The 115,343-nt window shown below is 65.5% G+C and carries 96 protein-coding genes and 1 other RNA gene (1 of these 97 cut by a window edge); 36 read left to right on the top strand and 61 right to left on the bottom strand.

What is annotated here, in order from left to right; translation table 11 throughout:
- Window positions 1-299: 299 nt before the first annotated feature.
- The gene (locus tag WFH00_RS09475) at window positions 300-2,435 is read left to right on the top strand and encodes a CDP-glycerol glycerophosphotransferase family protein (RefSeq protein ID WP_336660583.1); all 2,136 of its coding nucleotides are present in this window, start codon (window positions 300-302) and stop codon (window positions 2,433-2,435) included.
- Between the two features lie 14 nt (window positions 2,436-2,449).
- On the opposite strand, the gene WFH00_RS09470 is transcribed toward WFH00_RS09475, so the two are convergent.
- From WFH00_RS09470 to phoU, 7 genes are all read right to left on the bottom strand, one after another.
- On the bottom strand, window positions 2,450-3,739 hold the full coding sequence (locus WFH00_RS09470) for a CDP-glycerol glycerophosphotransferase family protein (RefSeq protein ID WP_336660582.1): 1,290 nt from the start codon (window positions 3,737-3,739) through the stop codon (window positions 2,450-2,452).
- Window positions 3,732-4,952 carry a polysaccharide pyruvyl transferase family protein gene (locus WFH00_RS09465; protein WP_336660581.1) on the bottom strand — a complete coding sequence of 407 codons (1,221 nt, stop codon included), beginning with the start codon at window positions 4,950-4,952 and terminating at the stop codon, window positions 3,732-3,734. The genes WFH00_RS09470 and WFH00_RS09465 overlap by 8 nt, the downstream gene beginning before the upstream one ends.
- A gap of 94 nt (window positions 4,953-5,046) precedes the next feature.
- On the bottom strand, window positions 5,047-8,628 hold the full coding sequence (locus tag WFH00_RS09460) for an FG-GAP-like repeat-containing protein (protein ID WP_336660580.1): 3,582 nt from the start codon (window positions 8,626-8,628) through the stop codon (window positions 5,047-5,049).
- Window positions 8,629-8,779: 151 nt separating this feature from the next.
- A complete protein-coding gene (locus tag WFH00_RS09455) occupies window positions 8,780-9,622 on the bottom strand; it encodes a glycosyltransferase (protein WP_336660579.1) in 843 nt (280 codons plus the stop codon).
- A gap of 35 nt (window positions 9,623-9,657) precedes the next feature.
- Window positions 9,658-10,680: a 23S rRNA (guanosine(2251)-2'-O)-methyltransferase RlmB gene (gene rlmB, locus WFH00_RS09450; protein ID WP_336660578.1), complete on the bottom strand. Its 1,023-nt coding sequence runs from the start codon at window positions 10,678-10,680 to the stop codon at window positions 9,658-9,660.
- Window positions 10,677-12,140 (bottom strand): cysteine--tRNA ligase, encoded by a 1,464-nt coding sequence (gene cysS, locus WFH00_RS09445; protein WP_336660577.1) that lies wholly within the window; start codon window positions 12,138-12,140, stop codon window positions 10,677-10,679. Before cysS ends, rlmB begins: the two co-directional genes overlap by 4 nt.
- Before the next feature lie 169 nt (window positions 12,141-12,309).
- Window positions 12,310-12,951 carry a phosphate signaling complex protein PhoU gene (phoU, locus tag WFH00_RS09440; protein WP_336660576.1) on the bottom strand — a complete coding sequence of 214 codons (642 nt, stop codon included), beginning with the start codon at window positions 12,949-12,951 and terminating at the stop codon, window positions 12,310-12,312.
- A 180-nt stretch (window positions 12,952-13,131) separates the two neighbouring features.
- Between phoU and WFH00_RS09435 the strand changes: the two genes are divergently transcribed.
- Together WFH00_RS09435 and WFH00_RS09430 are read left to right on the top strand one after the other, a co-directional pair.
- A complete protein-coding gene (locus WFH00_RS09435) occupies window positions 13,132-14,388 on the top strand; it encodes a sensor histidine kinase (RefSeq protein WP_336660575.1) in 1,257 nt (418 codons plus the stop codon).
- A 26-nt stretch (window positions 14,389-14,414) separates the two neighbouring features.
- On the top strand, window positions 14,415-15,110 hold the full coding sequence (locus WFH00_RS09430) for a response regulator transcription factor (RefSeq protein ID WP_336660574.1): 696 nt from the start codon (window positions 14,415-14,417) through the stop codon (window positions 15,108-15,110).
- A 77-nt stretch (window positions 15,111-15,187) separates the two neighbouring features.
- On the opposite strand, the gene WFH00_RS09425 is transcribed toward WFH00_RS09430, so the two are convergent.
- Window positions 15,188-15,811, bottom strand: a complete 624-nt coding sequence (locus WFH00_RS09425) for a DNA modification methylase (RefSeq protein ID WP_336660573.1) — start codon at window positions 15,809-15,811, stop codon at window positions 15,188-15,190.
- A 165-nt stretch (window positions 15,812-15,976) separates the two neighbouring features.
- Between WFH00_RS09425 and WFH00_RS09420 the strand changes: the two genes are divergently transcribed.
- From WFH00_RS09420 to ispF, 3 genes are all read left to right on the top strand, one after another.
- Window positions 15,977-16,462 carry a CarD family transcriptional regulator gene (locus WFH00_RS09420; protein ID WP_336660572.1) on the top strand — a complete coding sequence of 162 codons (486 nt, stop codon included), beginning with the start codon at window positions 15,977-15,979 and terminating at the stop codon, window positions 16,460-16,462.
- An 88-nt stretch (window positions 16,463-16,550) separates the two neighbouring features.
- A complete protein-coding gene (ispD, locus tag WFH00_RS09415) occupies window positions 16,551-17,339 on the top strand; it encodes a 2-C-methyl-D-erythritol 4-phosphate cytidylyltransferase (protein ID WP_336660571.1) in 789 nt (262 codons plus the stop codon).
- A complete protein-coding gene (gene ispF / locus WFH00_RS09410; protein WP_336660570.1) occupies window positions 17,336-17,824 on the top strand; it encodes a 2-C-methyl-D-erythritol 2,4-cyclodiphosphate synthase in 489 nt (162 codons plus the stop codon). Before ispD ends, ispF begins: the two co-directional genes overlap by 4 nt.
- A gap of 55 nt (window positions 17,825-17,879) precedes the next feature.
- Here the strand turns inward: ispF and purM are convergent, their stop codons facing one another.
- On the bottom strand, window positions 17,880-18,989 hold the full coding sequence (purM, locus tag WFH00_RS09405) for a phosphoribosylformylglycinamidine cyclo-ligase (protein WP_336660569.1): 1,110 nt from the start codon (window positions 18,987-18,989) through the stop codon (window positions 17,880-17,882).
- Window positions 18,990-19,187: 198 nt separating this feature from the next.
- Between purM and purF the strand changes: the two genes are divergently transcribed.
- Window positions 19,188-20,648, top strand: a complete 1,461-nt coding sequence (purF, locus tag WFH00_RS09400; protein WP_336660568.1) for an amidophosphoribosyltransferase — start codon at window positions 19,188-19,190, stop codon at window positions 20,646-20,648.
- Window positions 20,649-21,032: 384 nt separating this feature from the next.
- On the opposite strand, the gene WFH00_RS09395 is transcribed toward purF, so the two are convergent.
- The 4 genes from WFH00_RS09395 to WFH00_RS09380 form a co-directional block, all read right to left on the bottom strand.
- On the bottom strand, window positions 21,033-21,551 hold the full coding sequence (locus tag WFH00_RS09395; protein ID WP_336660567.1) for a twin-arginine translocase TatA/TatE family subunit: 519 nt from the start codon (window positions 21,549-21,551) through the stop codon (window positions 21,033-21,035).
- A gap of 69 nt (window positions 21,552-21,620) precedes the next feature.
- Window positions 21,621-21,809 carry a twin-arginine translocase TatA/TatE family subunit gene (locus WFH00_RS09390; RefSeq protein WP_336660566.1) on the bottom strand — a complete coding sequence of 63 codons (189 nt, stop codon included), beginning with the start codon at window positions 21,807-21,809 and terminating at the stop codon, window positions 21,621-21,623.
- A 31-nt stretch (window positions 21,810-21,840) separates the two neighbouring features.
- Window positions 21,841-22,314, bottom strand: coding sequence for a hypothetical protein (locus WFH00_RS09385; protein ID WP_336660565.1), 474 nt, complete (start codon window positions 22,312-22,314; stop codon window positions 21,841-21,843).
- 56 nt (window positions 22,315-22,370) lie between these two features.
- Entirely contained in the window at window positions 22,371-22,727 is a 357-nt protein-coding gene (locus tag WFH00_RS09380; RefSeq protein ID WP_336660564.1) for a sterol carrier family protein, read from the bottom strand.
- Between the two features lie 202 nt (window positions 22,728-22,929).
- On the opposite strand from WFH00_RS09380, the gene purD reads away from it, so the two are divergent.
- Window positions 22,930-24,183, top strand: coding sequence for a phosphoribosylamine--glycine ligase (purD, locus tag WFH00_RS09375; RefSeq protein ID WP_336660563.1), 1,254 nt, complete (start codon window positions 22,930-22,932; stop codon window positions 24,181-24,183).
- Window positions 24,184-24,197: 14 nt separating this feature from the next.
- On the opposite strand, the gene WFH00_RS09370 is transcribed toward purD, so the two are convergent.
- Window positions 24,198-25,193, bottom strand: coding sequence for an SRPBCC family protein (locus tag WFH00_RS09370; protein WP_336660562.1), 996 nt, complete (start codon window positions 25,191-25,193; stop codon window positions 24,198-24,200).
- A gap of 221 nt (window positions 25,194-25,414) precedes the next feature.
- On the opposite strand from WFH00_RS09370, the gene WFH00_RS09365 reads away from it, so the two are divergent.
- From WFH00_RS09365 to purQ, 3 genes are all read left to right on the top strand, one after another.
- Entirely contained in the window at window positions 25,415-26,335 is a 921-nt protein-coding gene (locus WFH00_RS09365; RefSeq protein ID WP_336660561.1) for a phosphoribosylaminoimidazolesuccinocarboxamide synthase, read from the top strand.
- Between the two features lie 68 nt (window positions 26,336-26,403).
- On the top strand, window positions 26,404-26,685 hold the full coding sequence (gene purS / locus WFH00_RS09360; RefSeq protein WP_336660560.1) for a phosphoribosylformylglycinamidine synthase subunit PurS: 282 nt from the start codon (window positions 26,404-26,406) through the stop codon (window positions 26,683-26,685).
- Window positions 26,685-27,389: a phosphoribosylformylglycinamidine synthase subunit PurQ gene (purQ, locus tag WFH00_RS09355; RefSeq protein ID WP_336660559.1), complete on the top strand. Its 705-nt coding sequence runs from the start codon at window positions 26,685-26,687 to the stop codon at window positions 27,387-27,389. The genes purS and purQ overlap by 1 nt, the downstream gene beginning before the upstream one ends.
- A 243-nt stretch (window positions 27,390-27,632) precedes the next feature.
- Here the strand turns inward: purQ and WFH00_RS09350 are convergent, their stop codons facing one another.
- Genes WFH00_RS09350 through hemE form a run of 6 tightly spaced genes read right to left on the bottom strand, consistent with a single transcriptional unit; the run spans window position 27,633 to window position 34,462 of the window.
- A complete protein-coding gene (locus tag WFH00_RS09350; RefSeq protein WP_442918825.1) occupies window positions 27,633-28,979 on the bottom strand; it encodes a glutamate-1-semialdehyde 2,1-aminomutase in 1,347 nt (448 codons plus the stop codon).
- A gap of 37 nt (window positions 28,980-29,016) precedes the next feature.
- Window positions 29,017-30,012 (bottom strand): porphobilinogen synthase, encoded by a 996-nt coding sequence (hemB, locus tag WFH00_RS09345; protein ID WP_336660558.1) that lies wholly within the window; start codon window positions 30,010-30,012, stop codon window positions 29,017-29,019.
- Window positions 30,009-30,824 (bottom strand): uroporphyrinogen-III synthase, encoded by an 816-nt coding sequence (locus WFH00_RS09340; protein WP_336660557.1) that lies wholly within the window; start codon window positions 30,822-30,824, stop codon window positions 30,009-30,011. The genes hemB and WFH00_RS09340 overlap by 4 nt, the downstream gene beginning before the upstream one ends.
- On the bottom strand, window positions 30,821-31,834 hold the full coding sequence (gene hemC, locus WFH00_RS09335; RefSeq protein WP_336660556.1) for a hydroxymethylbilane synthase: 1,014 nt from the start codon (window positions 31,832-31,834) through the stop codon (window positions 30,821-30,823). The genes WFH00_RS09340 and hemC overlap by 4 nt, the downstream gene beginning before the upstream one ends.
- A gap of 32 nt (window positions 31,835-31,866) precedes the next feature.
- Complete coding sequence (locus WFH00_RS09330) at window positions 31,867-33,360, bottom strand: protoporphyrinogen/coproporphyrinogen oxidase (protein WP_336660555.1); 1,494 nt, start codon at window positions 33,358-33,360, stop codon at window positions 31,867-31,869.
- On the bottom strand, window positions 33,350-34,462 hold the full coding sequence (gene hemE / locus WFH00_RS09325) for a uroporphyrinogen decarboxylase (RefSeq protein ID WP_336660554.1): 1,113 nt from the start codon (window positions 34,460-34,462) through the stop codon (window positions 33,350-33,352). Before hemE ends, WFH00_RS09330 begins: the two co-directional genes overlap by 11 nt.
- Window positions 34,463-34,577: 115 nt before the next feature.
- On the opposite strand from hemE, the gene WFH00_RS09320 reads away from it, so the two are divergent.
- Entirely contained in the window at window positions 34,578-35,828 is a 1,251-nt protein-coding gene (locus WFH00_RS09320) for a glutamyl-tRNA reductase (protein WP_336660553.1), read from the top strand.
- Window positions 35,829-36,010: 182 nt separating this feature from the next.
- Here the strand turns inward: WFH00_RS09320 and WFH00_RS09315 are convergent, their stop codons facing one another.
- On the bottom strand, window positions 36,011-37,072 hold the full coding sequence (locus WFH00_RS09315; protein ID WP_336660552.1) for a hypothetical protein: 1,062 nt from the start codon (window positions 37,070-37,072) through the stop codon (window positions 36,011-36,013).
- 173 nt (window positions 37,073-37,245) lie between these two features.
- On the opposite strand from WFH00_RS09315, the gene purL reads away from it, so the two are divergent.
- Window positions 37,246-39,651, top strand: a complete 2,406-nt coding sequence (gene purL / locus WFH00_RS09310) for a phosphoribosylformylglycinamidine synthase subunit PurL (RefSeq protein WP_336660551.1) — start codon at window positions 37,246-37,248, stop codon at window positions 39,649-39,651.
- Window positions 39,652-39,853: 202 nt separating this feature from the next.
- Here the strand turns inward: purL and tmk are convergent, their stop codons facing one another.
- The 7 genes from tmk to WFH00_RS09275 form a co-directional block, all read right to left on the bottom strand.
- Window positions 39,854-40,486 (bottom strand): dTMP kinase, encoded by a 633-nt coding sequence (tmk, locus tag WFH00_RS09305; RefSeq protein ID WP_336660550.1) that lies wholly within the window; start codon window positions 40,484-40,486, stop codon window positions 39,854-39,856.
- 16 nt (window positions 40,487-40,502) lie between these two features.
- On the bottom strand, window positions 40,503-43,358 hold the full coding sequence (gene topA / locus WFH00_RS09300) for a type I DNA topoisomerase (RefSeq protein WP_336660549.1): 2,856 nt from the start codon (window positions 43,356-43,358) through the stop codon (window positions 40,503-40,505).
- Window positions 43,359-43,549: 191 nt separating this feature from the next.
- Window positions 43,550-44,353, bottom strand: a complete 804-nt coding sequence (locus WFH00_RS09295; RefSeq protein WP_336660548.1) for a M23 family metallopeptidase — start codon at window positions 44,351-44,353, stop codon at window positions 43,550-43,552.
- A gap of 49 nt (window positions 44,354-44,402) precedes the next feature.
- Window positions 44,403-44,756: a TadE/TadG family type IV pilus assembly protein gene (locus tag WFH00_RS09290; RefSeq protein ID WP_336660547.1), complete on the bottom strand. Its 354-nt coding sequence runs from the start codon at window positions 44,754-44,756 to the stop codon at window positions 44,403-44,405.
- Complete coding sequence (locus WFH00_RS09285; protein ID WP_336660546.1) at window positions 44,756-45,136, bottom strand: DUF4244 domain-containing protein; 381 nt, start codon at window positions 45,134-45,136, stop codon at window positions 44,756-44,758. Before WFH00_RS09285 ends, WFH00_RS09290 begins: the two co-directional genes overlap by 1 nt.
- Before the next feature lie 160 nt (window positions 45,137-45,296).
- Window positions 45,297-46,169, bottom strand: a complete 873-nt coding sequence (locus WFH00_RS09280) for a type II secretion system F family protein (RefSeq protein ID WP_336660545.1) — start codon at window positions 46,167-46,169, stop codon at window positions 45,297-45,299.
- Window positions 46,170-46,298: 129 nt separating this feature from the next.
- Window positions 46,299-47,168: a CpaF family protein gene (locus WFH00_RS09275; RefSeq protein WP_336660544.1), complete on the bottom strand. Its 870-nt coding sequence runs from the start codon at window positions 47,166-47,168 to the stop codon at window positions 46,299-46,301.
- Window positions 47,169-47,549: 381 nt separating this feature from the next.
- Between WFH00_RS09275 and acs the strand changes: the two genes are divergently transcribed.
- The gene (gene acs / locus WFH00_RS09270; RefSeq protein ID WP_336660543.1) at window positions 47,550-49,553 is read left to right on the top strand and encodes an acetate--CoA ligase; all 2,004 of its coding nucleotides are present in this window, start codon (window positions 47,550-47,552) and stop codon (window positions 49,551-49,553) included.
- A gap of 83 nt (window positions 49,554-49,636) precedes the next feature.
- On the opposite strand, the gene WFH00_RS09265 is transcribed toward acs, so the two are convergent.
- Both WFH00_RS09265 and WFH00_RS09260 read right to left on the bottom strand, forming a co-directional pair.
- Window positions 49,637-50,113, bottom strand: coding sequence for a RidA family protein (locus WFH00_RS09265; protein ID WP_336660542.1), 477 nt, complete (start codon window positions 50,111-50,113; stop codon window positions 49,637-49,639).
- A 1-nt stretch (window position 50,114) separates the two neighbouring features.
- Window positions 50,115-50,285, bottom strand: coding sequence for a DUF4177 domain-containing protein (locus WFH00_RS09260; protein ID WP_336660541.1), 171 nt, complete (start codon window positions 50,283-50,285; stop codon window positions 50,115-50,117).
- A 110-nt stretch (window positions 50,286-50,395) separates the two neighbouring features.
- On the opposite strand from WFH00_RS09260, the gene WFH00_RS09255 reads away from it, so the two are divergent.
- Both WFH00_RS09255 and WFH00_RS09250 read left to right on the top strand, forming a co-directional pair.
- Entirely contained in the window at window positions 50,396-53,077 is a 2,682-nt protein-coding gene (locus WFH00_RS09255) for a transglycosylase domain-containing protein (protein WP_336660540.1), read from the top strand.
- 4 nt (window positions 53,078-53,081) lie between these two features.
- The gene (locus tag WFH00_RS09250) at window positions 53,082-54,008 is read left to right on the top strand and encodes a metallophosphoesterase (RefSeq protein ID WP_336660539.1); all 927 of its coding nucleotides are present in this window, start codon (window positions 53,082-53,084) and stop codon (window positions 54,006-54,008) included.
- 354 nt (window positions 54,009-54,362) lie between these two features.
- On the opposite strand, the gene WFH00_RS09245 is transcribed toward WFH00_RS09250, so the two are convergent.
- The 11 genes from WFH00_RS09245 to WFH00_RS09195 form a co-directional block, all read right to left on the bottom strand.
- A complete protein-coding gene (locus WFH00_RS09245; protein ID WP_336660538.1) occupies window positions 54,363-55,421 on the bottom strand; it encodes an aspartate-semialdehyde dehydrogenase in 1,059 nt (352 codons plus the stop codon).
- A gap of 71 nt (window positions 55,422-55,492) precedes the next feature.
- Window positions 55,493-56,770: an aspartate kinase gene (locus WFH00_RS09240; RefSeq protein WP_336660537.1), complete on the bottom strand. Its 1,278-nt coding sequence runs from the start codon at window positions 56,768-56,770 to the stop codon at window positions 55,493-55,495.
- A gap of 138 nt (window positions 56,771-56,908) precedes the next feature.
- The gene (gene recR / locus WFH00_RS09235) at window positions 56,909-57,505 is read right to left on the bottom strand and encodes a recombination mediator RecR (RefSeq protein WP_336660536.1); all 597 of its coding nucleotides are present in this window, start codon (window positions 57,503-57,505) and stop codon (window positions 56,909-56,911) included.
- 137 nt (window positions 57,506-57,642) lie between these two features.
- Complete coding sequence (locus tag WFH00_RS09230) at window positions 57,643-60,624, bottom strand: DNA polymerase III subunit gamma and tau (protein WP_442918824.1); 2,982 nt, start codon at window positions 60,622-60,624, stop codon at window positions 57,643-57,645.
- A 102-nt stretch (window positions 60,625-60,726) separates the two neighbouring features.
- Complete coding sequence (locus WFH00_RS09225) at window positions 60,727-62,229, bottom strand: phytoene desaturase family protein (RefSeq protein ID WP_336660534.1); 1,503 nt, start codon at window positions 62,227-62,229, stop codon at window positions 60,727-60,729.
- 121 nt (window positions 62,230-62,350) lie between these two features.
- Window positions 62,351-62,447, bottom strand: an RNA gene (ffs, locus tag WFH00_RS09220) — signal recognition particle sRNA small type.
- Window positions 62,448-62,490: 43 nt separating this feature from the next.
- Window positions 62,491-64,509 (bottom strand): ABC transporter ATP-binding protein, encoded by a 2,019-nt coding sequence (locus tag WFH00_RS09215; RefSeq protein WP_336660533.1) that lies wholly within the window; start codon window positions 64,507-64,509, stop codon window positions 62,491-62,493.
- Window positions 64,509-66,245: an ABC transporter ATP-binding protein gene (locus tag WFH00_RS09210; RefSeq protein ID WP_336660532.1), complete on the bottom strand. Its 1,737-nt coding sequence runs from the start codon at window positions 66,243-66,245 to the stop codon at window positions 64,509-64,511. The genes WFH00_RS09215 and WFH00_RS09210 overlap by 1 nt, the downstream gene beginning before the upstream one ends.
- A gap of 259 nt (window positions 66,246-66,504) precedes the next feature.
- Window positions 66,505-66,888, bottom strand: a complete 384-nt coding sequence (gene rplL / locus WFH00_RS09205; RefSeq protein WP_336660531.1) for a 50S ribosomal protein L7/L12 — start codon at window positions 66,886-66,888, stop codon at window positions 66,505-66,507.
- A 77-nt stretch (window positions 66,889-66,965) separates the two neighbouring features.
- Window positions 66,966-67,475 (bottom strand): 50S ribosomal protein L10, encoded by a 510-nt coding sequence (gene rplJ, locus WFH00_RS09200; protein WP_336660530.1) that lies wholly within the window; start codon window positions 67,473-67,475, stop codon window positions 66,966-66,968.
- A gap of 569 nt (window positions 67,476-68,044) precedes the next feature.
- The gene (locus WFH00_RS09195; protein WP_336660529.1) at window positions 68,045-68,767 is read right to left on the bottom strand and encodes a response regulator transcription factor; all 723 of its coding nucleotides are present in this window, start codon (window positions 68,765-68,767) and stop codon (window positions 68,045-68,047) included.
- 353 nt (window positions 68,768-69,120) lie between these two features.
- On the opposite strand from WFH00_RS09195, the gene WFH00_RS09190 reads away from it, so the two are divergent.
- Window positions 69,121-69,651: a YqaJ viral recombinase family protein gene (locus tag WFH00_RS09190; RefSeq protein WP_442918832.1), complete on the top strand. Its 531-nt coding sequence runs from the start codon at window positions 69,121-69,123 to the stop codon at window positions 69,649-69,651.
- Here the strand turns inward: WFH00_RS09190 and WFH00_RS09185 are convergent.
- From WFH00_RS09185 to WFH00_RS09155, 7 genes are all read right to left on the bottom strand, one after another.
- Entirely contained in the window at window positions 69,620-70,204 is a 585-nt protein-coding gene (locus WFH00_RS09185; protein ID WP_336660527.1) for a PH domain-containing protein, read from the bottom strand. The genes WFH00_RS09190 and WFH00_RS09185 overlap by 32 nt on opposite strands.
- Before the next feature lie 57 nt (window positions 70,205-70,261).
- On the bottom strand, window positions 70,262-71,941 hold the full coding sequence (locus tag WFH00_RS09180; RefSeq protein ID WP_336660526.1) for a flotillin family protein: 1,680 nt from the start codon (window positions 71,939-71,941) through the stop codon (window positions 70,262-70,264).
- A gap of 21 nt (window positions 71,942-71,962) precedes the next feature.
- A complete protein-coding gene (locus WFH00_RS09175) occupies window positions 71,963-72,538 on the bottom strand; it encodes a hypothetical protein (RefSeq protein ID WP_336660525.1) in 576 nt (191 codons plus the stop codon).
- A 75-nt stretch (window positions 72,539-72,613) separates the two neighbouring features.
- Window positions 72,614-75,553: an ATP-binding cassette domain-containing protein gene (locus WFH00_RS09170; RefSeq protein WP_336660524.1), complete on the bottom strand. Its 2,940-nt coding sequence runs from the start codon at window positions 75,551-75,553 to the stop codon at window positions 72,614-72,616.
- The gene (locus WFH00_RS09165; RefSeq protein WP_336660523.1) at window positions 75,550-76,632 is read right to left on the bottom strand and encodes an ABC transporter permease; all 1,083 of its coding nucleotides are present in this window, start codon (window positions 76,630-76,632) and stop codon (window positions 75,550-75,552) included. The genes WFH00_RS09170 and WFH00_RS09165 overlap by 4 nt, the downstream gene beginning before the upstream one ends.
- Window positions 76,633-76,713: 81 nt before the next feature.
- Complete coding sequence (locus WFH00_RS09160) at window positions 76,714-78,282, bottom strand: ABC transporter substrate-binding protein (RefSeq protein ID WP_336660522.1); 1,569 nt, start codon at window positions 78,280-78,282, stop codon at window positions 76,714-76,716.
- 31 nt (window positions 78,283-78,313) lie between these two features.
- Complete coding sequence (locus WFH00_RS09155; RefSeq protein WP_336660521.1) at window positions 78,314-79,588, bottom strand: amidohydrolase family protein; 1,275 nt, start codon at window positions 79,586-79,588, stop codon at window positions 78,314-78,316.
- A gap of 147 nt (window positions 79,589-79,735) precedes the next feature.
- Here WFH00_RS09155 and WFH00_RS09150 point away from each other — a divergent pair, with 147 nt between their 5' ends.
- Window positions 79,736-80,104 (top strand): DUF2568 domain-containing protein, encoded by a 369-nt coding sequence (locus tag WFH00_RS09150; protein WP_336660520.1) that lies wholly within the window; start codon window positions 79,736-79,738, stop codon window positions 80,102-80,104.
- 172 nt (window positions 80,105-80,276) lie between these two features.
- Window positions 80,277-80,828, top strand: coding sequence for a cupin domain-containing protein (locus WFH00_RS09145; protein WP_336660519.1), 552 nt, complete (start codon window positions 80,277-80,279; stop codon window positions 80,826-80,828).
- Between the two features lie 19 nt (window positions 80,829-80,847).
- On the opposite strand, the gene WFH00_RS09140 is transcribed toward WFH00_RS09145, so the two are convergent.
- The 9 genes from WFH00_RS09140 to WFH00_RS09100 form a co-directional block, all read right to left on the bottom strand.
- On the bottom strand, window positions 80,848-82,485 hold the full coding sequence (locus WFH00_RS09140) for a thiamine pyrophosphate-binding protein (protein WP_336660518.1): 1,638 nt from the start codon (window positions 82,483-82,485) through the stop codon (window positions 80,848-80,850).
- Between the two features lie 10 nt (window positions 82,486-82,495).
- A complete protein-coding gene (locus tag WFH00_RS09135) occupies window positions 82,496-84,121 on the bottom strand; it encodes an amidohydrolase (protein WP_336660517.1) in 1,626 nt (541 codons plus the stop codon).
- Window positions 84,118-85,275 (bottom strand): FAD-dependent monooxygenase, encoded by a 1,158-nt coding sequence (locus WFH00_RS09130; protein WP_336660516.1) that lies wholly within the window; start codon window positions 85,273-85,275, stop codon window positions 84,118-84,120. The genes WFH00_RS09135 and WFH00_RS09130 overlap by 4 nt, the downstream gene beginning before the upstream one ends.
- 79 nt (window positions 85,276-85,354) lie before the next feature.
- A complete protein-coding gene (locus tag WFH00_RS09125) occupies window positions 85,355-86,434 on the bottom strand; it encodes an ABC transporter ATP-binding protein (protein WP_336660515.1) in 1,080 nt (359 codons plus the stop codon).
- Window positions 86,431-87,258, bottom strand: a complete 828-nt coding sequence (locus tag WFH00_RS09120) for an ABC transporter permease (protein ID WP_336660514.1) — start codon at window positions 87,256-87,258, stop codon at window positions 86,431-86,433. Before WFH00_RS09120 ends, WFH00_RS09125 begins: the two co-directional genes overlap by 4 nt.
- Window positions 87,255-88,166, bottom strand: coding sequence for an ABC transporter permease (locus tag WFH00_RS09115; RefSeq protein WP_336660513.1), 912 nt, complete (start codon window positions 88,164-88,166; stop codon window positions 87,255-87,257). Before WFH00_RS09115 ends, WFH00_RS09120 begins: the two co-directional genes overlap by 4 nt.
- A 30-nt stretch (window positions 88,167-88,196) precedes the next feature.
- Window positions 88,197-89,309, bottom strand: a complete 1,113-nt coding sequence (locus tag WFH00_RS09110) for an extracellular solute-binding protein (protein ID WP_336660512.1) — start codon at window positions 89,307-89,309, stop codon at window positions 88,197-88,199.
- A 21-nt stretch (window positions 89,310-89,330) separates the two neighbouring features.
- Window positions 89,331-89,954 carry a helix-turn-helix domain-containing protein gene (locus WFH00_RS09105; RefSeq protein WP_336660511.1) on the bottom strand — a complete coding sequence of 208 codons (624 nt, stop codon included), beginning with the start codon at window positions 89,952-89,954 and terminating at the stop codon, window positions 89,331-89,333.
- A 601-nt stretch (window positions 89,955-90,555) separates the two neighbouring features.
- On the bottom strand, window positions 90,556-91,620 hold the full coding sequence (locus tag WFH00_RS09100; RefSeq protein WP_336660510.1) for a C45 family peptidase: 1,065 nt from the start codon (window positions 91,618-91,620) through the stop codon (window positions 90,556-90,558).
- Window positions 91,621-91,802: 182 nt separating this feature from the next.
- Here WFH00_RS09100 and WFH00_RS09095 point away from each other — a divergent pair, with 182 nt between their 5' ends.
- The gene (locus WFH00_RS09095; protein WP_336660509.1) at window positions 91,803-92,837 is read left to right on the top strand and encodes a LacI family DNA-binding transcriptional regulator; all 1,035 of its coding nucleotides are present in this window, start codon (window positions 91,803-91,805) and stop codon (window positions 92,835-92,837) included.
- Window positions 92,838-92,858: 21 nt separating this feature from the next.
- On the opposite strand, the gene WFH00_RS09090 is transcribed toward WFH00_RS09095, so the two are convergent.
- Window positions 92,859-93,266, bottom strand: a complete 408-nt coding sequence (locus tag WFH00_RS09090) for an arsenate reductase ArsC (RefSeq protein ID WP_336660508.1) — start codon at window positions 93,264-93,266, stop codon at window positions 92,859-92,861.
- A 651-nt stretch (window positions 93,267-93,917) separates the two neighbouring features.
- Entirely contained in the window at window positions 93,918-95,132 is a 1,215-nt protein-coding gene (locus tag WFH00_RS09085) for an NADP-dependent isocitrate dehydrogenase (RefSeq protein ID WP_336660507.1), read from the bottom strand.
- 308 nt (window positions 95,133-95,440) lie between these two features.
- Between WFH00_RS09085 and WFH00_RS09080 the strand changes: the two genes are divergently transcribed.
- From WFH00_RS09080 to WFH00_RS09065, 4 genes are read left to right on the top strand one after another with little or no spacing between them, the layout of a single operon-like run.
- Window positions 95,441-96,523 carry an ABC transporter ATP-binding protein gene (locus WFH00_RS09080; RefSeq protein ID WP_336660506.1) on the top strand — a complete coding sequence of 361 codons (1,083 nt, stop codon included), beginning with the start codon at window positions 95,441-95,443 and terminating at the stop codon, window positions 96,521-96,523.
- Window positions 96,524-96,581: 58 nt separating this feature from the next.
- On the top strand, window positions 96,582-97,034 hold the full coding sequence (locus WFH00_RS09075) for a GNAT family N-acetyltransferase (protein ID WP_336660505.1): 453 nt from the start codon (window positions 96,582-96,584) through the stop codon (window positions 97,032-97,034).
- A 3-nt stretch (window positions 97,035-97,037) separates the two neighbouring features.
- Window positions 97,038-97,955, top strand: coding sequence for an EamA family transporter RarD (gene rarD, locus WFH00_RS09070; RefSeq protein ID WP_336660504.1), 918 nt, complete (start codon window positions 97,038-97,040; stop codon window positions 97,953-97,955).
- 19 nt (window positions 97,956-97,974) lie between these two features.
- Window positions 97,975-98,289, top strand: coding sequence for a metal-sensitive transcriptional regulator (locus tag WFH00_RS09065; protein ID WP_336660503.1), 315 nt, complete (start codon window positions 97,975-97,977; stop codon window positions 98,287-98,289).
- 48 nt (window positions 98,290-98,337) lie between these two features.
- On the opposite strand, the gene WFH00_RS09060 is transcribed toward WFH00_RS09065, so the two are convergent.
- Window positions 98,338-99,648, bottom strand: coding sequence for a hypothetical protein (locus WFH00_RS09060; protein WP_336660502.1), 1,311 nt, complete (start codon window positions 99,646-99,648; stop codon window positions 98,338-98,340).
- Between the two features lie 254 nt (window positions 99,649-99,902).
- Here WFH00_RS09060 and WFH00_RS09055 point away from each other — a divergent pair, with 254 nt between their 5' ends.
- From WFH00_RS09055 to WFH00_RS09010, 10 genes are all read left to right on the top strand, one after another.
- A complete protein-coding gene (locus WFH00_RS09055; RefSeq protein WP_336660501.1) occupies window positions 99,903-101,339 on the top strand; it encodes a sugar transferase in 1,437 nt (478 codons plus the stop codon).
- A 1-nt stretch (window position 101,340) separates the two neighbouring features.
- Window positions 101,341-102,312: a glycosyltransferase gene (locus tag WFH00_RS09050; protein WP_336660500.1), complete on the top strand. Its 972-nt coding sequence runs from the start codon at window positions 101,341-101,343 to the stop codon at window positions 102,310-102,312.
- 506 nt (window positions 102,313-102,818) lie between these two features.
- The gene (locus tag WFH00_RS09045; RefSeq protein ID WP_336660499.1) at window positions 102,819-103,322 is read left to right on the top strand and encodes a glycosyltransferase; all 504 of its coding nucleotides are present in this window, start codon (window positions 102,819-102,821) and stop codon (window positions 103,320-103,322) included.
- A 1-nt stretch (window position 103,323) separates the two neighbouring features.
- The gene (locus tag WFH00_RS09040; RefSeq protein WP_336660498.1) at window positions 103,324-104,637 is read left to right on the top strand and encodes a UDP-glucose dehydrogenase family protein; all 1,314 of its coding nucleotides are present in this window, start codon (window positions 103,324-103,326) and stop codon (window positions 104,635-104,637) included.
- Window positions 104,638-104,641: 4 nt separating this feature from the next.
- Window positions 104,642-105,538, top strand: a complete 897-nt coding sequence (locus tag WFH00_RS09035) for an ABC transporter permease (RefSeq protein ID WP_336660497.1) — start codon at window positions 104,642-104,644, stop codon at window positions 105,536-105,538.
- On the top strand, window positions 105,522-106,274 hold the full coding sequence (locus WFH00_RS09030) for an ABC transporter ATP-binding protein (RefSeq protein ID WP_336660496.1): 753 nt from the start codon (window positions 105,522-105,524) through the stop codon (window positions 106,272-106,274). Before WFH00_RS09035 ends, WFH00_RS09030 begins: the two co-directional genes overlap by 17 nt.
- Window positions 106,275-106,395: 121 nt before the next feature.
- The gene (locus WFH00_RS09025) at window positions 106,396-107,469 is read left to right on the top strand and encodes a CDP-glycerol glycerophosphotransferase family protein (RefSeq protein WP_336660495.1); all 1,074 of its coding nucleotides are present in this window, start codon (window positions 106,396-106,398) and stop codon (window positions 107,467-107,469) included.
- 53 nt (window positions 107,470-107,522) lie between these two features.
- Entirely contained in the window at window positions 107,523-107,756 is a 234-nt protein-coding gene (locus tag WFH00_RS09020; protein WP_336660494.1) for a hypothetical protein, read from the top strand.
- 283 nt (window positions 107,757-108,039) lie between these two features.
- Window positions 108,040-109,530 (top strand): glycosyltransferase family 2 protein, encoded by a 1,491-nt coding sequence (locus WFH00_RS09015; protein ID WP_336660493.1) that lies wholly within the window; start codon window positions 108,040-108,042, stop codon window positions 109,528-109,530.
- 2 nt (window positions 109,531-109,532) lie between these two features.
- Complete coding sequence (locus WFH00_RS09010; RefSeq protein ID WP_336660492.1) at window positions 109,533-111,023, top strand: CDP-glycerol glycerophosphotransferase family protein; 1,491 nt, start codon at window positions 109,533-109,535, stop codon at window positions 111,021-111,023.
- A 17-nt stretch (window positions 111,024-111,040) separates the two neighbouring features.
- On the opposite strand, the gene WFH00_RS09005 is transcribed toward WFH00_RS09010, so the two are convergent.
- Window positions 111,041-113,218: a CDP-glycerol glycerophosphotransferase family protein gene (locus WFH00_RS09005; RefSeq protein ID WP_336660491.1), complete on the bottom strand. Its 2,178-nt coding sequence runs from the start codon at window positions 113,216-113,218 to the stop codon at window positions 111,041-111,043.
- A gap of 406 nt (window positions 113,219-113,624) precedes the next feature.
- On the opposite strand from WFH00_RS09005, the gene WFH00_RS09000 reads away from it, so the two are divergent.
- Both WFH00_RS09000 and WFH00_RS08995 read left to right on the top strand, forming a co-directional pair.
- On the top strand, window positions 113,625-114,725 hold the full coding sequence (locus WFH00_RS09000) for an LCP family protein (RefSeq protein ID WP_336660490.1): 1,101 nt from the start codon (window positions 113,625-113,627) through the stop codon (window positions 114,723-114,725).
- Window positions 114,726-114,931: 206 nt separating this feature from the next.
- Window positions 114,932-115,343: the 5' end (the start) of a polysaccharide biosynthesis tyrosine autokinase gene (locus WFH00_RS08995; protein ID WP_336660489.1), read on the top strand. Its footprint extends 1,472 nt past the window's final position; the window shows 412 of its 1,884 coding nt (coding positions 1-412); the start codon lies at window positions 114,932-114,934; the stop codon falls past the right edge of the window.

Below are 115,343 nucleotides of genomic sequence, written 5' to 3'. Positions count from 1 at the left end.
TGCACATCCACCCGCGATACCAGTCGCGGTCGCCATCTCAAGCAATACTTGCGTCCGGCACGGTGAGAAGACTGCGCTGCACATTCGACCAGCCGTAACTCGAAGTACTCACGATGCGCACCGCTCAACGATCCATCCGAGTAAGCTGAATCGAAAGTAGCGCACACGGCGGGTACCGACGACTCGCTCTTGCTACCGATTCGACCACTGCATGTTACCGAACCACATAGCTCAACACCTGCCGCGTACTCCAAAGTAATTCAGCCGAGCTGAGTACTTGAATTGCCGAACGAGATTGGGTGACCGTGCCAACAGACGCCGCTTCTCACCGTCGAAAGAAGTCGGCGCTTCCCGCCGATCCGACGCTGTTGCGCCTCGACAATTCGCATAATTTCGCGAAGGCCTCCGACGCAGCAAACGAAGCCCTCCAGTACATTCGATTTAGTTCGTCAGAGGCCGTGAACGACGACGTCGTGTTCTACGAAACCATGTCGGGTCAGCGGATAAGCGATAGCCCGCTCGCGATGTTCGATTACCTACGCTCTCGACCTGAGTACGGACGACTTACGCATGTATGGTCTGCGAGCTCCAATGCACCGGTGCCGAAGAGGTTTCTCGGCCAAGAAGACGTGATCATCGTGCAACGCGGCACTGAGAGCTACGCGTACTTCCTAGCGTGCGCTGGTCGAGTCATCACCAACGGCGCACTTCCCAGTTTCTTTCGACGACGGCCCCAGCAAAGCGTTTTGAATACTTGGCATGGCATTCCCTTTAAGAAGATTGGTCGCAACCTCGCTCGGACAAAGCTCGGCGGCCCAGCAGGAGCCACCAGTACCTTCATAAAGTCCACACATGTCATCTCGCCGTGCAAGTACTTCACCGATGCGATTGCCTCAGCGTACTCGTTGAAGGGTGTCTCGCATGCGCGGTGCGCCGAGACCGGGTATCCACGCATCGACGTCGTCTTGGACTCCAGCCCTGAGCAGAGAGACCGGGTTCGCCTCGCCGTTGGTCTAGAGGCTGAAGGGCATTCTCCCGAGCGGCGCCCCGTCGTTCTATGCGCCCCGACCTGGCAATGGGACGAAGATGTCTCGACCATCAGTCAGCGTCGTATTGCCGATCTCGACGCGCTTTCCATACTGGACATTGAACTTCTCTATCGTGGGCATCACAAGACCGAAGCTCTCGTTGCGGACAGTGCCGTCGGCGGGAGCTCTCGCCGCGTGCTCATTCCGCCGCTCAGCCTCTCCACCAGCGAGCTGCTCCCGGTCGTAGATATTCTCATCACCGACTACTCGAGCGTCTTCTTCGACTTCTTGCCGACCGGGCGCCCGGTGGTCCACTATCTGCACGACCTTGACGACTTCGCCCGAACCCAGGGGCTCTATCTGTCCACCGACGAACTTCCGGGATCTCAAGCGTTCGACCGCGAACAGCTGGTCGCACGAGTCGCCGCGGAGGTCGAGCACTTGCGTCAAGCGTGGCCAAGCCGAGATTTTTCACAGAACCCGTTGCAAGGAGAACCGTACAAGCGGGCGCAGAAGCGATTCTGCCCGCATGAGGACGGAGGCTCAACGCGACGTGCGGTGGACTTCTTCTTCCGCGATGAAGCTTCCGGCATTTCCGTAACTCAGTTCACGGAGGCGCGTCACTCGGAGGGTTTTTGGATGGGGGCGCTCGCGAAGACGCTCGAGACCGAAGGCTTCCTTGCGTATGCGGCACGGCACAGCACAGCGAAGAGCTCCGATTTCGCGGTGCTATACGACAACAAGTCGTCGCGTATCAGCACATGGAGTAGCAATCTCATGAAGCAGCTCCGCGCTCAATGCGCCACCGTGCCAATGAGGAAAATGCGTCCAGTTCTTCTACCCGAAGAAGTAGACGTCTACTCTGCATTTGTAGAGCAGGACTCCCTCGTCTTTTCCGATGCTGCTGCTCAGATCTTTGAGAACGAGATCCTTCGAGAAGTGTTTTCACGCGAATACCATCGGCATTTGGATGAAAAGCAGTTCGACGCGCTTCATCTTGCCCCGACTCTCTCGAACCATGATCTCGGGCTCGCGGTGTTCGCGCTCAACCTTGGCGCTCCGCCGACACCCGACAGCAAGCCGTTCTCGCATCTCTCACCTGAAGAGTTCGGTAAACTGTGCGCGTCTCGGGTCTCGGCCTTGGATTCGCATCAATTGCAATTGCTTGCACTGCAGATAAAGCTCGATCACACCAGATCGAAGGCCAGCCGGATGTCCGAGAAGATCGAGCGGCAGCAGACGCGTCTGTCCTCCCAACGTCAGCGCATCGAACGGCAGAGTCGCATGCTCACAGAGTCCAAGCGTCAGATCGAGTCTCTGAAGCGGCAGCTGTCCGAGCATGAGAGTTCACTCTCCTGGAGGCTCACCGCACCCTTGCGCGCACGAGGATCGCGGTCGGAAAAGTAGAGCCGATGCCCGTATCAGCGCTGCATGAGCTCTTCGATACGGTCGACGATTCGGACAGCCGCGAGCCCATCATCGATGCTGCCGCATCGTTGCAAGAAGGATTCGATCTTCGTCCCGTACACTCCCTGGTCGAACTCCTCGATGTTCTTCAGCAAGCCCTCATTCGAAGTCGCCATCGTGAAGGGAGTGTCAGCAAAGTCGTGGTAAAAGCCGCGTTGACGTGAGTAGGTCTCGATATCGGTTGAGAACAGGAAGGCTGGCTTCCGAGTATTGATGTAATCGCACACCCAGCTCGAGTAATCGCTGAGACCAGCATCCGCGACGACAAGAAGCTCCTGCATATCGGGGTATAGCGAAGCGTTGTAGCAGTAAGCCGGAAGTCCGGCGAGAACAGCCTCGGACTCCAATTTGTCCCTGTGGTGCGTGCGGATTAGCACGTCCCATTCGCCGCTGAATTTGCGTGCCATCGCGCCCCTGAGCGTCGCGACATTGATGCCGTTCAGTGGGTCCGAACCGCGGCCGTCATCGTGCGTTGGTGCGCAGAGGAGGAACTTCTGTCCTCGGTCTCGTATGCCAAGACGGTCCAGTACCTTTTTCCGAAGTGTCGCCACCTGATCCGGCGCTCGGTCGAACAACACGTCGTTCCGGGCGTGGCCGAGCCTTGCCTTCTCGACATCCGGCCAGTAGGTGCTCGAGAAGACGCTGTCTTCGAACGTGCTGTTGGTCACAGCCAGGTCTGTCTGCGCGTTTTCGAGACGCCGCATCCCCTCGTAGTACTTGCGGTCGCCGCCCGCGCCCTCAAGCTTTTTGAGCCCGAGAGAACCATGCCAGGTCTGCAGCCAATACTGTCCGGATCCCTTTTCCGCTCCCGAAACCTGCAACGTGTGGCCGTTCTGCACGACGACTTTCGCGCTCGCGAGAGCTTCGAAATAGCGCGCTGTGCCGTACGGCACGAATTTGAACTCCTCAGGAAATGGACCGATCGACCAGTCACGCAGTACCCACGTGATTTCCCAAGGAAGCCGACGACGGAGAATCTCTTCGGCGATGTACTTCGGATTGCACGTGTATTCGCCCTGCATCGTCATCATCACTATCGAGCGGTCGTTGATTTCTGACCGCTGAGCCAGCCACCGCTTTCCGATACGTGCGAGTAGCGCGTCTCCTTTTGCGGCGAGCTTGCGCTGCAGCAGCAGTCTCACTCCTCGGACGCCGAGTTGGACGCCTCGGAAGAGAATCTCGCACGCACGAAATGGCGCACCGATGATACGGGAGACCAACTGGCCCTCGATGAGACTATTCACTTCGCGCCCCTCCCCCAATGCTGTCCAGGAAGTCCCCGAGATGACGCCGAGTCCTCTCTCGCAGTTCATCCCGGATGGCAACGTCAGGCGCCGGCAGGTCATTACGAGTGAGCAGCGCCGCGATCTTTCGCGAGTCGAGTTCGGATTCGTCGAAGTATCGATCCTTCAGGCCGGTGATCTGTGTCAAGAATTGCAGCTTCTCGCCCCAGATGAGGCCGACCACCGGAACATCGATCGCATATGCCGTGATACCGGCGTGCATTCGGGCGCTCAAGATGATGTCAAACCCGGCCACCGTATTCACGAACTCTCGTGAAGTTGCAGGGCGCCGAACGAGCTGGTCTGGTCGTAGGTTCATAGTTTTCACGAGACTGGCACCGAACCTTTCGTCCACGGCCATCCCATTCGAAAACAGAACGAAGTCGGCGCCGAGACGTTGCAGTTCTGCGATCAAGCTCCGATAGAAATTCACGATACTTGCCGGGGAAACCCCGCCGCCGTAATCGGAGAAGTTATTCGGATTGATCAGGTTGATACCGATCCGGTTCCCGACGACTCTTTCCGACGCATTCGGAGCCGGTTCCTCAATGCCCATATCACCGAGCCAGAACACGGGATCCCCGACACGATCTGTCTGAGTCCTGGGGTTGGTGATGTAGCGCCGCTGCAAAGTATCAAGGTCATCCCGCGTGGTGATGACCTTGACCACATCGAGATTCAACACTTCCTTGAGCCGCTGGCAGCGAAAATCTGTCTCGCTATACCCTTCGACCCCTACGGCATTCATCATCACTGGTATGCCCCGCTTGTGAGCGGTCGTCAGAATAAGTTCGTCGAGATAGTTCAAGCCCTGCGTCTTGAACTTGATGAACCCTCCGCCTGCGAAGACGATCGCATCAAGGTTCCTCACGTAGCGGTCGAAGTACCACCCGAGCTTGATTCGCGTGTACCAGTAGTTGAAATAGTAGAGGTTGCGGGTACCGCGAAAGATCGAAAGGACGGCACGTTCGGTGCGCTTCAGCACATCTGCAAAAAGGAAGTTGAGCTTACGCCTGCCTGTGAAGACGCCCGGCCCTCGAGGATCGACATCGATGTCAACAAGCAGAACGTCAGGGTCATGAGAACGCAGCAGAAACTTCGCGGACTCCACCAATAGGTAGTCGCCGACATTTCCATTCGTTGTCAGGCCAACGACGCCCACCGTTCTTCGCATACGAGGGCAAGTATAGATGACCGAAATTCCAGGCTCCCGAGAGGTGCGGCTTCGACACATCGGGCTCCCCTGCTCGAGGCCGCCGGCGGCGGGCCTACGCGAGCTTCTCCATCCGATACAGGAAGGCAGCCATCGCACCTCGCGAAATCTTGCTCGTCGGGTTGAAGAGCGGCTTCCCCTTCGCCTGCGCGGTGCCAGTGAAGATCTTCCGCTCCCTCGTCCAGGTGATCTCCCGGTAATACTTGTGGGATGTCGGAATATCGGCATAGGGTGACACTTTCGGCGGACGGTAGTCCTGAGGAGCCTCGAGACTGTAGAAGAAGATCGCCGCTTCTTGACGCGTGAGTGCCGCGGACGGCTTATAGAGCCGCCCCTTCGCCGAGGCCGCGCCGACGGAAAGCCCAGAACTCTTCATCCACGCCATCTCACGGAAGAACTTATGGGAGGGCTTGATGTCGACGAACGGGGACGAAGCCGGCGCAGGGACCGACTTGTCGGCACTCAACCTGTAGAGGAAGACAGCCGTCTCGGCCCGGGTGACATATTCTCCCGGGTTGTAGAGCGGTTTGCCGTTTTTCTGCCGGCTCCCTGTCGACAGACCCGAGGAGTGCATCCAGGCGGTCTGACGGTAGAACGTGTGCGAAGCAGACACATCGGCGAAGGGGGCCCGCGATGGCAGCGCTGGAGTGCCCCGCACCTTCACGATCGCGGACGTTCGATCCTGTGTCACATACGCCGCTTTGGAGCCCGTCACTCGCACCGAAATGCGACGGAGAACGTCTGTTGGCGCGACGCGGAGCGTCGCCTTCGTAGCACCTGGAATAGGCGAGCCGTTACGAAGCCACTGGTACTTCACCGTGACGGGTCCCGGCCCCCAACTTCCGGCGTGCGCCTGCAGCGTGCCACCAGGCTTCGCGGTTCCGGTGATCCCGGGAGCTCCAGCCGCAATCTCACCGGGCGCCACTAGATACGTCTTCGAAGAACGGGAGACGGGCGCGTAGCCGGGCTTCGTGCCTTCCGACTTCACACTGACCTTGGTATTCAGGTCAGCCGGCGTCAACGTATAGCTACGAGAGGTCGCCCCGGGAATCGCCTTTCCGTCGCGTAACCATTGGAACGACTGCGTCACGGGCTTCGGGCCCCAAGCGGTGACACTGCCCGTGAGCTTTTCGCCCACGCGCATTTGGCCGGTCACCTTCGGCGCCGCGGCCGCGCTTATGGTTTCGATCCCGATCGCGCGTGGATGCGAACCGACGCGCCACGACACCGCTGAATAGCCCATCGCCGGCAACTGCAGTTTCGATGTGGCGAAACTCGAGCCGGCGCTGAGCGCCACGCGAACCCCGCCTGTGCCGAAAGCTGCAACGTCTGCCCGACCGTCGCCGTTCACGTCCGTGACCATGCGCGGTTGGCGATCCGCCCCCCACTTGAGGGCTCCGAACTCGCTCGACCAACGCACCGGCGCCGCGAAGCTCGAGCCGGTGCTCACCGCGACGGTCACCCCGGCCTGATCGAAACCGACGACGTCTTCGCGGCCATCGCCGGTGATGTCGGCGAGCACGCGCGGGTGCTGCCCTACTTGCCAGCCCGCACCTGTGCCGAATCCGGCGACCCACCTGGTCATCCCTCGAAGCGCGCTGCCGGTGTTCAGTGCCACATAGACCCCGTCGGAGGCGAAGCCCACGACATCTGGCCGCCCGTCGCCGTTCACGTCCGCGAGCGTGCGGGGGTGACTCATCCCCGTCCATCCGCTTGAGAGACCGAAGCCCGACGACCACCGTTTCGCCGTGCTAAATCCAGATCCAGTGCTGAGTGCCACGTGCACGCCACTCGAGTTGATCCCCACGATGTCGTCCTTGCCATCGCCGTTCATGTCTTCGAGCCAGCGCGGATTCTCGACCGTTGACCAGCCCTTCACCGTGCCGAACCCGGCGTACCATCGCTTCGCCGAGCTGAATTTCTCGCCCGTGTTGGGTGCGACGTACACGCCGTCGGAAGCGAAGCCGACCACATCGGGGCGGCCATCTCCCGTGACGTCGGCGAGCGTGCGCGGGTGGTGCTGTACGGACCATCCCGAGCCGAGGCCGAAGCCAGTGACCCACCTGCTCCCAGCGGTGAATTTCCCTCCGGTGCTCGTCGCGACGTAGACGCCGTCGTTCGCGAAGCCGACCACATCGGACTTGCCGTCGCCCGTCACATCGACGAGAGTGCGCGGGTGCGACGCTGAAGACCAGCCCATCTTCGTACCGAACCCGCTCACCGCACCCTGCATCGAGCTGTAACCGGAAGCCGTGCGCAGCGAAACCGACACCGCGTTCGGCCCAAAACCTACCGCATCAGGGAGGCCGTCACCGTTGACGTCCGAATTCCAGGGAAGCAACTGCTGCGTATCGTCGATTCCATCGCCGTCGGCATCGGGCATCAGTACCGCGGTCGTCGCCGGTGCTGAGACCGCGGTGGGGCGGTATCCGGCACGGTTCGCGGTGACCTCAACGCTGATCTTGGCCCCGGCGTCAACGAGCTGCGGCTGGTACGTCTTGCCGGTCGCTCCAGCGATCACGGTGCCGCCTCGCTTCCAGCGATAGCTGTATGACGTCGGCGCGGGCGACCAACCTGAAGTAGAAGCGGACAACGTTCCGTTCACCATCGGTGCACCGCTCACCGACGTCTTGCCGGATTTCGTGAAGGGCTTCACCAAATCCTTGATGTGGATGTAACCCTGGAACTGGCTACGCGGCACGACGCGCGTGCTGTAGGCACCCGCCCAGCCAGCGTTGTACTCCTCGATCACGACCCGGCCATCGCTCAAGACGTCGGCGACCCACGCGACGTGACCGAACTGCGACGCATCTCCGTACCAGGGGCCGCTCCACGCGACCGCACCGACCTGAGGCGTCGTGTCCACGCGGATGCCGAGGCTCCGCGCCGAATCCGCCCATTGACCGGCGTCGCCCCAGCGGTAGAGCCCGCCGTACTGGTTCGAGAACGGCACTCCGTTCGCCGAGTTCAGCCGCCACGAGACGAATGAAGTGCACTGGCGGTACGCGAAGTTCCACTCGTCCCAAATGTTGTCGCTCTGGTACGGCCACGGCAGTCGCTTGTACTTGGCGGGGTAGTCATCTCCGCGGAGCGCCGTGCCGCTCGCGCGAAGGGCGCGGAAGCGCTGTTGCTCCTGCTCTTCTTCGCTCGGCACCCGCTGCTCTTCGGGCCCGGGAGAGTTCGAGGTCAGGCCTCCGTTCGCGCCGCGGGACTCATCAGGATCGGCGCCTGCGGCGCTCCCATCTGCCTCGACACTCTCCTCCAGAATATCGGCGTCGTCCGCATTCGCTCCGGGCTCCACGGGATCCACCGCCGTAGCGTCGACGCCAGCATCCGCGGAGCTCTCAGCGCCCTCGGGCGACGTCGTGGGTTCGCTCGGGATCGCGGAGCCGTCATCGACCCCGCCGCTGGCGCCGTCCGCCGCGCTCTCCCCGGGTCCCGTCGCACCCGCATCGCTCGCGGCGTCGGCCTCGAGGCGCAGCGCTCCGGCTCCGACCGCGTTCGCCGTCGACGCGGTGAGCACGGTCGGCAGCGACAGCACCACCAGGAACGTGAGTGCAGCCGCAAGGCTCAGGGCGCAGACGCGGCGAAGCCGCGCGATCCGCATCGCCGTTCGTGCATGCCGAATCGCCAACATCGTCCCTCCCGACGTGGGCGACCCCGATGGGCGCCCGGTGCTAGGCCCCCACCCAGCAGAGATAATGTAACACCCGCCGCGAGTGCTCTAAACAACTTCTCCCGAGCGTGCAGCATGACGCGCCGCGGCGCGTCAAAATTTCGGCGGCGGATCAGGCGCGGTCGCCGGGCAGCCCGCGACTAATGAGCCCGCGGAACAGCACGCGCTTCACGCTCGCCGGCAGCAGGCGATACGCGCCCTTCATCACGACGTTCCGCAGGTACTGCCCGCGGGTCACGAAGCCCATCCGCAGCAGCTCTCGCTGCAGTCGCCACTCGGTGCGAGCCTCGGTCCACCCGCCGCGTCGCGCGAACGAGCCCGAGCCGACACGGTAGCGCACCAGCGGCTCCGGCAGGTTGTCCACCCGCGCTCCGGAGTCGATGAGGCGCACCCCGAGCCAGTAGTCCTCCATCTTGCCGAAGGGCTGGTAGCGGCCAATGCGGTCGAGCGCCGCGAGGCGGTACATCATCGTGGGATGGTTGAAGGGATTGTGCGTGCGCGCGTGCGCGCGAATGCGCTCGCTCCCGACGGGCGGGGTGCGCACGGTTCCGGGACGGTCAGGATCCGACTCGAACTCTGCCATCCCCGTTCCGACGAGGTCGAGGCCCGCCTCGATGCGCTCCCACTGCCGCTCGAATCGCTCGGGCACGGAGACGTCATCGGCATCCATGCGCGCGACGGTGGGGTGTGACACGGCATCGAGACCCGCGTTGAGCGCGGCGGTCAGGCCGCGATTCTCGGGCAGCCGCAAGATCCGCACGGGAATCACGCTTTCGGAGGCGATGCGGTCGAGCTCCGCCGCGAGCGATGCGGGAACCTGCCCGTCCTGCACGATCACGGCTTCGGCCGGGCGCAGCGTCTGCCGGTCGACCGAGCTCTCGAACGCCGCCCGCAGAAATTCGGGGCGATCCCCCGCGTAGACGGGGAGCAGGAGGGAGAACGCGGCGGTCGGCACGCCACCAGCCTAGCTGCGCCGACTCACCGCGGACGTCAGTTACCCGCGCGCTCCGCCCGCAGGCGCGCGATCTCGTAGAGCGAGACGCTCGCGGCGATGCCCGCGTTGAGCGATTCCGTCGCCGACGAGATCGGGATCGACACCACCGCGTCGCAGGTCTCCGTCACAAGCCGCGAGAGGCCCTTGCCTTCGCTGCCGACGACGACGAGCAGCGGGCGATCCGCCAGGTCGAGGCCGGGAAGCGAGACGTCGCCGTCGCCGTCGAGCCCGACCACGAAAACGCCCTGCTTCTTGAATTCCTTGAGCGTGTTCGTCAGGTTCGAGGCCATCGCGACCGGGATCCGCGCCGCCGCACCCGCCGAGGTCTTCCACGCCGCCGAGTTGAGGCCGGCCGAGCGCCGCTGCGGCACGATCACCCCCTGACCACCGAACGCCGCGACCGAGCGAATGATCGCACCGAGGTTGCGCGGATCCGTCACACCGTCGAGCGCGACCAGCAGGGGCGTCTCGCCGCGATCGATGACCTCGTCGAGCACCTCGAGCGGATGCGCGTACTCCATCGGCGGCACCTTGAGCACGATGCCCTGGTGCACGGTGTCGCGCTCCAGCATGCGGTCCATCTCGGGGCGCATGATCTCGAGCACCGGCACATTGCGGTTCGTCGCGAGCCGCAAGATCTCGCGCATGCGATCATCCATCTCGACGCGCGAGGCGATGTAGAGCGTGGTCGCCGGGATCTTCGCCCGAAGCGCCTCGAGCACGGCATTACGGCCGGTCACGAGCTCCGACTCGTCCTTCTTCGCGCCGCGTCCGCGGTCATTCCCGCGACCGCCCGCGCCGCCGCCCGCTCCGCCCGCACCACCGGCGTGCCGAGCCTTCGCGGCCTCGTAGCGCTCGCGAGCCTTCTTCTCCTTGTACTTGGCGTGGTACTCGCGATCCTCGGCCTTCGGCGTCGGTCCGCGGCCCTCGAGCGCCTGGCGCCCCTGACCGCCGGAGCCGACGGCCTTGCCGAGGCCCTTCTTGCGTACTGCGCCAGTGCGGCTCTTCTTATTACTCATGTCAGGCTCCAGCGGGGTCCGTGTGGCGTGTCTTCGAGCGCAATACCGGCCGACAGCAGCCGGTCGCGGATCGCGTCGCTCGTAGCGAAGTCTTTGTCGGCGCGCGCTCGGGTGCGCTGCGCAAGCAACTCATCGACGAGGATGGCGAGCGCGGCATCGGCCGCGCCCGTAATGGTCGAGCTCCCGACCCACTGCGGGTCGCGGGGATTCAGACCGAGAACATCGAGCATACGCGACACTGCGGCGCCGTGCTGCATCGCGGCGGTTTCGTCCCCTACGGCGAGCGCGCTGTTGCCGGCGCGCACCTCCTCGTGCAGGGCCGCGAGGGCCTGCGGGATCGCGAAGTCGTCGAGCATCGCGGCGACGAAGGCAGCGGGAAGCCCCTCGACCCCGGCACACGCAGCCCCATGAGCACCGGCACTGTCAGTCGCACCCTCGAACCCGGGCAGCGCGGCCGCGCGCTCGAGGAACCCCTCGATGCGCGAGAACGCAGCCTCGGCCTCCGCGAGCGAGGTCTCGGAGAACTCGAGCACCGATCGGTAGTGCGCCGAGCCAAGGAAATAGCGGAGCACGATGGGCCGCGCCTGCGCGAGCAGGTCGTGCGCGAAGAGCGAGTTGCCGAGCGACTTCGACATCTTCTGCCCGCCCGTGTTCACGAGTCCGTTGTGCATCCAGTGCCGCGCGAAGGCGTGCCCGGCGGCCTGCGACTGCGCGAGCTCGTTCTCGTGATGCGGGAAGCGCAGGTCGAGGCCGCCCCCGTGAATGTCAAACTCGGTGCCGAGGTAGCGCGTCGCCATCGCGGAGCACTCGATGTGCCAGCCGGGTCGCCCGAGCCCCCACGGCGACGGCCAGGCGGCGGTCGCGGGCTCGCCCTCGCGGTGCGCCTTCCAGAGTGCGAAATCGCGGGGATCCCGCTTGCCGACCGGCTCCGAATCCGCCGCGTCCTCCATCTGGTCGCGTCGCTGCCGCGTGAGCGCGCCGTACTCGGGCCAGCTCGCCGTGTCGAAGTACACGCTCGCCGACCCGTCGGCCGCGACGTACGCGTGACCGCGCTCGATCAGCAGCTCGATGAGCTCGACCATCTCGCGGATGTTCGCCGTCGCGCGCGGCTCGTACGTGGGCGGCAGCACGCCGATCGCGTCGTAGGCCGCCGAGAAGACGCGCTCCACGCGGTATGCGAGCGCCCACCACTCCTCGCTCGATCCAGCCGCCTGAGCCAGCCGCGCATTGTCGAGAATCTTGTCATCGATGTCGGTGACGTTGCGGATCAGCGTGACGTCGTGACCCGTCGCCTCGAACCAGCGGCGCACCTGGTCATAGACGAGCGCGCTGCGCAGGTGCCCGATGTGCGGCGCCGATTGCACGGTGGGCCCGCAGACGTACAGGCCGATCCTTCCCGCTTCGCGAGGAGTGAAGTCGACGACCTCTGCCGCGCGCGAGTCGTAGATGCGTTGGTTCACGGGTATCAGCCTACCTGCGCGGGTGGCGGATCACCGGAGCGCCCACGGCCGCGCGCACCAGGGTCGCGCGGCGCAAACGGCCGGTACGACCGCGGCTCGAACAACCGGCCCGAAGCACCGGCGCGGCACCGGTACTCCGGCCCGCGGGCCGCCCGAAGCCAGCCCGCGCTCAGTCGAGCGAGCCGCTGATGAAGTACTGGATCTGCCGGGCGATACTCACCGCGTGGTCGCCGAAGCGCTCGTGGTAGCGGCTCGCCAGCGTGGAGTCAACGACGTTCGCCGGCGTCTCGGCGAGGTTGTCGCTGAGCACCTTCTCGAAGACCTTCGCGTGCAGCTCATCGAGATCGTCGTCGAGGTCGCGCACCTCGGCGATCACGCTCGGCTCCTGCGTGCGCAGCAGCTCCACGATCTTCTGCGCCATCTGCACATCGAGGGCGCCCATGCGTGCGAACGTCTGCGTGAGCCCCGCGGGAATCGCGCTCTCGGGGTAGCGGTAGCGCGCGAGCTGCGCGATGTGCTGGGCGAGGTCGGCCATGCGTTCGAGCGACGCGCTCATGCGGAGCGACCCGACCATGAGTCGCAGGTCGGAGGCGACGGGCTGCTGCCGGGCGAGAATGTCGATCGTCAACTGGTCGAGCTCGGCGGCGAGCCCCTCGATCTCCTCGACCCGGTCGATGACCTTCTCCGCGATCGCGACGTCCGAATTGCCGAACGCGGTCGTCGCCTCGGTGATCGCCTGCTCCACGAGTTCCGCGATCAGCACCAGCCGATCCTGAACATCGCGAAGCGACTGCTGAAAGACCTCACGCATGGGGTGTCCTCTCTTCTGTCTGCCCTGCCGCTCATGTGTAGCCGGCCGCGCAGCACGCCAATGCGCTCGCGCGCAACCTCACCTAGTCTGAGCGCGGCTCGTGAACCTCCGCGCACCAGCAGGTAAACAACAGTTGAACTCTGCGACTTCGCCCGATTCCCCGCCCCTACGATGAGAGGCATGGAACCGACCCTGCTCGTTCTCGCAGCGACGGCGCTCGGCATACTCGTCGGTGCCGCCACCACCCTAGCAATCGTGGGCGCGCGGGCGGCGGGAGTGCGTCGGTCCAACGAGATGCGGCCGGAGCTTCCGGAGATCGCGACCGCGATCCTCGATGAGGTCGACGCGTTCGCCGTGATTCTCGACTCGGCGCTCGCGCCGGTGTACGTGAATGCGGTCGCGCGCGACGAGCGGCACCTGAGCGACGCGGAGTTGCAGGACACGCACTTCCTGGCCCGCGTCCGCAAGGTGATGACGACCGGGATCCCTGACACGCACGACCCGGATCCGGCAGACCCCTCCGACACCGTGCGGATCCATATCGTTCGGTTGCAGCAGCGCTTCGTGGTCATCCTCGCGGAAGATCTCGGGGAGGAGCAGCGGGTCAACGCGATGCGCCGCGACTTCATCGCGAACGTCAGTCACGAATTGAAGACCCCAATCTCGGCGATCGGTCTGCTCTCCGAGGCCGTGCAGCAGGCGGCCGACGAACCGGTCCTCGTTCGTGACTTCGCGAAGAGCCTCGTGAAGGAGTCTCGTCGCCTCGGTGCACTCTCCCGCGACATCATCCAGCTTTCGGAAGCACAGTCCACGCTGCGGCCAGAGGATCGCGAGCCCGTTGCCCTCCGCGACCTCGTGCAGGCGGAGGTCGATTCGCACCGGTCGTTCGCCGAGCAGCACCGCGTGGAGCTCGTCGTCACCGCCGACGCCGACCCGGAGCGCGACGCCACGATCCTCGGGCGTCCGACCTCTCTGAGCGCCGCGGTCGCGAACCTGCTGAGCAACGCGATCCGCCACTCCCCCGAGGGCGGCCGAGTGGGCATTGGCATGCACCGCGAGAAGAAGCGCTTCGTCGTCGCGATCACCGACCAGGGAGACGGAATCGCGCCCGAGCACCTGCCGCGCATCTTCGAGCGGTTCTACCGGGTCGACGGCGCCCGAACGCGTGGCGAGGGCGGCACCGGTCTCGGGCTCAGCATCGCGCGTCACACGATGCGGGCGCACGGCGGCGACGTCGACGTGTGGTCGCAGCAGGGCGTGGGATCGACCTTCACGCTCTCGTTCCCGCTGACTTCAGAGAAGGGCTCGTCGAAGAGCGCGAAGCGCATGAAGCAGGCGAAGCGTGTCATGAAAGACGCAGAACGCGCAGCGAAGCTCGCACCGCCCTCCCCGTCCCCCGATTCCGCGCCGACGCCGCCCGCGCCGGCCGCGCCCTGACCCCGCACCTCGAAGGGAACCCCACCGTGCCGAAGCACATCCTGCTCGTCGAAGACGAAGCATCGATCTCGCGCCCGCTCGCCTTTCTGCTCGAGCGAGAGGGGTATCGCGTGACCGTGGAGGACGACGGCGCCGAGGCAGTGACGACCTTCTCGTCTGCTCAACCGGACCTCGTGCTGCTCGACCTCATGCTGCCGAGTCTGCCGGGCACGGAAGTGTGCCGCGCGATCCGCCAGACCTCGCAGGTGCCCATCATCATGCTGACCGCGAAGGACAGCGAAATCGACATCGTCGTGGGCCTCGAGCTCGGTGCCGACGACTACATCACAAAGCCGTATTCCACCCGCGAACTGCTCGCTCGGGTGCGCGCCGCACTCCGGCGCGCGACCCCCGCTGAGGAGGAACGCGCTGACGAGGGCGACGAACTCGTGCTCGACGAACTCGGGATCCGTCTCGACTCGGAGCGTCACGCGGTCGCAGTGCGCGGCGAGGAGATCGCGATGCCGCTCCGGGAGTTCGAACTGCTCGAGATGCTCATGCGACACTCGGGTCGGGTGCTCACGCGCGGGCAGCTCATCGACCGCGTGTGGGGCAGCAACTACTACGGCGACACGAAGACCCTCGACGTGCACGTGAAGCGCATCCGCGCGCGGATCGAGGAGGAGCCGTCGCGACCGAAGCTGATCTCGACCGTGCGGGGCGTCGGCTACCGCTTCGGGTAGAGCGGAGCGCTGGAACGGCGAAAGCCCCCGCGCGAGCGAGGGCTTTCGAACGTCTACAGGAGACCGTGCGGTGCGGCTCAGTCGCCGAGCTGCTCGTCTTCCTCGTTGCCCGAGTTCACCTCGGGCTCCTCGACGTCGTTCGTGGTCGACTGGTCTGCTACCTCGTCAGACTCGGTGATCTTGTCGCCGCGCTCCGACGTGTCCTTGGCCTTGGTGAAGTCGGCCGGCAGCACGTACTGCTCGTACTCCGCGAGCGTGCCGTCGAGCACCGGGATGTCGTAGGGCACCTCGGCAGCGCCGGGAAGCTGGAAGTACGCGCCGATCGTGTCGCCCGGCTCGAGGTCGGCGAGGTCGACGAGCACGGGAGTTTCTTCACCCTCGGGATCGCCGAAGAGCGTGTTCCCGGTCGGAATCGTGAAGTCAGCGGTCGCCTGCTGCGACTCGGTGCCGGAGAACGCGATGGAGAGATCCTGCTCCTCGCCAGAACGGTTCACCGCACCGAAGACCACGTTGAAGCTCTCGCCGGTCTCGTCGGCGATCAGCATGATGTTGCGCACATCGATGCTGCCCACGTTCACGTCGACGCCGTCGCTCGGGGCGTAGGGCGTCAGTGTGGCCTGCGGAGCAACCAGGCTGCACCCGGTCGCGCCGAGCGTGAGGGCCGCCGCAAGTGCGATCGACGAGGCAATCCGAATCTTCAAGGTGGTCCTCCGAGCCATGGGGTGATCCGCGAGGCGCCGCGCCGAAACGCGCGCGCATACTGCACCCCATATTAGCCGCGAGCACTGGCGAGACGCAGCTTAGGATGCCCTTACTTGCGCGCCGTCGCATGGTATTCTGAGGGGAGATCGCGAAGGAGTCGCTCGATGCAATTTGAGGTCGGAGAAACGGTCGTCTACCCCCATCACGGTGCCGCAAAGATCATCGATGTCAGGCAGCGGAAGCTCGGTGGCACTGAGAAGCTCTTCCTCAAGTTGCAGGTGAACGACGGCGATCTCGTCATCGAGGTTCCCGCCGAGAACGTCGATCTGGTGGGCGTACGCGACGTCATCGGCCATGAGGGGCTCGAGCGCGTCTTCGAGGTGCTGCGCGCCCCCTTCACCGAGGAACCCGCCAATTGGTCGCGGCGCTACAAGGCGAATCTCGAGAAGCTCGCATCGGGCGACGTCATCAAGGTGTCCGAGGTCGTGCGCGATCTCTGGCGACGTGATCGCGATGTGAAATCGCTCTCGGCCGGTGAGAAGCGCATGCTCGTGAAGGCGCGGCAGATCCTCATCTCCGAGCTCGCCCTCGCCGAGAAGACGGACGAGGCGAAGGCGGGCGAGCTGCTCGACGAGGTACTCGCCTCCTAGCCTCGAGGCACCTGGGCGGCCGCCGATCCGCACCCCGCCTCTCGCCTGCCCCTCGCCCGGGCCGCTCCTCCACGAGTAACCTGGCCCCATGCAGAGCTCAGCGATGAACCCCGGGTCGGACGACCTCGCACCGCACACCCTGCCGACGCTCGGTGTCGTGCTCGTCGGCGCGGGCCGCGGCGAGCGCCTCGGTGGCGGGGTGCCGAAGGCGTTCGTCGAACTCCACGGTCGCCCGCTGATCGAGTTCGGGATCGGCGTGGTCACGTCCCTGCCGCACGCCGGCCACCTCGTGCTCGTCGTGCCCGAGTCGCACGCGGCGCAGGCGCTCGAGCTGGTGGATCTCGTGCTGCCCGAGCGCTCGCGCTGGGAGGTGTCCGTCGTCGCCGGTGGGCGCGAGCGTCACGAATCGGTGCGGTTCGGTCTCGACGCCTTGCCCTCCTCGATCGAGACCGTGCTCGTGCACGACGCCGCGCGGCCGTTCGCGAGCGCGGAGCTCTTCGAGCGCGTGATCGACGGCGTGCGTCGAGACGGCACCGGGGTCGTGCCGGCGCTGCGAGTTTCGGACACCCTCAAGCGCGTGGATGCCGAGGGCAATGTGCACGAGACCGTGGACCGCGCAGGGCTCGTCAGCGTGCAGACCCCGCAGGGGTTCCCACGGGAGCTGCTCGAGGCGGCCTACTCGGGCGCAGAACTGCAGCTCGGGGAGACGGCGTCCTCGCTCCCGACCGACGACGCCGAAGTGGTGCAGCGCGCCGGCGGTCAGGTGCGCACGGTGTCCGGGGAGTTGCGCGCGCACAAGCTCACCACCCCCGACGACTTCCCGGTGCTCGAGCACTTCCTCGCGGCGAACGCAGCGGGGCTGGAGTCCGAGCAGTGATCCGCGTCGGAACCGGCTTCGATGTGCACGCGTACTCCCCCGACCCGACGGTGGAGCTGCGTCTCGCGGGAATCGCGTGGCCGGGCGAGCCCGGACTTTCGGGCCACAGCGACGGCGACGCGGTCTGTCACGCGGTCATCGACGCGCTGCTCTCCGCGGCTGGGCTCGGCGACATCGGCGAGCTCGTCGGCGTCGACGCGCCTGAGACCGAGGGGGCGGCGAGCACCGGCTTCGTGCGGCTCGCGCTCGAGCGTCTCGGGGGCGAAGGATGGGCGCCCGTCAACGTCTCGGTTCAGATGATCGGAGTGCGCCCGCGCTTCGCGCCGCGCCGCGTGGAAGCCCAGCGAGCGATGACGGAGCTCGTCGGAGCCCCGGTCTCGATCGCTGCCACGACGACCGACGGGCTCGGCTTCACCGGTCGCGGCGAGGGGCTCGCGGTGATCGCGACGGCTCTGATCGAGCGGGCGGATCCGCAGCCCGGATAGCGGTGTTGCGCCGAGGCGGGCGGATGCGTCGAACGCGGGGTGGCGCGTCGCGGGCTTATGCCCGGAATTCGCCGACGAGGCGCACGGCCCCGCCCTGCACGCCCTTCGCGCCCTGCTCGAAGCCGGTGAAGTCGCGCGGCGTGGCCGAGACCGTGCCGGCGACCCAGGTCTCGAGGCCCTCGGCCGTGAGCGCAGCGGCGACGCGGTGAGCGGAGGCGCCGTCGACGACCGCGAACATGCCGATGCCGAGGTTCCACGCTCCCTCGACCGAGGCGAGCGAGTGACCGCCCAGCTCGGCGAGGTGCCGGAACACGGGAAGCGGCGACCACGTGCCGCGATCCACCTCGACCCAGGTGCCGACCGGAAGTACGCGAGCGAGGTTCGCCGCGATGCCGCCGCCGGTGACGTGCGACAGCGCGTGGATCGAGCCGTCGAGCTCCGGATCGTCGAGCACGCGCAGCAGCGGCCCGGTGTAGAGCGCGGTCGGCTCGAGCAGCGCCTCGCCGTAGCTCGCGCCGAGCTCGTCGCTCCGGTCCGAGTATGAGACGCCCGCGTCGGCGAGGATGCGCCGCACGAGCGAGAAGCCGTTGGAGTGGAGGCCCGAGGCGCCGAGCGCGAGCACGACGTCGCCGTCCGCGACGCGCTCCGGCCCGAGCACGCGGTCGGCCTCGACCACGCCCACCGCGGCACCCGCCACGTCGTAATCGTCGACGCCGAGCAAACCGGGGTGCTCGGCGGTCTCGCCGCCGACCAGCGCAGTACCGGTGGCCTCACAGGCCTCCGCGATCCCTCGCACGATGTCGGCGATGCGCTGGGGCACGACCTTGCCGCAGGCGATGTAGTCGGTCATCGCGAGCGGCTTCGCGCCGACCACGACGATGTCGTCGACGATCATCGCGACGAGGTCCTGACCGATGGTGTGGTGGATGTCCATCGCCTGGGCGATCGCCACCTTCGTGCCGACGCCGTCGGTCGCACTCGCGAGCAGCGGGCGGCGATACTCCTTGAGTGCCGACGCATCGAACAGGCCGGCGAACCCGCCGACTCCGCCGATCACCTCGGGGCCGTGCGTGCGTGCCACCGCCGACTTCATCAGCTCGACAGCCAGGTCACCGGCTGCAGTGTCGACTCCGGACTGGGCATAGATCGACGAGTTTTCGCTCACCCGTCCAGCGTACCCTGCGCGTCGCCGCTCGCGCCGCGCGGCCCTGGCCGGGCGCCACGACGCGCACCGCAACGCGCACCGGGCTGAGCACCGCGTCGCCCTGGCAGATCTCGCACCCCGCACGCGAGTGCGTGTGGGAGACTAGACGCTGCGCCGGTACGGCGCGCCACCCACCTCGCAGGGAGCGTTCACTACAGCATGTGCGGCATCGTCGGTATCGTCTCATCCGAACCCGTCAACCAGCAGGTGTACGACAGCCTGCTGCTGCTTCAGCACCGCGGTCAAGACTCGACGGGCATCGCGACCCTCGACGGCGACTTCTTCCACATGGTGAAGGCGAAGGGCCAGGTACGCGAGGCGTACCGCACCCGCGACATGCGCAGCCTCACCGGAAACGTCGGCCTCGGCCACGTGCGCTACGCCACCCGCGGGTCCGCGGCTGCCGAGGACGAGGCGCAGCCGTTCTACGTCGGCGCCCCCTACGGCATCATCCTGGTGCACAACGGCAACCTCACGAACACCCGCGAGCTCACGGCCGACCTCTACAACGTCGACCGCCGCCACCTCAACACGCACTCCGACACCGAGTTGCTGCTGAACGTGCTCGCGAACGAGCTCCAGGCCGGCATCACGAGCCTCTCGCTCACCGCGGATCAAGCTTTCGACGCCGTCGAGCGCGTGCATGAGCGCGTGGAGGGTTCGTACTCGGCCATCGCGCTGATCGCGGGATACGGTTTGCTCGCGTTCCGCGATCCGTTCGGCATCCGCCCGCTCGTTCTCGGCCGCCGCACGAGCGCGGCCGGAACCGACGAGTGGGTGGTGGCCTCGGAGTCGCTCGTGCTGGAATCGGGCGGGTACGAGATCGTGCGCGATGTCGAACCCGGCGAGGCGATCCTCATCTCCCCCGACGGCAGCATGGCGTCGCGCCAGTGCGCAAAGCAGTCGCAGCTGGTGCCGTGCGCGTTCGAGTACATCTACCTCGCGCGCCCCGACTCGGTGCTCAGCGGCATCTCGGTCTACGAGGCGCGGCTGCGTCTGGGCGACCAGCTCGCCGACGAGGTGAAGGCTCAGCTACCCGACGTCGATATCGACGTCGTCATGCCAATCCCGGATTCCGGCCGCCCGAGCGCCATGCAGCTCGCGCAGAAGCTCGGCGTTCCCTACCGCGAGGGCTTCTTCAAGAATCACTACGTGGGCCGCACGTTCATCATGCCCGGGCAGGCTGTTCGCAAGCGGAGCGTGCGCCAGAAGCTCAATGCGATGAGTTCGGAGTTCGCCGGCAAGAACGTGCTGCTCGTCGACGATTCGATCGTGCGCGGCACGACGTCGCGCGAGATCGTGGAGATGGCGCGCGCCGCGGGCGCAAAGTCAGTGATCTTCGCCTCGGCCGCGCCGCCCGTCATCTTCCCGCACGTCTACGGCATCAACATGCCGTCGCGCCGCGAGCTCATCGCGCACGGCCGCACGCCCGCGGAGATCGCCGAGGAACTCGGCGCCGATCACCTCGTCTACATGAGCGTCGAGGGCATGAACCACGCGATTCTCGAGGGCCAGGATCAGGTGACCGCGCTCGAGCAGAGCTGCTTCACCGGCGAGTACGTCACCGGCAACGTCGATTCGGAGTACCTGGCCTGGGTCGAGGCCACGCAGGAGAGCTGAGCAAGCAGCCCGCGCGCGGGCGCTCCAGCCCGCACTCCCGCTCTCGGTCGCGAACTCGGACGCACGCCCGCCCGCATGCGCGAGCACCCGCTCCCGACTTTCATCGATGCGACGCTTCTGGCCGCTTCACCACCCCGAAACGGCCACACGCGTCCCATCGCCGCACTCGAATGCACGCACGCACGCCCCCAAGCTCCCGCCTTTCGTCGATGCGACGCCACTGGCCGCTTCACCACACGGAAACGGCCACACGCGTCCCCTGGGCGCACATGTGCCCGGTCGGCAGAGGCGGCGCGGCGGGGCGCGATACGCAGCGAGGCCCCTCAGCGGATGAGCTGAGAGGCCTCGAAATCAGCGCGACACGACTCGCGCAGTGCGTCAGCGCTACCGCTGCTGCTCAGGGTCGGCAGGACTCTGCGGCACGGCGGGCGGCGCCTGAGTCGTCGGCTCAGCCGGGTCCACCGGGCTCTGCGGAACCGCCGGCGACGGCTCAGCTGGCGCGGCGGGATGCACCGGGCTCTGCGGCACCGCAGGCGACGGCTCGGCGGGCTCAGCCGGCGCCTCCGCGGAGGCGGGCTGCTGCGCATCGGCGGGAGAAGCCGGAACCGCGGGCGACGGTGCCGGGGTCGCAGGCTGCTCGGGTGCCGCCGGGCTCTTCGGCACGGCGGGCGCCTGAGGCTCGGCCGAGTGCGTCGCCGCCGCGTCAGGGGTGCGGGGAGCCGGGGCTCCGGCCGATCCTGCTGCCTCGCTCGTCTTATCGGAGTCCGAGCTCACTTCCTTGCGCAGGATCTTCATCGACTGGCCCAGGCTCTTCGCGAGCGCTGGCAGTTTCGGCGCACCGAACAACAGCAGCACGATGAAGAGGATGACGATGAGCGTCGGTCCTGAGATGTTTCCGAGCATGTGAGCGAGCTCCGTTCGATGGTGCGGAGAATGCCACGCGGGCTCGCTGTGAGCCGCGCCGGCGTTGGACTATCGAGCGTCGGGGGTGGCGTCGGTCGACTGCGTCGGCGCATCGCCGTCGCTCGTGACCTCTTTCTTCAGAATGCGCATCGACTGGCCGAGGCTCTTCGCAAGGCCCGGAAGCTTCGGGGCGCCGAACATCAGCAGAATGACGAAGAGGATGGCGATCATGTGCCAGCCGGAGAGATTTCCAAGCATGCGAGCTTCTTTCGAATAGAGGTTGTGTGGATTATCGCACGTCGGACTGGACGGCGATACCGGTTCCACGCTTGCGACGAGCAACCGCGCCCAGCACGATCACGAGCAGGCCAGCGACCCCGGCCCCGAGCGCCGCACCGATCAACGCCATGAAGCCGACGATCTGGCCCATCGTGTACTCGGCGTCCTCCGCGATCGGGAAGAAGAGGCAGGCGAGCATCGCGACGACCGCGCCGATTACGACACCGGCGATGAGCACGCGGTTCACGCGAACGGAACGCTCGAGAATCACTTCCTGCTTCGACTCGCGGACGATGGGCTCGGGCGCCGCGGGCGCGGCCGCTGCGGGCTCGGGCACTGCCGGCTCGCGCACCGCGTTTACATCGGCGGGCGCATGCAGCGGCTCGGACGACGAAACCGGCCGGCCCGCCGCCGCGCCAGCTCCCGCCGCCGCGCTTGCAGAGCCGAGCGGCGTTGACGCCGAAGAAAGATCGGGCTGATTCATACCTCTATTGTCTCAGCCCCGACTGAGTGCAAGACGCACGCCGCAGGCTGTCGGCACTACCGCACGAGCGGCAGCAGGCCGCGAAGCTCGGCTCGGGATCCCGAAGCGACCACCCTCGCGGCACCAACGGCCGAGTCCCAGCCGAGTTCCCCGCACGCGAGCGCGATCCACGTCTCCGCGTCCGTCTCGATCACGTTCGGCGGCGTGCCACGCGTGTGCCGCGGCCCCGCAACGCACTGCGTCGCCCCGAACGGCGGCACCCGCACCTCGACCGAGTTCCCGGGCGCGCGCTCGGCGAGCTCCTCGAGCAGATAGCGAACCGCGGTCGCCACTTCCATGCGCGCGTTGCTTCCTCCGCGAACGGCGGCGAGGGCCGACCGGCCGTCCTCGATTGAAATCTTGCGTTTCGCCACGCGCTCAGCCTATCCGCGCTTCAGCGATCACCTCCACGGTGCGGGCGGCGGATCGCCCCCTGCCCGTTCCCCCGCTCCCCTGCCACCCGATGCCCCCCCGCCGCGCCGCGATCGCTCCTGCTACTCCTGCCCGATCCGCTGCTCCTCCGACGGTGCCTGCGCGACCCGAAACGCGCTCCAAAGCTTCGGTAGTCTGGACGGCGTGAAGATCCTCGTCCTTGGCCCCGGTGCCCGCGAACACGCCATCGTCCTCGCCCTCCTGGCTGAGCAGGCCGACCACGAGATCGTCTGCGCCCCGGGCAATGCGGGCATCGCCGCGAGCGAGGTAGAGACGCCCGAGCTCGCCTACACCGATCCGGCCGCTGTCGAGGCGTTCGTGCGGGAGCGCGAGTTCGATCTCGTGGTGGTAGGGCCTGAGGCGCCGCTCGTCGCGGGCGTGGCGGATCCGCTGCGGGCCGCGGGCGTGCCGGTGTTCGGACCGGATCAGGCGGCGGCGCAGCTCGAGGGTTCGAAGGCGTTCGCGAAGCGCATTATGGATGCGGCCTCGGTGCCGACCGGGCGCGCATCGCGGGTCACCTCCGCCGAGGAGGCCGGCGCGGTGCTCGACGAGTACGGGGCACCGTACGTGGTGAAGGCCGATGGCCTCGCAGCGGGCAAGGGCGTGCTCGTCACCGAGGATCGCGACGCCGCGCTTGAGCACGTGGCAACGTGGGCCCCGCACGGTGAGGTGCTCATCGAGGAGTTCCTCGACGGTCAGGAGGTCTCCCTCTTTTTCTTCGCGGACGGGCACGACGTGCTCCCCCTCAGCCCCGCGCAGGACTACAAGCGTATCTTCGACGGCGATCAGGGCCCGAACACCGGCGGCATGGGTGCGTATTCACCGCTCCCCTGGGTGGCCGACGACTTCGTCGAGGAGATCACGCGCACGGTCGCTCTGCCGACCGTGCGTCAGCTCGAGGCCGAGGGCACGCCGTTCATCGGACTCCTCTACTGCGGGCTCATCGTGACCGCCAAGGGCGTTCGCGTCATCGAGTTCAACGCGCGCTTCGGCGACCCCGAGACTCAGGTGGTGCTCGCACGCCTCGAGTCCCCGCTGAGCCGGTACTTGCTCGCGGCGGCCCAGGGCGAGCTCGCTGCTCAGCCCGCACCGGAGTTCTCGCCCGACCCCGCGGTGATCGTGGTCGTCGCGAGCGAGGGATACCCGGGTGAGGTGACGACCGGACGCGAGATCACCGGCATCGCCGATGCGGAAGCGCTCGACGGGGTGCACGTCGTGCACGCAGCTACGGCTCGCACCGAAGACGGCGGGTGGATCGCGACAGGCGGTCGCGTGCTCGGCGTCGTGGCGCGGGGCGCCGATTTCGCCGAGGCCAGGGCGCGTGCCTATGAGGGCGTCGCCCGCATCTCGCTCGAGGGCGGCCAGTCCCGCACCGACATCGCCGCCCGCGTCGCCTAGCGCTGCGCGGGGAGTTAGTTGCCGCGGATCAGGGTGTCGAAGTCGGGCTCATCCGGGTCGGAATCCGAGCCGGCATCGCCCTCTCCACGCGTGCCCTCGTCCGCGGCGGCGCGCTCGTCGTTGGACTGATCCTCAGTCGTCGTCGATGCCCGAGTCGTCGCGACCTCCTCGGTCGCGGTCTCGACACCCTCGGCCGAATCACCCGAGAACAGTGACTCGTCGGGTTCCGCTTCGAGCGCGTCCTCTCCGAAAATCTCGGTGAGGATGTCGTCGGCGGCCTCGTCCTCAGGCTGTTCCGCACCCGACGCTTCACGCGCGGGCACGTCGTCTTCCGCGATCACCGCGATCGGCCCGGTTTCGAGCTCGGGATGGTCGCCCACCTGGGGCTCGGCCTCGAGCTCGATCGCGACGGTGTCGTCCATGGACTCCTCCGCGTCATCGGAGTCGACTTCGCCCTCGATCTCGACCTCTACGAGTTCGACTGCGGCGGTCTCGGCAGCGACGCCGTCGGAGGCGTCAGCAGAAGCAGCGCCCTGGGCGTCCGCGTCATCGGGCGTCTCGCCGAACTCGCCCGCATCGCGCGCCGCCTCGAGCGCCGTCGTCAGGTCGCGCAGCAGCACCTGCCACCCCTCCTGAGAAGCGGCGGCACGTTCCGCGGCGGCGGGGAGCGCGTCGAACCCGGTCTCGGTCACGGTGATGCCGGTGTCACGACCCTGCGTGCGCAGCGTCACGAGCACCGCGGTGTCCCGTTCGTCGCCGGCCTCGCGCCAGGTGAAACCGATGGCGTGCCCTTCGACCCACACGTCGATCGTTCCGGAGGCGTCGCGGCTCACCGCCGCCTCGCCCTCGCCCTCCGACCAGCGCTCGCTGACCGAGCCGCCGACCCGCGGGTCGAGCTGGAGTTCGGGCCACCATTCCGAACGGCGGTCGGAGTCGATGAGAAATGCCCAGGCCGCAGCCCTCGCGACACCGACACGGCTCCGCGCCACTACTGGTCCCAGCGGGATCATAGCTCTCCTCCGAACTCTCGCGCCGACCTCGTCGGACGACGATCGGTGATGCGATTCACGCAGCACCGCCTCTGCTCAAAAGAGTAATGGCCCCCACTGACAGTGAGCCTCGCACGCGCGGAAGTTCCGCGGTTTGCCCCGGAGATTTCGGCGCTCGCCCGCCGAGAGCGGTAGGCGCGACCGACCAATCGCGATCCTGCGCATGGTGGAAGAATGGTCGGGTGACCAATCTCTCCTCACCCGCCCCGCTCGACGGATGGACGCACATCTACTCCGGCAAGGTTCGCGACCTCTACGCGCCGGCCGATGGCTCCGACGACTATTTGCTCGTCGTCGCGAGCAACCGCGTGAGCGCGTTCGATCACGTGCTCGAACCTCCGATTCCGGGCAAAGGCGCCCTGCTGACGGCGCTCTCCAACTGGTGGTTCGAGCGCATCGCGCTGCCGAATCATCTCGTCTCCGAGCAGGGCAGCGCCCCGGCCGTTCCCGGCGAGGTGCGAGACCGCGCCATGCTCACCCGCAAGCTCGAAATGCACCCGGTCGAGTGCGTGGTGCGCGGCGCGCTCACCGGTTCCGGCTTCGCCGAGTACCAGCGCACCGGAGCCGTCTGCGGCATCGAGCTCCCGGCGGGTCTTGAGGACGGCGACGAGCTCGAGACCCCGATCTACACTCCCGCGTACAAGGCACCGCTCGGTGAGCATGACGAGAACATCACCTTCGAGCAGAGCGTCGAGCTCGTCGGCGAGGAGGTAGCCACCGCGCTGCGCGACGCGTCGCTGCAGATCTTCACGGCGGCCCGCGAGCTGGCTGCCTCCCGCGGGGTCGTGCTCGCCGACACCAAGTTCGAGTTCGGCAACGACCCCCGCACGGGCGAGCTCGTGCTCGCCGACGAGGTGCTCACCAGCGACTCCTCGCGCTACTGGGATGCGGCCGCGTACCACGACGAGACGCTGTCACGGGCGGATCGCCTCGCCTCGTTCGACAAGCAGATCGTGCGCAACTGGCTCGCATCGCACTGGGACCGCACGGGCGAGCCACCGGTGCTTCCCGATGACATCGTCGCGCAGACCTACGCGCGGTATCGGGAGCTCTACGTTCGGCTGACGGGCGGCGAGCCACCCTATGCGCCGGTCGCGGTGTGACGTCGCTGAGCACGCGATGAACCGTGAGACAATAGACCGAGCTTCACCACGAGAAACGGAGACCCCGGGTGCCCACGATTGTCGTTGATGTCATGCCCAAGGCCGAGCTGCTCGACCCGCAGGGTAAGGCCACGACGGGGGCGCTCGCCCGCCTCGGTCACGCCAAGTTCGAGAACGTGCGCATCGGCAAGCGCTTCGAGATGCAGGTCGCGGGCGAGGTGACCGACGCCGTGCTCGACGAGGTGCGCCAGGTCGCCGCCGACATTCTGTCGAACGCGGTCATCGAAGACGTCGTCGCGATCAGCGTTGACGGCGTTCAGGTCGACGTGCTCGTGGCGGAGGCGCGCTAATGCCGAAGATCGGTGTGGTGACGTTCCCGGGTTCGCTCGACGACCGGGATGCGCAGCGCGCAATCCGCATCGCGGGCGGCGAGCCCGTCGCGCTGTGGCATGCGGATCACGACCTCCAAGGGGTCGACGCGATCGTGTTGCCCGGCGGCTTCAGCTACGGTGACTACCTGCGCGCAGGCGCGATCGCTGCGGTGTCGCCGATCATGACCGAGGTCCTGTCGGCGGCGAACCAGGGGATGCCCGTGCTCGGCATCTGCAACGGCTTCCAGGTGCTCGTCGAGTCGCACCTCCTTCCGGGCGGGCTGATCCGCAATGCGCACCAGCAGTTCATCCGGCGCGACCAGCGACTCATCGTCGAGAACGCCGATACCGCGTGGACGCACCGCTTCGAGCGCGGCGAAGAGATCGTCATCCCGCTCAAGAACGGCGACGGCGGGTACATCGCGAATGAGGAGACGCTCGCGTACCTCGAGGGCGAGGGCCTCATCGCGTTCCGCTACGCGGGCGTGAACCCGAACGGCTCGGTCAACGACATCGCCGGCCTCACGAACGAGCGCGGCAACGTGGTCGGCCTGATGCCGCACCCGGAGCACGCGGTCGAGCCCGGTTTCGGGCCCGACACTGCGGAGGCCATGCGCTCGGGTATCGACGGGCTGCGGTTCTTCGAGAGCGCCGTCGAGGCGCTCGTCGCGCAAGCCGCGTAGGCGCGAGCCCCCCTCCAGATAGAGCAGAACGCCCACCCGAGACCGGGCGGGCGTTCTGCGTTTCTGCGCTTGGGCGTTTCTGTTCGATCGCAATCGCCGACGCTGCTCCCGTCACCGAGATCGACTCGCAACTCTGAGATCGACCCCGGATCACGCGGATTCACGGTCGATCTCGGCAATCGCAGTCGATCTCAGCGCGCGGGACGCGGCGCAGCGCGTGGGCCCCGCAGCGGGCTCGGCGAGCTAGGCAGCGGCAGCCGCCGCGCGAGCCGCGCGCGGCAGCGCATCGGTGATGCGTGCGAGCGCGGCGTCGTCGTGGGCAGCGGTGACGAACCACGCCTCGAAGGCGCTCGGCGGCAGGTTGACACCGCTCTCGAGCATCGAGTGGAAGAACGCGCGGTGCGCGGCGACGTTCTGCCGCTGCATCTCGACATAGCCACGGGGAGCCTCTGGGTAGTCGCCGAACAGCACGCTGAAGAGGGTACCGGCCCGCTGCACGCGGTGCACGACGCCGGCCTCGGTGAACGCCGAACCGATCGCATCGATGATCGTGTCAGCCGCGTGCCCGAGGCGCTCGTAGGCAGTGGCGTCCGCGTGACGCAGCGTGGTGAGTCCTGCGGCGACCGCGAGCGGGTTCCCGGAGAGCGTGCCGGCCTGGTACACGGGGCCGAGCGGGGCGAGCAGCTCCATGAGCTCGGCGCGACCGCCCAGCGCGGCGAGAGGCAGACCGCCGCCGACCACCTTGCCGAAGGTCAGCAGATCGGGCGCCACGCCCGCGCTCACGCGCTCCTGCTCGATCCCCCAGTAGCCCGAGGGCCCCGCGCGGAAGCCCGTGAGCACCTCGTCGAGGATCACGAGAGCGCCGTGGCGGTGCGCAAGTTCGATCATCGCTTCGGTGAAGCCGGGCATCGGGGGCAGCACGCCCATGTTCGCGGCGGCGGCCTCGGAGATCACGGCGGCGATCCGCTCACCGTGCTCTGCGAAGGCGGCCTCGAGCGCCGCAAGATCGTTGTAGGGAAGCACGAGCGTCTGGCCCGCGGTCTCGGCCGTGACACCGGCAGATCCCGGCATGGCGAGCGTCGCGAGCCCTGACCCGGCTTCCGCGAGCAGCCCGTCGGAGTGACCGTGATAGTGCCCCGCGAACTTGATGATGAGCGGGCGGTTCGTCGCGCCGCGGGCGATGCGGATCGCGGTCATGGTCGCTTCAGTGCCGGTCGACACCAGGCGGAGACGCTCGATGAGCGGCACGCGCGCGATGATCTCCTCGGCGAGCTCCGCCTCCTGCGGCACGGACGCGCCGAAGCCGAGACCCCGAGCCGCAGCCTCCTGCACCGCCTCGACCACGGCCGGGTGCGCGTGCCCGAGCAGGGCCGGCCCCCACGATGCCACGAGGTCGACATACTCGTTACCGTCGACATCCGTCACCGTCGCCCCGCGCCCCGAGACGAGGAAGCGGGGCGTGCCGCCCACCGAGCCGTACGCGCGAACCGGCGAGTTGACGCCTCCAGGGATCACGCGGGCGGCGCGCTCCGCCAGTGCGGCGCTGCCAGCGGCTTCGGGGTGCGGGATCATCGTGCTCATGGGGTCCATCCTGACTTTCGTCGTTGCGGGAGAAATGGTGGGCGGCTCAGTCGCGCGCGGCGCGCGAGGCGAGCTCGCGGGCGAAGTACGTAAGCACGACGTCGGCGCCGGCTCGCTTGATGCTGACGACCGACTCCTCGATGGTGCGCTCGCGATCGATCCACCCGTTTGCGGCAGCGGCCTCGATCATCGCAGCCTCCCCGGACACCTGATACGCCCACACGGGCACGGGGCTCGCCGCGGCAACGTCGGAGAGCACGTCGAGGTAGCTCATCGCGGGCTTCACCATCACGATGTCGGCGCCCTCCGCGATATCGAGCTCGGCCTCGCGGAGGCCCTCGCGACGGTTCGCGGGGTCCTGCTGGTACGTGCGGCGGTCACCCGTCAGCTGCGAATCCACGGCATCGCGGAACGGCCCGTAGAAGGCCGACGCGTACTTCGCCGAGTAGGCGAGGATCGCGGTGTCCTGATACCCGCTCGCGTCCAGGGCCTCGCGCACCGCCGACACCTGCCCGTCCATCATGCCCGAGAGCCCGAGAAGCGCCGAGCCGGCTTGCGCCTGCGCGAGCGCCATGGCCCGATAGCGCTCGAGGGTCGCGTCGTTATCGACGACGATGTTGTCACTGTCAGCGTCGGCCACGCGCAGCACGCCGCAGTGGCCGTGATCGGTGAACTCATCGAGGCAGAGGTCCGTCTGCACGACGAGCGCGTCGCCGACCTCATCTGCGACGACCCGAGTAGCGACGTTCAGGATGCCGTTGGGGTCGTCTGCTGCGCTTCCGACCGCGTCACGAACCTCGGGCACACCGAAGAGCATCACGCCGCCCAGTCCGAGCTCGGCGGCCTCCAACGCGGTGCGCCGCAGGGAATCGAGGGTGTGCTGCTGCACGCCCGGCATCGAGGGGATATCGGCCGCCTCATCGAGGCCCTCGCGTACGAAGAGCGGGAGCACGAGCTCGGCGGGGTTGATGCGGTGCTCCGAGGTGATGCGGCGCATGGCGGGGCTGGTGCGGAGCCGACGCGGGCGAACGGTGGGGATCATGCGGTACCTCCTGGGCTGAGCGGCGTGCGCTCGAGGGCGTTCGCGACGCGGTCGAGCAGATTCGAGACGGTGTGCGGATCGGCGACGACGTCGGCGGCGAGCTCGTGCGTGGCGAGCGCGCGCGCCGAGGGGCCACCGATGGCGGCGAGCAGCGGACGGCTGCGGGTGAACGGGGCGAAGCGGCGAGCGACCTCGCGAGCGGCGGAACCGCTGAGCACGAGGATCACGTCGACCTCTCCGGCGGTCACGCGATCCTCGATTTGCGCGTCACGGGGCGCCGGAACCGTGCGATACGCAGTGACGCGGGTGACCTCATGGCCGCCCTCGGAGAGCGCGAACTCGAGCGTGTGGTCGGCGATCTCGGAGACCGGCAGCAGCGCGCGCACTGACCCTGCGGAGGCCCCAGTCGCGCGGCTCGCTGTCGCAAAGCGGTCGAGGATCGCGGCCCCCAGCCCCACAGCGGAGTAATCGGCGGCGGGCACGAGATCGGGGTCCATGCCGTGGCCCCTCAGCGCCTCCGCCGTTGCCGGGCCGACCGCAGCGACTCGCTGGGAGCCCGTAGGACCTCGCCCGCCCGCGGCGACGAACGCATCGACGGCGTTCGCACTCGTCATGAGCAACCAGTCGAAGTCCCCACGATTCCACCCTTCAGCGGCCTCACGCAGGAGCTCGGGCCTCTCCGACGGCACGATCTCGGTAAGCGGAGCGAGGATCGGCGCGCCCCCGCGACGCCGCACCTCTGCAGCGTCTCGCTCCCCTGCGGCTCCGCCGCGGGTGACGAGAACCCGGACACCATCGAGGGGGAGGGTCACCGGGAGCTCCCCAGTGGCGCGAGTCCCGCCGCTCCCCCGGCGAGCAGTTCCTCAGCAACTCGTCGCCCGAGTTCGCCCGGCGCGTCCTGCCCACGCGCGTCATCCGTCCAAGGCAGCTCAGCCTCGGCCGAGAGCTGCTCGGTTCCGTCGACGCGGTACACGACGGCGCGGAGGTGCAGCGTCTCGCCGGCCACCGCGGCGCAGGCCCCGATGGGCGCCGCGCAACCCGCCTCGAGCGTCGCGAGCAGGGCGCGCTCCGCAAGAGCGGTGGCCCGCGACTCCGCGTGGTCGAGCGACGCGAGGGCTGCCGCGAAGGGCTCGGCGGTGGCATCGGCCTCTCGCACTTCGATGGCGAGCGCCCCCTGGCCGGGTGCGCCCGGCGCCTCCTCGAGCGAGAAACGCTCGGTGATCGCTTCCGCGCGGCCGATCCGGTCGAGACCCGCGGCGGCCAGAACGACCGCATCGAGGTCGACCCCGACGCGACCAAGGCGCGTGTCGACGTTCCCGCGCAGGTCCTGCACCTCGAGGTCGGGCCGACGCGAGCGGAGCTGGGCGACGCGGCGCGGCGATCCGGTACCGACGCGCGCTCCCTCGGGCAGCGCCTCGAGCGTGAGCCCGTCCCGAGCACAGAACGCGTCGCGCGCGTCGGCGCGCACGGGCACGGCCCCGAGCGCGATCCCCGGGCACGGGCCGGTCGGAAGGTCCTTGAGCGAGTGCACTGCGAAGTCGCACTCCCCATTCAGCAGTGCGTCGCGCAGCGCGCTGACGAATACGCCAGTGCCTCCGAGCTGCGACAGCGGAGCGCGAGTCACGTCACCGTGGGTTGTAATGATGACGAGGGCAACATCGAGCCCCGTCGCCGCTGCGATCTGCTCGGCCACCGTCGTAGTCTGCGACACCGCGAGCGCGCTGCCGCGCGTCCCCACCCGGAGCAACCCAGGAGCGGCAGCGAGCGGCTTGTCGGAGCGGAAGACCCGACCTGAGCCGGTGCCGGGGGTGGTGGCGTTCATCGAGCTGGACCTTTCAGGAAGTGCGAAGAGTTCTAGTGCTGGGAGGCGCGGGCGTTCGCGTCCCCCGCCGCAACGCTGGCGAGAGCTTTCGAGGCAGCGGCGCGAGCGCCCTGCACGATGGCCGCAAGACCAGTGCCGCTGACCCAGTCACCGGCGAGCGTCACGCCCGCGGGCGCAGACAGTGGCCGCGCGTCTCGCGAGCCAGGCGGGCGGCCCATACGCCACGTGCAGCGGACGAGGTCAACGACGGCATCGGCGGCGATATCGATACCCAGGATACGCGACGCGTCATACCGAGCGATGCGTCGCACTTGGTCATCGTCGAGTCCGACCGTCTCGGGCGCTGAACCCGCGCGACCGTAGGAGAGTCGGATGACGTGGTGCCCCGCACCCGCGGCCCGGGCCCGCTCGGGCCATTTCGCGGTGATGTGGGTAAGCGCTTTCGCGAGGATCGGCGCGGCATCGGCCGCCCCCGATCCTCCCGGTCCGACGGCGTCACGCGCGACGAGGGCTCCGGTACCCCGCGGGGCTGCATCGAGGCGGGCGTCGTGGACCGCCAGTGCGACCACCTCGACGCGGTCGGTTGCGAGACCAACTGCCGCGTCGTCGCCGAGCACGCGACGGGCGACGGCCTCCGGAACCGCGAGCACGATCCCATCGGCCTCAGCGAGCACCTGGTCGTCCTTACCGAGCACGCGCCACGTCGCCTTGCCCCGGGCGGAGTGAGGCGCGTCGGCAGAGGCGGCACCGGCCCCGGCGCCGTCACCGGAGGACTGCCGCCCGATCCGCTGCACTTTGCACCCGAGACGCACCGGCACCTCGAGCCGGGAGAGTTCGTTCGCGAGACCCGCGATCAGCGAAGTCATGCCGTCGCGAAGCCCGGCGACAGCCCCGCCGGCCGCAGCCTGGCTGTCGCGCAGCTGACGGGCGGCCGCGATGAGCGAGCCGCGCTTCTCGAAGGCGGCCGCGAGCCCGGGAACGGCCGAGACCTCGAGTCGCGCAGGATCGGCGGAGTGCACACCGAGCGAGACCGGACGCACGAGGCGGTCGAGCGCGCGGAATCCGAGGCGGCTCCGCACGAGCGCCGCGAGCGAATCCGCGTCGCGCCCGACGGAGCGCGGGAGCAGGGGTTCGATGGCGGCCCGCAGCGCACCAGCAAGCCCCAGGGCTCGTACCGCGGACGCCGAAAGGGGCGTCGCGGGGATGCCGAGGGTGCCAGCAGCCGGTAGCCGCACCGCGCGGGGTCCGTCGATCACCCAGGAGCCGAGCCCCGAGGGCGCCACGATCTCATCGGCCATGCCGATTTCGGAGATGAGCTCGGCGACCGTTCCACCGCGAGTCGCGAACGACTCCGCGCCGATGTCGACCTTCGTGCCGCCCACCTCGACGCCGTGGATGCGACCCCCGAGCCGCTCGGAGCCCTCGAGCACCTCGACCTCGGCACCCGCCAGCGCGAGCTCGCGCGCGGCGATGAGACCGGACGCGCCACCCCCGATGACGACGATGCGAGGCCGCTCAGTAAGCATGTGCGAGCGAGACGATCCGGGTGAGTACGTCGGGGTCGGTCTCCGGAGGAACGCCGTGGCCGAGGTTCAGCACGTGCGCGGGAGCCCGACGGCCGCATTCGAGCACGTCGCGCAGGTGCGCCTCTAGCGCCTCGGGCGATGCGCCGAGGTACGCCGGATCGAGATTGCCCTGCAGCGGCATGGCGTCACCCATGCGGCGGCTCGCCTCGTCGAGCGGCGTGCGCCAATCGACGCCGAGCGTGTCGATGCCAACCTCGGCGAGCTCCTCGAGCAGGTGGCCCGATCCCACAGCGAAGTGGATGACCGGCACCGCGCGAGTGACGGCTTCCGAGCCCTCGCCGACCGTGAATGCGAGGTCGCGCACACGCTCGAGGGTGCGCCGAGACGCGGGCGCCACGTGATTGCGGTAGTCGGAGGCAGAGAGGGACCCTGCCCACGAGTCGAAGAGCTGAACGGCGCTCGCGCCCGCCTCGACCTGCGCTTCAAGGAAGACGCCGCAGAGATCAGCGACCCACTCGAGCAACGAGGCCCAGGTTTCGGGATCGGAGTGCATGAGCGTGCGGGCGCGCAGGTGATCGCGCGACGGGCCGCCCTCGACGAGGTAGGCCGCGAGCGTGAAGGGCGCGCCCGTGAATCCGATGACCGGCGTGGAGCCGAGCGCATCCGCCGTCAGCTTCACGGCGTCGCGCACCGGATCGAGCGCGGCATGCAGACGCTCCGGCGTGAACTCCGCTCGCATGCGGGCGACGTCGGCCGCCGTGCGCACGGGCTCCGCGAACACCGGGCCGCGACCCGCAACGAGATCGACATCGACGCCGACCAGCTTCATCGGCACCACGATGTCGCTGAAGAACACGGCCGCGTCGACGCCGTGGCGACGCACCGGCTGCAGCGTGATCTCGCTCGCGAGCTCCGGGTTGAGGCAAGCATCGAGCATGCGGTGATCGGCGCGGATCGCACGATACTCAGGGAGCGATCGGCCGGCCTGCCGCATGAACCAAACGGGCGTATACTGCGGGCGGTCTCCGCGGAGCGCGCGCATGAATGGCGAACGAGCCGTTCGATCATCGGTCAACGGGTGCGAAGCTGGGAGGATGTTCATCGGTCGAGATGCTAGCTTATAGATCTGATGTGACACATCTGATGTGTTCAGATTCGGCCGAGATCGTGCGCGAATCCCCATTGAATCCCCGATCAGAGATTGTTTAGAGAATCTTATGCTGCTGTGCCTCTCCTTCGATCACCGGGGCTGTTCTTTCCCGCTGCTCGAGCGCCTCACGGGGCGCACTGACGAGATCACGGCGGTACTCTGCGACTCTCCTCTGACCGACGGCGCGGTCGTGCTCTCGACCTGCAACCGCTTCGAGATCTACGTGCAGGCTACGCACGACGTGAGCGACTCGCTGCTCGAGCTCATTGCGGAGACCGCCGGGGTTCCGGCGTCGTCGCTCACCAACGCGGTGGACGTCGAGGTCGATCGGCGCGCGACGGAGCACCTCTTCTCGGTCGCCTCCGGCCTGAAGTCGGCAGTCGTGGGCGAGGAGGAGATCGCGGGCCAGGTTCGACGCGCGCACGCTGAGGCGGTTGAGCGCGGCACCATCACCGACGGCCTCGAGCGACTCTTCCAGGCCGCTACACGCACCTCGCGCACGGTCAAGCACCGCACCGAGATCCACTCGCAGGGTCGCTCGCTCGTGCGTCTCGCCCTGCGTCTGGCGGAGCACCGCGTGACCTCGTGGGCCGATGTTCGCGTGCTGCTCATCGGAACGGGCGCTTACGCAGGCGCGACCGTCGCGGCGCTTCGCTCCCGCGGTGCCGAGCTCATCAGCGTGCACTCCCCCTCGGGTCGCGCGGCCGCGTATGCGGAGAGCCACGAGCTGACCGCGGTCGACCCCGCGAAGCTGCACGAGGCGCTCGACGCGGCAGACGTCATCATCGCATGCAGCCGCACGGAGGAGCCGATCCTCACCGAGGCCCATCTGGTTCCAATGTCGGGCGAAGGATCGCGGAGCCAGCGACTCCTCATCGATCTGGGCATGCCCCGCAACATCGACCCGGCGGTCGCGCGCATCGACGGACTCGAGCTCCTCGATCTCGAGACCATTGCGAAGCACGCGCCCGTGACCGAGCTCGGCGCCGAGCACGAGGCCCTCGAGATCGTGCACGATGCGGCGGTCGAGTTCAGCGCGTCTCGTGCCGAGCGCGACACGCTGCCCGTGCTGCTCGCGCTTCGCACGCATGTGAACGAGATCCTCGAGGAGGAGCTCTGCCGAGCACGGCGCGGCGACGGTGACGGCGTTGCCGAGTCGGCCGCGCCGCAGGTCGAGGCCGCGCTTCGACGCCTTACCGGCCGGCTGCTGCACGCGCCCACGACGCGCATCCGCTCGCTCGGCCGCGAGGGCCGGGCCAGCGAGGCCTCGGAGGCGCTGGAAGCGCTCTTCGGGCTTGCAGCATCTGATCGCGGCTGATCAGCGAGCCCTCGAAGACGCTGGAAGCGCTCTTCGTGCTTGCAGCATCTGATCGCGGCTGATCAGCGAGCCCCCTAAGACGCTGGAGGCGCTCTTCGGTCTCGAGGCGGCTGAGCGCCGGTGATCGCGGTCAGAATCGCAGGGGCTTCGAGCTCCCCGTGATCCTGACCACTCCTTCCCCGCTACTGCAGGTGCGGCGGCCGCGGTGCGCCCGGAACTGAGAAGTCCGGCTGCCCATCGGGGCCAGCGGGCAGCGGGCGACCGTCCGCGAACGTCGGCCAGGGCAGGAGCGGGGCCGAATGCTGAGGCGGCATCGACGGCGCATGGGGGTTCGGCGCCGCGAGCGGTTGCGGCGCTGCCCCTGACTGCGGGTGCTGCTGCAGATGCGGCTGCGGGTGCCGGGAAGCGTCGGCGCGGTAGGGCGCCCCGGAGGGACGGCTAGTGAACCGCGACGCGCGATCCGCCCGTGCCGACTCGCGAGCGTCGGTCCCGAGTGCCCAGCGCAGCAGCAGCGTGATCGATAGACCGAGTGCGGTCAGGATCAGGATTGCCGTCGCGATCTTCCAATACATGTCTGGGATGTAGAGGTCGAACGCCTCGATGCCGACGGGCGCCGTGAACAGGATGCCGGAGAGCACGGCGAGCACACTCGTGACGAAGGCGAAGCGGGTCACCGTCTCGGAGTGCTTCACGCCCACACGAAGCAGCATCTGCGCGCAGAAGATGACCAGACGCGTCACCAGGATCACGAAGATCGACTTCCAGAAGATCTCCCAGAGGAGGCTGAAGGGGTCGTAGGGCGTCATCCAGATCACGATGAGCAGGAGCCCCAGAATGTACGCGTTCGCGATCAGGGCGACCGGCGCGTACCACTCCGACTTCTGCTCTCGTCGCGTGTCGAGAGCCGTGAACGTCACGAACACCGCGAACAGCACGAAGGTCGAGAACACGCGCTCGAACTTGCCCTCGAAATCTCCAATGAAGAGCAGCGAGATCGACGCGATCGTCAGCGCGGCGAGCAAGATGATGCTCACCTTCAAGAAGGTGGAGAGCTTTCGCTGCGGCGAGACCGGGGAACCCGGGTGGGCCTGCGCCGCAGGAGCCTGCGCGGCCGCCCCGTGAGGTGCACCGTCTGCGGGTGCGCCTGCGGGCAGGGCAGTACCCGCCTGAGCGGCGCCCTGAGAGGTGTTGACGCGCCCCGAGCCGGGCTCCGATTCGACTGCGTGGATGTTCGGATCACTCATGGCTTCAGTCTCCCCTGATCTACCGACAATCTCCACTCTAGAGCGACATCGCGGGCCGCGGGTGGGAGCGGTTCGCGAGGCGCGACGCCCCGGTACGAACGCCGTAGACTGGGCGGGTACGTTCGGCGCAATCTGCCGCCGATTCCGATACCGAACCACGGAGCATATCGAGCGTGACTGACATCGACGCCACCCAGAGCGGTCCCCGCCCCGACACGGTCGCCGATGCGATCGCGACGCCCGACAAGGAGCAGCCCTACGGCGCGCTCGGGCTGAAGCCGGATGAGTACGATCAGATCCGCGAGATCCTCGGCCGCCGCCCGACCTCGGGTGAACTCGCCATGTACTCCGTCATGTGGTCGGAGCACTGCTCCTACAAGTCGTCGAAGATCTACCTGCGTCAGTTCGGCAAGAAGGTCAACGACAAGATGCGCGAGCGTCTGCTCGTGGGCATGGGCGAGAACGCGGGTGTCATCGACATCGGCGAGGGTTGGGCGGTGACGTTCAAGGTCGAGAGCCACAACCACCCCTCGTACATCGAACCGTTCCAGGGCGCCGCGACCGGCGTCGGTGGCATCATCCGCGACATCATCTCGATGGGCGCTCGCCCCGTCGCCGTCATGGACCAACTGCGCTTCGGCGCGATCGACGAGCCCGACACCGCGCGCGTCGTGCACGGCGTCGTCTCGGGCATCTCGTCGTACGCGAACTGCCTCGGGCTGCCGAACCTCGGTGGTGAGACGGTCTTCGACGGTGTCTACCAGGCGAATCCTCTCGTCAACGCGCTCGGCGTCGGCGTGCTCCGGCATGAAGATCTGCACCTCGCGAACGCTTCGGGCGCGGGCAACAAGGTCGTACTCTTCGGCGCCCGCACGGGCGGCGACGGTATCGGCGGCGCGTCGATCCTCGCGTCCGACAGCTTCAGCGAGGGCGGCCCGACGAAGCGTCCGGCCGTGCAGGTCGGCGATCCGTTCGCCGAGAAAGTGCTCATCGAGTGCTGCCTCGAGCTGTTCCACGATGAGTTGGTCGAGGGCATTCAGGATCTCGGTGCGGCCGGCATCTCGTGCGCGACCTCCGAGCTGGCCGCGAACGGCGACGGCGGCATGTTCATCGAGCTCGACAGCGTGCTGCTGCGCGATCCCTCGCTCACCGCGGAGGAGATCCTCATGTCGGAGAGCCAGGAGCGCATGATGGCGGTCGTGCATCCCGACAAGCTCGACGCGTTCCTCGCGGTCACCGCGAAGTGGGACGTCGAGACGAGCGTGCTCGGCGAGGTCACCGACACCGGTCGGCTCGTCATCAATTGGCGCGGCGAGGAAATCGTGAACGTTGATCCCTCGACCGTCGCCGTCGACGGCCCCGTCTACGAGCGCCCGGTGCAGTACCCGGCCTGGATCGACGAGCTGCAGGCGTCTGGCGTTCGCGAGTCTGAGCTTGCCCGTGCGACTGGCGGCGACGAGCTCCGCACGCAGATGATCGCCGTGGCGGCGTCCCCGAACCAGGCTTCCGTCGACTGGGTCACCAACCAGTACGACAAGTACGTGCTCGGCAATACCGCACTGTCGTTCCCCGACGGCGCCGGCATGATCCGCGTCGACGAGGAGAGCGGGCTCGGCGTGGCCATCGCGACCGACGCGAACGGCCGCTACTGCCAGCTCGATCCTTACGTCGGCTCGCAGCTTGCGCTCGCGGAGGCGTATCGCAATGTTGCATCTTCGGGAGCCGTGCCAACCGCCGTCACCGACTGCCTCAACTTCGGTAGCCCTGAGAACCCCGAGGTCATGTGGCAGTTCTCTCGCGCGGTCGAGGGCCTCTCGGACGCCTGCCTCGAACTCGAGGTGCCGGTGACCGGCGGCAACGTCTCGCTGTACAACCAGACCGGCGACACCCCGATCTACCCGACGCCCGTCGTCGGCGTGCTCGGCATCATCGATGACGTTGCGCGTCGCATTCCGAGCGGCTGGCAGGACGAGGGCGAGCACCTCTACCTGCTCGGCGTAACCCGCGACGAGCTCGACGGCTCGGCATGGGCTGAAACGGTGCACGACCACCTCGGCGGCCGTCCCCCGGTCGCGTCTCTCGCCGACGAGCGCGCACTCGCTGAGCTGCTGCAGGCCGGCGCTCAGGGCGGTCTCATCTCGGGAGCGGTCGACCTGTCTGAGGGCGGGCTCGCGCAGGCGATCACCGATGGTGCGCTGCGCTTCGGCGTCGGGGCGCGCGTGTGGATCGACGAGATCATGTCGCGCGACGGCGTCGACGAGACCGCGGCGCTCTTCTCGGAGACCCAGGCGCGCGTGCTCGTCGCGGTGCCGCACGAGGAGGAAGTGAAGTTCCGCGGGCTGTGCTCGGGGCGCGATTTCCCGGTGCTGCGCATCGGCGTGACGGATGGCTCGGGCGCTGCTGCGCAGATCGAGGTGCAGGATCGCTTTACGCTGCCCCTCTCCGAGCTGGGGGCGGCCTCTCGCGGCACCCTCCCGAAGTACTTCGGGCCGGTCATCGCCGAGGATTCGCGCGGGGCGTCCCCGAGCGCCGCGGCGCGCTTCGCCCGCGCCGTGCAGGGTCCGCGCATCTCGGAGTAGTTCGGCTCGTCTCGGGGCGCTCGCGCCGGTCGATCGTTCGGCCGGCCAGAGCCACCTACCCGCACCTTTTGAGCGTGCGGCTACCACGACTCGCTGATAGCGGTAGCTCGGCGCCCAAAAGGTACCCGAAGGTGACCCGCAACGTACAGAGACCGCATGTATGGAGCGGCACTCAGCGCGCCATCAGTGATACGGAAATAGCTCAGCGATTGGCGAGCGGTGCGACCCGCGCGATGATCTGCGTGTGGATCTCGTCGATCGGGAGTGACGCGTCGACCACGAGATAACGGTGCGGCTCTTCACGAGCGAGCGCGAGAAACCCCTCCCGCACGGCGGCATGGAACTCCGCAGCCTCTGATTCCAGTCGATCTGCAGCACCTCCGCGGGCGAGGCGCCGGTCGGCGCCCGTCGCCGGGTCGAGATCGAGCAGCACGGTGAGGTCGGGCCAGAGTCCGCCCGCTGCCCACTCGCTGATGCGACGCACCTCCGCCACGTCGAGCACGCGGCCCGCACCCTGATACGCGAGGGATGAGTCGATGTAGCGATCCTGCACCACGACCGCGCCCCGCTCGAGCGCCGGACGCACGATCTTCGCGACGTGCTGCGCGCGGTCCGCGGCGTAGAGCAGCGCCTCCGCTCGCGGGTCAACGTCGCCGACCTCTTCCCCTCCGTGGAGCAGCAGGCGACGAAGCTCGACGCCGAGGCGGGTGCCGCCGGGTTCTCGCGTACGCACGACTTCCAGCCCGCGCTCCTCGAACCAGGCAACCAGGTGTTCGGCCTGCGTCGACTTGCCGGCGCCGTCGCCACCCTCCAGGGTAATGAAGATCCCGCTCATGCCCCGACCCGCTCCGCTACGCCTGCGCTGCGGCTTCAGCGGCGCGATTGGCCGCCCGGGTCGCGGCCGCCTTCTTCGCAGCGGCCGAGCGAGCGGGATCGACGGTCTTCGAAGCTGTGGACTTCGAGGTGGCCTTCTTCCCGGCAGACTTCGCGGTCGTAGCCTTCGCCGCAGTCTTCTTCGCGGCCGGCTTCTTCGCAGCGGGCTTGCGAGCCGGGGCCTTCTTCTTCGCCGGGCCCTTCGCACGCTTGATAGCGAGCAATTCGACCGCACGCTCGAAGTTGATGTCATCGACTGAATCGCCCCGAGGAATGGTCGCGTTCGTCTCTCCATCGGTGACGTAGGGGCCGAAGCGCCCGTCCTTCACCTTGATGGGCTTGCCACTCACCGGATCCGCCTCGAACTCCTTGAGCGCGCTCGACGCGCGCTTCGCGCCGTACTTGGGCTGCGCGAACAATTCCTGCGCACCCGCAAGGTCGACGGTGAAGATCGCGTCCTCGCTCGGCAGCGTACGCGTCTCAGTCCCCTTCTTGAGGTAGGGGCCGTAACGACCGTTCTGCGCTGTGATCTCGGAGCCCGACTCAGGATCGACACCCACGACGCGAGGAAGCTCGAGCAGAGCGACCGCTGTGTCGAGGTCGACCGTCGCGGGGTCCATGCTCTTGAACAGCGAAGCGGTACGCGCCTTCTGCCCCTTCGGGAGTTCCTCGCCCTCGTCGGGCAGTTCCGTCACGTACGGGCCGAAGCGACCATTCTTCGCGACGATGCGCTTCCCGGTCGTCGGATGCAGGCCGACGACGCGATCCTCTGCCGGCTCGGCGTCCGCGAGCTCGTGGGCCTTCGCTGGCGTGAGTTCGTCGGGAGCGAGTCCATCGGGAATGTTCACGCTGCGCGGCTTCAGAGCGCCGTCCTCGCCGACTTCGCACTTGTCGTCGAACACCTCGAGGAACGGGCCATACTTGCCGTTGCGCAGGGAGATCTGGTCGTCGATCTTGATGGTGTTGATGGCGCGCGCATCGATCTCGCCGAGGTTGTCGACCACACCGCGGAGCCCGGGATGGGAGTCGGAACCGAAGTAGAACTCTCCGAGCCACTTACCGCGATCCGCCTCACCCGCAGCAATGCGGTCGAGGTCGCTCTCCATCTCAGCGGTGAAATCGTAGTCCACGAGCTGAGAGAAGTGCTCCTCGAGCAGGCGCACCACGGAGAAGGCGATCCAGCTCGGAACGAGCGCTTGACCCTTCTTCGTCACGTATCCGCGGTCCATGATCGTGCTGATGATGGCAGCGTACGTGGAGGGTCGCCCGATGCCGAGCTCTTCAAGTCGCTTCGTGAGGCTCGCCTCGGTGTACCGCGGCGGCGGGCTCGTCTCGTGGCCCTTTGCCTGGGGCTCCTCGACCGTCAGCGCCTGACCCGCCGAGAGCTGCGGCAGAGCAGCGTTCTGATCGCCGTCCTTCTCGCCGCGCTTCTCGTCCTTGCCCTCCTCGTAGGCGAGCAGGAAGCCTGGGAACGTGATCACGGTGCCGCTCGTGGTGAACTCGGCAGAGGTCGCCGCACCAGCACCCGTTTCCGTTACCTGTGCTCCGAGCGTCACCGTGTCGGTGGAGCCCTTCGCGTCCGCCATCTGGCTCGCCACCGTGCGCTTCCAGATCAGTTCGTACAGTGCGAACTCACCCTGCGTGAGCTTCCCCTTGAGCTGGCTGGGTCGCTGGAACACGTCGCCCGCGGGGCGGATCGCCTCGTGCGCCTCCTGGGCACCCTTCGACTTGCCCGTGTACACGCGAGGCCTATCGGGGAGCGTCTGCGCACCGTACAGTTCCGCCGCCTGAGACCGCGCCGCCTGGATCGCCTGCTGCGACAGCGTCGGCGAGTCGGTTCGCATATAGGTGATGTAGCCGTTCTCGTAGAGCGACTGGGCGAACGACATCGTCTGCCGCGAGCTGTAGCGCAGCTTGCGCGACGCCTCCTGCTGCAGCGTCGACGTGGTGAACGGAGCGGCAGGCCGGCGGGTGTGCGGTTTCGTCTCAACGGAGATCACCTCGGCTCTGGTCCCCGCGGCGAGCGCGGCGGCAAGCGCTTCGGCGCGCTCACGGCCCAGCGCGAGCACGTCGGCTTTCGCGGCACGAGCGGTGAGTCCGCCGTCGTCACCGAAGTCTCCGCCGGTCGCGACGCGCTGCGAATTCAGACGAACGAGTCGTGCGTCGAACGCCGTGAGATCCGGTGCGCCGTCTTGCGGCCGGAAGGTGGCCGTCAGGTCCCAGTACTCCGCAGCGCGGAACGCCTGACGCTCCCGCTCACGGTCGACCACGAGCCGGGTCGCGGCCGACTGCACGCGGCCGGCGGAAAGCTTGGGAGCGACCTTGCGCCACAGCACCGGGGAGATGTCGTAGCCGTAGAGACGGTCGAGGATGCGTCGCGTCTCCTGCGCGTCGACCAGCGCAATGTCGAGCTCACGGGTGTTGCGCTTCGCCGCCTCGATGGCTTCTTGGGTGATCTCGTGGAACACCATGCGGTGCACCGGCACCTTCGGCTGGAGCACTTCGAGTAGGTGCCACGCGATTGCTTCGCCCTCGCGGTCTTCATCGGTGGCGAGCCACAGCTCGTCCGCTCCCTTCAGCGCGCGCTTCAGCTCGGAGACCGTTTTCCGCTTGTTGTCGTTGACGACGTAGTACGGCTGGAAGTTGTTGTCGACGTCGACCGCGAACTTTCCGAAGGCGCCCTTCTTGAGGTCTGCCGGCAGGGCCGAGGGTTCGGCGAGGTCGCGGACGTGCCCGACCGACGCGATCACCTCGTACTCGCTCCCGAGATAGCCGCCGATCGTCTTCGCCTTGGTCGGCGACTCGACAATGACCAGTTTCTTCGTACCCGACACGGGTCTCCTTCGTTGCTTCACGCAGTGAGCGGATTGCACAGCCGCTCCAGCTGAGGGCTCTGCTCCGACACGATACACAGTCTCGCGTGAGAATCCACTTCCGGTTCCCGCGTAAGCCCGCCGACCGTGGGCCTCGGTCCACGACTCGTTCTTGTGGACAGCTCGCGCGGCCCGTCCCCCAGCATACGGAGTCAGGGGCCGCGAGCATCCCCTATATAGAGGTATGGATTCACATCCGGAAATGCGTTCGTCGGCGACGTCGACAGTGTGAAGTGCGTGTGCGGGCCCGACGAACATCCGCTCATGCCCGCAAGCGCGACCGTTTGCCCGGCTCGGACCGCAGCGCCCACGCGCAGCCCCAGTGCCGCCGGTGAACCGGGAGCGACGTGGTTGTGGGAGCTGTAGAGCGTGCTCCCCCGATACTCGTGCCGGATCACGACCGTGTGGTTCGGCCCGTGCCACCAGCTCGGGTTCGCGAGACACGGCGCCGGAATGCCCCCGCCATCCGCACCGGCGGCGACGACTGTTCCGCCGTACGGCGCGTACAGCGCGGAGCCCTCCTCCGCACGAAGATCGATCGAGTACCCGTCGTGGAATCCCTGCGTCACCCCGGGGGTCCCGCTCGGCCACGCCCAACCGTTCTCCTTCACCTCCCCTCCTGGCACCGCTGCCGCCGGAGGCAACCCCGCATGCGCCGACGCTACGACCGCTCCCAGCGGACCGCCGATCGCGACGACGATCCGCGCATCGACGGTCGATTCCTGGAGGTCGCAGCGGGTCAGTGTGCCGCCCGCGTTCTCTACGATCATTCGCGCCACATCGCACGGTTCGCCCAGCTGAACGAACCCAGCGAGCGAATCGGCGGCGGCGAGGGCGGCGGCATCGGCGGCAGCGGCGGCACGATGCGCGCTCTCGACGTGGGTCGCAGCCAGCACGACTGGTAGGCCCAGCCCAACTGCGACCGCCGCACAGGCAAACACGGCGGGCGCGCTCATGCGATCGCTTGTGTCATCGAGGTCGCTCTCCCGTGCCGACTTCCCGTCCTCACAGCACTCCAGCTCCGAAGGGGGCCGCGCAGGAACGCGCCTCGATCGCGAGCATGGCGAGCGGGCCACCGTCCAGTCGCGACCGCACGGTCAGACACCGAAGTCCGCCGATCGTGTCTCGCTTGAGCGTCGCGTTGGCGTCGAGGCGCCCGAGCACCTCCTGAGCCGCATCGGTATCACCGCGAGCTTCGAGGCGCGCGGCTTCCGCGGTGATCGAAACGAGGGCGACACGCTGCGCGGCCAACGACACAGCACCGATCACCAGTCCGAGTAACGCGAGCACCGCGGGCACGACGATCGCGAACTCGGCGGTGACCGTGCCCCGTTCATCCTCCGACAGTGCTCGCAGCATCAACTCACCGAGCCGAGGGCGTTCTCGATGAGCTGCACGAGCATCGCGCGGATTTCTTTGGACCGCATGATCGCGACGAGCAGGCCGGCGAACGCTACCGCTCCGAGGATCACGATCGCGTACTCCGCTGTCACGGCACCGCGTTCATCCGAGATCAGGTCTCGCGCCGCACGGCCCTGCGCTCCCCACCGCGAGAACCGCTTCCCGCCATGACGCGGCTGCCGGAAAGGCACCGACGACACCGCCCCGGCGAACTCGGGCTGTGAGTCACTCGATCCACCGGCGCACATCTGCAGAGCTGGATGCAGCTCCCGACCGTTCTCTGCGGTCCGATCACTGTCGGAGCTCCGATCAAACACGAGCTGAAGAGTGGGTTGCATCTCAAACCTCCTTGACCTCGCACGGCCCCGGCGGTTGCCGGTCCTTCCATCTTGGAAGCGAGTGCCGCATCCCGTTGTCGCGATGCCATCATCTGTGGAGAAAGCGACGAGGTGAGTGTCCAGACCCATCTGGGGAAAACTCACGGCACCACACACTCGATCACACGGCTCCGAACATCGACAGCAGTACCGGAAGCACCCCGAGGACGATGAACGCGGGCAACACGCACACGCCGAGTGGCACCAGTACGCGGACGCCGAGGCGCTCGGCCCCGCGTTCGAGATTCGCGACACTTGCAGCGCGCGCAGCACGCCCTTGCTCGAGCAGCAGCGGACCCAACGGTACTCCTGCGCGAGTCCCCGCCCTGATCGTCGCGAGAAGCGAACTGTCGTTCATGAACGCGTCGAAGCCGACCCATTCCGCCCCCACCTGATCGACCGCGTCGACCACCCGTCGGCACGCGAGCGACGCGGGCGCCCCACCGCCAAGCGCCACCCAGGCGAGTTCGAACTCGAGACCCGCGACATGGTCGAGCGCGGCAACTCGCCTCTGCAGCGCGCGCGACCAACCGACTCCGAGCCCAAGAAGCCCCATGCCGAGAACCGCAAGCGCCGCACCAACGGGGCTCACCAGCACGGGAACCGGGTCGAAGCCCAGCAGCACACTGAGAATGAGCGAGAGGATCGGCAGAGCCGCGACCATCCGCACCGTCGCCTGCGGGCCTGCGAGCAGCACCGTGCGCCGCTCTCGCATGCGCGCCAACTCGCGCAGCGCCGCGGCAATACTCTGGAGCGCTGGAGCGAGTGGCGATCCACTCTGCTCTGCGAGGTGCCAAACAGCAGCCACAACGCGCCACTCCGGAGTGTCGGCTGCGGCGAGCGCTCGGACCGGTCGCATTCCTTCCGCGAGCGCAGTTCGGATCGTCGCTGCGGCAGCGTCGGAAGCAGGCGAACCCGAATGTTCGGCCACCATCGCAAGTGCCCTCGCTGGCGGCACTCCCCCTCGAAGTAGAGCGCTGCAGCGCTCTACCATGCCGGCCGCGGTGCTGCCTGCGGGGTCGGATCTTGCATGACGGCCAAACCGAAGAAAGCCGGGCCGCGGGCGTTCGGAATCACCAGCCGCCCTATTCACTCCGGTGAGCCGCCCTCCCTGCACCAGCATTCAGCGCAGCTTTCGCACGGTAAGGAGTCGATCTCCATCGAGGTCGAGCTCCCCGACGGCCCGCATGCTCGGGCCTCGCGGCCCTCGAGAGAGATGCACCACAAGATGAAGCGCAGTGACCGCCTGTCTTGCGAGCGCCTCAGGGCTCATGCCTGCCAGTGCGCCGAGAGCCTCTAATCTGGCCGGGACCTCCTCGAGGCGGCTCGCGTGCAACGTCCCCGCTCCGCCGTCATGCCCGGTGTTGAGCGCCGCGAGCAACGTCGAAATCTCGGCTCCCCTGCACTCGCCGAGCACGATCCGATCTGGACGCATTCGCAGCGCCTCACGAAGTAGCCGATCGAGCGAAACTTCGCCCACGCCCTCGGCGCTCGCCTGTCGCGATTCGAGCCCAACAGTGTGCAGATGGCGAAGCCGAAGCTCGGCGACGTCCTCGATCGTGACGATCCGTTCGTCTGCGGCTGCGAGGTCGAGCAGTGCTCCGAGCACCGTGGTCTTCCCGCAGCCGGTGCCGCCCGTGATGAGCACGTTGCGACGATGCGCGATCGCCTCTTGCAGAATCTCAGCCACGCGAGGCGAGCACAGCCCGCCGGACAGCAACTCGGCGAAACTCGGTGGGTTGATGCGCGGAAGGCGGATCGACACCGCAGCACCTCCGACGGCGACCGGTGGCAGTACGGCGTGCACCCGAATTCCGTCGCCGAGACGCACATCTGCGCACGGGTGCAACTCGTCGAGATGCCTGCCCCCCGCGGCAATAAGGCCCGTTGCCAGGCGGAGTACCGCCTCTGGCTCTGCGCGCCACTCGGGCACCGGTTGCAGGTGTCCCGTGCGGTCGAGCCAGAGCCGAGCCCCACCGCGGCTCGCGTGCACCACTACATCTCGGAGTTCTGGGTCATCGAGCAGTTCCAGGAGTCCTCCAAAAGCGCGGCGCGCAGCGCGGTTCAGCCCGGCAGTGCGCCCGGTATGAGCTCGCGGGCCGATGTCGCTTACGGGCAATTCGATCGGGGAAGCACACATGGTGGTACTCCAACACGCCCGCGGCGTCGCCAGGCGTTCCCCTGACGAATGCGTGGAGAACTCGTTCGTCACGCCACGGGACACCACATGTGCACGCATCATCAAAATCCGCACGGTGTCTCGCGAGGTATAACCTGGTCTTGCGTTTCCGCGGTCCCAAGTCCGCAGAAACACTCTGGAGCTGGGCCGAGCAGTTCGCACCGGCCCCGCAAGCGATCGAAGATAAGGGTGTCAATGAGCGTTCAGAACGGCAGCATCGAGAGCCATCACCTCCCCGAGCGCGATCAGGCGGCGACCTACCCGCCCGCGGCCGAGTTTCGGGCTCAGGCGAACGTGAACGATCCTTCGGTGTATTGGAAAGCCGCCGAGGATCCCGAAGCATACTGGGCCGGACGCGCCCAGGAGCTGGAGTGGACGAAGCCGTTCACCGAGGTGCTGGACTGGTCGAACCCCCCGTTCGCGAAGTGGTTCCAGGACGGTGAGCTCAATATCGCAGCGAACTGCCTCGATCGGCACGTCGCGGCGGGGTTGGGCGAGCGCGTTGCGATCCACTTCGAAGGTGAGCCGGGCGACACCCGCACGCTGACCTACGCAGAGCTCACCCACGAGGTGAAGCGTGCCGCCAACCTGCTCACAAGTCTCGGCGTTTCCGCCGGCGACCGAGTCGCTATCTACATGCCGATGATCCCTGAGACCGTCGTCGCGATGCTCGCGGTCGCGCGGCTCGGTGCCGCGCACTCCGTCGTCTTCGGCGGGTTCAGCGCTGAAAGCCTGTGCGCGCGCATCGACGACGCCGAGGCACGACTCGTGATCACGGCCGACGGCGGGTACCGCAAGGGCCGTGTCTCGGCGCTGAAGCCGACGGTCGACGACGCCCTTGCGCTGCACGACGGCGGCAGCACCGTCGAGCGGGTACTCGTCGTGGAGCGCGCGGGCAACGACATTGCCATGGAGGCGGGCCGGGATCTCTGGTGGCACGAGGAGATCGCTGCCTTCGACGGTGACCACGAGGCTCAGGGCTTCCCCGCCGAGAACCCGCTCTTCATCCTCTACACCTCCGGCACGACCGGCAAGCCCAAGGGCATCCTGCACACCTCGGGCGGCTACCTGACGCAGGTTTCGGCGACGCACCGCGACGTCTTCGATCTCAAGCCCGAGACCGACGTCTACTGGTGCACGGCCGACATCGGCTGGGTGACGGGCCACAGCTACGTGGTCTACGGTCCGCTCGCCAACGGCGCGACCCAGGTCATCTACGAGGGCACCCCGGAGACACCCGACTGGGGCCGCTGGTGGTCGATCATCCAGAAGTACGGTGTCTCGATTTTCTACACGGCTCCGACCGCGATCCGCGCCTCGATGAAGGTCGGCCGTCAGATCCCGGAGCAGTACGATCTCTCGAGCATCCGCGTGCTCGGATCGGTGGGCGAGCCCATTAACCCCGAGGCATGGCGTTGGTATCGCGAAGTCATCGGCTCAGGCTCCGCGCCTATCGTCGACACGTGGTGGCAGACCGAGACCGGCGCGCTCATGATCTCGCCGCTCCCCGGTCTCACCTCGCTGAAGCCTGGAAGTGCGCAGTCGCCTCTGCCCGGCATCAGCGTGGCGGTGGTCAATGACGATGGAAACCCGGTCGAGAAGGGTCAGGGCGGGCTCCTTGTGGTGCAGCGTCCCTGGCCCTCAATGGTGCGCACGATCTGGGGTGACGACGAACGTTTCAAGGAGACCTACTGGGCGAAATTCGGGGATCGCTACTTCGCGGGCGACGGAGCCCGACTGGACGAGGACGGCGACGTCTGGCTCCTGGGCCGTGTCGACGATGTGATGAATGTGTCGGGGCACCGCCTCTCGACCGCCGAGATCGAGTCCGCGCTCGTCGAGCACCACGCGGTCGCGGAGTCTGCAGTGGTCGGCGCGGACGACGAGACCACTGGTCAGGCGGTGGTGGCCTTCGTGATCCTGAAATCGCAGCAGCAAATCCTGGATCCCGCTGATCCCGACGTCGCCGAAGCCGAGTTGAAGAAGCACGTCGCCGCACAGATCGGCGCAATCGCAAGGCCGCGACAGATCTTCATCGTTTCGGAGCTCCCGAAGACTCGCTCCGGCAAGATCATGCGACGCCTGCTGAAGGATGCCGCGGAAGGGCGCGAGATTGGTGACACGACAACGCTTGCGGACACGGCGGTCATGCAGACCATCTCCGCGCGAGTCAGGACAGAACGCGGCTCGCGCGCCTGAGTCTGATACTCGACGCTCAACATGACAGAGGCCGGGATACCCGTTTCGGGGTCCCGGCCTCTGTCATGAACAGGGGAAGAGGATCAGCCTTCGACCCTGAACGTGAACTCGATCTCCACGGGCGCGTCGAGCGGCAGCACCGCAACGCCCACGGCCGATCGCACGTGAATGCCGAGGTCGCCGAACACGCGTCCGAGGAACATCGAAGCTCCGTTCGCGACCGCCGGCTGCCCGGTGAATGACGGGTCCGAAGCGACGAACGCCGTCACCTTCACGACCTGAGTGATCTTGTCGAGCGAGCCGAGCACGCCACGCACAGCGGCGAGCGCGTTGAGCGCGCAGAGACGCGCGAGCTCCTCCGCTTGCTCAGCGGACACGAGCCCCTCACCGTGGCCGACCTTGCCCGTCAGGGGCAGCTCACCGTTCACGAACGGAAGCTGACCCGACGTCGAGACGTAGTTGCCGTCGCGCAGCGCCGGAACGTAAGCGGCGACCGGCGCGGCCACCTCGGGGATGGAGTATCCGAGTTCGTGGAGCCGTTCCTCAATTACCGATGCCATATCAGGCCTTCCTCTTCATGTATGCGACGTTGCCGCCCGCCGGCCCCTCGATGATCTGCACGAGCTCCCACCCTTGGGCACCCCAGTTGTTGAGGATTTGAGCCTCATTGTGCAGTAGCAGCGGCGTTACAAAGTACTCCCACTTGGGGGCGGCTTCGGCGGATTCACTCACGTGCGGATCTCCCTCGGTTGACGTTGCCCGCGTACTCGAGTGTTCATTCGTCATGCAGCGCGGGCGGGCGCGTTGCTGTTTTGTCAGCTACGTCGCTTACCCTTGATTCTATGACCCGTCAGACATCACCTTCTTCGCGCGTGCGCTCACAGAAGCCCCGCACCGCGGGAGGCGCCCTCGGCGGCATCCTCGGTGCGCTCGCCATGAGCGTCATCGCCGGTGTGCTCGTCACCGCGGCCGTAACTCCGGTCGTCGCGCTCAGCGGTACTGCAACGAAGTCAGCAGTCGGCATCTTCGAGAACCTTCCCGATCACATCGATCCGGGTCGCCTCGCCGAGCCGTCGACGATCTATGCGACCGGCGCCGACACGACCGTGTACGAGCTCGCGACGTTCTACGACCAGGACCGTGAGACAGTCAAGTGGGATCAGATCTCCCAGTTCGTGAAGGACGCCGCGGTTGCGGAGGAAGATCCGCGCTTCTACACCCACGGTGGTGTCGACGTGCTCGCGACCTCCCGCGCGCTCCTGCAGAACGCTGCGGGTCAGAACCTCTCGGGCGCGTCTACGATCACGATGCAGTACGTGCGTAACGTGCTCATCCAGGACGCCATCGCAATCCCGGACAAGGAAGAGCAGAAGAAGGCGTACAACGACGCAATGCGTCAGGACGTCGACCGCAAGCTCAAGGAGATGAAGTACGCGATCTCGATCGAGAAGAAGTACCCGAAGGACGAGATCCTTCTGGGGTACCTCAACATCGCTCTCTACGGTCGCCAAATTTACGGCATCGAGTCAGCTGCGCAGCACTACTACAGCAAGTCGGCTTCCGACGTTACGCTCGCTGAAGCGGCGAGCCTCGTTGCGATCGTGAACAACCCATCGAAGCTGCAGATCGACGTCAAGAAGAACATCCCGGCCAATCAGGAGCGCCGCGACAAGATTCTCGGCAGCATGCTGAACCACGGCAAGATTACGCAGGCGCAGTACGACGAGGCTGTCGCGACGAAGGTGAAGCCGAAGATCAAGGAACGCGTCGCCGGGTGCAATGTCGCCGAGGACAACTTCGGGCTGGGGCACTTCTGCGACTATGTGCAGCGCTACATCAAGGCGGATCCGAGCTTCGGAGACACTCCCGAGGAGCGGGAATTCAACTTCAGCCGCGGTGGCTACCAGATCTACACGACGATCGACCTCGACATGCAGGCTGCTGGCCTGGCGGCAACACAGCAGACCGTGCCGAGAGTGATGGATGGTATCGACGTCGGCTCGGCGTCGAGCAGTGTTGAAGTCGGCACCGGCAAGGTGCGTGCAATGGTGCAGAACCGGCCCTTCAATAACGCGGAAGACTTCCTGAAATCGAACCCTGATTTCACGACCGTGAACTACAACACGGACTACGAACTCGGCGGCTCCAGCGGTTTCCAGGTCGGTTCAACCTTCAAGCCGATCACGCTCGCTGAGTGGATCAAGACCGGGCACTCCGTGCGCGACATCGTCAATGTGAACAGCCGCAAGGGTGTGCCGTACCAGTCGTTCCAGGCGTCCTGCATGCCCGACGGCGTCTACAGCTACGGAACCTTCGATTTTTCGAACGATAACGAAGGCATCAGAGGCAATCAATCGGTGCTGACCGTGATTGCGAACTCCATTAACGGTGGCATCGTGTCCATGCAGCAGAAAATGGACCTCTGCGGCACATTCGAGACCGCTCAAGCGCTCGGCATCCACCGCGCCTCCGATCAGCCGAAGTGGACGCAGGAGGACGCCGACGCGGGCGCGACAACGCCCGACATGGTCGGGAAGATCAAGAACCCGACGCTCCACCAGCAGGACCGTGATCTGACGATGGTGCCCTCGAACGTTTACGGCGGCGTCGACGAGATCGCGCCAATCACTATGGCAGCTGCCTACGCCGCTTTCGCGGGCGACGGTAAGGTATGCACCCCCGTACCGATCGAGCAGATTCTTGACGACGACGGCAAACAGGTGCCGTTCACCAAGAGCAAGTGTTCACAGGCGATCGCGCCCGAGGTTGCTGCGGGCGTAGCGTTCACGCTCGAGAACGCCGTAACCAATGGCCTGGCGAAGCACGCGCTCTCGTCGACTGGCGTGCCGCATCTTGCGAAGACCGGTACGACCGATGACGTGGTCGATAACTGGACCGTCGGTGCCAGCTCAAAGGTCGCGACCGCGACGTGGGTCGGCAACGCTGGCCCGGTGCAGCTCGCGGACGGCTCATGGTCGCGAGTCTCGACGATGCCGTTCGGTGGCCTCATGTACGCCGACCAGACGATCTGGCCCGCGATCATGAATACGGCGGACGCCAGGTACGGCGGCGACGCGTTCCCGCAGCCTGACGCGGCAGCACTGCGCCAAACCTTCGTCACGGTGCCCGATCTGCGTGGCAAGTCCTTCGAGGAAGCGAGCGATGCGCTGACCCAGCTCGGGTTCGCCGTGAACGACGGCGGGGAGGTCGACTCTTCGGTCGCGCAGGGCCGCGTCGCGGGTACAGATCCTGAGGGCGGTGCGTCCGTGCAGCTCGGCATGAGCGTGACCGTGAAGCGAAGCAACGGCGAGGCGTCGGTCGTGCCAGATGGCCTCGTTGGAAGCTCGGGCGATCGTGCTGCAGGCGTGCTGAGAGACGCCGGCTTCTCCGACGTTGAATTCACGTGCGACGCGCGTGGAAAGGTCGATCGGAAGAAGGACGTCGTCTCGGTCAGCCCCGACAGCGGTTCTGAAGCGAACAGCGGGAAGACGGTCACTCTGACGCTTGACTGCGGGAAGGACTGAGCCGGTGCACGGCCGTTCTTCCCGCACGGCGGTCGCTCTGGGAGCGGCCGCCGTCGGCGTCCTGACGTGGTCAACGCTGATCGAGCGGCAGCTGTATACGGTTCGGAACCACACGGTCCCGGTGCTCGCAGCGGGTCACGCGCCGATCCGCGTGCTGCACCTCTCCGACCTGCACCTCGCTCCGTGGCAGGCGCGCAAGATCGAGTGGGTCCGTTCGCTCGTTGAACTCCGCCCCGATCTCGTGATCCTCACCGGCGACATGATGGGGCATCTTGACGCCCGGATGGCGCTGCTGCACGCACTGCGTCCACTTGCAGAAGCCGCCCCGATGGCATTCGTCCACGGTTCGAACGATTACTACGGGCCGATGTTCAAGAACCCGGTGAAGTATTTGCTTGCGCCGAGCAGGCTGAGCACACGGCAGCCCGATATCGACAATGCTGCGCTGACGGCGGGCCTCATCGATCTCGGAGCGCTCGACCTCAACAATGCAGCCACTCGCGTCCAGGTGAACGGCACGGCGCTCGAGCTGATGGGTCTCAATGATCCTCACATCCGCTATGACGATGCCGATCGCATGCGCGCTAGCGTCGCGGAGCTGCAGCACAGCGCCCCCGACACGGAGGCTCTGCGGGTCGGCGTGGTGCATGCCCCCTACCAAAAATCGCTCGGTGCACTCCTCGCAGAGGGTGCGGATCTGCTCTTCGCCGGCCACACCCACGGTGGCCAGGTCCGAGTTCCTGGTGTCGGCGCATTGACGGCGAACTGCGACCTTCCGGTGGAGCAGGCCCGCGGCCTGAGCGTCTGGTACGACGCTCATCGAGCAGCATTCCTGAACGTCAGCGCGGGCCTCGGCAACTCGATCTACGCACCCGTGCGCTTCGCGTGCCGCCCGGAGGCCTCGCTGCTCACCCTCGAGCCCGTGCGCTAAGTCCTCGACAGAGGAAGAACGCCCCGGGGCTCGGCACTCGAGCCCCGGGGCGTTTCGCTGCCTCAGGGAGCGCCCGTCAGGCAGTGGAAAGCCGGCTGTGCGGTGCCCGTCCCCGGTATTTGATCCTCCTGGGGAGCTATCCACTGTCTGATGAGCCAGTGAATGGCGCGAGCGCCGCGGCGCAATTTTGGGCAAGCGCGCACCCGTCAAGCAGTGGAAAGCTGGTCGCTCGGGGCGACACGCCGGAAATGCACCCGCGCGGGGAGCTATCCACTGTCTGATGGGCGCGGCAGCGCGGCGCCCTACGCCTCCCTCACCCGCGCATGCGGCACTCGCGCGCGGGGTCGCAAGCTCCTACGCCGCGAGCTTCTCCGCGACGAGCTCGGCGATCTGCACGGCGTTGAGCGCGGCGCCCTTCCGCAGGTTGTCGTTCGAGATGAAGAGCGTAAGCCCACGGCCCTCGGGCGCGGACTGATCCTCCCGGATTCGACCCACGAACGACGGGTCCTTACCCGCGGCCTCAAGCGGGGTCGGTACATCGCTGAGCTCGACTCCCGGTGCCTGCGACAGCACCTCGCGAGCGCGGTCCGCAGTGATCCCTCGCGAGAACTCGGCGTTGATCGAAAGCGAGTGACCGGTGAACACCGGTACGCGCACGCAGGTTCCCGCAACGCGAAGCTCGGGCAGCTCGAGGATCTTGCGACTCTCGTTGCGAAGCTTCTTCTCTTCGTCGGTCTCGCCCTGACCGTCGTCGACGATCGAGCCCGCGAGCGGGAGCACATCGAACGCGATCGGTTTCGTGTAGACCTCGGGAGCGGGCATCGTGACCGCCGAACCGTCGCGCACGAGGCGCTCGATGTCGCCCGTTTCGATCGCCGCGGTCGCCTGCCCGGCGAGTTCGCGGGCGCCGGCGAGACCTGATCCTGACACCGCCTGGAAGGTGGTGACGATCAGCCGCTCGAGGCCGGCCTCAGCGTCGAGCGCCTTCATCACCGGCATCGCGGCCATCGTGGTGCAGTTGGGGTTCGCAATGATCCCCTTGCGCGCCTCATCGATGGCGTGCGGGTTGACCTCGCTGACGACGAGCGGCACCTCGGGGTCGAGGCGCCAGGCGCTCGAGTTATCAATCACGATGGCGCCCGCAGCGGCGAACTCGGGTGCGTACTGCTTCGACGCCGCGCCGCCCGCCGAGAAGAGCGCGATGTCGATGCCGCTCTTATCGGCCGTCGCGACGTCCTCGACCGTGATCTCTGCACCACGGAACTCGATCGTCGTGCCCGCCGAGCGCGCGCTCGAGAAGAAACGTATGCTTGTGAACGGGAAGTTCCGCTCGTCGAGGAGGCGGCGCATCACCGCGCCCACCTGACCGGTTGCGCCGACGACGGCGACCGAAAGTCCCTGCTGTGCAGCCATGTGCGTCAAGATCCTGTTCTGTAAGTGCTGGAGAGCGGGCAGCTCTGTAAATGCTGGAGTGCGGGCCGCGCTTACCGGCCGGTGCCCGCGTAAACGGTTGCGTCGGTATCGGAATCGAGCCCGAATGCGGTGTGCAGCACTCGCACGGCCTTGTCGAGGAGGTCGGCGCGCGTGACCACCGAGATGCGGATCTCGGAGGTCGAAATCATCTCGATATTGATATCGGCCTCGAACAGCGTGCGGAAGAGCAGCGCCGAGACGCCCGTGCTCGTGCGCATGCCAGCACCGACCACCGCGAGCTTGCCGATCTGATCGTCGTACTGGAGGCTCTCGAAGCCAAGCGCCTCGCGCTCCGCCTCGAGCGCTTCGATGACACGGCGCCCATCGCCGAGCGGCACCGTGAAGGAAATGTCGGTGCGGTTCGTCTGCGCGGCCGACACGTTCTGCACGATCATGTCGATGTTCGCGTTGGTCTTCGCCACGATCTCGAAGATCTGTGCGGCCTTGCCCGGAATGTCAGGGACACCGCCGACGGTGACCTTCGCCTCGCTCTTCTCCGCGGCGATTCCTGTGATGATCGGCTCTTCCACCTGATCTCCCTTCGGATGCCCCTTCTCGGGGTCGTAAACGATGGTGCCCTGCTCGTCTGAGAACGAGGAGCGGACGTGCAGCACGACGCCGTGCCTGCGGGCGTATTCGACGGCGCGCAGGTGCAGCACCTTCGCACCCGACGCGGCAAGCTCGAGCATTTCTTCCGCGGTAATCGCGTCGATTTTCCGCGCACGCGGTACCACGCGCGGATCGGTGGTGAAGATGCCGTCAACGTCCGTGTAGATCTCGCAAACATCGGCGCCCAGCGCCGCCGCAAGTGCAACCGCGGTCGTGTCCGATCCCCCACGGCCGAGCGTCGTGATGTCGCGCGAGTCCCGGCTGAAGCCCTGAAAGCCCGCGACGATCGCCACCGCGCCCTCGTCGAGCGCTTCACGGACCCGGCCGGGGGTCACGTCCACGATCTTCGCCGAGCCGTGCTCGGCCGTCGTGATCATGCCGGCCTGGCTACCCGTGAACGAGAGCGCCTCGACGCCCATACCCTTGATGGTCATCGCGAGCAGCGCCATAGAAATGCGCTCGCCAGCGGTCAGCAGCATGTCGAGTTCGCGGGGCGCCGGAATCGGCGTGCACTCCGCCGCGAGGTCGAGCAGCTCGTCGGTGGTGTCCCCCATCGCGCTGACAGCGACGACAACATCGTTCCCCCCGCGTCGAGCCTCGACGATTCGCTTAGCAACGCGCTTGATGCTTGCCGCATCGGCGACGGACGAGCCCCCGAATTTCTGCACGATCAATGCCACGCGGGTTCCTCCTGAATTTCCGAGCCGAATGCTCAGTCTACCGGAACGACTCGCGTGCGAGCTTCTCCCCTGCGTGGGGCCGGAACGGTGCGAACGCGGTGCCTCCGTAGACGCCGCACTCCGGCTCGGCGCTCGCGGCTACTCGACCTTGCGGCGTCCCTCAAAGGCGCGCCCGAGCGTGACTTCATCCGCGAACTCGAGGTCCCCGCCCACAGGCAGCCCGGACGCAAGCCGCGAAACCGGCACTTCGATGCTCGTGAGGAGACGCGAGAGATACGCCGCAGTGGCCTCCCCCTCGAGGTTCGGGTCGGTCGCGATGATGACCTCCTGCACGCCCGCCTCTCCCACGCGCCGCATGAGAGCCGGAATGCTGAGGTCGTCTGGGCCGATGCCGTCGATCGGACTGATCGCGCCGCCGAGCACGTGGTAGAGGCCCCGGAACTGCCGCGTTCGCTCGATCGCGACCACGTCCTTGGGTTCTTCGACCACGCAGATCAGCGAGTGGTCGCGCCGCGGGTCACGGCAGATCGAGCAGCGTTCGCCCTCGGTGATGTTGCCGCAAACCTCGCAGAAGCGCACCTTTTCACGCACCTCGGTGAGCAACTCCGCAAGGCGCGTCACGTCGAAGTTCTGCGTCTGCAAGATATGGAACGCGATGCGCTGCGCCGACTTCGGGCCGATGCCGGGCAGTCGTCCGAACTCGTCGATCAAATCTTGGACGATGCCGTCGTACACGCTGGTTCCTCCTCGGAGATACGACTGCAGGTGCGCCGCTCTGCACACACCCTAGTCGCGGTGGGTCAATCTTGCATCGGCCGTCTGAGCGGAGCGCTGGATCGGCACGGCCTATCGCGCGAGCGCAAAGTTCGGCATCACGGCCGCGGCGGCGGCAGCGGCCGTTCCTCCAGGAATCGCGCGCCCAGGACCTCACGCACGACTGCCTCGCCGTAGCGCGTGAACGCCGGGCGTGCGGACTTTACGGGCGCGGGTTCTGCTGCAGGAGCTTTGGTGGCGTCGTCGGGCGCGTTCGAGGGCACTGCGGGCACGTTCAATGGCGCTGCGGGCGCAGACACTGCGGGCGCGGACACTGGCTCCGGCACTGGCTCGGGCACTCGACTCGCTGCCGATTCAGCAAATGCAGGTGGCGGATCCTGCCCCGCGAGCGGCGCCGTAGCGTACGCATCCGATTCGTCGCTCTCCGGCATCTCCCCCGGGTCGTCCGCGTACGGGTCGCCGTACTGGGCCGGGTCCGCGTATCCCGAGACATCGGGCGGGGACGCAGGGGGCGCCTCTGCTGCATCCGCCTCTGCAGCATTCACCTCTGCTGCATTCGCCTCTGCAGCATTCACCTCTGCTGCATTCACCTCTGTAGTGATCTCCGGCGCGGGCAGATCCGCTTCAGACCCGGCCTCGTTCGCGGCCACAGGCCCCGCCTCGTCCTGGACGCTCGACGCGGTTGCGGCAGGGGCGGCAGGCTCCGGCATCGACGGTTCGCTCGGTTCCACGGGCGGCGGATCCGGCACAGGATCGGCCCACGCGGGTGCTGCGAGTGCAGGGCCGAGCCCGCTCAGCCTCGCCGCGGCTCGGGCCATGGGATCGTTCGGGTCGAGCTGTGAGGGCCTCGCTCGGTGAGGCTCCTCTGCGTCAGAGGGCGAACCGGGTTCGCGCGCCGCTCCCGCTCCTCCGGCAGGCGGACCCGCCGGCAGGCGCTTCGGCTTGTACTTCACACTCACGCCGACTGCCGACAGAATCGTCTCTCGCAGCGGGCCTGCTCCCGTGGTCTTGAACGCCGCAAGGTCAGATTCGGAGGCGAGCCCGATAGTGAGCACGTCGCCCTCGAGGTCCAGCGGAGTCACCACGCGGACCGCGTTCCACGCGTCGCGGTCTCGCTCGAGGATCTCCTCGAGAAGATCCGGCCACAGTTCCATCAGGTCCTCGTAGCCACCGGACTCTGGCGCCTCTTCGGGTTCGGAGGTGCCATCCGAGTCTCCCTGGGCTACACCTTCTGCGTCTGCATTCGCGGGCACCTCGGGAGCCGCGGTGGGAGGCATCGACGGTTCGGCCCCCCTCGATCCCTGCGGGGCCGCGTTCTCCGGCGCAGCCGGTGCGTGTGCCGGGACAGACTTGTCGCCTGCAGCGGGAACTTGGGTCGGTGCCGGCTGTGCCGGGCGCACGGGCTCGCTGCCGATGCTCTCGATCTGGCTCTGGCTCAACACCGCCGAAATCGGCCGCCCGAACTTCGCTGCGCCCTCATTCGGGTGCGGTGCGGACGACTGCTGGGGTGCAGCGTTTGGCGCAGTGGCACTCTGAACCGGCGCGCCGGGCGCCGGCGCGCTTTGGGCCGGAGTGTTCTGAGCCGGAGCGCTCTGAACCGGAGCGCTCTGAGCGGCCTGGGCCTGCTGGGTCGGAACGTTCGGGGCCGGAGCGGAAGCAGTCGGCTGGGCCGCGGCGCCCTCGTCCTCGCGCTCAAGGAACTCCCGGATCGATGCCGCGGTCGCCGCCGCGTTGGGTCGTGCAGCGGGCGCCTCGTCCGCCTGGGCGGAGGGTGTCGGCTGAGAGGCCGTGTGCTGCTGTGCAGAGGCGTACTGCGGTGCCGGAGTCTGCTGCTGCGCGGTACCCGCCGACGTCTGCTGCTCGGGCTGAGCCGGCATCGCCTGGCCCCCGGGCTGCTGCGCGGGCTGCCCGGGCGCGGGACGCGCCACCGCAGATGCGAACTGCTGCTGCGGGGGTGCACCTGCACCCCGCTGCGCCGGCGCGCCACCGGTCGGAACCGCCGGCTGCTGTGCCGACGCAAGCGTGGCCGAGTGCACGAGCGCGCGAGCGACCATGAGTTCGAGTTGCAGCCGAGGCGCGGTCGCCCCGGCCATCTTGTCAAGCGCGCCGCTCACGACGTCCGCGAGCTTCGACAGCTCCCCCGGACTGAACGACTGCGCCTGCTCGAACATGCGAGTCAGCTGATCTTGCGGTACCCCGCGGAACACCGCGGCAGCGCCGTCCACGGTGGTCGCGCCGACCACGATGAGGTCGCGCAGGCGCTCGAGCAGGTCTTCCACGAAGCGTCGCGGATCTTGCCCCGTCTGCACGACCCGGTCGGTCGCCCGGAACGCCGCCGCGGGATCGTGCGATGCGAACGCGGCAACCACGTCGTCGAGCAGCTCCGCGTGCGTGAAGCCGAGGAGACCCGACGCGCGCTCGAGTGTGACCCGGTCGCCCTCGGAGCCAGCGATGAGCTGGTCGAGGATCGACAGCGTGTCTCGCGCGGAGCCCCCGCCCGCTCGCACCACGAGCGGCAGCACGCCGGGCTCGACCTGCACGCCCTCGCTGTCGCACAGCGACTGCACGTAGTCGATCAGGGTGCCCGGAGCGATGAGCCGGAACGGGTAGTGGTGGGTGCGCGAACGAATCGTGCCGATCACCTTGTCGGGCTCCGTCGTCGCGAACACGAACTTCACGTGCGGCGGCGGCTCCTCGACGATCTTGAGCAGCGCGTTGAAACCGCCCGGCGTGACCATGTGCGCCTCATCGATGATGAAGATCTTGAACCGGTCGCGGGCAGGCGCGAACACGGCGCGCTCGCGGAGGTCGCGGGCGTCGTCGACGCCACCGTGGCTCGCGGCGTCGATCTCGACGACGTCGAGCGATCCGCCGCCATCGCGGCTCAGTTCGACACAGCTCGGGCACACGCCGCAGGGGGTGTCGGTCGGCCCCTCCGCGCAGTTCAGGCAGCGCGCGAGGATGCGGGCAGAGGTCGTCTTGCCGCAGCCCCTCGGACCGCTGAACAGATAGGCGTGCCCGATGCGGCCGGTGCGCAGTGCCGTCATCAGGGGTTCGGTCACCTGAGACTGCCCGATCATCTCGGCGAAAGTGTCTGGCCGATAACGGCGATAAAGTGCGGCAACCACCCCTTCATGCTACCGGCGGCCTCCGACATTCTGCTGCGGAGGTGAGCCCGGAGTCTACGACGGCAGACCGAGTTCGGGGGCAGGCAGATGGTACTCGTGGCGCAGCACCGAGCGGGCCGCGTACCACCCCGACAGTCCGTGCACTCCGGGGCCCGGAGGCGCAGAGGAGGACGCGAGATAGATACCGCGAGAGGGCGTGCGCCACGGATCCGGGGAAAGCACCGGACGCGCGACAAGCTGGCGCAGCGTGATGGCACCGGCACTGAAATCGCCGCCGTGGTAGTTGCGGTTGTAGCGGGAAAGCTCAGCCGCCGTCGTCACCCGCACCGCCCGGATTCGGTCGCGGAATCCTGGCGCGAACCGCTCGATCTGCGCGATCACCCGCTGCGAGACATCGACGTCCGACCCCTTCGGCACGTGCGTGTAGCTCCAGATCGCGTGCACGCCCGGCCCGTTTCGACCGGGATCGAAATCGGCCGTCTGCGCGAGCAGCACGTACGGCCGCTCGGGGTGCCCGCCGCGCGCCACCTCACGCTCGGAGGACGCGAGCTCGGCGCGGCTGCCGCCGACGTGCACCGTGGGTGCCTGCGCGACGCGCGGATCGCTCCATGGGATCGGCCCATCGAGCACGAAGTCGACCTTCGTCGCGCCGTCACCGTACGAGAAGCGTCGGAGCGCCCTGCGGTACCGGGCGGGCAGTACAGACCCAGCGATGCGCTCGAGACCACGCGCGGAGGTGTCGAACACCTTGACCCGGTGCTCCGACAGCTCGCGGATATCGTCGATCGGGTGCGAAGTCTCGATGCGGCCGCCGTGCGCGTGCAGGTCCGCGGCCATCGCGTCAGTGATGGCGCGGGATCCGCCCACCGGCACCGGCCACCCCACCGCGTGCGCGAGCGCGCCGAGCACGATCCCCACCCCCGCCGTCGCGAGATTCGGCAGCTTGCCGATGCTGTGGGCGGCCACGCCCGAGAGCAGAGCTGGCGCAGCCTCCTCATGAAAGCGCGCGTTCCAGAGCGGCGTGCCCTGCTCGAGCACGCGCAAGCCCATGACGAGCGCCGCGAGCGGATCAGAGGGCCAGCGCAACATGCTGCCGCCCAGCGCGAAATCGACCACGCCGTCGAGCCTCTGCAGAAGCGGGCGAACGAAGCGACCGTACGCCGCGCCATCGCGGCCGAGCTCAGCGACGGTGCGCTCGAGGTCTCGATACGCGATCGCCGCGCGTACTGGCGAGCCTCGCCCGGCGCCGCGCGCCGATCCGCCGACAGCCCTGCCATCGAGCGGGTTCGCAAATGAAGCCTCGGGGACCACGAAGTCCATTCGCCGCTCGATCTCGAACGCGCGGAAGAAGCCGGTGGCGAGCGCCATCGGGTGGATCGCCGAGCAGACGTCGTGCAGCACACCGGGCTCCACCAGTTCAGTAGTCCGGGTGCCACCGCCGATGGTCTCAGCGGCCTCGTAGACCGTGACCGGCACGCCTGCTCTCGCAAGCGTGACCGCCGCCGCCAGACCGTTGGGCCCGGCGCCAATGATCGCGGCACCTTCGGAAGACTGCATGCTTCGATGCTATCGCCGGCCGCCGACATTGACCGGGGGTAGACAAGACTCCCCTACCCCGCGCTCTGCTCCGTGGGCTGGCGCTGTAGCGCCAGTGGTGAGCCTTGTCTTTGCGATGCAAATACAAGACTCCCCACGCACCCGCCAGAGCCCGAGTACCCTTGCTTCGTTTCCGACCTGGGGGAGTTCCTCGAGATAGCGCCACGTGGGGAGCCAGACCAGTCTACCCGAAAGCGACGGCCCTCCTGAACCGCGCCGGCATCAGCTCGTCGTCGGCGCCTCGATCATTCCGTCGACCTGCTCCTCCGCGTCCTCGCCAGCGAACTGCGCCTGGTAGAGCGCGTGATACGCCCCGCGGCGAGCGAGCAGCTCCTCGTGCGTTCCCTGCTCCACAATGCTGCCGTTCTCCATCATCAAGATGGTGTCGGCATCGCGAATCGTCGAGAGCCGGTGCGCGATCACGAAGGAGGTGCGGTCGGCCCGGAGCGCCTGCATCGCCTGCTGCACGAGCACCTCGGTGCGCGTATCGACCGACGAGGTCGCCTCGTCGAGGATCAGGAGCGACGGGTTCGCGATGAACGCTCGAGCGATCGTGAGCAGCTGCCGCTCCCCCGCGGAAAGCGATGAGCCGTTCTCGCTGATCTCGGTGTCATAGCCCTCGGGCAGCTGCCGCACGAAGCGATCCACCATGGTGGCTTCGGCCGCAGCGATCACCTCGTCGTCGCTCGCGTCGAGCCGACCGTAACGAATGTTCTCGCGGATCGTCCCGTCGAACAGCCACGCGTCCTGGAGCACCATGCCCACGTGCCCGCGGAGTTCTGCCCGCGACAGCGACGTGATGTCGACGTCGTCGAGCAGGATCCGCCCGCCGTCGAGCTCGTAGAACCGCATCACGAGGTTCACGAGTGTCGTCTTCCCCGCGCCCGTCGGCCCCACGATCGCAACCGTGTGCCCGGGTCGAGCTTCCAACGAAAGGCACTGGATCAGGGGTTTCTCGGGGTCATAGCTGAAGGAGACGTCCTCGAACACGACTCGACCGTGCGTGCGCTCGGGCAGGTGCTTCGATGCGGTGTCCGCGTCCTGCTCCTCGGCGTCGAGCAGCTCGAACGTGCGCTCCGCCGAGGCGACGCCCGACTGCAGCATGTTCGCCATGCCCGCCATCTCGCCGATCGGCTGCGAGAACTCGCGCGAGTACTGGATGAACGCCGTCACGTCACCGAGGGTCATCTGTCCGCCGGTCACGCGCAGCGCGCCCGCAACCGCGATGAGCACGTAGCTGAGGTACTGCACGAACTGCATCGCAGGCATGATCGTGCCCGAGAGCGCCTGCGCCCGGTACGAGGCGTCGAACAGTGCCTCATTGCGACGATCGAACTCGCCGACCATTTCAGCGTCACGGTTGAAGATACGCACGAGCTCATGGCCGGTGAACGACTCCTCGATGTGCCCGTTGAGATCGCCCGTGTGCTTCCACTGAGCGACGAAGAGCTTCTGCGCACGCGCTCCGACCACGCCCGCGATAATGCCGGAGAGCGGCAGCGCGATGAGCGCGATCAGCGCCAGTTGCCAGGAGACGACGAACATCATCGCCGCGATCCCGATCACCATGAGTAGCGATTGCACCAACTGCGACAGCGCCTGCTGCAGCGCCTGCTGAATGTTGTCGACGTCGTTCGTGACCCGCGAAAGTACGTCACCGCGCTGCCGCCCATCGAAGTAACTCAGCGGCAGACGATTGATCTTCGCCTCGATATCAGCGCGCAGTTGGAACACCACGTTCATCACCAGGCGGTTGAGCAGGAATCCCTGCAGCCACATGAGGAACGACGCCACCACATAGAGCGCCAGCACCGTGAGGATCAGCCGCCCCAGCAGCCCGAAATCGATTCCCTCACCGGGCACGATCTGCGACCCCGCGAGCACATCCGCGAACTGCTCGTTGCCGGAGAGACGCGCCGCCTCAACGGCCTGCTCGAGCGTCAGACCCTCCGGAAGCTGCTTGCCCAGCACCCCGTTGAAGATCACGTCCATCGCCTGTCCGAGGATCTTCGGCGCGATGACCGTGAGCACGACCGAGCCCACGACGAGCGCGACCACAAGGCTGAAGAGCCACTTGTGCGGCGCGAGCAGACCCACGAGGCGCTTGGCCGAGGGCCAGAAATGCTTTGCTTTCTTTACCCCCTGGCCACCCGACCAATCGTCGGGGTCCGGCTGGTAGTCGTCGGGCAGCTCCGCTTCGGCGAGTTCGCTCTTGTTTCGCTGCTGTTTCTCACGCGCCATTATGCCGCCTCCGCCTCTTCGAGCTGCGACCGCACGATTTCGCGGTACACCTCGCTGGACTCGAGAAGTGTGTCGTGGGTGCCGCGATCGACGATTTCCCCATCCTCGACAACCAGGATCTGGTCGGCCTCCGTGATTGTCGAGATTCGCTGCGCGACGATGATGGTCGTGGCGCCCGCGGTCGCCTCCGGGAGCGCGGCGCGGAGCCGTGCGTCCGTCGCGACGTCGAGTGCGGAGAATGAGTCGTCGAAGAGATAGACCCGCGGTTTGGCGACAAGCGCTCGCGCGATCGACAGTCGCTGCCGCTGGCCGCCCGAAACACTGGTACCTCCTTGCGATACCGGTTCGTCGAGACCCAGAGCCTTTTCGCGCACGAAGTCGGCGCCCTGCGCGATCCGCAGCGCCTCCCACAGCTCGGCATCACTCGCGTCCTCGCGACCGAATCGCAAGTTCGATGCGATGGTCCCGGAGAACAGGTAGGGGCGCTGCGGCACCAGGCTGATCGCCTGCGCGAGCTGCGCGCGCGTGAGTTCCGAGACGGGCGCTCCGTCGATCCGGATCTGCCCCTCCTGCGCGTCGTACAGCCGCAGCATCAAGTTGAGCAGCACGGTCTTGCCTGCGCCGGTCGAGCCGATGATGGCGGTCGTCTGACCGGGCTCGGCGATAAAACTGACGTCCCGGATTACGGGCTTCTCAGCGCCCGGGAAGCCGAACGTCACGTTCGAAAACTCGATCCGACCCGCGTGCGGCGTCGCTGCGGACTCCGTGTCAGGGAACGACAACGACGACTGCGTGTCGAGAAGTTCCCGGATGCGCTCGGCGCACACCACCGCGCGCGGAATCATCATCGTCATGAACACGCCCATCATGACAGCCATGAGGATCTGCAGGAGGTACTGCAGGAACGCCGTGAGCGATCCAACCTCGACGAGCCCGTCATCGACTCGGTGCCCACCGAACCACAGCACCGCCGCGGTCGCGAGGTGCAGCACCATCATGATCACGGGGAACATCAACACGAACACGTTGCCGACCTTGACCGACACCTCGGTGATATCCCGGTTCGCACGCTCATAGCGCTCCGTCTCAAAGCGCTCGCGCACGAACGCCCGCACGACGCGGATACCCATGATCTGCTCGCGGAGCACCCCATTGATCGTGTCCACGCGAGTCTGCATTTTGCGGAACAGCGGGAGCAGGATCCACACCAGGAATCCCACGATGATCGCGAGTACCGCCACCGAGACCCAGACGAGCCACGACAGCCCCGCGTCCTCTCGCAGCGCCATAATGATGCCGCCCACGGCCATGATCGGCGCGGTCACCATGAAGTTCAGCGTCATCAACACGAGCATCTGGATCTGCTGAACGTCGTTCGTGCCACGCGTGATGAGCGTTCCGGCGCCGAACTTCGTCGCCTCGAGCGTGCTCAACGTATCGACCTTGCGATACACCTCTCTGCGAAGGTCACGGCCCACGCCCATCGACGCACGAGCGCCGAAATACACGGCCGCGACCGCTGCGATCACCTGACCGAACGAGACCATGAGCATCACGCCGCCGGTCTCCCAGATGAATCCCGTGTCGCCCTGGGCGATACCGCGATCGATAATCTGCGCGTTCAAGCTCGGAAGCCACAGCGCAGCGATCGTCGCCAGCAACTGCAACACCAACACGGCCACCACGAGCGGCCAGTACCGTTTCGCGTGGCGAACAACCAATGCAATAAGAGCCACGAGAGTCCTTTCTCAATGGGCGCCGACTGCCGAGCGGCAAGATCTCGGTGCGGACGGGAGCGGAATCAGAATCGAACGGCCGACGGCGGCTCACGAATCAGCTCAGCCGAAACACAGTATCAAGGGCTGCAGCAAAGCACCAGGATCGGCGAGGCATTCAGTAGTTCGCGACCAACGCCCGGACACGCCAAAGGGGTAGGACCAACATGTGGCCCTACCCCTCGGTAGCTCGGCTCACTCAGAGCCGCACAGAAAATGCTTACGCGAGCTTAACGCCTGCGCCAGCCTCCTCGAGCTTCTTCTTCGCCTCTTCAGCGGCATCCTTGTTCGCGCCCTCGAGCACGTTCTTCGGTGCCTCCTCGACGAGAGCCTTCGCCTCGCCCAGGCCCAGGCCGGTCAGCTCGCGCACGACCTTAATGACCTGGATCTTCTTGTCGCCAGCCGACTCGAGGACGACGTCGAACTCGTCCTTCTCCTCAGCAGCGGCAGCCTCGCCACCGGCAGCCGGAGCAGCAGCAACGGCGACGGGAGCAGCAGCGGAAACGTCGAAGGTCTCCTCGAACGCCTTGACGAACTCGGAGAGCTCGATGAGGGTGAGCTCCTTGAACTGCTCGAGCAGCTCTTCGGTCGAAAGCTTAGCCATAATGTTTCTCCTTGATGTGTGCCCTCACGCGAAGCGTTCGGGCGGGTGTAATAAACCGATCCGGCGTGAGCCGAGTCTTAAGCGTCCTGCTTCTCCTGCAGCGCACCGAAGCCGCGAGCGGCCTTGGCGGGCAGGGCGGCGAACAGCTGTGCAGCACCGACCAGAGCAGCCTGCATTGCGCCAGCGGCCTTGGCCAGCAGCACCTCGCGGCTCTCCAGATCGGCAAGCTTGCCTACCTCAGCGGCGGTCAGGGCGTTGCCATCGAAGTAGCCCGCCTTCACCACCAAAAGAGGGTGTGCCTTGGCGAAGTCACGCAGAGCCTTGGCGACCGCGACGGTGTCACCGTGCACGAAGGCGAGAGCCGAAGGACCGGCGAGCTCGTCATCGAATGCGGTGATCCCGGCGTTGTTGGCCGCAATCTTGGTCAGCGTGTTCTTCGCCACAGCGTACGTCGCGTGCTCACGGATGCTGTTGCGGAGTTCCCGCAGTTCAGCAACCGAAAGACCGCGGTACTCAGTCAGCAGAACGGCGCTCGACTCTTCAAACTTCTGCTGAAGATCGGCAACCGTAGCGTCCTTCGTAGCCATGGCGCTCCCTAGCTTGTCGTACCCGGGCGGCGGGCGCCGCTCGGGGGCCGCGCCGCACAGAGCTTCTATTCGAGAATCCTCGCGGATCACCTCGGACAACAAAAAAGCTCCGGCGCGCACGCACGGAGCTTCAGAAGTAGCAGATCAGATCCGCCCTCAAGGAGTTCAGTACCTGCGCTGGTCTCCGCTTTCGCGGACGTTCTGGATCCTGGTGGGGATCTACCGGCGGTCTTGGGCCGTCGGTAACTCTACCACTGAATCGTTGTTCCGGCAAAGATGGGATGCGGATCCCGACGTACATCCGGCACTGCGGCTGCGCCGCGGTGCTTGCCAGACCCAGCCAGTACGTCCGGATCCGCATCCCATCTTTGCCTCGCGTTCCTGGCAGAGGTTCCCTTGGAGCGCTGGGCGCCTGCGGCTTTGCCGCGGCGCCTGAGGGTGCGCGTCGAATAGACGTCCGCGTTTCAAGCCGCAGGCTTGAGCATGTAGCCCGCCACCTCTCGCTTCACTCCGTAGGCCGCGGCGGTAGCCGCGGCGCGGGCTGCGCGCAAGCGATGCTTGCGCGATGCTCAAGCCGCAGGCTTGAGCATGTAGCCCGCGCCACGCACCGTGTGGACCATGGGGTCGCGGCCCGCGTCGATCTTCTTGCGGAGGTACGAGATGTAGAGCTCGACGACCGTCGACTTTCCGGTGAAGTCGTAGGCCCAGACGCGATCCAGAATCTGAGCCTTCGACAGCACGCGGTTCGGGTTGCGCATGAGATAGCGCAGCAACTCGAACTCGGTGTTCGTCACGGTGATGCTCTCGCCCGCACGCTCCACCTCGTAGCTGTCCTCGTTCAGCGTGAGATCGCCGACTCGGAGGATGGGGTCCGGGTTCTGCGACAGTGTGATCTGCGAGCGACGCACGAGTCCGCGCAGGCGAGCGATGAGCTCCTCAAGGCTGAACGGCTTCACGACGTAATCGTCTCCGCCCGCGGTGAGCCCGTTCACCCGATCCTCAACGGAATCGAGCGCCGTCAGGAACAGCACGGGGAACATCTGCCCCGCCGCGCGAATGCGAGCGAGAAGCTGCATCCCGTCGAAGTCGGGGAGCATGATGTCGAGTACCGCGACGTCGGGCGCGAAACTGCGCATCTTCTCGAGCGCCTCCTCGCCGGCGGCGGCGGTCTCGACGTCCCAGCCCTCGTAACGCAGAGCCATCGCGACGAGCTGAGTGATGGACTCCTCGTCGTCCACCACGAGCGCCTTGATCTTCGTTCCGTCGCCCCGCGTCAACTGCTGTGCATCCATTCTTCGGAATGCTCCTTCCGGCCGAAGCGTCACGCATCTCCGGAAAAGATGGTGCTCGCGATGCCCCGACTCTGTCTCCCCAACTGCCGTCGCGCCCTGTCCGTGGACCGCGACGGGTTTTCCCTGGTGGCAGCTTACTGGCGGAGACTGAGGATTCAGGTGGAAACTAGACGGCATCCATGCTTTCTGTTTCTCTTCGCTGTGTGCCTCGTCGGAGCCGCGAAATGGAGTGTGAGGAGCGAGGCACGCGGCCCCGGTGGCGCCTCTGCGCGTCGAGAGCGTGGGACACTAGAAGGGTGTCCGCCCTCGCTCCCGCTTACCTGCAGCGCATCGTCACCGATGGTAGTGATCGCATGGCTTGGATGCGGGCACGAGCGCGAGGGATCACGGCGACGGACGTCGCGAAGCTCTCCACACCGCGCTCGATCGCCGCGGCCGCGCACGAGAAGCTCCACGGGAGCCGCTTCTCGGGCAACGCGTACACGGATCACGGCAAGCGGCGTGAGCCGGAGATCGCCGCGTGGGTGCTTCGTGAGCACGAGATCCTCCCGAGTCAGGCTCTCTTTCACGCCGAGTTGGATCTGCGCCACCTCGCGACCCCCGATGGACTCGCACATCGCGCCACCGGAGCCATCGAGCTCGCGGAGATCAAGACGACGAACAAGGAGTGGCGGTCGATTCCGCGGGGCTATCTCCGTCAGGTGTGGTGGCAGCAGTACGTGCTCGGCGCTGAACGCACGCTCATGGTGTGGGAGCGCCACGAAAACTTTGTGCCGGTGGGCGACCCCGAGTGCCGCTGGATCGATCGCGACGAGAACGAGATCGAGCGACTTGTCACACTCGCGAGTCAGCTCATAGATGTGTTGATTGCGCGGACCACATAGCGGAATGATCACGAGTGGCGTGGGCGTAATTTCGTTCCACGAGCTCTTGCAGGGCGTCGGCGACCACGAGCACGCTCGGTACGTCGGGCAGGATCGTGCGCTCCGCGCCGACGTGCAGATCAATGTCGCCCGCACCGCACGCCCGCTGCAGCAGACCGCGGCGCGTGCGCACCTCACGAACGCGCACGAACGACACCTCTGAACGATGACGCACGAACACGCCCCGGCGCTGGATAACCCGCCGGGTCGTGACCGTCGTGCGCTGCGTCAGCCAACGGAGGACGGGGAACAGTCCGAGAAACACTCCGAGCGCGATCGCGATGAACCCGGCTAAGAGGTTCTGCCACGCGGCCGCGAATGCTCCGACCCAAAAGCCCGCGGCCGCCGCGATCACGAGCAGCGCGAGAACCGGCAGCACGAGCTGGCGCCCGTGTCGCCGGAAACGCAGCACGACAACCTCCGGCTGCGTGTAGTCGGCCGGAGCAGGGCCAAGAACCGATTCGACCTCGGCCGTCAGCGAATGCGGCTGCGGCTGAGATCGACGAGAGAGCATGTTTCCATTCTGCCGTGCCGGTGCTGGAATTCTCCGTGCAGTCGGGCGCGCGATCCGCTACTGGGATCCCGCCGGAGGCTCGTCCGCCGCGCTGGTCTCGACGCGAACTGTCGGCTCGACATGAATCGTAGGCTCGACCCGCACGCTCGGTGCGGCCGGCGCGCTCGTAGTGGGCGATCCGCCGGCGCCGCTCGTCTGCGGCTGGTTCACTGACGCGCTGCGGTCCGAGGTCGATGACTGCTGCGCACGTGCTCGACCGTTCTCGGTGTCGCGTTCGCCCTCCTCGTGCCGATCCCGCTGCTGCCCATGATCGCCGCGGCGCGCCGCCTCGTCGCGAGACGCACGTCCCGCGGCGGCGCCGGCCGCTCCTCCCGATACGGCGCCGTTGAGCATCCCGGCGAGGTCGATCCCGACCGTGTCCTTCGCCATCTCGAGCAGGCCCTTGATGTTGCCCATGGCCTCGCCCGCGACCTTCGACGTTCCGTCCGCGGAGACGACCGTCATGTGCTCGATCGCACCAATAGCCCGCGCGTACTCGGTGGCGATTTCGGGGAGCAGGTGGATGAGCTCCTGCGCGAGCACCGCCTGCGACTGCGTCTCGAGCGCACGTGCCCGGGCGTCGATCGCGGTGGCCTCGGCGGTGCCCTTCGCCTCGAGCGCGGCAGCCTCGGCGCGACCCTCGGCCTCGACGGCCTCAGCGGCGGCGATACGCGCGATCCGCTGCGCCTCACCCTCGCGCTCGACGGCCTTCGCGCGACCTTCTGCCGCCGAGACCGCGGCCGTGGCCTCGGCCTTCGCGATCTGCTCGACGCGGTAGGCGTCCGCCTCTGCGACAGCTCGCACGTCCGCGTTCAGCTTCTCGGTGCGCAGCGCGACTTCCTTCTGCGCGGTGATGCGCTGCTGCTCGACGATGGCCTGCTGCTGGATCGCGTCCTCGAGGGGCTGCGCGGCGGATGCCTGCGCGGTCGCCTTGTCCGTCTCTACCTGGATCTCCGCCTGGCGCAGCTTCAGTTCACGGTTGCGGTCGAGCAGCACCCGCTCCGCGGCGATCTTCGCTTCCTGCGATGCCTGGTAGGCAATCGTTTCCGCGACGTCGGCCGCCTGGCGCACCTTCGCGGCTTCCGGGCGACCGATGTTCGAGATGTAGTCGGCCCCGTCGCGGATCTCCTGGATCTGCAGCGTATCCACGACAAGTCCCTGTTTGGTGAGCGCCTCTTCCGCGGCCTCCAGCACGCTTTGCGCGACGACCGCGCGATCGCGGATGATCTGCAGCACGGTGAGGCCGCCGATGATCGAGCGCAGCGAACCCGAGAGCACTTCCTGGGTCGACTCGTCGATCTCGTCCGAGTTCGAGAGGAATCGCTGCGCGGCGGCGCGGATCATTTCCTGCGTTCCCCCGACCTTCACGACCGCGACGGCCTGCGCCTGGATCGTGATGCCATCGGTCGTCTGCGCCTCCGTGGTGATCGAGAGGCGGCGGGACCGCAGCGAGATCGTGAAGGACTTCTGCACGAAAGGAACGACGAATACGCCCCCACCCGTGACGACCTTCTGCCCCGAGAGGTCGCGGCCCTTGTTGCCGGCTGCGTCGATGATCTCCTTGCCCTTGCCGCCCGTCACGATGATCGCTTCGTCCGGCTTCGCAATGCGATACCGCTTGATGATGACGAGTGCGATCAGCACGAGTGCGATCACCGCGCCGAAAATGCCGACGATCGCCGGGCTAGCGAGGAACATAAACGTCTCCGTTCAGGGGGGTTACGGGCTGGTGAGGTCTTCGGGTGCCGCGGACTCCGGGCGTACAGCTTCGACGCGCACCGACGTCGACGTGACGGTCTGCGTCACGCGTACGAGGGCACCGCGGGGAATGGGAGTGTCTGCCGATGCAGAAAGCGAGATGCGCTCGCCGTGCCGCACGATTGCCACCTCGCCGAGTCCGCTCGCCGGAATCGCGAGCACTACCGAACCGGTGGAACCGACGAGGTCGCTGCCGCTGACGGCCGTGTTCGACTCCGCTCCGCGGATCGCTCGTGAGAGCCACCACGCGGCGGCGCCTCCGAGCAGACCGGCAAGCGCACCCACGGTGGTCGCGATCGGCGTCGACATCCCGGCTCCGATGCTGGCGAACGCCGCGAACCCGAAAATCGCCGTGAAGGCGGCGATCGTCGTGAGGCTGAGCGGGCCGTCACCGAAGTCGAATGCGTCGAAGATTCCATCGAGCAGCAACGAAATGAGCAACAAGACGCCACCGGCGATACCGATGATCAGGAAAGTTCCGCCGTCGAACAGCGAACCGTCGAGCAGACGCTCGAACCAGTTGGCGATGCCGTCCATGGGGTTGTCCTTCCGATGGGCTCCCACAGGCAGCGTACCAAGCGGCCACTGCCCCGGGGCAAGCGTGTTGCGTCGCTAGCTTCGCGAGAGCTCGAGCCTGGGCACGGCTTCGAGCAGCGCTCGACCGTAATCGGACTGCGGCGCCGTGAAAAACTCGGAGCCACCCGACTCGACGACAACACCCCCGCGCATCACCAGCACGCGGTCGCACAGCTCGTGCACGACGGCCAGGTCATGGGACACGAACACAAGTGCGAGGCCGAGTTCGCGGCGCAGCTGCTGCAGCAGCACGACGACGCTCGCCTGCACGGAGACGTCGAGCGCGGAGGTCGGCTCGTCAGCCACGAGCACGCGCGGCTCAGCGGCGAGCGCCCGGGCGATGGCGACCCGCTGACGCTGCCCGCCCGACAGCCGGTCGGGGGTCGCGGTTGCGAGGTCGGGATCGAGCCGCACCAGTTCTAGGAGCTCTCCGACGCGTGCGCCGCGCTTGCTGCGATTGCGGCCGGATCGCAGCTTCACGTTTCCGCGCTCGGTCGCTCGCAGCACCTCTTCCAGCATTGAGCCCACGGTGCGGCGGGGCGTCAGCGAGGAGTAGGGATCCTGCGGCACGAGCTGAATATCGCGAAGCTGCACGGCGGTCCTGCGACGCCCGTGTGCGCCACGGCGACCCGCCGCGCTGCGGGCGTTGCTCGCGCTGCTGGCGCCCCGCGGTGAGTCGCCGCGTGCGCCCGAGGACAGTAGCGCCCCGTCAAGCAGGATCTCCCCGGAAGAGAGTTCAAGCTGACCCGCAATGGCTCGCGCGAGCGTGGTCTTTCCCGATCCGGACTCGCCCACGATGCCGACCGCTTCGCCCCGCGAGAGCTCAAAACTCGCTCCGGAAACCGCCGCGAACGACCGATACTGCACTCTCGCGCCCCGCACCTCGAGGAGCGGGACGGCCGCGACACCTGCGGAAGAAGAGGCGGGGGTGAGGGACGAAGAAGGAGTAGGCGCGGGAGGAGGAGCAGAAGCAGGAGCAGGAGCAGGAGCAGGAGCAGAAGATGAGGCGGGCGCGGATGCAGGCTCGGACTCCGCGGCCGCGGGCGGGGCGCTCGAACCGAGCGCCGGCAGACGGGGCACGGAGTCGATGAGTGCGCGGGCCTCGGGTGAGCGAGGGGTGCGGATCACTTCGCGCGCGAAACCCGTTTCGACGACCGCTCCCCCGGCCATCACCACGAGCTCTTCGCACATCTGGGCGACGACGGCGAGGTCGTGCGACACGAAGACGAGCGTGAGCCCGCGCTCGGACCGAAGATCCGAGAGCAGAGCCAGTATCTCCCGCTGCACCGTGACATCGAGCGCCGTTGTCGGCTCGTCGCAGAGCAGCAGCGCCGGATCGGAAGCGAGCGCGAGCGCGATCACCACTCGCTGGCGCTGCCCTCCTGACAGTTCGTGCGGGTAGGAACGAGCGATGCGCTCGGTATCTAGCAGTTGGACGGCCTCGAGAAGCTCTCGCACTCGAATCGCGGCGCTCCCGCGCGATCGCAGCACAGAGTCGTCGGAACATGAAGCAGCCTCAACTGCCTCGCGCAGCTGAGTGCCGACACGGGTGAGCGGGTCGAGCGCGGTCAGCGAGTCCTGGAACACCATGCCGACGCGGCCGCCGACGCTAATGTGACCCGTGGCCCGCAATCCAGGCGGCAGCATCCCGAGCAGCGCGCGCAGTGTCAGGCTCTTCCCCGACCCCGACTCCCCGACGATGCCGAGCGCGCCGCCCGGCGAGACGTCGAGCTCGATCCCCGGGGCTGCCGACCCTGCGCGAGTCGACCCCGCGTCAATCGCCCCTGCGGTACTCGACCCCTCACGGCGTGCTCCACCGTGCAGCACCACTCCGTCCGCGATATCTGCGCCTGAAAGCACAGCTCCGCCCTCGAGCACAGCTCCCTCCGCGAGCACTGCTCCGCCCGCCACCACAGCTCCGCCCACGAGCGCTGTTCCGTCGGCACGCTCGATCTGCAAGCCGCGCACGCGCACCGCGCCGACCGGCACGTCAGCGCGCCCGTGCTCGCCCCGCGACGCGAACACCGCGCCATCGCCCCGCCGAACACGCGCCCCGCGAGCAGAGCCAACACGCCCGCCCGCGCGGCGCCCATCCGCAGTGCGCCCGGGCCCGCGCGCGAGCCCCCGCCCCGCCCGACCGCGTCGGTCACCCACGCGCAGCACGTCTCCGATCCCGTCGCCGAGCAGCGAGAGCGCGATTCCGGTGAGCACGACGGCGAGACCGGGTAGCGCGGCGAGCCACCACTGCGTGGTGATGAACTGCTGCGCGTCCGCGATCATGGTGCCCCAGTCCGGGGTCGGCGGGCGGATGCCGAGTCCGAGATACCCGAGCGTCACGATCGCGACCATGATGAGCACGATCTCGGTCGCGAGTAGCACGACGGCTTGCGGGAGCACATTCGGCAGCACGTGGCGGAGCAGCACGCGCGCGTGCGAAAGGCCGGCGCCGCGCGCACTCCGCACCCACCCCGACTCTCGCAGCGACGCGGTCATCGCGCGGATCACCCGGGCGTAGCCCACCCACCCGACGAGGGCGAACGCCACCACGATGCCTCCCGCCCCAGCGCCCAGCGCAAACACCAGGGCGATCACGATCACATAGAAGGGGAACGCGATCACCGTGTCTGTGACGCGCGACGCCACCCAGTCGACCGCACCGCCGAAATACCCGGACAGAAGCCCGACCGTCAGACCGATAACGAAGGGCGCGAGCGCCGCGAGCGCAGCAACGCCGAGATCAACACGCGCTGCGTACAGCATCCGCGAGAGCACATCGCGTCCGAGCTGATCCGTGCCGAACCAGTGTTCTGCTGACGGAGGCAGCAGGCCGCCCGTGAGCTGCTGTTCCGTCGGCGAGTGCGGTGCAAGGAGCGGGGCGGCGAACGCCACGATGAGCAGCAGCGCGGTGAGGATCGCGCCCGCGATGAACGCAGGCGAAGCACCCGCGCGACGCAACGTCGCATGAACGCCGCTCATCGCGCCGTTCCCGTCACGGCGCTGCGCTCGTCGAGCCCACCGGATCCGCCAGCAACGCCACCGCCAACCCCGCCAACCCCCGCGCCAGAACCGGCACCGTCACCAGCCCCCGAACCAGCACCCGACCCACCGACCCGCAATCGCGGGTCGAGCGCGCTCGCGAGCACCCCGGCGAGCGTCGTCACCGCGACCACCGCGATCGCGCAATACAGCGCCACCCCCTGCACCACCGGAAAATCGCGGTTGCTGATCGACTGAAAGAGCAGCGACCCGATGCCGTTGATGCCGAACACGCGCTCCACTACGAGGGTGCCCCCGATTAGGTAGGCCGTGTTGACGCTGAGCAGCGTGAGCGTCGGCAGGGACGCGCTTCGCATCACGTGCCGCCACACGACCCGTCGCTCCGGGATCCGCGCCGCGCGCAGCGTCGTCACGAAGTCGGCCTCGAGCGTCTCGACGAGCTGGGCCCGCAGCGAGCGGATCAGCGGCGGCGCCATGCCGAGCGCCACCGCGAAGGAGGGCAGCAGCAGACTTCGCAGCGGCTCCCCCGGCCCCGACCCCACGCCCCCGACCGGAAACCACCCGAGATGCACCGCGAACACGATGATGAGCAGCAGGCCGATCCAGAAGAGCGGCATGCCCATTCCGACGGCGGGCAGGATCCGCACCGCGTGATCCACCCACCCGTCCTTGCGCAGCGCGGCCGCGAGCGCGAGCGGCACCGCGATCACGACCGCGAAGAGCACGGCCAGCAGCACGATGCCCAGGCTCACGGGCGCCCGCTCGAGAATCAGGTCGCGCGTCGGTACTCCCGAGGAGAGCGAGTCGCCGGTGTCGAAGTGCAGCACGACCTGCCCGAGAAAGTCCACGAACTGCTGCCACAGCGACTGGTCGAGGCCGAGCTCGCTCCGCAGTGCCGCGACCGCCTCGGGCGTCGCTCGCTCGCCGAGAATCATCGAGGCCGGGTCGCCGGGTACGAGCCGCAGCAGGAAGAACACCGCGACGACGACCCCGAACATCACAGGCACCACGCGGGCGAGGATGCGCCCGATGGCTCTGAGGATCTTGGTCGTCGTCACGGATGTCACCTTACTTGCGACCGCCGACATTGCTCGGTGCCCGGCACCGGCCCCCAACAATGCCAGCGGCCGCAGAACCCACTACTCCGTCACCCACGCGTCCTCGAAGCGCACGCTCCCGTTCGGCAGCACGGTGAAGTCGTGCACGGTGTCGCGCGTCGCCTTCAGGTTCGACGGGAAGAAGAGCGGAATGTACGGAACCTCGTCCGCGAGAATCTGCTGAATCTCGGCGTAGATCTTCGTGCGTTCCTCACCCTCGGGGGTGGTGCGGCCCTCGTGCATGAGCTGGGTGACGCGGTCGTTCGTGTAGTGCGTCCAGTACGACTTGCTGAAGCCCTCGGGGTCGGCTTGGAAGGTGATGAAGCCGTTCGGGTCCGGCGCGTCCGACTGCCCGCTGTTGAGCATGAAGTCGAAGTCGTAGGCGAAGAAGCGCTCGCGAAATACGGCGATGTCGAGCTGTTCGATCTCGACGGTGATGCCGATCTTGGCGAGCGATTCCTGCACGATCTGCGCGATCTGCGCCCGCTGCGAATCGCCGCTCGCGAGCGACAGCTTGACCTTGAAGCCATCCGGGTACGCCGAGTCGGCCAGCTCCTTGCGAGCCGCGTCGACGTCAAAATCGAGCGCGTCGACCGTGTCGTTCGCGGAGTCCACGATGGTCGGCGGCAGCAGCGAGTTCGCCACCTCGGCCGTGTTGAAGGTCGTCGCCTCCACGATGCCCTCGCGGTCGAGCGCCATCGCGATCGCGCGTCGCACATGCACGTCGGCGAACTCCTCGCGCTGCGTGTTGAAGAACACTTGCTCGGTCGACCACCCGGGCGTCTGCGACAGCGCGGTCCCCGCACCCGACTTGATCTGCTCGGCGTTCGCGGCCGGCACGTCGTCGATCGCGTCGAGCTGGCCGGCGGCGAGCTGCTGCTGCTGCTGCGTGTCGTCGGCGACGAGCTTGTAGACCAGCTTGTCGAGGTAGGGCTTGCCCTCCTGCCAGTAGTGCTCGTTCTTCACGAAGGTGAGGTCGCCGTTCGGGTCCCACTCCTCGACCGCGAAGGGGCCGGTGCCGATCGGTGCCGCGAAGAAGTCCATCTCGCTCGCGCCCCCGAAATCTTTCGGGAAGATACCGTTCGAGAAGCTCGCGAGCTCCGACAGGAACGGCGTGTAGGGCGACTCGAGCGTGATCGTGACCTCGCGATCACCCGTCGCCTTGATCGACGCGATCGGTGCCTCGAGCGGCAACGGCCCGCCGACATCGCGGTGGCGCTGCAGCGAGAAGACGACATCGTCGGGGGTCACGTCGCTGCCGTCCGAGAACTGCAGCCCGTCGCGCAGCGTGAAGGTGTAGGTCGTGCCGTCATCCGACGCCTCGTACTCCGCAAGCCACGGAATCAGCTCGCCCTTCTCGTCGAAGCTCACCAGCGGCTCGAAGATCTTGTCGATCGCGAACGCGTTGTTCGCCGAGATCTGCTGGTTCAGATCGAGGTCGTTCGCGGCGGCGGCGCGGCCGAACTCGAGCGTTCCCCCGCTCACCGGCTCGCTGGAATCCGCGCCGGGCTCAGTCGAGCCGCCGGCGCAGGCGCTGAGCAGGAGGGCGGCGGCGAGCGCGGCTGCGGCGGGCGCGAGGCGGCGGCGCAGGGGCTGTCGGGTGGTGATCACGAGGGTCCTTTCGCGAATGGGTGGTGAAGGTCTATCGAGGTTCGGGCGCGGTCTCCGCGGCGGGAGGGTGCGGATCGATCCAGCGCCCTCCGAGCAGCACGCCCACGATGGATGCGTCGTCGGAGAGCACACCCGGCTCCCGCGGATCGCGGTTCAGAATCACAGCGTCGGCGACAGCGCCGTCGGCGATCACGCCCCTGCGCCCGGGGTCGGAAGCGGCCCCGGGATCCGCCGCCTGCGCGAGCAGCTCTGCTCCGGAGCGCGTCGCGGCGATCAGCGCCTCCTCCGGTGTCAGGCCCGCGCTCACGAGGGCCTCAAACTCGAGCCGGTTCGTGCCGTGCTGCTCGGTCGTGCCGTAGTCGGTGCCGAGCGCGATCCGCATGCCGGCGTCGCGCGCGGCGCGCACGGCGACCGGGTGGTGCGCGATCGCGTCGTCCACGCGCGCGGCGAACGCGGCGGGGAGGCGCCCGGCGTCGATCATGCGGCGCACGAGCCGGTAGATGCGCACCGTGGGCACGAAGGTGACGCCCGCGTCGGCCGCGCGCTGGGCCTGCTCCTCCGTCAGATACATGCCGTGCTCGATGCTCGCGGCGCCGGCCTCGATGGCGAAGTCGATCGCCTCGCCGCCCCAGGCGTGCACCATGACGCGGGCGCCCGCGGCATCAGCCCGCGTCACCGCGCCCGCAACCTCGGTCGCAGAAAAGCGCGGATCGAGCGTCGCGCCCGCGGGGGCTGCCACTCCGGCCGTCGCGACGAGCTTCACCCAGCGCGCGCCGAGTTCGAGCACCTCCGCGACTGCGCGGTCGAGGCCACCCGCGGCGTCGGCGCGGGCGCGATCGATCATGGTGATGGAGCGGGCGATTCTGGGGAGGGCGCGGGCGGAGCGGTTCGGGCCGACCGCAGGGCCCGAAGGTTCGGCTGAGAGCAGTTCGTTCGTGAGCCCGCCGGCGTCGCGAACGCTGGTGAACCCCGCGCGCAGGGTGCGGTCGAGGGCGCGACTGGTGAGCTCGCGGGTCTCAGCGGGGCCGACGTTCGCGCGGTCGGCGGCGTCGAATGCGTGCCAGGCGGCGTGAACGTGCGCGTCGACGAGGCCCGGGATGATCCACCCCTCGCTGACGCGGTCGAGGATCGGCCCGGCGTCGACCTGCTCAGCACCCTCAGGGTCGGCCCCCCGCGAGCCGGGGCCAGCGCCCGTGCCCGGACTGCGCACGCCGTACGCAAGCGCCTCAGCCCCGCTCCCGATCGCGAAGCGACCGTCTCGCCACGCGACGGAAATCGGCGCGGAGAAATCGCCTCTCTCGGTCATCACGCGAAGCATGGGTGTGCGCATGATACCTCCGTTCGCGTGGGATGCGGGCGCGCCGCCGACTGGTCTACACACTCAACCTAATCAAGCAATGCGCAGTAGACCACTTCGCGCGGGATCGCGGTGGACCACCGGTAGACTGATTCGGTGACTGGTAACACCCCTGACGCCGCCCCCCGCTCCGCGAGCCCCGCCCTGATGCTTGCGCGAGGACTGTTCCAACTGGCGGCGATCATCACAGTCACTGTCTGGGGTTTCCTGGCCTGGCCGCTCCCCTTCCCGGGCATTCTCACCGGCCTCGGGTTGCTCGCGCTCTGCGTCCTGCTGTGGGCGCTCTTCCTGTCGCCCAAGCCGGTGTTGCGGGTGGATCGCTTCGCGCAGGCCCTCTTCGAACTCTGCCTCTTCGCGGCCGCGGTCGCTGCGCTCCTCGCGCTCGGCGTGTTCTGGGTGTGGGCCGCGGTGCTCGGCATCGTGGGCGCCGCCATCGGCTTCATCGCCTCGAGCCGCGCCCGATAGACATTCGCGTGAAAACGGGCGGCCTTGGCGACGCAGGGGCCTTTGCGATAGGTTACACACAGGCTGCAGCGGCACCGCCGTCCGCTTGTTTCGATGCTGTTGGGGGTCGCTGAACGTGGCAGATCATAGCCCGCAAGAGGATAGTGCTGGCGCTACCGAGGAGCAGCGCTCCTTGGGAATTCGGTTGCGACAACTGCGCAAGAGCAAGCACCGATCGCTTCGAGAGGTTGCTGCCGCCTCCCAAGTGTCAGAGAGCTTTCTCTCGCAGATCGAACGCGGACTTACTAGCCCCTCGATCGCTTCCCTCCGCCGCATCTGCTCCGCCCTCGGCGAGAACATGGGAGCGCTCTTCGCCGAGGAATTCGACTCGAGTGCAACCGATGCTCGCCTCGTTCGGGTGGCGGATCGGAGGAGGATCTTCCGTCCCGACGGAAGTGCCGACTATCTCCTCACGCCGCCACTTGCCAAGCATCTGGAGATCCACTACAACGTGGTCGCCCCAGGTCGAAGCTCAGGAACCGAGCCGTACACCCATGAGGGTGAGGAAGAATGCGTACACGTCCTGGACGGCACACTCCAGTTCCAGTGGAATGGCAACACCTACGATCTGCACGCAGGTGATGCGATCCTCATCGATCCGAAAATCGGGCACTCGTTCGCGAACATTACTGACCGCAGCGCCGTGGTGCTGTGGATCATCTCCCCTGCACGCAGCGACATCTAGTTCACGTTGATGAGCGCCGCTACAAATCGGTGACCTGGACCTCGATCAGGGTCGGACCGCTCTGCTCGAGCGCCCAGGAGAGTGCCTCCCGGAACTCGTTCTCGTCAGCCCCGTCGGCGACGACGGATCGCGCCTCGATACCAAAGCCGCGCGCGATCGACACGAAGTCGGGAGTATCGAAGTCCACGCCGACAGGCGCGATACCAGCTGCCTCCATGCCCTCGCGGATCTCCTGGTACCCGCCGTTCGCGAAAACAATGGTAACGATGGGGAGATCGTATGCTGCCGCCGTCGCGAGCTCCTGCACGCTGAAGAGCATTCCGCCCTCGCCGGTGATCGCCAGGACCCGCTCAACCTTCCCTGTCAACGCGGCCCCGATCGCGGCGGGAATCGCGTACCCAAGAGTGCCGTAACCGGCGGGATACAGAAAGCGGTTGGGCCGGTGAGCCTTCCAGTAGGTTGCCGTACCCAGGTAGGTCACCTGTGACGAGTCGCCCGCGATCGCAATCTCGAGCGGATCCGTGAATTCCTGCACGAGTTCATGAAAGCGTCGGTACATCTCTCCGGCGGAGGCGAGCTCAGTGGAAACGGCCTGCAAATCGGCGGTCTCCCAACCAGTCGAAGCGGCCAGATTCCCGTCCAACTGTTCCGTCACTGTGACCGCGAGCTTCGGCAGAATGGCTTCCGAGCGTCCGAGAAGAGGGACCTCGGCGACAGCGTTCGCACGAATCATCAGAGCGTCCACGTCGATCCGGATCAAGCGGTCACCGAACGAAGGGCAGGGGCCCCAGAACTCAGAACTGCCGAGGTCGGAGCCCACCACAAGAACAGCGTCGGAATGCTCGAGCATCTCCTTCGCAGCGTTCACACGAAGCGATACCCCGAGCGACAGCGGGTGGGCCTCATCGAGCACTCCTTTCGCGTTTGCCGTCGTCATCACGGGCGCTCCGAGCGCTTCTGCGATCTGCCGAACTGAGTTTGCGGCGTCGGGGTGGGTTCCGCCTCGCCCCACAACGACGAGGGGACGCGCCGCTGCGACGAGCCGCTGCGCCGCACGCTCGATCTCCGCCTGAGCCGGACCGCTCGACACCTGGACCTTGGGAAGTTCCCTGGGAGCCACTCGCCCCTCCAAAGTGAAGCGGTCAAACGGCACTTCAAGGTATGCGGGCAGAGGCCGGTCGGTTTGCCATGATTGAGCGATCTCGTCGATAAACAGGACCGCGTCTTGAGCGCTCTGCACTCGTGCACTGCGAACAAGCTGGCCCATAAGGTGCTGCTGGGAAGGCAGATCATGCAGCCACCCCGTGCTTCCACCTTCTCCGCTCTCCGGAATTCCGGGGGCTATCGCCAACACTGGCACCGACGCCGCGAGGGACGTCGCGAGCGCGGTGATGAGGTTCGTAATCCCGGGTCCCGTCGTGGTGACCACCACGGCCGGCTTGCCACTGACCCTGGAGTAGGCGTCAGCAGCGTAGCCGAGTCCTTGCTCGTGATGCGCGGAGATGACCTCAACGCCGGCCACGCCGAGCGCGCGAAACAACTCAAGGTTGTGTGTGCCCGGGATGCCGAATACGCGTTGCACGCCGTACTGCTTGAGTCGTCGAGCGATGGCATCGGAAAGAGTCACGGCGGCGGCCGCATTGTCGAAAGGGAGCATCGAAGATCCTTCACAGAGTCGCGATCGGCTCCGGAGAGCCGTCAGAAAAGGAGCCGTGCAGAACGGCACCCCCGACCACTGTGGCCAGGGTGGTCACTTGGTGGAACTCCTGGGGGCTGGTCGCGAACGGGTCGCGGTCGATGATCGCCAGGTCGGCAAGGAGTCCCGGAGCGATTCGTCCCTTCAGCATCTCCTGCTTAGTCGCGTAGGCGGCATCCACGGTGAACGCACGCAGCGCAGTCTGCACGCTGACCGTCTCACCCGGGTTGATTTCGACGCCGTTCTTGTTTTTCAACTGCAGCATGCACTGCATCGTGAACCACGGATTCGTGGTGAATGGCTGCGCACCGGCCGTATCAGAATTCCCCGGGATGCGGCCTTGAATGCGTTCGAGCGTCCGCAATGAGAACTTGTCAGCTCCGGGTGGTTGGCGTCGCGCCGGGTCGTCGGGCTCTGCAAAGACGAACCCGGGATTCGGCACAGCGAGCCCGCCCGCCGCTACAAGTCGCTCGAGGTTGACGGTGTCGAAGCTCTCGTTGAAGAAGTGCTCAATACGCAGGCGGTGGTCGAGATCCGGAAAGACCTCATGCACGCGCTCCACCGCAGATACTGCGATCTCTTGTGCGAGGTCGCCGATCGCATGGGTGCAGACTTGCATACCCGCACGCACGGCCGTGACGAGCTCATCCACGAGCGTCGGATAGAGTCGCGTGAGCAGGCCCCAACCTTCTGCCGGGCCGGAAAGATCGTCGGTGCGGAAGGCTCCGTCGCGGCCTCCATCCATGAAGATCTTGATCCCCTGCACCCAGTAGCGGTCGTCGCCCAGCTGCCCGCCGAGTATCTGCATGACACGTTGCGATGTCTCAATAAGAGCTTGATGGCCAGGTTTCGCGGTGAGCAGCACACCGAGTCGCGGGATCGAGCGCTCGTTCGCGAGCTCCTGCATGGCGCGCAATCCTTCCGGCGTGCAGCCGATCTCGTGGACTGTCGTGACGCCGTTCCTCAAGAACAGTTCACGCAGTGACTCGTGAATCGCGGGAACGAGTCGCTGACGCGAGTACGCGGGGATGGCGAGCATATCCCACGCTTCCTCCAGCACCCCGTTGAGGCGGCCTTCCGCGTCGCGCTGAATCCGGACACCCGGGCTTACGGAGGTATTGGCGTCGATGCCGCTCAGATCGAGCGCCGCCTGATTCACTACGTACTTGTGCATCGTCCAGCGCACCGCAACGGCACGATCTGGGAACGCCGCATCGAGCTGCTCCTTGCTCGGCAGATTCTGACCGAACGTGCCCTGGCCGACTATCCAGTCGTCGGCGGGTAGGGTCGCTGCCCGGTCCACGAGACGTGCCACAATCGCGTCGGGATCAGTGAGATCCCGCACGTCGATCCAGAAGTGCCGGGAAAGCGCAATCATTTCGACGTGCGTGTGCACGTCGATAAATCCAGGGAGTACCGAGGCACCCCCGAGATCGAACTCGGGAAAACCAACCGCGGCTTCACGGACATCGGTGAGGCTGCCCACCGCCAGAATCTTTCCTGCTGCCACCGCAAGCGCCTCTGCGTGCGGCCGTTCCTCGTCCATGGTGATCACGCCGCAGTTTCGCAGGATGTAGGCGTTTGGCCGATCTTTCATGGTCGAGGATCCCCGGCAGCGCGATTGCCGAGTTCACGCGGTTCGACACGGCCACCGCGCCAGTAGAATTCCCACGGCTTGCTCAGAGTCTTCGAGTGCGCGATCGCAGAGAAGAGCTTCGACCGCAACGGCGTGAGGGGGCGCGGCCACTTGTAGTTGAGGATGTCATAGGCAGTCGTCAGGCCCTGCACCATGTTGATGCGGGGGCGTGCCGACATCTCCCAGTCCTGCAACGCGTCCCGGACGTCGTCCTCCGCCGCCAGGCACTCTGCGAGCTCCCACGCAGCGCAGATCGCCACGCCGGCGCCCTGCCCGAAGTTCGGCGGCTGCGCGTGTGCAGCGTCCCCGATGATCGCGACGTTTCCCTTTACCCAGCTGTCGCAGTAGACGACTTCGTGGCGGTGATGGACCGACATCTCGGGGGTGATTGCTTCGAAGTACTCGGCAAGATGGGGGAAGTGCCGCTTCCAGTACGCCTTATCCAAGGGCACGCGGGTCGCGCGGCGATCCTTCTCGGGACCGATGATGAACATATAGGTGTACTCGTCGGAGCAGGGCGCGATGCCCACCCGCAACTGGCCTGACCAGTGCTCAGTACTGTAAGGACCCTCGTTCGGGTGCTTCGGAACGAGCACCCGCGTAGCGCCGTCGCCGAGCCCCACCTTCAGTCGGGCAAGCTGCAGCGAGTCGCGCACCCGTGAGTGGAGTCCATCGGCGCCGATGACGACATCGGCCTCGACGCGGTCGCCATCGGCGAACAACAATGCACCCCGAGGATCTGCTCCCACCACCCGGCGCCCGGTGTGCACCTTGGCACCCAGTTCGAGCGCCTTATCCCGAAGCGCATTGTGCAGTTCGGATCGAAGCGCGACGACGAGACGTTCGCCGCTCACGTCGCGGCTCGTGACGATCACCTGATCCTGATCGACGATTCGCGCGGCGTCGATACGCACGCCCGCTCGCTGAATTCGCTCGCTCAGCTCGAGCTCGTCGAGCACGTCGAAAATGTTCTCCTTGATATAGATACCGGCGCCGATTTCGCGCAGCGTCTCTCCCTGCTCGTAAACATCGACGTCGAACCCGTGTTTCGCGAGCGACGCGGCCGCCGCAAGCCCCGAAATGCCGCCACCTGCAATAGCGATGTGTTTCGTCATTCTCTTCTCTTTCTCATATGTAACTTCAGACCCCGGCCCATGCGGGATCTCAATCGATTCGAGCGTGGAAGCCCGCGACTCAGGCCTCCATTACGGTGACCTCGGCCGCCGCCAGGTACACCGGCACTGTCTCGCCAAGACTCACGTTGCCCCCGCTGCCGATCGCTCGCCGTACGATGGCTCCTCCCGTACCGGGAATCGACAGTTCGAGCTGCTCGTTCTCGCCGAGCAGGTTTACTTCTTCGACCCTGCCCTGCAATTGGAATCCGGGCGTGCCCACCGGGAGCTCTCCGAGCCTCGTCAATGCAGGCCGCGCGGCTATCTTCACCTTGCCGCTCAATCCTGACTCGACCGGAGCGGTCTGCGTGAACGCCTGCAGCACCCCGCCCGAGAGCTCCCCCTCAAAAATGTTCGAGTCCGAGAAGAACTTGGCGACGAAGGAATTGCTCGGATTCTTGAATAGCTGCATCGGAGTATCGAGGCCAGCGAAATTGCCCTGATTCATGATCGCGACCCGATCGGAGAGCACGAGTGCTTCCTCTTGATCGTGGGTAACGTAGATCACCGTTGTTCCGATCTGCCGATGGACCCGCTTGATCTCAGTCTCCATCTGCAGCCGCAGACTCCGGTCGAGCGCGCCCAGAGGTTCGTCCATGAGCAAGATCTCCGGTTCGTAAGCGAGCGCTCGGGCAAGGGCTACGCGCTGCTGCTGGCCTCCCGAGAGCTGCGCCGGCTTACGCTCCCGCAGGTGCTCAAGACCCACGATCTCGAGCATCTCGGCGACGCGGCGATCGCGCTTGGGGCCTCGGATCTTCCGCACGTTGAGGCCGTAAGCGACATTGTCGGCCACGGTCATATGGGGGAACAGCGCATAGTTTTGAAACACCATTCCGAGCTGACGCTCCGAGGGCGTGAGGCTCCGGAGATCGGTGTCTCCGATGCGGAGCTCGCCGCTCGTGGCATTCTCAAAACCAGCGATGATCCGCAGCAGAGTCGTCTTACCGGATCCCGAAGGGCCGAGCAGAGTGAGGAACTCGCCGTCGCTCACGTCGAGATCCAGTGCCTTCAGCACCTCGGTATCACCGAAGTTCTTGACCAGCCTACGGATATGGAGCTTCACGTTCCGCGTCAGTTCGGCGGTCCCGCGCTCAGCAGTCATTTCTTTCCCTTTCGAAGCGTGGTGGCGAGCAGCATCAGCGCGGTCGTCACGATCATGAGCAGAGTGGCGATGGCGGTGATTGCAGGGTCGACGGCGTACTGCACCGAGTCGAAGATGTACTTGGGCAGCGTTACGAGCCCGACCCCACCGAGGAAGGTGATGAGTACGGCTTCATCGAAGCTGGTGATGAACCCCATGAGGAAGCCCGCCAGCAGCGAAGGCATCAGCAGGCGCAATGTGATCGTCATCCAGGCCTTGAGACGGGAGGCTCCCATCGTCATGGCGGCGAGCTCAAGATCAGGCTTGATCTGCTCGAGAGAAGTCGAGAGCACGATCACCACGAGTGGCAACGCATACACAGAGTGAGCGAGGATCACGCCAACTTTCTCACCGAGCAACCCCAGTTGCGCGAACACCCCGTAGAGGCCGACCGCGTAAGCGGCAACCGGAATCACCAAGGGCGCGATCGCGGATCCTTCCAACATGCCTCTGCCCGGAAGTGTGCTGCGTTTGAGCGCGAAAACGAGGGGCAGCGCGACAAGAAGAGCGAGCGCGCCGGCCCAGAGGCCGATCTCTACCGACAATGCTGTCGGCTTGCCCCAAGTGCCGGAGGTGAAAACTTCGATGTATCGATCGAAGCCCCACTGCTTCGGTGGAAAGGAGATCCTCGCATCGTTCGCGAATGACATCACGACAATCGCAAGCGCCGGAGCGAGGAGGAATATCAGGCCGATCAGTGCGACGATCCTCCCGAGCCATCTGCTGAACTGGTCGGCAATGCGCGGGGCGCGATTCTGGCGCTGGCGAGCGGGTGCAGTGCTCATCCTCCGAGCCCTCCCTTCAGCGCCTTTGCGCCGACAGTACGAAGCGTGACGAGCAGCACGACGAGTGCGGTCACGAGGAGAACGACTGAAGACGCCGCAGCTCGGGGGTAATTGAAGAAGCTGAAAATGTCATCGCCGATCACTGACGCCATGAACGGCACCTGCGCCCCGCCGAGTAGCACGGGGGTGATGTAGAAACCGATGCTGATCGCGAACACGATGGCCGCAGCGGCAACAAGGCCCGGCATCACGTTGGGCAACCAGATCTTGAACATCGCGCCGGTGCGCGACGATCCAAGGATCCTCGCAGAATTGAGGAGCTCTCTATCGAAACTCGAAATAGTGGGGAACATTGCGAGAACGGCGTAGGGCAGCATTGTGTACGTCATACCGAGGACCACGGCGAAGGGTGTGTAGAGCAACGACAGCGGCTGCTCGATGACGCCTATCGAGATCAGGAACGAGTTCACGACGCCGTTCTTTGCCAGGAGAACCGCCCAGGCGTAAGTCTTGACGATCACGCCCATCCAGAAAGGCAGCAGGATCGCAGCCCACACGAGGCCCTTCACCCATGCGCGCTGCGGAGTGGCGAGGATCCATGCAAGCGTGCCGCCGAGTACCAGGCACAGCACCGTTACGATGATCGACATGACGACGGTGTTGACCATCGAGTTGCGGATCGCACCCGAGGCGAACACCGCAACGAAGTTGGAGACGCCCCCGTCGCCCTGAGTAAAGGCGTCGATGGTCAGCTTCAACAGGGGGTAGACGACGAAGAGGAGAACGAGGATGACGAGCGGAATCACCATCAGGATCGCCGTAGGTCTCGGCAGGCTCGCCGACCACGGTTTCCTCTTCCGGCCTCCGCTCACGGTAGCCAGAAGCTGCGTGCTGCTGGGTGTGGACATACTCGTTCTCCTCTCCTTCGCGCGACCGGATCAGCCGCGGAGGAACTCCTGCCAGCGATCGTTCACTTCCTGGTAGTTCTCGACGTACCAGTTGAAGTTCATGCTGCCCAACTGCTTGCGATTGTCCGGGAAATCGGCGAGAGTCTCGGCGACATCGGGCTCGATGTAATCGAATGACTCAGGGTTCGGCACGGAGTAGCCGAGCGCCTGCCCCCAATTGGCCGCGGCCTCGGGGTGCGTTGCAATCCACTCGACGAACTCCCACGCCGCCTCTGAATGCTTAGAGCCCTCGACCACATTCCAGAAGCCCGGGTTGTACAGTCCGCCCTCCCAATTGACCTCGAGGTTCTCCATGTCCTCCGCGACTGCATAGGAGCGGCCGCTGTATCCGAAGCCCATGTCGACCTCGTTGGTCGAGAGCACCTGCATGTACTGGTCGCCGCTCCCCCACCAAGTGCCGCCCGCCGCTTTGAACTCTTCCAACTTCGCGAACGCGCGGTCGATGTCGATGTCGTGGGTTGCCAGATCGTTCACATCTACACCCGATGCAACCTCGGCGAGACTCAGATTCACGAGAGGCGAGGTCGAGATGCTGGTGCGAGATCCCGGGAACTGCTCGACATCGAACATCTCCGTGGTGTTCTGCGGGCAGGCGTCCACTGCAGCTGCGTTGCAAGCTGTGATGTAGCCGAGAATCGACCACGTGATCCCGAAGTCGGTGACTGCGTCCTCCGGCAGCACCTCGGAAACGCGTTCCTTGACATCGGCCGGCATCTCCTGAATGAGGCCCTTGTCATAAGCGATGTATGCATCAGGCGCCGACGTCGAGTCCAGCAGATCCCACTCGATGTTATTTGCCTGCTGCTGCGATTCGAGGCTCGCGACGTACTTCCCTGGTGCATCGACGATCTGCACGTCGTAGCCGGTCTCCTCAACGAACGGGTCGACGAGGAACTCTTGGGTGGCTGAAGTGAATGGATCACCCCAGCTCGCAATGACGAGCGACGCCTTCTCGCCGCTCTCGTTGCCGCCGCCCGCGTCTCCCCCACTACCGGAGCAGGACACGAGCCCCATGGACGCCGCAAGGCCGAGTGTGACAACACTGCCGAGTCCCAGTCGACGCTGAATCTTCTTCGATTTCATTGCGCTTCACGCCTTTCTTGATCAATTGCTATGGGAGGGTGAAAGTACCTGTTGCTGATCCCTGTCGTCGCCACCGAGCGCTCCCGCGCCGTGCGCCCCCGGAGGGCTGATGACCCAGAACACACGCGCACTCTCCCCGCCCGCGTTGACCACGCGGTGCGGGGTTTCCGAATGGAACGAGAGGGAGTCCCCGGTGTCGAGGAGGTGGCGCTCGCTACCCAGTTCGACTCCGACACAGCCGCTGAGCACCACGATCATCTCTTCGTGATGACCGTGCGCATACTGCCCATCACCCGTGGAGCCGCCCGGCTCGAACACGACCTCGAGAGTTTCAAAGCGGCTCAGACTGCGGGAGCCCACGATGGCCTTAGCCGCTCGATCTCCGAACGGGAGCTGCGGCCGTTCGGCCGCGCGCATTACGGCGGCGTGGCCGCCGTTGCTGACGACGCCGAAAACATCGTGGATGTTCATGCCGAGTGCATCGGTGATGAGCCGGAGCGAGCTGATACTGGCCTGCGTGCGGCCGCGTTCGAACTGGCTTAGGAAGCTTTGCGATAGACCGGTCGACACCGACATCTGTTGCAGCGTCATCGCGGCACCACGTCGCCTACGACGGACGAACTGCCCGATGTCTCCATTACTCACGCGCGTCGCCTTACTCCAGTTGTTCGACGTTGGAACGTGGTTAACGCTACACCATAAGTTAATTTTTCTACAGTGATAGTTCACTTATTTCGACGAGGGGCTTCTGTTCTGTTGAAGAAATAGCCGCTTACCGGTTCCCGGTGACGATTCAGCTGCACTCATATCAAATACTTTTTCAGTAGAACCGCTGAAGTCTCGTCGAGGCCCGGGCCCGGCCGTGCCGAGCGAGGCGACGGCACCGACGCGGAGCCGACGTACAGTTCATCGGCACCGCCGAATCAGGGCGCAACCCACCAACCACCCAACCCATGGTGCGCTCCGTGCGCATGGGCACCCGGTGATGCTCGCTCCCGACCGTGTGGCGCTGCCACACCGAGCGCACGACGACCAGTGTCCCCGGAAAGTGAGCGTCACACGCTAAAGGTGCTGCTAGCTCACAGCAATAGCTTCCGACCGTGTCACCCTGCAGCACCAATTGAGCGAGCGACTACCATAATCCACGGAAAGTGATCGTCGCATGCCTAATAGGTGCTGCTAGCTCACAGCGCTAGCTCACATTTGCGGCAGATGCACCGAGGGTCAGCGACCTCGCACCCGCAAGCTACGCCTGCAGCACCCGCCACTCGCCGTGCTCCGCCTCGGGCGGCATACCGTCGAAGATGCGGATAGTGCGAGCGTCGGGGTCGGTGACCACCGTCGCAAGGGTCGCCCAGCGGTCTCCGAACGACAGCGTCATGTCAGGCACGCAGGTGAGCGGCGGCTGACCCTCCCCCGAGAGCAGCAGACGCACGAGCTCGGTCGATGACTCGGGCAGCCCGCCGGCGAGGCGCTCGCGCACGAGCGCGAGCCGCTCGGATGAGTCGGGCTCGTAGAGCGCGCTCTTCTGATGAGCGAGCGGCTCCTCGGTCTGGAAGTGGTTCGTTCGCTGCACCGAGCCCGCGACCTCGTCGATCTCGAACACACCCACCGGCGTGATTTCGAGCGATACTGCCCGCGCTCCGTCGAGCATCGTGAACGCCGAAGATGATCCGATGGGGGCGGATCGCACGAGCGCAATGGCCTCATCGACACTCGAGCACTCCGTGAGCACCACGTGCGAAAGCAGGTGCATGGGGATGCCGTCGGGCCCGTCAGCTTCGTGCCCGAGGATGTTGAAGTGGAGGGCGAGTCCGGCCTCGTTGACGCCGATCTTCGAGAGGATCCCCTGCTCGGTGAGCCCTGCATAACGCAGGCCCTGTCCGGTCACTGTCTGCGTGTGCCAGAACGGGTCGAGCTCGATGTGCCAGTCCCACGTCTGCACCGCCAGCCGATGCCCGCTGATCTGCGCCGTGACAGTGGAGCACTCGCTCGACCCGTGTGAGCCGAGCGCGATGATCTCGGTTCGCGCGTTGAGAGCGACGACCGCCTCGAACGGCACACCGGACGCCTCGGCCACACCCTCGAGCTCCTCGATGAGCTCCGGGCGCCACGCCTCGACCGCCGCGACCACTCGGGCAACCCCGTCGCGCTCGTTCGCCCCGCTGACACCGACCGCCCGGAACAGCTCCGCGTACTTCGCGTACGCCCCTGCGAGGGTCGCGCGCAGGGCTTCGCCGCGCTGCAGACCGCGCTCGCGCGCGGTCGCTCCCACGATGTCGATGTGGGTGCGTTCAGTCTGTGCGGTCATTGCGTGCTCCCTGAGTTCGGTGCGGGCGAGTCGACAGCTCAGCGTCTCTCCAAGTGGGACGTCCCGAACCGATCTTAGCGATGCAAACCGATTTGCCTCAATTTGTTCCGTTACTTGATCGTCCATGCTGCATCCGCCACGTCGTCGCGAAGCAGCGGCGTTCCTAGCTATAAGCTTTGCGCATGCCTCACCCGTCGCGCCCGACAATTCGCGATGTCGCGGTCGCCGCGGGCGTCTCCCCTACGACGGTGTCGCACGCGCTCAACGGCAAGGGCGTCGTGCGGCAGGAGACCGAACTGCGCATTCGCGAGGTTGCTGAGCGGATCGGCTACCGCCCCAGCGCGATCGCGCGGGGCCTGCGCAGCTCGCGTCTCGGCCTCATCGGTCTCATCATGCGCCCCTTCAGCACGCTCGACTCGTTCGTACCCGAGGGCGTCGATTACTTCCTCCGCATCGCCGGCGCCGCCTCGCTCACCGCGATGGAGCACGGCTACAGCCTGATGATGGTCGACGATCCGACGAAGGCGGGCAGTCCCGTGAGCGCGCTCGCGGCCGACGTCTACATCGTCACAGAGCCCTTCGAGGACGATCACGTACTCACGATGCTCGACCGGGAACGTCTCCCCTTCGTCACGCTCGGGGCCGATCCCTCGCGGCCTGACAACTTTCACAGCATCGACATCCTCGCCGAAGCGCAGACCATCGAGATGCTGTCGCACCTCACGGAGAGCGGCGGCCGCACACTCGCTCTCGTGACCGGCACCGACCGCACCGAGTGGAACTTCACCGCGCAGCGTACGTACCGCGAATGGTGCGAGCGGCACGGTCAAGCACCCCTGCTCATGGCGATTCCAGAGGCCGAGGGCGAGCAGGCCGGCGATATCGCGCTCGACCACTTCTTCGCGAACGACGCCCCGACACGACCTGATGCGATCTACTGCCTCACTGGCCGCCACGCCTCGGGAGTGGCCGCGGCCGCAATCGCTCGCGGCATCTCCGTGCCGGAACAGTTGCTCGTCGCGGCTGGTTCGGGGTCCGTGCAGAACCTCACGCAGCGCCCGACCGTGACTGCGTTCGACCTGCGCCCCGACCTCATCGCGCAGCGCGCAGTCGAGTACGCGATCTGCCTCGTCGAGGGCAAGCCGCTGCCCGAGGCGATGCAGGCGCCCCCGGCCGTGCTGTACGTGCGTGAATCCACGCTGCGTTCGGTGAACTAGCGTCGGAGGCTCCCCGGCGGGTTAGCTCGGCAGCAGCGACGCGACCAGTTCTTCCACCCGCCCCTGAATTTCGTCGCGGATCGGCCGCACTGCCTCGATCCCCTGCCCTGCCGGGTCGTCAAGCTTCCAATCTTCATACCGCTTACCCGGATAGAACGGGCATGCATCCCCGCACCCCATCGTGATCACAACGTCTGACGCTTCGACCGCCTCGTCGCGCAGCACCTTCGGCTGTTCGCCAGCAATGTCGATGCCGACCTCACGCATCGCTTCGACAGCAACGGCGTTGATCTGCCCGGCAGGCAACGATCCAGCGGATCTCACCTCAATCGCGTCACCAGCTAGGTGCCGCAGGAACCCCGCCGCCATCTGCGATCGGCCCGCGTTGTGCACGCAGACAAACAGCACGGACGGCTTCTTCTCACTCATGCGCACCTCGCGATCGAAGAATTTCTGACGGCCTCAGCGGATCGGCACGGCCACTCACACTGCGGCTGCGGCTGCGGCTGCGGCTGCGGCTGCGGCTGCGAGGTCAGCCTACGACATGCCCAGTGGTGCGTCCGGGCGTCGAACTTTGAGTCACGAGCACCAACTGAGCAACGAACTACCACCTCGCCTAGATTTCGATAGCTGCAAGCCCAAAAGGTGCGCGGGGGTCAACACGAAGCACCGCAGGAAGCCCCGCACCCCACTCACACCGCCAGCGACCCAGCACTAAGGAAGCCCCGGATCCCACTCACGCCCCGTCCGCCCACTAACCAAGTCGGCACCGCCGAGCTCGCTCTCACCAGACAGTGAATAACTCGCCGCGCGGGCCGACACGCCGCGCTTCGACCCGCACGACCGGCTTTCCACTGCACGATGGGAAGCGCGGCGCCACCCCCGCCAACGTTCGCAAAAGAGCAGGAAAACGAAAAGGGCCGATACCGAAGTACCGACCCTTTACGCGACAAAGAAAACTTAGCCCACTCGCGCGGTAGCGCGACCAGCGTTTGGCGGCGAAAAGCGCCGCTTTTTCGCTCTATGCCAACTCGCGCGGTAGCGCGACCAGCGCCTGGCGCAAAACGCGCCGCGTTTTGCCTAAGCCAGTCGCTGCTGCAGGTTCTCGTCGATCGCGGCGAGGAACTCCTCGGTCGTCTGCCAGGCCTGATCCGGCCCGACGAGCAGCGCGAGATCCTTCGTCATCTTGCCCGACTCGACGGTCTTGATGACGACATCCTCGAGCGTCTCCGAAAAGTCGATGAGCTCCTGGTTCTGGTCCAGCTTGCCGCGGTGCGCGAGGCCGCGCGTCCAGGCGAAGATCGAAGCGATCGGGTTCGTCGAGGTCGGCTTGCCCTGCTGGTGCTGACGGTAGTGACGCGTCACCGTACCGTGAGCGGCCTCGGCCTCAACGGTCTGCCCGTCCGGCGTCATGAGCACGGAGGTCATGAGGCCGAGCGATCCGAAGCCCTGCGCAACGGTGTCCGACTGCACGTCGCCGTCGTAGTTCTTGCAAGCCCAAACGTAGCCGCCCTCCCACTTCATGGCCGAGGCGACCATGTCGTCGATGAGGCGGTGCTCGTAGGTGAGGCCGCGCTCTTCGAACTGCTGCTTGAACTCAGCGTCGAAGACCTCCTGGAAGATGTCCTTGAACTGGCCGTCGTAGGCCTTCAGGATGGTGTTCTTCGTGGAGAGGTAGACCGGGTAGTCGCGCGACAGGCCGTACTTGAACGAGGCGCGAGCGAAGTCGCGGATCGAGTCGTTGAAGTTGTACTGACCCTGGATCACACCGCCACCCTCGGGCAGCGTGACGACCTCGAACTTCTGCGGCTCCGAACCGTCGGCGGGCTCGTAGGTCAGCGTCACCTTGCCAGCGCCGGCCTTGAAGTCGGTCGCCTTGTACTGATCGCCGTGCGCGTGACGGCCGATGATGATCGGCTTGTTCCAGCCGGGCACGAGGCGGGGGATGTTCGAGATGATGATCGGCTCGCGGAAGACAACGCCACCGAGAATGTTGCGGATCGTGCCGTTCGGGCTACGCCACATCTTCTTGAGGCCGAACTCCTCGACGCGCGCCTCGTCGGGCGTGATGGTCGCGCACTTGACGCCGACGCCGTGCTTCTTAATGGCGTTCGCTGCGTCGATGGTCACCTGATCGTCGGTGGCATCGCGGTGCTCCATGCCGAGGTCGTAGTACTCGAGCGTGACGTCGAGGTACGGGTGGATGAGGCGGTCCTTGATGAACTGCCAGATGATGCGGGTCATCTCGTCGCCGTCGAGCTCGACGACCGTACCTTCAACCTTGATCTTCGCCAACGCTTCTCCCGTTTCCTATCATTACACGGCCGTCGTTCAGTCTACCCGAGGCTTCCGGAGTATCTCGACATCGAGATATATGCGGCGGATCGCCACGCGCTTGCAGCACCCCGCCTCGGCGGCGCCAGCACGGCCGAAGCTCCGAAACCCGCCGCGAAATCCCCCGCACCACTGCCACACGAGGCCGCCCGCGCGCAAGCTCTGGCGCCCGGCGCCGCTCCCGCCTAGCGTCGAGAGCAGGCGGCCGCCCGGCCGCATTCCACTGCAACGGATCGTCCGGCACGTACCTGCCGGCAGAGGAGCGCACCATGGCAACTGTGATGTTCGACAACGTCTCCCGCGTCTATCCGGGATCCACCCGACCCTCGGTCGACTCGCTCGATCTCGATATCGGTGACGGGGAGTTTCTCGTGCTCGTCGGGCCCTCGGGCTGCGGCAAGTCGACGACGCTCCGCATGCTGGCGGGGCTCGAGGAGATCGATGAGGGGCGCGTCATCATCGGCGATCGCGACGTCACCGACGTCGCCCCGAAGGATCGCGATATCGCGATGGTTTTCCAGAATTACGCGCTGTACCCGCACATGACCGTCGCCGACAACATGGGCTTCGCGCTCAAGATCGCGGGCGTCGGCAAGTCCGAGCGCGACGAGCGCGTCCGCGAGGCGGCACGCATGCTCGACCTCGAGGAGTTCCTCGACCGCAAGCCGAAGGCACTCTCGGGCGGCCAGCGTCAGCGCGTCGCAATGGGACGCGCTATCGTGCGCCAGCCCCAGGTGTTCCTCATGGACGAGCCGCTGTCGAACCTCGACGCGAAGCTGCGCGTGCAGACTCGCACGCAGATCGCCTCGCTCCAGCGACGCCTCGGCGTCACGACCGTCTACGTCACCCACGACCAGACCGAGGCGCTCACCATGGGCGACCGCATCGCGGTGCTCAAGGAGGGCGTCCTCCAGCAGATCGGCACCCCGCGCGACCTGTACGAGTCGCCGAGCAACGTCTTTGTCGCCGGCTTTATCGGCTCCCCCGCGATGAATCTGCTTCCGGCCGTGCTCGCGGGCGAAGCGGGGCGGGCAGGATCGCTGGAGGTCCCCCTCGAGAATGCCGTCCGCAGTGCCGCGTCGTCGAACGAGGTGACGCTCGGCATTCGCCCCGAAGACCTCCACGTCGTGACCGATGGGGGCGCCGGCCTGAGCGTCGAGGTCGACCTCGTCGAGGAGCTCGGCGCCGACGGCTACCTGTACGGTCACGCTGACGTCGACGGCGAGCGCACCGACCTCGTCGCTCGAGTCGACGGTCGCATCCACCCTGAGGCCGGCGACGTCGTCACGCTCGCTCCGAATGCGGATCGTGTCCACGTCTTCGATCGAGCCTCGGGCGCAACGCTTCGCTAGTGAGCACTCCACCGATCCCGCGCCTTGCATACCGCGCGCGAACCGTTAGCCTTAATCCATGAGCGACCTGAGACTGGAAGAGCTGTCAGCAGCGACGATCGTCGCCGTGAATACGCTGGGCTTGAAGCCGGGCCAGGAGCAGTTCATCACACCGGTTTCTTATGCAGCAGCAGCTGCAGTGACACCCGCGCACACGGCGTGGCAGCGCGTGGTGCTGAAGGGTGACGAGGTCGTGGGCTTCATCCACGGCAACTTCGATCCTGACGCTTCGCAAGAGGAGTTCCGCGCCGCACTCTGGCGCATCAACGTGGACGCTGACGTGCAGGGCGAGGGCGTCGGCACCTTCGCGGTGAATGCCCTCATCGAGGAGGCGCGCAGTCGCGGAGTCGATCGCCTCACGGTGCTCTGGGAGCGCGGTGAAGAAGGCCCGGAGGCGTTCTTCCTCCACATCGGCTTCCGACCGGTGGGCGAGACGCCCTACGGCGAGGTCATCGGCGCGATCGACCTGTAAGGGTTGTTTGGCTCGCTGAGCCGCGAAGCACGTGGGGCGGCAGTTTCTGTCGCCTCTTCGGTGCTGTTTGCCGGCATTTACTTCGTCACTCCGTTTCTCGCTCCCGCTCCCGCTGAAGCTATCTGGGGGCTTCGCAATCTCTTCCAGATCCCGATCATCGTGCTCGCGCTTTTCGCGGTGCGACAGAGCCACCTCGCGGCCGAACTCTGGGCGCGGATCAGACGCCGCCCCGTCCTCGCGCTCGGCGTTCTCGCCTGCGGCTTGCTCGTGGCGCTGCAGCTCTGGGTGTTCACGTGGGCACCGCTGCACGGCAGCGGGCTGCAGGTCGCGCTCGGTTACTTCCTGCTCCCCCTGGTACTCGTGCTCGTCGGCAAGTTCGTATATCGAGATCGACTCGTGTGGTGGCAGTGGCTCGCAGCCGGCATCGCCGCGGTGGGCGTGGTCTTCGAGATCGTGCGGGTCGGTGAAGTCTCGTGGGAGACCCTCCTCGTCGCTCTCGGGTATCCCGTCTATTTCGTGCTCCGACGCGCCCTCGGCTTCGCCCACCTCGGCGGCATGCTCTTCGAGTTCATCGCGATGGCCCCGTTCGCTGTGTTCTTCCTCGCGCGAGAGCTGCTCACGGGTTCCTCCATCTCGGAGAACCCGACATTGCTCTGGGCGGGCCCGCTGTTCGGGATCAGCACGGGCTTCGCACTTGTGCTGTACATCGCGGCTTCGCGCATGCTCACCATCAGTCTGTTCGGGCTCCTGAGCTACGTCGAACCGGCTCTGCTGGTGGTTTCATCGATGTTGAACGGCGAGCGGATCGATCCGCACGAGTTCCCCCTGTACGGCATGATTTGGCTCGCCGTGCTCGTGCTGATCGTCGGGGGCATCTCGGTAGTGCTCCGCCGTCGGCGAACCGGCCCAGCACTGGAGTAACACCGGGTACAGTGCTGGCATGAGCGAAGTCATGGATGCGGCCTGCGCTGACCACGTGCACGGCTACATCGAACACAAGGATGAGCTGTTGAAGCGGCTGCGCCGGGCCGAGGGTCAGGTGCGCGGTGTGCAGCGGATGGTGCAGGAAGACGTGTACTGCATCGACATCCTGACCCAGGTGTCGGCCGCGACGAAGGCGCTCGAGCGTGTGGCGCTCGAACTCCTCGACGACCACCTGCGTCACTGCGTCGCTTCCGCCGCCGCCGAGGGCGGCGAGGTCGCGGCGGAGAAGCTCCACGAGGCTTCCGCAGCGATCGCGCGCCTCGTGCGCTGACTCACTCAGCATCGGGCGCCGACGCCGAGCCGGCTTACCTGGCGCGGGCTAAGATTCGGGAGCGTCGGATGCTTCGCTGTCGGCAGTTGCATCGGCGGTGTCGGCACCGTCAGCGTTGCCGTCAGCACCGCTGCTCGCGTCCACGTCTGCCCCCGCATCGGGGTCGGTCGCGGGCTCGACCGGAGTCTCACCTCCAGCGGCCGCTCCCGCTGCCTCCTGCTGCCGCATCGCTTCCTCCGCCGCGAGCCGTTCTGCCTCAGCCTGTCGCGCGGCCTCAGCCTGTCGTGCGGCTTCCTCTTCCAACGTGAGCTGCTCGAACTCGTCCTGAGCTTCGACAGCCGCTTCGGCGGCATTGAGGAACGCCTGAAGCCGCCACATAACGAGAATCCCGTGAGCTCCCTCGTCGAGCCGCACAGAGGCTGCGTTGTCGGGGGTATCGGTAACCTCACTCACCGGAACGATGACTCCATCTTGAAACAGGATGAACTCTTCAGCGTCGAACGCGCTCTTGAGCATCTGAGCCGACGTTTTCATCGACTCATTCTCCTCGGCGACGTCCTGCGCCGACTCCGCGAGTTTCTCCACGAGCTCCGGAGTTGCCTTGGCGATCGCTTGCACCTGGCCAAGCGCCTTCCGGGCGCTGCTCTGCACTGCGTCGAGTTCGTCCGTTGTCTTCTCGAGATCGCTGTCGATTTTTTCCAGCTCATCGCGTTCGTCCGCGATCCAGCTCTTCACGCGGTCGAGCGCGGCCCGACTCACGACGCGATCCACTGTGGGCGGCGCCTTCTCCTGCGCGCGGATCTTCACGAGTTCGCGTACTTCCGAGGCGTCGGAGTCGAACCATGAGATAGGTCGCGTGATGCTTCCCGCTGCGATCCCACTGGTCAACGTCCGCTGATCGGCGCTCTCCGGAGCCTCATCACCAGCCACTACGTCTCGAAGTGCAAGCTTCGCTGTGTCGAGAGCCTTCGCCTCCTGCTTCGAGAGCACGCGTTCATCAAAATCCTGGAACGTGTCGAGAACGCCCGCGAGCGACTCCCCCTCTACCCGCATCTGAGAGAGCAAGAGCTCGGAAGCACGGAGGTTCGCGCTTCGCTCAGCGACCTCGCCGTTCAGCTCTTGAGCCTCGGCCACGAACTCGTCGTAGCGGTCCGCATCCATCGCGTAAGCGATTTGCGGGGCCGCGATGCCCCCAGCGATCAGCGCAGCTGCAAGCACACCGAGCGCGACCATGAGAGTTCGCCCGTTCCAGAACCGCCGTCGTCGCTGGTACGGAGCCAGGGTCGCAGCCAAGCGCCGGCTTCTGACCGGATCCGGCGTCGAGTCATCGACAGTCGTCGACTCTTCGATTTCGCTCATTGACCTTCAGACCCCGGTTCCGTGCGCACCTCTGGACAGTATAAACCGCACAAAGAACAGAAAGGCAACACGGAATTTATGGACATACGAAGCATTGGTATTACACAAACTCCGTCGTTCGCCAAGCAATATGGGATGCAGGCAACTGCAACTAAATCGCGTCTCTACTGAAGTTGCGCACGCCTCGCGCAAACTCACGAGATTCGGCAATTCCACCTGCTTAGATTCCACAAATACACAGAGATACCGTGTAGGTGGGGGGTTTCGTGGCGTCGCAAGAGCCTTCGTGGGAGCGACGCTACTCTCGGAAGCTGCTGTGGACTGATACAGCAGTGATACTCGCGACGGTGGCCGTCGCTCAAGTCATCGGCGGCACGAGAATATTCGAGACTTCGACTCTCGGGCAGTTTCTCCGGCACGCGGTGATCCCTGCCACGTTGATCATCGCGTGGTCCGCGGCACTCATCATGCAGGACTCTCGCAAGCCTGCTGTCTTCGCAACCGGTCCCGAAGAGTACAAGCGCGTCATTGACGGCACGGTTTTCGCGTTCGGCGTCACTGCGATCCTCATCGTGCTTTCCGCTCCCCCGCAGTTTCACCGCGTGATGCTCTTCATCTCCCTTCCGTGCGGCCTCATTCTCATCTTGCTGGGCCGCTGGGTCTGGCGTAAGCGTCTGCAGCATCAGCGCCGCCGCGGCAAGAACACCTACCGCACGCTCATCGTCGGCGAGCGCGGCCATTCCACGCACAGTGTGCGGCAGCTGCGCTCTAACGCCATCGCGGGTTTCAAGCTGTTGGGCGCCGTGACGGAGAGCGGATCGCAACACGAGTTGCTGCCCGGCCTTCCGGTGGTCGCTGATTACGATTCCCTACTCGACGCCGTCGACCAGTACGACATCGACGTGGTCATCGTCACCAGTTCCGATGCTTTGACCCCGGATCGCCTCCGCCGCATCGGTTGGGAGCTCGAAGGGCGCTACGTCGATCTCATCCTGGCGGCGTCCCTGATCGATATTGCTGGGCCGCGTATCCACGTTCGACCCGTCTCCGGGTTGCCACTCATCCACGTCGAGTACCCCGAATTCTCCGGTCAGCGGTACTACGCCAAGCGCCTCTTCGACGTGGTCGGCGCCGTGATCCTGCTCATCCCGGCAGCGATCATCATGGCTCTCCTCGCCTTCGCCATCAAGCGGGAAGACCCAGGACCGATCATTTTCAAGCAGGTGCGCCTCGGACTCGACGGGCGTGAGTTCATCATGTTCAAGCTGCGGTCGATGCACCAGGACGCCGAAGACGAGCTGCCGAGTCTGCTCGACCGATCGGAGGGGAATGCGACGCTCTTCAAGATCAAGGCCGACCCGCGAGTGACTCGCGTGGGTCGATTCATGCGCCGCCACAGTTTCGACGAGCTGCCGCAGCTGATCAATGTGCTCAAGGGCGACATGTCGCTTGTCGGGCCGCGCCCCCCGCTTCCCCGTGAAGCTGAACAGTACGGCAAGTGGGAAGACCGTCGTCTCCTCGTGCGCCCGGGCGTGAGCGGGCTCTGGCAGGTGAGCGGCCGCAGCGATCTGTCGTGGGAAGAGAGCGTCCGTCTGGACTTGTTCTACGTGGAGAACTGGTCCATGACAGGGGACCTACTCATTTTGTGGCGTACGTTGCGGGCGATCGTGAAGCCTGAGGGAGCGTATTAGAGTGATCGCCCGCGAACCCCGTCCTCAGTTCTTCGACGTTCCGCGACCTCGATTGTTGCTCGTCGCCTCGACGGGAGGCCACCTTTCACAACTCGTTCGGCTCGCGGAGCGGGAGCAGGTTTCAGACGACTCGGTCTGGCTCACGTTTGATTCCCCGCAGAGTCGCGCCCTGCTCGCTGACCGAAGCGTGCTCTGGACAGACTATGTGGCGCCCCGCGACGCTCGCGGCACCCTGCGCGCGTATCGCAAACTCAGCAAGAGCCTCGACCCGCGCCACTTCGCTGGGGCTATCTCCACCGGTGCTGCAGTCGCCGTAGCCGGTTTGGGTTGGGCGAAGCGGCATGGTCTACCGACTGTCTACGTCGAAAGCGTCTCCCGCACCGACGGCCCCTCACTCTCTGGTCGTATCGTTCGTAAGCTCGGGATCGCCCGGACATACACACAGCACTCGTCGTGGGCGAGCCGCGACTGGTCGCCCACGCGGTCCGTACTGCAGGACGTGCGCCGAGAACGTGCAGACGTCGACCTGAACCTCGAGTCGCCGTTGAAGATCCTGGTGACGCTGGGCACGATCCGCCCCTATCGTTTCGATGCACTCGTGGATCGCGTGAAACAGATCACAATGCCGGGCGACAACATCGTGTGGCAACTGGGCGAGACGACTCGCGACGACCTACCGGGTGCGGTGCATAATCTGATTCCGGCCGACGAGCTCCTCCAGCACGCCCTGAACGCTGACGCTGTCATCACCCACTCCGGCGTCGGCACCATTCTGCAGATGCTCGATCACGAGATTTCGCCAGTCGTGGTGCCAAGGCGCATGGAGCGCGGGGAGCACGTGGACGATCACCAGACGCAAATATGGAATTTGCTTCGAGACTCGGAGATCGCCCATCCAGTGGAGGTCGAGTCCCTCACTCGTGAGACGCTCATTACTGCGGCCTCCTCGAGAACGGTTGGATGCCCACAGTGACACACACGGGCGGCGAGGCGCGGCCCTCACGAGGGCTCTTCATCAGTTGGACTCGATCGAACGGGCGAACGCTCGAGCTCGCGCGCGCACTCGACCTTGAGCCCGTGTTCATCTACCTGCCGGGTGGCTTGGGGCTCATCGGCAGATACGCGCGCCAAGTGCGCGAAACTCGACGATTGCTCCGAGACCGAGCTCCGGTGCACGTCATGCTGATGCTCCCACCCGCCCCGGCATTGCTCGCCCTCGTCGGTCATCGAACCAGGTTCGGGTCGCTCACCGCAGATCTGCACACTGGGTTTTTCCTTGACCCGAAGTGGCGCTGTGCGCGTGGGCCAGCGCTTCGAGTGCTTCGGCGGCTCGGAGCCAGCGCCGTCGTCACCAATGAGTACTTGGCGACGATCTCGGGGCGGCACGGGGTCGACTCTGTTGTATTGCACGACATTATTCGGGAGCGGGGCGATGGAGTTCGCGCGAGCTCGTCTGCAGCAACCTCAGTGCTGTGCCCGTTGAGCTACGCCAATGATGAGCCGGTCGACGAAATCCTCGAAGCCGCGCGGCTGGTCCCTGCGCTGGAGTGGATCCTCACGGGTGAACCGCCGGAAGCGGTGCGTGCGGCGGCGCCGCCCAATGTGACCTTCGCCGGATTCGTCAGTGACTCCGAGTACGAGCGGCTGATCCGCTCGGTTGCCGGAGTATGCGCCCTCACAACGCGGGCGCACACCATGCAACGAGCTGGGTATGAGGCCTTCAACTTCGGGGTTCCTCAGGTCACCTCGGATTTCTCGGAGCTGCGTGACTTCTACGGTGAGAGCGCCCTCTATACGGCGTCAGATGCCGAGGCGATTGCGGCGGCGGCTCGGTCCCTCGCGGACCGCCGAGAGGAGTTGCGCCGGCGGGTGCTTGAGCTTCGGCCGCAGCGCATCGCCGAGCAGCGGCGGGCGCTTGCCCGGCTCACTCTCATGCTGCACGGCAGCGGCTCCAGAGATCTTGCACACGGAAAGGGAGCATGACATGCGTATTTCCGTGATCGGGTGCGGCTATCTCGGCGCGGTCCACGCCGCTGCGATGGCGAGTCTGGGGCACGATGTCATCGGCATCGATATCGACCCCGTGCGCGTAAACGAGCTTGCCGCAGGCAGAGCGCCCTTCTTCGAACCGGGTCTTCCGGACCTTCTGAAGCAGGGTCTCACCAGTGGAACACTGCGCTTCAGCACCGAAAGCGCGGAGGCCAGCTCGGCGTGCGTGCACTTTCTGTGCGTCGGCACACCCTCCGCTGCGGATGGTTCGAGCGCCGAACTCAGCTACCTGCGCCAGGCAGTTCAGGCGCTTCTACCGCATCTCGACGCGGGTGATCTCGTCGTTGGTAAGTCGACCGTGCCTGTGGGGACGGCCGCAGATCTGGAGACCTTGCTCGCCGACTCGGGTGCTTCGCTCGCCTGGAATCCCGAGTTCTTGCGCGAAGGGCATGCAATCTCGGACACGCTCAAGCCGGACCGAATTGTGGTCGGCATGTCATCTCGCCACTCGCCAGGCGCTGCTCCTCCGGACGTCGCCCTCCGGGCGCTGTACGCGAAGCTACTGGAAGCCGGCACTCCTCTGGAAATCACCGATCTCGCGACTGCGGAACTCGCGAAGGGTGCTGCCAATGCCTTCCTTTCAACGAAGATCTCATTCATGAACGTCATGGCCGATATCGCGGATGCAGCTGGTGCAGACGTGGGCGCGCTCACGCGCATACTCGGGCATGACCCGCGGATCGGATCTCGATATCTCGGGGCCGGCCTCGGATATGGCGGCGGCTGCCTCCCGAAGGATCTCCGCGCCTTCGTTTCTCGTGCGGAGCAACTCGGTGTGGGCGAAGAGGTCGAGCTCCTCCGTCGAGTCGAAGCAACCAATGAGGCTCGCCGGCAGAGCACAGTCGGGCGCATTTCAGCGCTCCTCGATGGGTCGGTTGCCGGCAAGCGGATCGCAGTGCTCGGCGCCGCCTTCAAGCCGGACTCAGATGACGTTCGGGATTCCCCCGGCCTCGACATCGCGGAGAGGCTGCATCAACTCGGCGCGGACGTTGTCGTTACCGATCCTGCCGCACTTCCGAATGCGCAACGCAGGTACCCCGCGCTCGATTACTTGCCGAGTTGGCGCGACGCGATTGCCGGGTCTGCGCTCATCCTCATGGCAACTGAATGGCAAGAGTTCGTAAGAATCAATCCGCGCGACGCGTCATTACTGACAGATGGTCGAATCGTCGTCGATGGACGCAATAGTTTGAACCGAGCGTTGTGGACTGATGCCGGATGGCACTATGTCGGAATTGGGAGGCGATAGCTCGATGGCTCGAATGCGAGAGCACACAGCGGCGCCTGTCCTTGAAGCCAGTCACAAACCATCGAAGTACACGATTCCGGGAGCGAGCCGCTGGCTGCTCGATGTTTTTCGCTACCGACATCTGCTCTCCCTTCTGCTCAAGAAGGGCACCACGACGAGGTACTACGGCTCGGTGCTGGGATGGGCGTGGTCGTACGTCAAGCCAGCGGCGCAGTTCTTCATGTACTACTTCATCTTCGGCAAAGTGCTTCAAATTGATAAGGGTGTCGATCTCTTTCCCATTTACCTGTTTTCAGGGATCGTTCTCCTCAACTTCTTCAACGAAGCAACGAAGGCGGCAACCAACTCGATCACCGGCAACGCTGCCCTCGTCAAAAAGATCTATCTTCCTCGCGAGCTTTTTCCAGTCTCAGCGATCGGCTCGGCGTTCATACACTTTGTGCCGCAGATCGTTCTGCTCTTCGTGGTGTGTCTCGTCTTCGGCTGGCAATTCACCTGGGCCGGCCTCATTTCGATGCTCTTTGCGGTCGTCATTGTGTTCGTGTTCACGCTGGGCCTCGGCCTCTTCTTCGGCGCGATCAACGTCGCCTATCGGGACGCCAAGAACATCATCGATGTGGCGCTCATGTTTTCGATCTGGATGTCTCCGGTCATGTATACGCACGAGATGATCCGCGGGGTGCTTCCGGCTTGGCTGTACAACGTCTACCTCGTAAACCCGATGACAGTCGGCGTCGAGCTTTTTCACGGAGCCTTCTGGGGGCCACTGGTATCGAACCCCAGCGCACCCGACTACCTCTTGACGAACACGATTGCGGCGATGGGCATCACCCTTGGCACGCTGCTCATCGGACAGATCGTCTTCCGCCGATTGGAGGGCAACTTTGCGCAAGACCTTTGAGCCTGCCCCCGACCCCGTCATCGTGTTCGACAATGTGCAGAAGACGTTCAACCTGCGGCATGCTCGTTCTCTCAAGCAGACAGTGATGGCAATGGTCCGTCGCACCGACCGCTTCGAAGCGTTCAACGCGCTCGACGGTGTTTCATTTGCCGTACATCCCGGCGAATCGGTGGCAGTGCTCGGGCGCAATGGGTCGGGCAAGTCAACAACGTTGAAGCTTCTTTCGGGGGTGCTCCGCCCCACAGCAGGAAACATTTACACCATGGGTCGCATTGCCGGTCTCCTCGAAGTCGGCGCCGGTTTTCATCCCGACCTCACCGGCCGCGAGAACGTGTACCTGAATGCGGCCATTCTCGGCATGTCAGAGGCAGAAACTGAGGCTCGGTTTGACGACATCCTCGAGTTCTCAGAGATCGGCCACTTCATCGACACCGAGGTGAAGCGCTATTCCTCCGGCATGTACGCGAGGCTCGGTTTTTCAGTTGCGGTTCACGCGGAGCACGACATCCTGCTCGTCGACGAGGTGCTTTCAGTGGGCGATGCGGAGTTCCGTGAGAAGTGCAATCGAAAGATGAGCGAGCTGCAGTCCATGGGAAAGACGATGTTCATCGTGAGTCACAGTGCCGAGCAGGTACGGAAGCTGTGCCAGCGCGGCATCGTGTTGAGCCACGGAAACGTGATTTTCGACGGCCCGATTGACGAAGCCATTACCGCGATGCAGCAGAAGCAGCGGTAGCGTCGTGGCGAGAGCAAGGTTCCGGGACTTGGGCGACCGGATCAAGCACATTCGGGCGCGCTTGTCCCGCGGTCGAGTTGCTCGTCGACTCCTCGCTCGCGGGCTCCGTGAGGTACGCAGCGTGCTGACGACGGTGGTGCTCGCCCTGAGCAAGCCGCATGCCGCGCGCGTCGCAATCGCCACGCTCAACGCCGATGAAGAGAATGCGACGGTCACCGCGGTGCAACTCGCCGCGCGGGAACCTCGCCTCTCGATCACGTATATTTCGCCGGACCCTGACGTCGCCCGTCTCGCGGTGGCGGAGGCCGCCCGATGCCTCGAGGTGCCGGTGCCCGCTGCCGTGACGTACGTCCGGGATCGCTACGTCACGCTTCTACGCGCCTTTGCCTCAAGCCGACGCACCTTCACCACGCATGTCATGCTGCCCGGGATCGATCCCAGTGGCAGGCGCGTGCACACGCATCTCACGCACGGCAGTGGCCCGAAGCCGGACTCGACATTTCGCGGCCCAACCACCGTGCTCGCGTCGATCACGGACGTCTGGGTACCGTCGCAGTTGCGCGAGTATCGGCTTCCCCCGACCACTCCCGTGGTGAGGGAGATGCCCCGCCTGGAGGTCATGCGACGGGCGGCCGGCGACCGAACTATCTTCACTCGACTTGGGCTCAACCCCGACCACCCCGTCGTTGTCTGGGCGCCCACGTACCGAGCGATCCAGCGCAGCGGCGGAGAGATTCGCGTGAGCGGTAGACGCTTTGCTCTGGGGATCGATGAGGAGCGGCAGCGCGATGAGACCGGCCTCACACTCGCCTCCTTCCAGTCGACCATCAAACGCGCCGGATGGACATTGATTGCGAAGCCCCACCCCCGAGACGCGGACGACTTTCGAGGGCTTGGCCTCCCAGTCTTCACCAACGAAGAGCTTCGCAGCCGCGGAGTAACGCCGTACGAGCTGTTCGGAGCAACGGACCTTCTCATCACGGACTACTCAAGTGTGTTCACGGAGCGCGAGGAGCTCGGTCTGCCCTACGCCTTATGGCGTCCTGACCTCCACGAGTTCGCCGAAAGCTATCGCGGCTTCCGCAAGCCACACTTCGTTGGATTGCATCCCAAGGCTTTGGTGAACGATCAGGACACACTAGAACAGCGACTTGCAGGTTACTCGGCAGCTTTGAGCGAGATTGAAGCGCGGTAGCCGATCACTTCGAGCAACTGCTCTCGGAACCTCTCGTAGTAAGAAGGCTCGTAATGCATCGGGCCGTTGACCCACGGATGATCGCTAGAGGCAAACAGCTCTTCATCAACGGGACAAATGCGCTGGCAGCCGAAAACATCCTGGGCGACTACATCAAGAAGCTCCCAGTGCTCGTTGATGCGTCGTACATCAACGTCGCGGAACTTGCCGGTCCCATTCACACCGCGGAAGCGATAAACCTCTCTCGCGAAAACGAGGATTACGACGATATGAGGCGAGTGCTCTAAAAGGAACGCTTGAAGCCGGAGACGAGATTGCCGAAAACGCGCAAGAAATCCAGTCGCGTCTATGCTCTTATTTCTCTCGCATTGTCGACCAGCTGGGTCATACCGGGATTTTTCGCAGTATGCGGTTTCCCTCTCGGATGCGGACGCTAACGCAGCGTTTTGACACGCAAAGTTCCGCCGATATCGCGTTCGGCCGTGAATCTTCCACTTCAACGGAGTGGACCCAAGCCTCAAGCTCACGAGACCTCACCTAAGTTCAATTAGCAGGACTACCCCAATCTTGATGCGAATCAGCACTTTCAGCACTTCTCAGGAGCCACTTTCACTGATGCTAACCCTGGTCGCGACCATGTATAACGTGGAAATCTATCTTGAGGACTTCTTCGAGAGCCTTGATCGTCAATTAGGCGTCAGACACCGTCATATCCCAATCATTCTTGTCGATGACGGTTCGAGCGACAGAACCTTGAAAATCGCACGAAGGTGGAAAGCCCGCACTCGCTATCAAGTGTCGATTCTCACTCAAGAAAATTCTGGGCCGGGCGCCGCTCGCAACCAGGGAATCGAGAACTGCCAAACGTCGTGGCTCACCTTCTTGGACGCGGATGACGTGATTTCGGATAACTACCTATCGGAAATTCTTGATCGCATTGAAATCGGCGTAAGTCACCCGAGCATCATCGTTACCAACATAATTCGTTTTCTCGAAGCAAAGAACGAGGTAAAAAACGATCATCCTCTGAAGTACAAATTCCGAGACGGATCACGCACCGTGCACCTCAACAAGGCGCCGCACTTCTTCCAGCTATCTTCATCGACCGCGACCTTTCAGACGCATGTAATACAGAAGCACGCGCTCCGGTTCGATACAAGCCTGCTGGTATTTGAAGATGCGAAGTTCATCGGAGAGTATCTGCTCTACTTCAATGACCCCACTGTCGCAGTGCTCCATAAGGCCCAATACCTCTATCGACGCCGAAAAGACGATTCTTCACTGGTACCGAGCGCTGAACGGTCTGCAATGCGATTCGTCGATGTGCCTGAGCGTGCGTACTTGCACCTGATCAATTCAGCCGCGAAAATGCACGGTCACGTCCCGGAATGGCTCCAAGCTATGGTCATATATGACCTTTACTGGACCATTCGGCTCGATGAAGGAATGGATGCGCCGGCTCGTGCGCAAAGTCGGGAAACTCGATCCCGGTTCGTGGCCCTTCTCCGTGAAATCGTGAAGAGTCTCTCAGACGAGCAAATCACCTATGCGCGCGCGGTCCTGCTGCCGGAACCGATCCGGGACTTTCTTCTCGCCCTAAAGAATGAGCTCAGAACGAGTCCAACTGTTGTAGTTGATCGTATCGACCCCTCTCAGCAAATAATGCGACTGCGGTATCACTACCCAATCGGCCATGAGCCCCAAGAGACTCTGAACTGGAATGGCGTCGAAATTGAGCCCACTTATTCGAAACGACGGTCGGTCACATTCTTCGACGAGATTGCTTACATGGAAAGGATTCTCTGGGTCCCAGCGGACATGGAACTAGCGATGTACCTCGATCGCAAGAGGGTCACTTTTTCCCGGGGCGAGAATCCGCAGCCACGCCCCGTGATGCATGAGTGGCTGAGTTGGAATTACTTTGTCCCGAAGAGACCTCGCCCATCCGTTCGAGAAGGGAACCTTGAAGTCCAGGCGAACATACTCAGCGACAGAAACGGAGCACTACGTTATCCAGATGGTCAGCTGAGCAGGGCAAGCTTAAGGCGAGTAGGAGCTTAGTAATGGGAAGACGTCGAAAGTCACTCAACCGCGAAACGCGCTCCGGCAGCGTTTCTTCGGATTTCTACACCTGGATGAGAAATCGCGTGCCGAAGGAAACTCGGATGCGACTCCCCCAGGGCATGATTACAACCGCGAAGGCTCTCTTTCAACCAATACCGACCGAAGAGACTCCTAAAGTGACGTCCGTTCCTCCCGTAAAGCCGTCCCAGTCTTCCTCGCCGGTGTCAAAGAAGCTCGGCACGAACCCGTGCGGAGATCCTTACCGGTTCCGCTGGTTGCTCATGGATCGCTTATCCGCTGCCAATGACAATGCAGAGCATCTGTATGAGTACGCAAGGGAACACTGTCCGGATATTGACCTCTGGTTCGTGCTTGAGCGGAACGCTCCAGATTGGGAGCGCTTACAGCAGAAGGGGTTCAAGCTTGTTGCACCACGGAGCAACGAACACAACACTCTGCTCGAGGAAACCGATGCTGTCATCAGCTCCCACGCAGATCATCCCATTATTTCCCAGTTCGAATCTAGGTTTTATCAGGAGCGACGCTGGCGATATGTATTCCTCCAGCACGGCATCACAAAAGACGACCTTTCCCGTTGGTTGAACGGGAAACACATTGACATGATGGTGACAAGCTCAGTCAAAGAGCATGAGTCGATCATCGGCGATATGACTCGCTATGACTTAACTGAGCGCGAAGTGGTGCTGACTGGCTTCCCTCGCCATGATCGACTAATCAGACTCGGTCGCGCACAACGAGAACAGCGTGTCGTGCTTTTCGCGCCAACCTGGCGTCGGGAAGTCATACTCCCGCTTCGAGACGGCCGCGGCTCATTGCAGTCGAGTAACTACTGGCAGGAGTGGGACGGAATACTTCGATCGAATTCTGTCAGGCAGATCATCGATTCAGATCATCTCGATGTTGTGCTGCTTCCACACCCCGACGTCGCGCCATTTCTCGAAACTGCCGAATACGTCGACCTCGGCATTCGCGTCGCTACTTACGAGGAGGACATTCAGCAACTTCTTGCGAGAACAGCGATTGGTGTCACTGATTACTCTTCCCTTGTATTCGACCTCGCCGTCTTAGGCACCCCAACGGCATACTTCCAGTTTGATCGTGACGAGTTTTTCAGTGGCCAGCACGTGTACGACCAAGGATACTTCGACTATGAACGGGACGGTTTCGGTCCGGTTCTGACTGATTCAAGTGATATCGAAACAGTTCTCAGTGAGTTTCTCTCGGGCATAGACGATCGTTTCGTAGACGGGCGTGCTCGAGCCCTAGAAGTAACTCCGTGGCGCGACGGCAAGAACTGCGAACGCACAATTGAGGCAATCCTCACTCGGCTTACTCCAGCGCCGGTTCGGTCCAAGGCGTTCGGCGATGAAGAACTTGGGGTTTATCGTGCAAGCATGCCGCGAAGATTGAGCGCTCAGGGCCTGGTGAGCATAAATGACACGCAGAACTCTGCGGCCTTTACGATGTGAAGAATCGATCTAACGACCTAGAGAGCTAGAAGTAGGGTTAACAAGGAGTCGTTGGGAGCCCCAATTGAACAGGGTCTCGTTCGTACCGGTCTGTCGCTGCTATCTCGCATGCGCCGAAGTTCAATCGCTACTTCTTCAGCTGAGACGCAGAAGGTGTCGAACGTGAGAGCGGCGTCTTTGTAGACCCCTCGGACCTCCTCGAACTTTCGATTGTCAATTGCAAATCCGATCGTCCTGCTTCCAATATGTAGAGCATCGAATAGCGCTGAGGAATAGTCAGTAATCACCACATCGCACATCAGGAGTAGGTCATGGATGTCGGCTGGATTTGCCTTTGCGGCCTTCTGCTCTCCATCAGCGTGAGCGGCCTGAAGATATTCATGATCTCTGAAAAGTATTGTGAATTCTGAGCCGAGCAGATTCGATACGGCCTCGACGTCGAGCAAGTATTCTCTTGTCCGCTTCTCGGGCTGTAGACCGTAGTTGTAGTCTCGCCACGTCGGCACGTATAGCGCGGTGAATTGATCTGCTGCGATACCGTGCTCAGCGCGAAGACGATCCCTCTTTTCGGTGTTCAAGGCGTCTCCGATCAACCGTTCATTGCGCGGATAAGAAGCAGTGATCATCCGTTCACGAGGAAAGAGAAATGCCGTTTCGAATTTTGAAGCCGCGTACTCGTTCTCGACGAGAAGATAGTCCCAACGCAGGATGTCACGATACTTCCGGACCTTATGCTGTGGCCGCAATCGCGTAATTTCGCGCTCATGAGAATCGAACAACATTCGCTTAATGGGGGTTCCGTGCCACAGCTGAATCCACGTGGAGTCCGGGTGCTTCGGAACTGACTCCGGGATCCAACTTTCTGCGATCACAATTCTTGCGCTTCGAACTGCCTCGAAAAATGCAGGTGACGACGGCGCGAGACGATGCGAATCCGGTACGGCCGGGTCCTTGGTCGTGAATTGAATGTGGAAGTTGCGGAAGCGAGCGTCCTCGAGGATTTCTTCGAACAACGCTCTTGAGTTGCCCGTGTACCTCTCGTCGAACCCGAGGAACACAATACTTCGGGGCCTGATCGAAGGATTGCGACCACTTCTCAAGACAGCTAGCGACTGCCGCGGATTTCGTAGCCTCCGTTTCAACTTACGTGCCATCAGCAGTAAACGTTTTGAGGGCGGAGCAATCCACGATCTCATTTCGATAGCTCTTTGAAGTATCAAGGGGCGTTCTCGCTCGAAGACCCTGGCTGCCACACAGAGTCGAGTTAGCCAACTAGAGGTACGACCAAGCGTGAGGAAGCGGGGCTGGTACTTGGAGATGATCGCAATGAAACCTGCTGCGTACTCATCGCGAAGTCTCCGCGGGACACGACGCATGTAGTAGGTCGAGAACTTGTCCAGATGGTATTCAGCGAGTTCGCCAACGCTCTCCTCGCGTCGAGGCACGAGAACATCGAAGCTTTTCTGCATCGCAGAAAGGTGGTCTCGCATATGACGGTCGGTGTCAGTACCGACTTTCGTCGAGGACTTTGGGTTCATCTGTATGACGTACAACGGCGAGTGCACCATTGAAACGCATTCCGCCCTCGTAAACGCCTTCGTCAGAAACGGATTGTCTTCGTATATTTGTCCAGTCTCGTACCGAATCGCATGGCGCTGAAGAAAGCTCCTTCGGTACAGGTTGGTAACGCTGAAGTAGCTGTGCATCTGGAACAGGAGCTCACACTCAGGTCCACGTAGTTCGCGATGATGCCAGAACGGCTCGATGTTGTAGTAGTGAAACTGGTCGGGGCGCGAAGGATCGGAGCTCGCAAACTTCCAGTCGAAATGAACGAAATCGGAGTCATCTTCGTCGGCGCGCTCAATGGTGACTTGGAGCAACACTTTTTCGACGAAATCGTCGGCATCAACAAATAGAACATACTCGCCTCGTGCGAGCTCTAAAGCGCGGTTCCTCGCTTCGCCCTGACCAGCATTCGGCTGGTCGAGAACGCGGATCCGGGAATCGACAGCCGCGTACTCTTCGAGGATAGTCAGGCTCGCGTCTGTCGACCCGTCATTTACTGCGATCACCTCGAGTTCGGGCATGGTCTGGCACAACACCGAATCCAAGCATCGCCGAAGGTATCTTTCAGCGTTGAATACGGGAACGACTACGGAGACGCGTGGAGAATCGCTTCCGTACGGCGGAGTCATGTGGGGTTGCCGATCCTTTCTGTAACAGCCCGACTCCCCACTCGGCACCCGAGAAGCCTAAACGACACAAATGGTCATCCCATGGATCAAGCTATCGTGCAGTGTCCGTTGCGCATCAGGCAGAGCGCGCAGGGGCAGCTGGAAGTCAATAATTCCCCGGGGACGGCAAACCACGTGACGTAGGTCGATCCACACACGTCTTTCATCGGCGCACACCGAAGCGACAGGCGGGAGCACTTAAAAGGACGCTTCCTCTCGGTGCGTGGGTGGTCACCCCGCAGATCCTTCCGCTTCTCAACGGAAGCCTCAGCTATCGCCGAATAACCTATGCCAGTTGCGCCGGGCTTCGGCTCCGCTCGAGAACGCGACGGTTTGTTGGAGCACCATCCTGAACGGGAGCACATGCATGGCTGAGAAACGCTCGACCTTTGAGGCGCTGCTCGAGGACGCTGACCAGGCTCCCGCGGAGACGACAAATGCGCGTCGCGCGCGCAAGAAGCGGCACCCGCTCCGCAACACTCTCATCGTCGTCGGCTCGCTCATCGCGCTCCTCGCGATCGCTGCCGGCATCGCCTACGCCGTGGTCGCGAGCTCCTTCAATGAGGTGCAGCGCGTGAGCATTGAGCAGGATCCCTCGCTCGAGCGCCCCGAAGCAGTGAAACCGGCAGCGGGCAAGAACGCTCCCATCAATATCCTCTTGATGGGTTCCGACTCCCGCGAAACCGTGGACCCAGACGAGAACGCCGCTGAGCTGAACGGGTTCCGCAGCGACGCGATTCTGGTCGCGCAGATCGCACCGGATCGGAAGAGCATGACGATCATGTCGATCATGCGCGACAACTGGGTCGAGATCCAAGGTCAGGGTGAGGCGAAGATCAACGCGGCCGTCGCACTGGGCGGCGTTCCCCTCGCCGTGAACACCGTCGAGAACTTCATCGGCTCCCGCATCGATCACGTCGCGCTCATCGACTTCGAGTCGTTCAAGGGTCTCACCGACGCCCTCGGCGGGGTCGTCGTCAACAATCCGCTCGAGTTCACGGCGAAGCACGGTGGCCAGACCTTCCAGCAGGGCAAGATCATGCTCGACGGCGACCGCGCCCTCTCGTTCGTGCGCGAGCGCTACGCCTTCTCCGACGGCGACTACCAGCGCGCACGCAATCAGCAGGCGTACCTCGGGGGCGTCATGGACACTCTGCTGCGTCGCGAGACCCTCACCGACGTGAACAAGCTCGCTAACACGTTCAAGGCGTTGAAGCCGTACCTCATTCTTGACGAAGGTCTCGACCTCACGACAGCGGCCAAGCTCGGCCTCGACCTGCGCAGCATCCGTCGCGACGACGTGCGCTTCTTCACGAGCCCGACACTCGGCACGGGCACGTCGGCCGACGGCCAGTCGATCGTGGTGCCCGACACGGCGGAACTCGAGAACGTGCGCGCGGCCTTCCGCGACGGAACGCTGAACGAGTACGCCGAGACGCGCGGCGAGGGCTCCGAGCTGCCGCAGTAGCCTCACCCCGCCGGCACGGAGTGGCGCCGCTGTCGCCTACTGGTGGGCGGATGCACGAGTACGTAAACGCTCACTCCGGGCTCGCGGCGACGCATAGAAAACGCATATTTGGCTTGAATATGAGGCTATTTTGCGCTTTCCACATGGTTTACTCTCCCGGGGGGATCGTGCGGCCTAACGGCCGAGAACCATGAGGTCGTACGGGTATGGACTTGCGCGAATACATTCGTATCCTGCACAAGAATTGGCTGCTGATCAGCGCGATGACCCTGTTGGGGCTCCTTGGTGGCGCGATCGTCTCCGTCATCGACACCCCGCAGTATCAAGCCCGCATGCAACTATACGTTTCGATTCGCAACGAAACGCAGGCTTCCGACAACCTCGTGCAGGGCTCAACGTTCGTCAAACAGAGCGTGCAGAGTTATGCGAACATTCTGAGCTCCGAGATCGTGCTCGCCCCCGTCATGGAGGAGCTCGGCATTTCGGGCACGGTGACGGCACTCGCCGACCGGGTCACCGCGAGCATTCCACTCAATACCTCGATCATTGAGGTGCAAGCCATCGACCAGAACCCGGTGCGCGCGGCCGAAATCGCGAACGCGGCCGGCAAGAGCCTGA

The organism is Leucobacter sp. USHLN153, assembly GCF_037145615.1.
Taxonomy (GTDB): Bacteria; Actinomycetota; Actinomycetes; order Actinomycetales; family Microbacteriaceae; genus Leucobacter.
This window is presented reverse-complemented; position numbering and strand designations above follow the sequence as displayed.

Bases quoted from the DNA above. Each gene is read 5' to 3' on its own strand.
- WFH00_RS09465 (WP_336660581.1), bottom strand. From the start codon at position 4,952: ATGCGAAGAACGGTGGGCGTCGTTGGCCTGACAACGAATGGAAATGTC.
- WFH00_RS09460 (WP_336660580.1), bottom strand. From the start codon at position 8,628: ATGTTGGCGATTCGGCATGCACGAACGGCGATGCGGATCGCGCGGCTT.
- rlmB (WP_336660578.1), bottom strand. From the start codon at position 10,680: ATGAGTAATAAGAAGAGCCGCACTGGCGCAGTACGCAAGAAGGGCCTC.
- phoU (WP_336660576.1), bottom strand. From the start codon at position 12,951: ATGCGTGAGGTCTTTCAGCAGTCGCTTCGCGATGTTCAGGATCGGCTG.
- WFH00_RS09435 (WP_336660575.1), top strand. From the start codon at position 13,132: ATGGAACCGACCCTGCTCGTTCTCGCAGCGACGGCGCTCGGCATACTC.
- WFH00_RS09420 (WP_336660572.1), top strand. From the start codon at position 15,977: ATGCAATTTGAGGTCGGAGAAACGGTCGTCTACCCCCATCACGGTGCC.
- ispD (WP_336660571.1), top strand. From the start codon at position 16,551: ATGCAGAGCTCAGCGATGAACCCCGGGTCGGACGACCTCGCACCGCAC.
- purF (WP_336660568.1), top strand. From the start codon at position 19,188: ATGTGCGGCATCGTCGGTATCGTCTCATCCGAACCCGTCAACCAGCAG.
- WFH00_RS09395 (WP_336660567.1), bottom strand. From the start codon at position 21,551: ATGCTCGGAAACATCTCAGGACCGACGCTCATCGTCATCCTCTTCATC.
- WFH00_RS09390 (WP_336660566.1), bottom strand. From the start codon at position 21,809: ATGCTTGGAAATCTCTCCGGCTGGCACATGATCGCCATCCTCTTCGTC.
- WFH00_RS09385 (WP_336660565.1), bottom strand. From the start codon at position 22,314: ATGAATCAGCCCGATCTTTCTTCGGCGTCAACGCCGCTCGGCTCTGCA.
- WFH00_RS09370 (WP_336660562.1), bottom strand. From the start codon at position 25,193: ATGATCCCGCTGGGACCAGTAGTGGCGCGGAGCCGTGTCGGTGTCGCG.
- purQ (WP_336660559.1), top strand. From the start codon at position 26,685: ATGCCGAAGATCGGTGTGGTGACGTTCCCGGGTTCGCTCGACGACCGG.
- WFH00_RS09350 (WP_442918825.1), bottom strand. From the start codon at position 28,979: ATGGACCCCATGAGCACGATGATCCCGCACCCCGAAGCCGCTGGCAGC.
- hemB (WP_336660558.1), bottom strand. From the start codon at position 30,012: ATGATCCCCACCGTTCGCCCGCGTCGGCTCCGCACCAGCCCCGCCATG.
- hemC (WP_336660556.1), bottom strand. From the start codon at position 31,834: ATGAACGCCACCACCCCCGGCACCGGCTCAGGTCGGGTCTTCCGCTCC.
- WFH00_RS09330 (WP_336660555.1), bottom strand. From the start codon at position 33,360: ATGCTTACTGAGCGGCCTCGCATCGTCGTCATCGGGGGTGGCGCGTCC.
- hemE (WP_336660554.1), bottom strand. From the start codon at position 34,462: ATGAACATCCTCCCAGCTTCGCACCCGTTGACCGATGATCGAACGGCT.
- WFH00_RS09320 (WP_336660553.1), top strand. From the start codon at position 34,578: ATGCTGCTGTGCCTCTCCTTCGATCACCGGGGCTGTTCTTTCCCGCTG.
- WFH00_RS09315 (WP_336660552.1), bottom strand. From the start codon at position 37,072: ATGAGTGATCCGAACATCCACGCAGTCGAATCGGAGCCCGGCTCGGGG.
- tmk (WP_336660550.1), bottom strand. From the start codon at position 40,486: ATGAGCGGGATCTTCATTACCCTGGAGGGTGGCGACGGCGCCGGCAAG.
- WFH00_RS09295 (WP_336660548.1), bottom strand. From the start codon at position 44,353: ATGAGCGCGCCCGCCGTGTTTGCCTGTGCGGCGGTCGCAGTTGGGCTG.
- WFH00_RS09290 (WP_336660547.1), bottom strand. From the start codon at position 44,756: ATGCTGCGAGCACTGTCGGAGGATGAACGGGGCACGGTCACCGCCGAG.
- WFH00_RS09285 (WP_336660546.1), bottom strand. From the start codon at position 45,136: ATGCAACCCACTCTTCAGCTCGTGTTTGATCGGAGCTCCGACAGTGAT.
- WFH00_RS09280 (WP_336660545.1), bottom strand. From the start codon at position 46,169: ATGGTAGAGCGCTGCAGCGCTCTACTTCGAGGGGGAGTGCCGCCAGCG.
- acs (WP_336660543.1), top strand. From the start codon at position 47,550: ATGAGCGTTCAGAACGGCAGCATCGAGAGCCATCACCTCCCCGAGCGC.
- WFH00_RS09265 (WP_336660542.1), bottom strand. From the start codon at position 50,113: ATGGCATCGGTAATTGAGGAACGGCTCCACGAACTCGGATACTCCATC.
- WFH00_RS09255 (WP_336660540.1), top strand. From the start codon at position 50,396: ATGACCCGTCAGACATCACCTTCTTCGCGCGTGCGCTCACAGAAGCCC.
- WFH00_RS09245 (WP_336660538.1), bottom strand. From the start codon at position 55,421: ATGGCTGCACAGCAGGGACTTTCGGTCGCCGTCGTCGGCGCAACCGGT.
- WFH00_RS09230 (WP_442918824.1), bottom strand. From the start codon at position 60,624: ATGATCGGGCAGTCTCAGGTGACCGAACCCCTGATGACGGCACTGCGC.
- WFH00_RS09225 (WP_336660534.1), bottom strand. From the start codon at position 62,229: ATGCAGTCTTCCGAAGGTGCCGCGATCATTGGCGCCGGGCCCAACGGT.
- WFH00_RS09215 (WP_336660533.1), bottom strand. From the start codon at position 64,509: ATGGCGCGTGAGAAACAGCAGCGAAACAAGAGCGAACTCGCCGAAGCG.
- rplL (WP_336660531.1), bottom strand. From the start codon at position 66,888: ATGGCTAAGCTTTCGACCGAAGAGCTGCTCGAGCAGTTCAAGGAGCTC.
- rplJ (WP_336660530.1), bottom strand. From the start codon at position 67,475: ATGGCTACGAAGGACGCTACGGTTGCCGATCTTCAGCAGAAGTTTGAA.
- WFH00_RS09195 (WP_336660529.1), bottom strand. From the start codon at position 68,767: ATGGATGCACAGCAGTTGACGCGGGGCGACGGAACGAAGATCAAGGCG.
- WFH00_RS09190 (WP_442918832.1), top strand. From the start codon at position 69,121: ATGGCTTGGATGCGGGCACGAGCGCGAGGGATCACGGCGACGGACGTC.
- WFH00_RS09185 (WP_336660527.1), bottom strand. From the start codon at position 70,204: ATGCTCTCTCGTCGATCTCAGCCGCAGCCGCATTCGCTGACGGCCGAG.
- WFH00_RS09180 (WP_336660526.1), bottom strand. From the start codon at position 71,941: ATGTTCCTCGCTAGCCCGGCGATCGTCGGCATTTTCGGCGCGGTGATC.
- WFH00_RS09175 (WP_336660525.1), bottom strand. From the start codon at position 72,538: ATGGACGGCATCGCCAACTGGTTCGAGCGTCTGCTCGACGGTTCGCTG.
- WFH00_RS09170 (WP_336660524.1), bottom strand. From the start codon at position 75,553: ATGAGCGGCGTTCATGCGACGTTGCGTCGCGCGGGTGCTTCGCCTGCG.
- WFH00_RS09155 (WP_336660521.1), bottom strand. From the start codon at position 79,588: ATGACCGAGAGAGGCGATTTCTCCGCGCCGATTTCCGTCGCGTGGCGA.
- WFH00_RS09140 (WP_336660518.1), bottom strand. From the start codon at position 82,485: ATGCTCCCTTTCGACAATGCGGCCGCCGCCGTGACTCTTTCCGATGCC.
- WFH00_RS09135 (WP_336660517.1), bottom strand. From the start codon at position 84,121: ATGAAAGATCGGCCAAACGCCTACATCCTGCGAAACTGCGGCGTGATC.
- WFH00_RS09130 (WP_336660516.1), bottom strand. From the start codon at position 85,275: ATGACGAAACACATCGCTATTGCAGGTGGCGGCATTTCGGGGCTTGCG.
- WFH00_RS09125 (WP_336660515.1), bottom strand. From the start codon at position 86,434: ATGACTGCTGAGCGCGGGACCGCCGAACTGACGCGGAACGTGAAGCTC.
- WFH00_RS09120 (WP_336660514.1), bottom strand. From the start codon at position 87,258: ATGAGCACTGCACCCGCTCGCCAGCGCCAGAATCGCGCCCCGCGCATT.
- WFH00_RS09115 (WP_336660513.1), bottom strand. From the start codon at position 88,166: ATGTCCACACCCAGCAGCACGCAGCTTCTGGCTACCGTGAGCGGAGGC.
- WFH00_RS09110 (WP_336660512.1), bottom strand. From the start codon at position 89,309: ATGAAATCGAAGAAGATTCAGCGTCGACTGGGACTCGGCAGTGTTGTC.
- WFH00_RS09100 (WP_336660510.1), bottom strand. From the start codon at position 91,620: ATGACCGCACAGACTGAACGCACCCACATCGACATCGTGGGAGCGACC.
- WFH00_RS09095 (WP_336660509.1), top strand. From the start codon at position 91,803: ATGCCTCACCCGTCGCGCCCGACAATTCGCGATGTCGCGGTCGCCGCG.
- WFH00_RS09090 (WP_336660508.1), bottom strand. From the start codon at position 93,266: ATGAGTGAGAAGAAGCCGTCCGTGCTGTTTGTCTGCGTGCACAACGCG.
- WFH00_RS09080 (WP_336660506.1), top strand. From the start codon at position 95,441: ATGGCAACTGTGATGTTCGACAACGTCTCCCGCGTCTATCCGGGATCC.
- WFH00_RS09075 (WP_336660505.1), top strand. From the start codon at position 96,582: ATGAGCGACCTGAGACTGGAAGAGCTGTCAGCAGCGACGATCGTCGCC.
- WFH00_RS09065 (WP_336660503.1), top strand. From the start codon at position 97,975: ATGAGCGAAGTCATGGATGCGGCCTGCGCTGACCACGTGCACGGCTAC.
- WFH00_RS09060 (WP_336660502.1), bottom strand. From the start codon at position 99,648: ATGAGCGAAATCGAAGAGTCGACGACTGTCGATGACTCGACGCCGGAT.
- WFH00_RS09040 (WP_336660498.1), top strand. From the start codon at position 103,324: ATGCGTATTTCCGTGATCGGGTGCGGCTATCTCGGCGCGGTCCACGCC.
- WFH00_RS09035 (WP_336660497.1), top strand. From the start codon at position 104,642: ATGGCTCGAATGCGAGAGCACACAGCGGCGCCTGTCCTTGAAGCCAGT.
- WFH00_RS09020 (WP_336660494.1), top strand. From the start codon at position 107,523: ATGCATCGGGCCGTTGACCCACGGATGATCGCTAGAGGCAAACAGCTC.
- WFH00_RS09015 (WP_336660493.1), top strand. From the start codon at position 108,040: ATGCGAATCAGCACTTTCAGCACTTCTCAGGAGCCACTTTCACTGATG.
- WFH00_RS09010 (WP_336660492.1), top strand. From the start codon at position 109,533: ATGGGAAGACGTCGAAAGTCACTCAACCGCGAAACGCGCTCCGGCAGC.
- WFH00_RS09005 (WP_336660491.1), bottom strand. From the start codon at position 113,218: ATGACTCCGCCGTACGGAAGCGATTCTCCACGCGTCTCCGTAGTCGTT.
- WFH00_RS09000 (WP_336660490.1), top strand. From the start codon at position 113,625: ATGGCTGAGAAACGCTCGACCTTTGAGGCGCTGCTCGAGGACGCTGAC.